A 115,343-nucleotide genomic window follows, 5' to 3' on the forward strand; every position below is an offset into this window, starting at 1 on the left:
GATGTCGGCCGTGGTGCTGCCGCTGTTCGCATTGAGCACATAGTTGCCCGCATCCACGCCGTCAAGCGCGACATTCGTCACGCTGACAGTTTTACCCGTGCCGGCGTTCTTGTCGCCGAACGCCGCATTGCCGCTCACCGTCAGCACATCGCCCTGGATGCGGTCGTCGCCGATGTTCACGCCGGCCGCAACGCTGCCGTCATAGGTCTTGTTGACGCCGTTCAAGCTGATATTCAGGGTGCGCGCACTGATGGTGGCCGTGCCGTCCGCCGTCGTCGCGGCCAGGCTGTAGTTGCCCAGCTCGTTGCCGCCCAGGGCCAGGCCGCTGGCATGCACGGCCTTGCCGCTGCCAGCGTTCTTGTCCAGGAAGGCAGCCTGGCCGCTGATGGTAAGGCTGTCGCCCGCCACCACGTTGCCCAGCACAAAGCTGGCGCCATCGTAGCCCAGGTTGCCGTCATACACCTTGCCATTGCCGCCGATGCTGACACTCAGCACGCGCGGCGTGATGGCGAAGGTGGTGGTGCCGCCGAAGGTGATGTCGTACTTGGTCGACCACAGCCCCGTCAAATTGTAAGTGCCCGCGTTGCGCGCATTGCCGTAGCCGAGGCTGCCATTGACGCCCGTGTCGCCATCGAGCAAGCCAACATAGCCGATCGAGCCGAGGAAAGCGGCCAGCTGGCCATCGTAGACCTTGCCGCTGGCATTGCCGGACACATTCACTTGCAGCGGTTTCAGGAAGGCTTTCAGCATGGGCGTCGTATAGCCTTCGTACATGCGCCAGGTGCTGCCAAAATCAAAGCCGTTGAAGCTGCCCTGCTGCTGCATCTGCGCCGTCGTGCGGCCGCTGGCGCCACCCTGGTCCCGCTGGATGCCAGCCGTCTCATAGTTAAAGAACGCGTTGGAAACCACCGCTCCCGGGTCGGCCCGGCCCACTACGCCACCCGCCGTGTTGGCGGCAAAACCGCTGCCGGCCACGGCGCCGCTGCTGTAGACATTGCTGGCGCTGCTGCCCGCCACGCTCCAGCCGATCAGGCCGCCCAGATTTTCGCTGGCGACGACGGGATCGCTGTTGTCGGCGGCGCCCACGGCGCCGGTGGCATAGGCATTGCTGATCGTGCCAGCTGCGCCGTTGCGCCCCACCAGGCCGCCGATATTCGCCGCGCCGCGCACGGTGCCCGTGGCGTACGACTGCGAAACCGCCCCTTCATTATCGCCCACCAGGCCGCCGACCATGGCGCGCGCGCTCGTCACCGCGCCACTGGCCGTCGACGCCGTGATGCTGGCGCCCGCCTGGTTCAATCCCGCCAGGCCGCCGACGCTGCCCGCGTCATCGGCATTCAGGCCCGTCACCGTGCCGCTGGCGCCGGACGCCGAGATCGTCCCGCCGTTGCTGCCGACCAGCCCGCCCACATTGCGCCGGCCGCTGACGGCGGCGCTGCTGCTGACATTGTCGATCGTTCCACTGAGCACGTTGCCCACCAGCGCCCCCACATTGGCCACGCCGGCGACGCTGCCACCGTTCAGGCTCAGGTTACGCAAAGTACCGCCCTGCAGGGTGCCAAACAAGCCCACGGGCGAATCGTAGGTGCCGCCATCGATGATCAGGCTGCTGATGGCAAAGCCCGCGCCATCGAAGACGCCGGAGTAGGCCGCGCCGCCGCCGGCGATGGGAATAAAACCCTTGCCGCCATTCCAGTTCACGGTGCCGCCGCCATCGATATTGCCGGCCAGGCGATAATTATTGTCCAGTCCAAGGCTGCCGACGCCTTGCAAGCCATAGATATCGGCGAGCAGGTAAGGCGCGGCCGCGCCATCCCCGCCGGCGACGCGCAGGAAACTGGCGCCGCTGCCAACGGTAAAGCTTCTGGCGCTAAAGCCTGGCAAGCTGGCGCTGTTTTGCACCCAGCTGCCGCCGTCCAGCACGAAGCTGCCGCCCACGGCGACAGCGCCCGTGGCCGTGATGGCGGAAGCTGCATTGAGGTGCAGGTCTCCCGCCGTCGTGAGCGTATTCGATATGAGCATGCCGCCCGTGTTCGTGCCATCGCCGATGGTCAGTGACGACGCCGAGATACCGGCCAGTTCCGCCACGCTCAAGCTCAGGGCCGTGCCCGACTTGGTGCCCAGGTCGATGCTGCGCGTACTGTTCAATGGCTTGATGAGCACACTTGCGCCACCCGCCGTGCCGCCGAAATTGATGCCGCCGGCGAGGCTGACATTGTCTGCCTGCAACGTTACAGTCTGGCCGGCGATGCCGCTGCCGATCAGCTGGCTGCCAGTGCCCGACAGGCTGATGCCGCCGGCTGCCATATTCGCGAGCAGGCTCAGATTGCCATTGCCGACATTGACCACGCCGCTGCCCGTCACGCTGGCGCCGGAAAGAGAAACGTTGCCGCCATTGCTGGTGATGGCCGCATCCAGATTGACGTTCGCTCCCAGGCCGTAGGCACCACCGGTACTGCTGGCATCGTTGGCCGACAGGATCACGGCGCCGCCCTTGGTCGTGATGGGGGCAAACACGTTGATCGTCTCGCCCGCCATGGCGGTCAGGCCGATGCCGCTGTTCACCATGTCCACGGCACTGCTGAAGTTGATATGGTGCGTCGCCTGCAGGATCACATTGCTGTTTGCATTGGAAATGATGCTGGCGCCGATGCTGGTGCTGCCGGTTGGCGAACCATGGGTAAAATCGTCGACATTGCCCAGGCTGCCACCCGAGCCCGCCACCACCTCGATATCATACGGGTCGAGCAGCCAGGTGCCGCGCTTGCCGCTGCCGGCGCGCGTGCCCGTATCGACGCGGATGCCATCGACGGCCAGGTAATGGCCCGAGGTTTCCACGAAACCGCCGTCGCCGCCAAAAGCGCCGCCGCGCGCGGAAATGCTGCCGTGCACCTGCGCCGACTCATCGCCCCAGACAATGACCTTGCCGCCCTTGCCGCTGCTGACGGCGTCGGCGTTGATGCTGGCATCGCGGTTCACCACCACCTGGCGCGCATTCTGCACGGCCCCGTTCTTGCCCAGGTAATCGCCGCCCAGCAAGACCGTGCCGCCCCCCGTGGCGCCGCTGGCGTCGATTTTCGCATCGCCGAACATGCCCACCTGCTCGCCCAGCACGGAGATCTCGCCGCCCTTGCCGGCCGCTGCCGTGGCCGAGGTCACGCTGCCGGCCGACAAGACCGTCTGGCCGCTGGCCTTGAGCACGATCCTGCCGTTGTCGCCGACGACGGCGCTGTTGGCGTTGAGCACGCCGCGCTGGCCGACCAGCGCGCCGGCCATGCCGATGCTGCCACCCTGGGCGATGATCTGGCCCAGGTTCAGCGCCTGGTCGCCTGGCGCCGAGACCAGCACGCGCAGCTGCGGATTGCCGGGATCGGCCAGCTGCACGCTGCGCCCGGCGGCCAGGATCACTTCGCCATTCGGCGCCGTGATGAGGCCCGTGTTTTCCACGTTCGGCGCGATCAGCAGCACTTGCCCGCCCTTGCTCGCATTGATGACGCCTGCATTGCTGACGCCGCCAGCAACGCCGCCCGCCGCAAATTCGCGCTTGCCGGCCAGGAAATCCGCATTCGTCAAGCCCAGGCTGGAGGCCACCAGGCCGTTCACGTCCACTCTCGCGCCCTGGCCGAAGACGATGCCGTTCGGGTTGATCAGGAATACCTTGCCATTCGATTCCAGGCTGCCCAGGATCTTGCTGGGGTCTTGCCCCGTGATGCGGTTGAGCACGGCGCTATTGCCGTTTTGCTGGATGAAGCGCGTGATTTCACCGGCATGGATGGAAAAACTTTGCCAGTTGATGATGGTGTTGGGCGTGTTCGTGATCGAGAAGATATTGCCTTGCTGATTGAACGTCGCCTGGCCATGGACCACCTGCGGCAAGGCGGGATTGGCGTGTGCCGCGCCGAAGCAGGAGGCCAGCAGCAGCGCCAGCGCCGTGCGGCGCAGGGGCGGCCCGTACGGCGGCGGCATCTGGGCGGAAACGACAGCGTGGTGGACGGTAATGTGCATGGTGTTCATCCTGATACTAGTAGGCCAAGGCGAGGCGGAAATGCAGGCGGTTGGCGCCGCGCTTGCCCGTGTCGCCCGCGTCGGCGACGTGGGCGTAATCGAGTTGCAGATTCGCGTAGCGGCTCAGCAGCAAGCGCAGGCCCAGGCCCCCGCTGGCGATGCCCTGCGACGGGCTTTCACCGGGCAAGGCGTGGTTGCGGCGCAGCCAGGCCGTGTCATAAAAGGCCAGCGCGCGACACTGGTAGCCGGCAGCCTGTTCACACCAGTTCGGCGTGTACAGTTCCAGGTTCAGGCTGGCGCCGGAATCGTTCGATGCCTCGCGCTCGGCAAAGCCGCGCACGGAGGCCGCGCCGCCGGCGCCGAACTGCTCGCCCGGCACCAGCGCGTCGGGCGTGAGCTGGGCGTTGAACAGCGCGCGCCATTGCCAGTCATTGGCCAGCACGCGGCCCGACGTGGCGCTCAGGCGCAAGGTGTTGTAGGCGGCCTTGGCCTGCGCGCGCACCCTGTCGAAATCGGCTTGCGCGCCATGTTTGCCACCCGGAATATTGTGCGCGAACGTGACGGCCACGCTGGTCTCGCCCATCGGCAAGGTCCAGGCGCCGATGTAGCTGACGCTGACCGGATGCACGGTGACGTCGGCGCCCAGTTCCATGCCGAACAATTGCACGCTGTTGCGGTAAGCCTTGTAGTCGATGCCGTACACGAGCTTGGGTTCGAAATCGTCGCGGCGGGCGAAGTTCTGGTTGTAGCGGATGCCGGCCATGCTGCCCTGGCCGCTGACGGCCAGGTCAAAGATGCCGGCCGAGACACTGCCCGAATCGACGTTCGAATAACTGGCGAAAAAGTCCATCGAGTCGCCCAGCGCGTACAGCGGCAGATGGTAGCCGGCGCCATACACGCCGACCTTGTCCGGCTTTTCCAGGCTGCTCGTGTATTGCAGGCTGGCGACATGGTCGCGGCCCCACAGGTTGGCATGCTGCAGCACCACGCCCACGTGCGTCTTGCCCGTCTCCGCCGTGCCCGTGTTGTCCACGTTGAGCATGGCTTTCCATGCCGTTTCGTCGGCTACCGTCACCATGGCGTCGATGGCATCCGCCTGCTCGTCGGCCTGCAGGCGCACTTCGATCTTGCGCGCCGGATTCTCATTGGCCAGTTTCAGGCTTTGCGACAAGGCATTCAGGTTCGGCGTCTCGCCTTCGCGCAGGGCTGGCAAGGCGCGCCGCACGTTGGCCTCGTCGACGTGCGCATTGCCGCTGATGGCCACCTTGCCCAGCGGCGTTTGCAGCACGCTCAGGCGCACCACGCCCCGTTCCAGCTCCTGCTCCGGCAACTGCACCTGTACCGTGCTGTAGCCGCGTGCGCGGTAGGCATTTTCCAGCGTCTCGACGGCGCGGGCGATGTGGGAAAAATCGCGCTGGCGGCCCGTGAACGGGGCCAGCAAGGCTTGCACCTGGGCCGCGTCGAGCAAGGTATTGCCCTGCACCTCGAAGCGGCTGATATCAAAGCGCGGCGCGCCGTCCTCGGCCGCCACAGGCTCGGCTGGATCCATGGAAACGGCGGCGCCGGCGGCGCCGACGGCGAACAGCAGCGCGGAACCCGCAAGCAGGTGCACCAAACGATATGTCATGTGAAGGATTTCTTGTGTAACCGGACCAGCGGGCGGCGCAGCAGGCGCCAGCGGCAGCGTGTCCAGCAATGGATTGAAGACAAATTTTAGACGGCTTTTAGTTTCCAGTCAGAAATTTCTGACGTTTTTGCCCCATTTTCGTCGCGCCGCAGCATACATCGTGCATACGAGGATGAAACATAGCTTAATCATTAATATTTTCCGTGTTTTCCGCTATCTATTTGCTATCCAGGACCGTCACGCCATCCCAGCCGGACGCAGGCGGTGTACGCAGGTAATCTTCCACGCGCGCCCCATACAGCCGGTACAGGCCATCGTCGGGGAAATCGGCCCGCAATTGGGCGATCAGTGCGCCAGCGGCCGGCCACTCGCAGGCGCGCAGCCGTGCCAGCGCCGCGTGCCAGCGTTCCAGCTGCGCCAGCTCGGCGGGAGTCGCGTCGGCCTGCAGGCAGCGCGGCTCGAAGATGGCCACCGCCTCCTGCTTGCCCAGCACCCTGACCAGGTCCAGTTCGCGGTACAGGAATTCGGGCGCCGCCGCGCGCGTGGCGGGCCCCACGACGATGCCCACGCCATAGCGCTTGCTGGCCCCTTCCAGGCGCGCGGCCAGGTTCACGCTGTCGCCCATCACGGTGTAGGCGCGGCGGATGCGCGAGCCCATGTCGCCCACGTGCATGGGTCCCGTATTGATGCCGATGCCGATGCGCAGCGGCGGCCAGCCGCGGGCGGCGAACTGGCCGTTCAGGCGCGCCGCGCTTTGCTGCATCAGCAGCGCGCTGGCCACGGCGCGGCTGGCGTGATCGGGAAACGCCACGGGCGCGCCCCAGAAGGCCATCACGGCGTCGCCGATGTATTTGTCGAGCGTGCCGCCATGGCTGTCGCGGATATCGTGCGACATGGCAGTCAGATATTCGTTGATATATTCGCGCAGCGCGGCCGGCGCCAGCTGCTCGGAAATGGCCGTGAAACCGCGCACGTCGGCGAACAGCACCGTCAGTTCGCGGTTCTCGCCATCCATGGTGTAGCGCTGCGGATTGTCCGCCATCTCGGCCACCAGTTCGGGCGCCACGTATTCGCCGAAACGCGCCACCAGCGCACGGCCCTTGCGCACCTCGAAAAAATAGCCCCAGGCCAGGTTGACGATGAACAGCGCGACGATCAGCAGCAGCACCACGGCGCCACCCAGCACCAGGTCGCGCACGGCGTACAGGTACAGGTTGATGGCGATGGTGAGCGTCAGCGCGCCCAGCGTCACGAGCATCACGCCGGCCGGCGGCAGCACGGCCAGGGCGCCGGCCAGCAGCACGCCGAACAGCAGGATCTGCACCAGTTCGAGCGCCAAGGCATAGTCGGGGCGCGCCTTGAAGCGGCCGTCGAGGATGGACTTGATCAAATTGGCGTGCACTTCCACGCCAGGATATTCCGCATTCACGGGCGTGGCGCGGATATCGTTCAGGCCGGGCGCCGTGGTCCCCACCAGCACGATGGCGCCCTGCAGCAGCGCGTGCGGCACGGTGCCTGCCAGTACGTCGGATGCCGACACATAGCGGAACGCGCCGCCATCGGGACCGCCCGTGCCGCGGTACTGCACCGTCGTGGTCAGCGCCTCACCCACGGGGATGGCCGTGGCGCCGCGCGGCGTGAACAGCACGATGTGTTCCAGGCCTGCGTTATCCAGCTGGCGCGCCGACAAGGTGTCGGCCGTGGCCGTGAAGCGGGGGGCGATGGCGCGCGCCTGCAGGTAGACGGCGGCCGTGGCCAGCGACAGCGAGGGATAGTAGCCGTCGCCGATGCGCTGCAACAGGGTCGAGGAGCGCACCACGCCATCGGCATCGGTGAGCGCCGTGAAGATGCCGGCGCCGCGCGCGGCCGCCTGCAGCGGCGCGATATTGGCTTCGTAGCCACGCGCCACGTAGGCCGTCACCGTGCGGCCATTCAGGTCCGCCACGGTGAAGGCGGGCTGCGGCAGCACGCCCTTGGCTTGCCGCTCCGAGACGCTGTAGCCCAGCACCACGGGCTGGCCGCGCATGGCGTCGGCGAACAGGCCATCGTAATCCATGGCCGGACGCAGTTTTTCCAGCTGCGCCGGCAAGCCCGCCACGCCGGCCAGTTCGCCCTGCGCCAGTCCTTGCAGCACGGCGTAGCCGGAACTGGTGTCCGCTTCGGGAAACGCAATGTCAAAGCCCAAGGTGGCGACGCCGTAATGGCCGGTGAGCTGGCGCACCAGGCGCGCCTGGATATCGCGGCTCCACGGGAAGCGGCCCACCCGGGCCAGGCTTTTTTCATCGATGTCGACGATGACGATGCGGCTGTCGAGCTGCGGCGCATAGAAGCGCATGCGCCAGTCGCCCAGCATGGCGTCGAGCCGCGCCATCGTGTCGCTGCCGGACAGGCACAGCATGGCGGCCGCCATGGTCAGCAGCACGCCCAGCAAAAAGCGCGCGCCATGCTTGCGCAAGGCCTGCGCCAGCGCCGCGCGCCAGGCCCTCGTCACGGGGTGTAGCCCGGAATGGACGCCTCGTCGACGGCATCGATCTGGCTCGGATGCATGTGCTTTTCCGCGAAGGTCAGATACACCTTGCTGCGGATGAATACGTCGAACAGCTCCGGGTCGATATGCCCGTTCAGGCTGAAATTGCCGAGGATGCGCAAGGACTCCGACAGCGGCTTGCCCTTCTTGTAGGGACGGTCGCGCGCCGTCAGCGCCTCGAAGATGTCGGCAATCGCCATCAGCCGCGCCGGCACCGACATCTGCTCTTTCGTCAGCCCGCGCGGGTAGCCCTTGCCATCCATGCGCTCGTGGTGGCCGCCCGCATATTCGGGCACCTTCTGCAGGTGCTTGGGCCACGGCAGCGCTTCGAGCATGCGGATCGAGACGCTGATATGGTTGTTGACGATGGCCCGCTCGGCCGCCGTCAGGGTGCCCGCGCGGATGGTCAGGTTTTCCGTCTCGTCGGCGTCGAGGAAGTCGCGCAGCTGGCCGTCGGCCGCGCGCCAGCGGCGCCTGGCGATCTGCCGCACTCTTTCCTGGTCGGCCTGCGCCATGCTCTCGCCGCCGATGTTCACCCTGCGGATGAAGTCGCGCTCCTCGCGCAGCGCCGCCTGCTCGCGTTCCAGCGCGCGGGCGATGGCATCCTGGCATTCCGGCTGCGCCGCCTGCTGGCGCAAGGCGGCGATTTCGGCGTCGCGCAGCAGCACTTCGTAGCGCGTGTCGATCAGGGCGATGCGGTCGAAGATGGTTTCCAGCTTGGTGGCCTTGTCGACCACGTGCACGGGCGTGGTGATCTTGCCGCAATCGTGCAGCAGGCCGGCCAGCCACAGCTGCTTGCGTTCATTGTCGCTGAGGCGGAAGTCGGCCAGCGGCCCCGTTTGCGTGGCGTGCGCGGCGTCGGCCAGCAGCATCGTCAGCTCGGGCACGAACTGGCAGTGGCGGCCCGTGTACGGCGACTTTTCATCGATGCCGATATTGATCAGGGTGACGAGCGATTCGAGCAGCTCTTCCAGCTGCGCGATCAGCAACTGGTTCGTCAGCGCCACCCCGGCCTGCGCCGCCAGGGCCTCGATGAAGCGCTGGTCCGTCGAGGAAAAGGCGCGCACGGGACCGCTGGCGCCATCGCGGGCATTCACCAGCTGCAGCACGCCGATCAGGTCGCCCTCGTGGTCGCCCATGGGTACCGTCAGGATCGATTGCGTGTGATAGCCGTGGTGGCGGTCGAAGGCGCGCATGCCGGAAAAATTGAAGGCTTCGTCGCGGTACACGTCGGCGATATTCACGCAGCGGCGCATATGGGCCGCATACGCGGCCACCGACGCCAGGTTGGGCTGGCCCGCGCCGTCGAACAGGGGCACGCCGGGCAGGCCCACGTCGGTGCCTGGCGCGATGCCCAGACTGTCGTTGACGCTGATGTGGAAATCGAGCCGCCGGCCATCGGGCGCGGGCCGGTACAGGGTCGCGCCATCGGCGCCGCTCATGCTTTTCGCCAGCAGCACGATGCGCTGCAGCAGGGGACCGATATCGCGCCCCTCGCCGCCGATGCCATGGCCGAGCGCGACACTGAGCTCGGTCAATTGCTCCAGGCGCTGGGCGATCTTCTCGGGGTGCAGCTGAGGCATGTTATGGGCGATCCGGTAAGAAAGATGGGGACGTCGGCAAGCGCCAGTGTAACGGCCACCCTGCGCACTGTACATTACTTAGTTACAACAAAATGAAATAACTTGCCGTGTTGCAACACGCATAAATGTTGCCGCCAATCTCATTAATTAGAATAGAATCAACAATAATTACACTGTAACAAGGTACTGGATGAAATTCACGTTCAGGGGGGTACGCGGTTCGATCCCCTCCCCCGGTCCGCGCACGGCCCGCTATGGCGGCAACACCACCTGCATCGAGGTGCGCACCGATGACGACAGCCTGATCATCCTCGATGCGGGCAGCGGCATCTTTTCGCTGGCGCAGCAGCTGCCGGCGGGGCAGCCGGTGGATGCGCACGTCTTCATCACGCACAGCCACTGGGACCATATCCACGGCCTGCCCATGTTTTCACCGCTGTTCGTGGCCGGCAATCGCATGCGCCTGCACGGCGCCTACGACGCGGTGGCCGGGCGCGGCATCGAGCACGTGATGGCGGTGCAGCTGCAAAACAGTTATTTTCCCGTCAGTGAAGCGGCCATGGCGGCCAGCATCGAGTACCGCACCCTGGCGCCGGGCGACAGCGTCGACGTGGGCGGCGCGCGCGTGCGCGGCGCGGAAATGAACCATCCCGTCATCAACCTGGGCTACCGCATCGACTGCGGCGGCGCCGCGCTGTTTTTCAGCGGCGACCATGAACCGTTCTACAACCTGCATCCGCCCGGCCATGCCGAGCACGCGGCCTGCGCGGCGCGCAATGCGCAGCGCCAGGCCGGCATCGACGCGCTGGTGGCCGGCGTCGATGCGCTGATCATGGATTGTTCGTACACGCGCGAGGAATATCCGGGCAAGCAGGGCTGGGGCCACGGCACCTTCGACGCCGCCTTCGAACTGGCCCTGCGCTGCGGCGCGCGGCGCCTGTACTGTACCCACCACGAACCGACGCGCAGCGACGAGCAGCTCGAAGCCGTGTTCGCCGACGTGATGGGCCGCCACGCGGGACGCCTGAATGGCTTGCAGGTCTTCCTCGCCTACGAGGGCTTGACGGTGGAACTGGCTTGACCCGCTGAAGCTGGCGCTATGTTGCGCAGCGAACGGTGGGGCTGGCCGGCACGCGGCATCATGGACACCTACCATTCAAGGAGAGCGCCATGAGCAAACCCCACGACACGCCACGCGAACAGCAGCAACAGGAAGATCTGCAAGCCCAGCAGGAAGCAAGCAAGATCCGCCAGCAAGCCGAGCATGATAAAGGCGCGATCCGCCAGAATGATGGCCTGAAACAGCATCAGGGCGGCGACAAGGGCCCGCGCGGCCAGTAAGCATGGCGGCAAGCATAAAAAAAGGGAGCCGCAAGGCTCCCTTTTTACTGGCGTTGGCTATCCATTACATGATGTGGTGGCCAATCCACCAGGCCACTGCTGCCACGAAAGCCGAAGCGGGAATCGTGAAGATCCAGGCCCAGACGATATTGCCTGCCACGCCCCAGCGCACGGCCGACATCTTCTGCGACGAGCCGACGCCGACGATGGCGCCCGTGATCGTATGCGTGGTCGACACGGGAATACCCAGCGCCGTCGAGACGAACAGGGTGATCGCGCCGCCCGTTTCGGCGCAGAAGCCGCCGACCGGTTTGAGCTTGGTGATCTTCTGGCCCATGGTCTTGACGATGCGCCAGCCGCCGAACAGGGTGCCGAAGCTGATGGCCGTGTAGCACGAGATGATGACCCACATCGGCGGCATCTGGTCCGCCGCGTTCGAATAACCGGCGGCGATCAGCAGCATCCAGATGATGCCGATGGTTTTTTGCGCATCGTTGCCGCCGTGGCCCAGGCTGTAGGCGGCCGCCGAGACCAGCTGCAGGCGGCGGAACCATTTATCGACCTTGCGCGGCGTCGAACGGACAAAAATCCACGACACCAGCAGCATCATGATCGAGCCGAAGACGAAGCCCAGCACCGGTGCGATGACGATGAAGGCGACGGTTTTCCACAGGCCGGCCGCGACCAGCGCGCCCGTGCCCGACTTGGCGACAGCTGCGCCCACCAGGCCGCCGATCAGCGCGTGCGAGGACGACGATGGAATGCCGTAGTACCAGGTAAACAGGTTCCAGAAGATGGCGCCCATCAGGGCGCCGAAGATCACGTACTGGTCGATCACCGCCGGGTCAATGGTTCCTTTTCCCACCGTGGCGGCCACGGTCAGCTGGTGGAACACGAAGATGGCGACGAAGTTGAACGTGGCGGCCATGGCAACGGCGGTCTGCGGTTTCAATACGCCCGTCGAGACCACCGTGGCGATCGCGTTGGCGGCATCGTGGAAGCCGTTCATGAAGTCAAACAGCAGCGCCAGGACGATCAACAGGCCTAGCACGTAGATGCTGATTTGTATGGTCATTATAGTTTCTTTTCTGATTCTGGTTCAGGACAGGCCCAACGCTTACGCGTTTTCGACGATGATGCCTTCGATAATATTGGACACATCTTCGCAACGGTCGGTCACGGTTTCCAGAATTTCGTAGATCGCTTTCAGCTTGATCAGGTTGCGCACGTCCGGTTCGTCGCGGAACAGCTTGGACATGGCGGCGCGCATCACGTGGTCGGCGTCCGATTCCAGGCGGTCGATCTCTTCGCAGATGGCGACGATCTTGCGCGAGTTGTCCATGTTGTGCAGCATGGCGACGGCGTCGCGCACTTTCTCGGTGCAGGCCAGCACCAGTTCGGCCAGGCGCTTGGCTTCCGGCGTAACGGCTTTCAAGTCGTACAGCGAGACGGTTTGCGCCGCATCTTCCAGCAAGTCCAGGATGTCGTCCTGGCGCGTGATCAGCTGGTGGATGTCATCGCGGTCGATCGGCGTGATGAAGGTCTTGTGCAGCATTTCCACGGTGGCGTAAGTGACTTTGTCGGCCTGTTTCTCGATGCTTTCAATTGCATGCACGCGGTTTTCCAGGTCGTCGAAATTGGTCATCAGGCCGAGCATCTCTTTTGCGCCCTTGACGCACAGTTCCGCGTGCTGGTTAAACAATTCAAAAAACTTGCCCTCAGTGGGCATCAAGCGTCCAAACATGTCATTCTCCGTTAAGCATTGAGTCGTGTTATTTACTACAGAAAGCCGCCCCTTTTGATGAAGGGGCGGCCGATGGAATTGCCAGTGCTGCTGTGTTAGTCGCCTTGGTAAAGCGCCAGGCCACCACTGTAATTGCCAAATTTGGTGTACTGCCCCATGAAGGTGAGGCGGATGCTGCCGATTGGACCGTTACGTTGTTTACCGATGATGATTTCGGCCGTCCCCTTGTCCGGCGAGTCGGGGTTATACACCTCGTCGCGGTAAATGAACAGGATCACGTCGGCATCCTGCTCGATAGCGCCCGATTCGCGCAAGTCGGACATGACGGGACGTTTATTCGGGCGTTGCTCCAGCGAGCGGTTCAGCTGGGACAGCGCGATCACGGGGCAACCGAGTTCCTTCGCCAGACCTTTCAAGCCCCGCGAAATCTCGGAAATTTCCGTGGCGCGGTTGTCGCCCGGGGTATTGGCCGACATCAGCTGCAAGTAATCGACGATGATCAGGCCAAGCTTGCCGCATTGGCGCGACAAACGGCGCGAGCGGGCACGCAACTCGATCGAGTTGAGCGCCGGCGTTTCATCGATGTACAACTGCGCGTCGTTCATCTTCTGGATCGCATTCGTCAGGCGCGGCCAGTCCTCGTCGTTCAGGCGGCCCGTGCGCAAACGGTGCTGGTCCAGCTGGCCGACGGAGCCCAGCATACGCATGGCCAGCTGGGCGCCGCCCATCTCCATCGAGAACACGGCCACGGGCAAGCCGCTGTCGATGGCCACGTTTTCGCCGATGTTGACGGAAAACGCCGTCTTGCCCATCGACGGACGTCCCGCCACGATCACCAGGTCGCCCGGCTGCAGACCCGAGGTCATGCGGTCGAGGTCGATGAAACCGGTGGGCACGCCCGTGATTTCACTCTGGTTGTCGCGGCTGTACAGTTCGTCGATGCGCTCGACTACCTGTGTCAGCAGGGGCTGGATGGCGGTCCAGCCCTGGGCGCCGCGCGCGCCTTCTTCGGCGATGGCGAAGATCTTCGATTCGGCCTCGTCAAGCATCTGCTTGACTTCCTTGCCTTGCGGGCTGAAGGCCGTGCCGGAGATATCGTCGGCGACGGTGATGAGTTTACGCAGCACGCCGCGGTCGCGCACGATCTCGGCATAGCGCCGGATGTTCGCGGCCGATGGCGTGTTTTGCGCCATGGCGTTCAGGTAAGCGAGTCCGCCCACATCCTCGGCCTTGCCGAGCTGGGTCAGGGTTTCAAAAACAGTAATGACATCGGCTGGCTTGGAAGCGTTAACCATCTTGACGATTTGCTCGAAGATGATGCGATGGTCATAGCGATAGAAATCCTCCGCATGCATGAAGTCGGCGATGCGGTCATACGCGGCATTGTCGCGCAGCAGACCACCGATGACGGATTGTTCTGCTTCGATCGAATGCGGCGGAATACGGAGGGAATCCAGTTGCGGATCAGAGGGGGCGTTCATGGCGCGAATTATACCTGCTTCGGCGTCAGGGCAAAAAAAAAGGGCGAAAAATCGACGAAAAAAAGGCCACAAAAAAGCCGGGCGAACCCGGCTTTTCATAGTGCGGCAGCGCTTGCGGGCCAGGCCCGCAGACGATTACGCGTTCGCGTCTGGTACGACAGCGATCACCACTTCCACGACCACGTCGGTGTGCAGAGCAACCGAAACGTTGTGCTCGCCAACGATCTTCAGCGGGCCGGTAGGCATGCGGATTTGTGCTTTTTCAACAGCAAAACCTTGCTTGGTCAGCGCTTCAGCGATGTCGAAGTTGGTGACGGAACCGAACAGACGGCCATCGACGCCAGCTTTTTGAGCAACTTGAACGGTCAGGCCGCTCAGTTTTTCGCCCTGGGCTTGCGATGCGGCCAGTTTGGCGGCTGCAGCTTTTTCCAGTTCGGCGCGCTTGACTTCGAATTCAGCCACAGCGGTTGCCGTGGCACGACGTGCCAGGCGTTGCGGGATCAGGAAGTTACGTGCGTAACCGTCTTTGACTTTGACGACTTCGCCGAGGTTACCGACGTTAACAACTTTTTCTAACAGAATGATTTGCATAGTTCTTCTCCAGGAATATCTGACCGATTAAGCGTGGTGCAGATCGGTGTATGGCAGCAGCGCGAGGAAGCGAGCGCGCTTGATTGCGGTGTCAACTTGGCGCTGGTAGTGCGCTTTGGTACCGGTCAGGCGTGCTGGCATGATCTTGCCGTTTTCTTGGACGAAGTCTTTCAGCGTGTCGACGTCTTTGTAGTCGACTTGCTCAACGTGAGCTGCGGTGAAGCGGCAGAACTTCTTGCGTTTGAACAACGGGTTTTGCTGTTTGCGTTTTTCTTTAAGCTTGAGCTTATTTTTGTCGAACTTTTTACCGAATGCCATGTCAGGCTCCTGTATCTAAAATGCGCTAGTCAGAATTGACTGCACTAAAATCAATGATGTGAAACACCAAACTCTTGCTGTTGCGGCTTTTTCTGGCCAGGAAACCCGTGAACTGATATACCCCGCCCAAGCTTGCCTGGCTGAACCGGCCTGAAATTTCGCCAGCGGCTAGCGCGGCGACATCAAACTCGGTCAAACGGGCAATCCCTGCTTCCATCTGCTGCGAACTGTGTTGCAATACTGCATTCACAATCGGCAGCCCTGCCGGGGTATAGCGCAATATTTCGCGCTCGGCAATGATGGCGGTAACTTGTAGCTGGTTCAGCGCACGATCCTGGTCAAAAATTAAGCGGCTGCTGCGGCTGGAGCGGCTGCTGGTGCTTCGGTGCGGTGGCTTTTGGCCGCGTCTTCGCGTTGTACCGATTTCATCATCGGCGAAGGAGCTGTTTCAGCTTTCTTCATTTTAACGGTCAGGTGACGCAACACGGCATCATTGAATTTGAATGCAGTTTCCAACTCGACCAGGGTCTCGTTGTCGCATTCGATGTTCAGGCAGATGTAGTGTGCTTTAGGCAGCTTTTGGATCGAGTAAGCCATTTGACGGCGGCCCCAATCTTCCACGCGGTGAACCGAACCGCCGCGGGTGGTTACGCTGGCTTTGTAGCGTTCGATCATCGCGGGCACTTGCTCGCTTTGGTCCGGATGGACGATAAAGACTATTTCATAATGACGCATGCAAACTCCTTCAGGTCGGATTGATAATCGCCCACCCCGGCGTCAAGACGGGTGTGGGAAGGTCAGCCGAAGATTATAACCGCCTTTTGCAAACGTTTCAATCATTCCTTCAACAAGGTCCCCGCGCGCGGGACCGGCCAGGCGCTTTTTCCGCCCCATCCGACTATTTCACGCAAAATTTGCGCAAATCGCCGAAATCCCCTTGCATAGTGGGCGATACTGTACAAAAATACAGACTGTTCATATAGACAGCATTTTAGTATGCACCCACCGCTCATGATCAAGCTGACAGCACGACAAGAACAAATCCTGAACCTGATCAAGGACGCGATTGAAAATACGGGTTTTCCTCCCACCCGTGCCGAGATCGCCAATGAACTGGGTTTCAAATCGGCCAACGCGGCCGAAGAGCATTTGCAGGCCCTGGCCCGCAAGGGCGCCATCGAGATTTCGCCCGGCACCTCGCGCGGCATCCGCCTGATCGGCGCGGCAGCCGAAACGCTGCCGTCGAAAGTGCCGGCCGCCCTGCTGATGTCGCTGCCGCTGATCGGCCGGGTGGCGGCCGGCTCGCCCATCCTCGCGCAGGAAAACCTGGAAGCGAGCTACAACGTGGACCCGGCCCTGTTCTCGGCCAAGCCCGACTTCCTGCTCAAGGTGCGCGGCTGGTCCATGCGCGACGCCGGCATCATGGATGGCGATTTACTGGCTGTCAAAAAGGTCGACAGCGCCAAGAACGGCCAGATCGTCGTCGCCCGCATCGGCGACGAAGTCACCGTCAAGCGCTACAAGAAGACGGGCTCCGTCATCGAACTGCTGCCGGAAAACCCTGACTTCAAGGTCATCACCGTGTCGCCGGAAGACGAATTCGCCCTGGAAGGCTTAGCAGTCGGCTTGATGCGCAGCTGGCATTAAATTGCATGCCGGGGTCAGACCCGCCGGGTCTGACCCCAGTTTTCAGTTGCGGCCCACTCGCATGCCTGACCCGTAAGTTTCCGTCATCGAACTGCTGCCGGAAGATGAATTCGCCCAGCAAGGCCTGGCCGTGGGACTGATGCGCAGCTGGCAGTGAACGACTGCACGAACAAAGGGCCGCAACAGCATGACTGTGGCGGCCCTGTTCATTTGTCCGGCGACTTAGGCATCGAGTGCCTGGCGGAAATCCTCCAGCAGATCCGCCTCATCCTCGATGCCCACCGAAACGCGGATCAGCGATTCGGCGATGCCCATGCTGGCGCGGCGCTCGGCGCCCATCTCATAGAAAATCGTGTGGGCGACGGGAATGACCAGGGTGCGCGTGTCGCCGAGGTTGCTTGCGGGAATGGCCAGATTGAGACGATTGAGGAAATCGAAGCAGTCGATGCCATCCTTCAGTTCAAAGCTGAACAGCGAGCCATAGCTGCGGAACAGCTCGCTGGCCAGCGCATGCTGCGGGTGCGACGGCAAGCCGGGATAATGCACGGCGGCCACGCGCGGGTCGGCGGCCAGCATGCTCGCCAGCGCCAGCGCGTTGGAACAGGTGCGGTCCATGCGCAAGGCCATGGTTTCCGCGCCGACGGCGATATGGTGCGCCGCTTCCGGCCCCAGCGAGGCGCCGAAGTCGCGCAAGGCCTTGGCGCGGATTTGCGCGATGCCCCACTGCGCGGGCGCCGCCTTTTTGTAATTCTCGAAAATATTCGGATATTGCGTCCAGTCGAACACGCCCGTGTCCGTCAAGCTGCCGCCCAGGGCATTGCCGTGGCCGCCGATGGATTTCGTCAAGGCATTCACCACCAGGCCCGCACCCACGGCTTTCGGGCGGAACAGGTAGGGTGTCGTCATGGTGTTGTCGACGATGTACAGGATGCCCTTGTCGCGGCACAGGTCGCCGATCTTTGCCAGGTCGGCGATCTGCGTGCGCGGATTGGCGATGGTTTCCACGAACACGATGCGCGTGGCCGGCGTGATGGCGGCCGCCACATTGGCCACGTCGGTGGCGTCGACGAAGGACACGCCGATGCCCTGCCCCGTCACCGTTTGCCACAGGCTGTTGGTGTTGCCAAACAAAAAGGCGGACGAGACGACATGGTCGCCCGCGCGCAACAGCGATTGCACCACGGCGCCGATGGCGCCCATGCCGGTGGCGAAGCACAGGGTGGCGACGCCGTCTTCCATCTTGTTGACCTTGTCTTCCAGCGCGGACACGGTCGGGTTGCCCTGGCGGCCATAGCGGAAGCCCGGCTCCTTGCCCTGGAACACGGACGCGAGCTGGCGCGCATCGCCATAGCCGAAGGCGACGGAGGTGTGCACGGGCTTGTGCAGCGAGCCGTGCTCGATGCCCTTGCGGCGGTCGTTATGCAGGATGGTGGTGGTAAAGCCGTAGTTTTTTTTATCGTTCATGATCGCGGAGCAAAAAAAGCCCGGCGCTAGCCGGGCAAGATAATTACGCTTCTGTCGTTGCCAGGTTCAGGTTCAGCTGGGAACGCGGCGTATCTTCAGGCGCTGCCGCCTTCGGATGGTGGCGCGCATATTCCAGGCGGTCCAGGTATTCCTGCGACACGTCGCCCGTCACGTACACGCCATCGAAGCACGAAGCCTCGAAGCTGGTCAGGGCCGGGTTGACGTCGGCGATGGCCTGCTTCAGCGCTTCGATATCCTGGTACACCAGGTAGTCGGCCGTGATTTCGCGGCAGACTTCTTCCGTCGTGCGGCCGTAGGCGATCAGTTCGTCGCGCGTCGGCATGTCGATGCCGTACACGTTCGGGTAGATCACCGGTGGCGCGGCCGAGGCGAAGATGACTTTCGTCGCGCCCGCTTCCCGCGCCATCTGCACGATTTCACGGCTGGTGGTGCCGCGCACGATGGAGTCGTCGACCAGCAAGACCACTTTATCCTTGAACTCGGACGGAATCGCGTTGAGCTTCTGGCGCACGGACTTCTTGCGCGCCGCCTGGCCCGGCATGATGAAGGTACGGCCGATGTAGCGGTTCTTGATGAAGCCTTCGCGGTACTCGATGTTCAGCGCCATGGCCAGCTGGATGGCGGCCGGACGCGAGGAATCGGGAATCGGCATGACCACGTCGATATGCACGCCAGGCAACTCGGTGCGGATCTTTTCAGCCAGGTATTCGCCCATTTTCAGGCGCGTGGCGTACACGGAAGCGCCGTCGATGACGGAATCGGGACGGGCCAGGTAGACGAATTCGAAGACGCACGGGTTCAGGCTGGCATTGTCGGCGCATTGGGCGCTGTGCAATTGCTTGTCGGCGTCGATGAAGACGGCTTCGCCGGGACCGATGTCGCGCACGAAGCGGAAGCCCATGCCTTCCAGGGCCACGGATTCGGAAGCGATCAGGTATTCGGGGCCCTGCTCCGTTTCATTGATGCCCAGGCACAGCGGACGGATGCCGTGCGGATCGCGGAAGGCCAGCAAGCCCACGCCGGCGATTTGCGCCACGGCGGCGTAACCGCCCTTGACGCGGCGGTTCAGCACGGTAACGGCCTTGAAGATGGCTTCCGGGTCCAGGTTCAGGCCCGTCGTCGCTTCCTGGATTTCATGCGCCAGCACGTTGAGCAGCACTTCCGAGTCGGAATCGGTATTGATGTGGCGGCGGTCGTTCTTGAACATTTCCAGCTTCAACTGTTCCCAGTTGGTCAGGTTGCCATTGTGCGCCAGGGTGATGCCGAACGGCGCATTCACATAAAACGGCTGTGCTTCCTCTTCGCTCGACGAACCGGCCGTCGGATAGCGACAGTGGCCGATGCCGGTGGTGCCTTGCAGCGAACGCATGTTGCGCGTACGGAAGACGTCACGCACGAGACCATTGGCCTTGTGCATGGAAAACATACTGCTGTGATTGGTCGCAATCCCTGCCGCATCCTGACCGCGATGTTGCAGAAGCAACAATGCATCATAGAGCAATTGATTGACAGGTTGATGGGAAACGACGCCGACGATGCCACACATGGTGTGCTCCTAAACTGTGCTACTGATTTTAAAAAAAATTCAAAATTTCACATGCTGCGCGTAAGCGGCAGGCAGATAAGGCTTGATGGCGCGCGCGCCCTGCTCCGCGAGCGGGCTGAGCAGCGCGTTTTTCCAGAAGGGCTGCTGCGGGATGGACGTCATGCCACACAAGATGACGGCGGTCAGCACGATCACAAGACCCCGCGCCACACCGAACAGGCTGCCCAGGGTGCGGTCGGCCAGGCTCAGGCCCGTCACCTTGACGAGCGCGTCGACCGTCATGGACAGCAATCCCATCAAAATGCGCACGCCGATGAACAGCACCACGAAAGCCAGCAACAAACGGACGGCTTCGCCTGGCACGGCTTCCGGCAGGAATTTCGCCAGGGTGGCGCCATACGCGTTGGCAATGACGAAGGCCACGATCCAGCTGACCAATGACAGGATTTCCTTGACCAGACCACGCATCATGCTGATCAGCACGGACGTCACCAGCACGAACAGCACCAGGTAATCGAAGATCGTCACGCGCGTTCAGCCTTGCATCGTCACGCTGGCACCAGCGAGCCGCCCAGGCCCAGCTTTTGCAGCTTGGCGCGCGTCTTTTCCGCGTCTTCGCGGCTGCCGAACGGGCCTACCCGTACACGGATGCGCTCGCCAGCAGGGCTGGAGACTTTCTGCGTGTATGACTTGATGCCCGCGTCGCGCAGCTTTTCCTGCAATTCGTCAACCTTGTCCTGTGTCGCCAGTGCCGCCACCTGCACCACGAACTTGCCGCTGCCGGCGTCATGCGCCTTCTCTTGCGGCTTCTCCACTGGCTTGCCTTCCAGAATCGCCAGCGCGCGCGCCGCATCGTCGGCAGACTGCGCCGGTTTGGCCGGTTTCGCTTCAGGCTTGGCTTCCGGCTTGACCTCATGCTTCGGTTCCGGCTTCGGTTCAGGCTTGGCCTCGTGCTTTGGCTCCGCTTTCACTTCGTGCTTCGGCTCCGGTTTTGGCTCGACCTTGACAGGCTTCGGCTCGGGCTTCGGCTCCACATAGGCGGGCTTGAGCGGCGCAGGCTCGGCGGCTGCCAGCACGGGTGTCGGCGCCGGCTTGGGCTTGGCTGCCGGCGGCAGCGGCGCATCGACGATTTCCTCGGACTGGTCCAGGCCATTCGATGCGGCCTGGGCCGGCACCGCCTGCACGGGTGCAGGTGCGGGCGCGGCGGCCTTTTCTTTCGACGGGATGTCGATGGCGATGTCGTTGACGGGCGCCTTCGGTTCGGAATCGAGCAGCATCGGCAAGCCGACGGCCACGCCCAGGGCCAAGGCCACGGCGCCGACCAGGCGGCGGCGGGCGCGTTTCTTTTCAGGCAAGACCGGATCCGGCGCCTCCTTGCCGCCACGGCGAGAGCCGCCGCCACCGGCCGTGTTGGCGGCGCGTTTGCGGGTCGGCGACTGTGCTTCGCCAGGGACATAAAAGCCGCTGTCTTCGCCAGAGGATTCTTGCTTGTTTTTAAACAGTTTCGAGAACAAGCCCATGCGTGATTTTCAGTCGAGTGCGTTTCAGTGAAGTGAGGATTTTCGGGCCTTCATCACGCCAGCGACGGTGAGGAAAGAACCAAAGACCACAATTCTATCATTCTCACCGGCCCGGCTCATTGCATTTGCAAAAGCTTGTGCCGGATCATCGAAAATAGCCACGGTATGCTCGCTGCTGTCGGGCTTGTCTTCCAGCATGATCTGCACCTTGGCGGCCAGTTCGGATGCCGTGGCCGCGCGCGGCGAAGGCAGGCCCGTCAGGCACCAGTGGTCGACGTGCTCGGACATGGCGGCCAGTACGCCATCGATATCCTTGTCCTGCATGGAGCCGAACACGGCGTAGGTGTACGGATGGAAACCCATGTTGCCCAGGTTCTGGTTCAGCGCCGAGGCCGCGTGGGGATTGTGCGCCACGTCGAGGATGACGCTGGGGCGGCCAGGCAAGACCTGGAAGCGGCCCGGCAGTTCCACCGTCACCAGGCCCGTGCGCACTTCCTGCGCGCCCACGGGCAGCTTCAGCTTCAGCACTTCCAGCGCGGCCAGCACGGCCGTCGCATTGAGGATCTGGTTGGCGCCGCGCAAGCTTGGATACGCCAGCGAATTGCGGCGCTGTTCGCGCCCGCCGTAATTCCACTGCTGCTTGTCGCCCGAATAATTGAAATCGCGGCCCATCAGCCACAGGTCGGCGCCGATGGCCTCGGCATGGTCGATCAAGGACTGCGGCGGCACGGGGTCGCTGCAGATGGCCGCCTTGCCCGGACGGAAGATACCGGCCTTTTCAAAGCCGATCGCTTCGCGCGTGTCGCCCAGGTAATCCGTGTGGTCGATGTCGACGCTGGTGACGATGGCCACGTCGGCGTCGATCACGTTGACGGCGTCGAGGCGCCCGCCCAGGCCCACTTCCAGGATGGCCACGTCCAGGTTGGCTTGCGCCAGCAGGTGCAGGATGGCCAGGGTGGTGAATTCGAAATACGTCAGCGGCGTATCGCCGCGCACGGCTTCAACAAAGTTGAAGCTGGCGACGAGCTGCTCATCGCTGGCCATCTCGCCCAGCACGCGCGCGCGCTCATTGAAGTCGAGGAAGTGCGGCTTGATGTACAGGCCCACTTTGTAGCCGGCACGCAACAGCACGGATTCCAGCATGGCGCAGGTGGAGCCCTTGCCATTCGTGCCCGCCACCATGATCACGGGGCAAGTAAAAGCCAGCTGCATGCGCGCCTTGACGGCTTGCACGCGGTCCAGGCCCATGTTGATCTGCGTTTCCGAATGCCGGGTTTCCAGCATGGCGAGCCAGTCTGGCAAGGTGGTGGGGAGGTTTTGCATGGGAGACTTCTTGAAAAGAGTGCGCAGGGCGGGAAAGACATGAGACCCAAACCGAAGACTGGGGTCGGACCCTGAGGGTCCGACCCCGGCAGTTCAGTTTTGGGGGTAAATCAAATTACGCCAGGACTTCCACAGCCTGGTTTTGCAACAAGGCCAGCAGACGGGCGATTTCTTCGCGCATCTTGCGGCGGTCGACGATCATGTCGACGGCGCCCTTGGTGACGAGGAACTCGGCGCGCTGGAAGCCTTCCGGCAGTTTTTCGCGCACGGTGTTTTCAATCACGCGCGGGCCGGCAAAGCCGATCAGCGCCTTTGGTTCGGCAATGACGACGTCGCCCATGAAGGCGAACGAGGCGGACACGCCGCCCATGGTCGGGTCGGTCAGCACGCTGATGAATGGCAGTTTCTTTTCCGACAGCTTGGTCAGCATGGCCGTGGTTTTCGCCATCTGCATCAGCGACAGCAAGCCTTCCTGCATGCGCGCGCCGCCGGTGGCGGTGATGCAAATGAACGGCACCTTCTGTTCCAGCGCGATCTGCGCGCCGCGCACGAAGCGCTCGCCCACCACGGAACCCATGGAGCCGCCCATGAATTCGAATTCGAAGCACGCCACGACCACTGGCAGGCTCATGATGGCGCCACCCATGACGACCATCGCATCGGTCTCGCCCGTCGCTTCCATGGCGGACTTCAGGCGGTCCGGGTATTTCTTGCTGTCCTTGAATTTCAAGGTATCGACGGGCAGGATTTCCTGGCCGATTTCATAGCGGCCGCCCGCGTCGAGCAGGCTGTCGAGGCGTTCACGCGCGCGGATGCGCATGTGGTGATCGCATTTCGGGCACACGTGCAAGTTCGATTCCAGGTCCGTACGGTACAGCACGGCTTCGCACGACGGGCACTTGACCCACAGGCCTTCCGGCATGGTCTTGCGCGCGGCGGCGTCAGAACGCTGGATGCGCGGTGGCAGCAGTTTTTCCAACCAACTCATATTTTCTCCTTGGGCCCTTGTAGGGGTAGCGTCGGTGGACGCCCCCGGCAGACGGTCAACGGCGACGCCCCGCGGGGCGCCACCAAAAATTTTATCTATTGCACAATAACAGGCAAATCAGTGGCCGAAGTGTAGCCGTTTATCGCCGGGCTGTCGAACTTTGCCGCCAACGCATCTTGCGTAAACGGCAAGCTTGCTCAGGCGTCCAGTGCGGCGCGGATACCGGCCGTAAAGCTGCGCACGGCATCGACGGCGCCCCCTTCCGGCGCATTTTCAATCTCCTGGATGATGCGGCTGCCGATGACGACGGCGTCGGCCACCTTGGCCACGGCCTTGGCCGTGGCGCCATCGCGGATGCCGAAGCCCACGCCGATGGGTAATTTTACATGCTGGCGGATGGCCGCGAGGCGCTCTGCCACCTGTTCCGTATCAATGTTACCGGCACCCGTGACGCCTTTCAGCGACACGTAATAGCTGAAGCCGCCCCCGACCTTGGCCACTTGCGCGATGCGCTCCTCGGTCGAGGTGGGCGCCAGCAGGAAAATCAGGTCGAGGCCCGCCGCGCGCATGGCGCCAGCAAATTCCTCGCACTCTTCCGGCGGATAGTCGACGACGATGGCGCCGTCGGCGCCGGCCGCCTGCGCCGCCGCGATAAAGGCGGCGCTGCCGATGCGCTCGATCGGATTCGCATAGCCCATCAGCACCACGGGCGTGGTCTGGTTCGTTTCACGGAACTGGCGCACGTAGCCGAAGACGTCGTGGATGCCGACATTGAATTTCAAGGCGCGTTCGCAGGCGCGCTGGATGACGGGGCCTTCGGCCATCGGGTCGGAAAACGGCACGCCCAGTTCCAGCACGTCGGCGCCGCCCTCGACGAGCGCGTGCATCAGCGGCACGGTGGCGTCAGGGCCGGGGTCGCCGGCGGTGATGAAAGTGACCAGGCCGGTCTTGTTACTGGATTTTAATTGGGCAAAGGTGGTGGCGATACGGGACATGGATATCTCTTTTCTGAGGGAAATTGAAGGCTGGGGTCAGACCCGGCGGGTCTGACCCCGGTAGTCAACAGCTAACGATCAGCTAAAGTTGAGTCCCATGCGCTCCGCCACGGTATGCATGTCCTTGTCGCCACGGCCCGACAGGTTGGCCAGTACAATTTGATCTTTCGGCAAGGTGGCCGCCAGCTTGGCCGCGTAGGCCAGCGCGTGCGACGATTCCAGGGCCGGGATGATGCCTTCGATATGGCAGCAGTCGTGGAAGGCCTGCAGCGCCTCGTCGTCCGTGATGGAGACGTATTGCGCGCGGCCCGAATCTTTCAGCCATGCGTGTTCCGGGCCCACGCCCGGGTAGTCGAGGCCGGCCGAGACGGAATGCGTCTCGATGATCTGGCCGTTGTCATCCTGCAGCAGATAGGTGCGGTTGCCGTGCAGCACGCCCGGGAAACCGGCCGTCAGCGAGGCGGAATGTTTGCCCGTATCGAGTCCTTCGCCGGCCGCTTCCACGCCGATCAGCTTGACCTCTTTCTGGTCAATATACGGGTAAAAGATGCCCATGGCGTTCGAGCCGCCGCCGATGCAGGCCAGCACGTAGTCGGGCTGGCGGCCCGTCATTTCCGGCATCTGCACCAGGCATTCCTCGCCGATCACGGACTGGAAGTCGCGCACCATCATCGGGTATGGATGGGGGCCGGCCACGGTGCCGATGATGTAAAAGGTGTTTTCGATGTTCGTGACCCAGTCGCGCATGGCTTCGTTCAGCGCATCCTTGAGGGTCTTGGAACCAGATTCGACGGGCACGACGGTCGCGCCCAGCAACTTCATGCGGTACACGTTCTGCGCCTGGCGCTTGACGTCCTCGCTGCCCATGTAGACCACGCATTCGAGGCCGAAGCGGGCGCAGATGGTGGCCGTGGCCACGCCATGCTGGCCGGCGCCCGTCTCGGCGATGATGCGCGGCTTGCCCATGCGCTTGGCCAGCAGGGCCTGGCCGATCACGTTGTTGATCTTGTGCGCGCCCGTGTGGTTCAAGTCTTCGCGCTTGAAATAGATCTGCGCGCCGCCTGCCATCTCGGACCAGCGCTTGGCGTGGTAGATGGGCGAGGGGCGGCCGACGAAGTGTTTCAGCTCGTAGCGGAACTCTTCGAGGAATTCCGGGTCGGCGCTGTAGCGCGCATAGGCGTCCTTCAGCTCGGCCAGCGCGTGGGTGAGCGTTTCGGCCACAAACGAGCCGCCATACGGGCCAAAGTGGCCGCGCGGGTCGGGAAACGGGTAATCGGTGGCGTGGAACAATGCGGCGGCTGCGCCGGGCGCTGTGGTGTGGTCATTCATGGTGATTTCCTCTGGCAATGATGGCATCGGCATCCTGCACCGCGGCGATAAACGCGCGGACTTTGGATGCGTCCTTGATGCCCTTGGACGCTTCGACACCACTGCTGATGTCGACGGCGTAAGGGCGCACGCGCACCACTGCGTCAGTCGCGTTTTGTACGCTCAAGCCACCACTTAAAACGACCCGAGGCGCGAGTTCTTCTGGAATGAGGGACCAATCGAATACCTTTCCTGCACCGCCATACGCATCCACATAGGTATCCAGCAAGAGGCTGGCGAACAAGGGACTGGCGGCGCGATAGCGCTGTTCGTATTCTAGCAAATCTTCAAAGGAGGTGTCGGGTTTCACCCTGAACACTTGCGTAAACGGCGTATTCGCGGCGGAGGCCAGCGCGGCGCTGTGCTCGGGCGTCTCGTCGCCATGAAATTGCAGCAGGGACAAGGGCGCCACGGCCCTGGCCGCCCGCACCTCGTCCACGGATGCATTGACGAACAGGCCCACCGCCGTCACGTAGGGCGGGATGGCGGCGATCAGGGCCGCCGCCTGCGCGGGCGTCACGTAGCGGGGGCTTTTCGGATAAAACACGAAGCCGATGGCGTCGGCGCCCGCCGCCACGACGGCGTGTATGTCTTCAACGCGGGTCAGGCCGCAGATCTTGATGCGTGTGCGTGGCATGCTGTATTCCTTGAGGTTATTGCTTGAGGTTATTGCTTGATGCAAAACATCAGAACCAGGGCAGCGCGCTGCTGCTATCTTGCGGCAATTCCCATTTCGGATCGTAATCGATCTTCGCCAGGTACAGGCCGTCCGGCATGAAGGTGGGCGCGGCCGCGTGGCGGTCTTTACTTTCCAGCAAGTGCCCGAGCCAGTCCGGCTTTTCGCGTCCCGTGCCGATGTAGACGAGCGAGCCGACCAGGTTGCGCACCATGTGGTGCAAGAAGGCGTTGGCCGTGATGGTGAAAATGACGCAATCGCCGCGCCGCTCGATCTGGATGTCATGCATCAGCTTGACGGGCGACTTGGCCTGGCATTGCGCGGCGCGGAAGGCCGTGAAATCATGCCAGCCCAGCAATGGCTGCACGGCTTGCCGCATCAGCTCCACGTCCAGCGGACGGAAAAAGAAGCCGGCGCGCCCTTCCACCAGCGGCGAACGCGTGGCGTTGTTGTACAACACGTAATGATAGGTGCGCGCGCGGGCGCTGAAGCGGGCGTGGAAGAAATCGTTGACGGTGGGATCGCCGGGCAGCTCCTTGGCCCAGCGCACGGCGATCGACTTGGGCAGGAAGGCGTTGACGCCGCGCACCCAGGAATGCACGTCGCGGTTCAGGTCCGTATCGAAGTGCACGACTTGTTCGAGCGCATGCACGCCCGTGTCCGTGCGGCCCGCGCAGGTGGTGGCCAGGCGCACGCGGGCGAACTGCTCCAGCGCGTTTTCCAGCTGGTCCTGCACCGTCTGCCCATCTTCCTGCTTCTGATATCCATGCCAGGCCGTGCCGTCGTACTGCAGGCCCAGGGCGATACGCTTGAGTGGCGTTGCTGTCGTAATATTTTGCATCGAAGCATTATACCGGCGCAAAGGCGGCCCCGCCTCCCGACGACACCAGCGCCTGAGACGGCGTTCAGGGCCAGGCGCATGGTCGAAGACAGTACGAATAGTACGGCGAGACCGTGCAACGCAGCCATGGACGTCGTATCTGGTGCTGGAAAGCGAACGAGACGGCGTTCAGGGCCAGGCGCATAGTCGAAGACAGTACGAATAGTACGGCGAGACCGTGCAACGCAGCCATGGACGTCGTATCGACGCTTGGCTTAGCTGAGGAGCGCCTTCATGGTGTTCGCCTTCTTGACCTGCTCGTCGCTGCCGCCCTTGATGACCTCGTCGATCAGCTCGCGCGCGCCTTCCTTGTCACCGATTTCCTGGTAAGCGATGGCCAGGTCCAGCTTGGTGTCCATTTCCATGTGGATGGCCGACAGCGGGTCTTCCACGCCGGCGCTGGCCGTCTTGCCGTCATTCAGGTCCAGGTCGATGCCGGACAAGTCGAACTCCTGCGCGGGAGGAATGCTTTCCGGTGGCGCGGCCGGCGCTTGCGCGTCGTCAAACAGGCTGTCCACGGAAGATGCGGCGGCCGCGACAGGAGCCGCTGCGGGCGCCACCGGCTCATCGAGGTCGAAATGCGCCAGGTCGACATCCTTCAATGGATCGGGCAGCGGCGTCAGCCCCGCGCCCACGCCATTCACGGGACCGGCTGGCGGCTCCAGGTCGAGGCCGAAATCCATGCTGGCGTCGTAGTGCGCGTCCTGTTCGGCGACGACCGGCTTGGCATCCGGTCCCGGCATGACGATGGGATCGCTGGTGGAAACGGGTTCGAAGTCGAGGCTGTCAAGGTCAAAGTCGAGCGGCTCGCGGCTATCGCGGGCAGGCATGGCGGCAGGCTCGGCAGGTGCCAGATCCGCCACCTCGGCCAGCGGCGCCTGCACCTCGTCGGGCAGATCCATGCTCTGGCCGCGCAAGTCGTCGCCGGCGCCCTTGCTCAGGCTGACGACGGCGTCGTCTTCCGTGTCGCCATACAGCGGGTTCGTGGGATCGAGCGCCAGGCCCAGCGCCGCGGCCTGCTGCCACTCGTCGCCCTGGCCCCGCGTCATGCTGTACAACTCGCTGGCCTGGTCTTCGAAGGCACGCGCATCATTGCGGGCCGAATAGATTTCCAGCAGCTTCAGGCGTGCCGCATGGCGCTCCGGATGCAGGCGCAGGGCTTCCTTGAGGATATCTTCCGCCTGGCCATCGCGGCCGTAGGCAATGTACACGTCGGCTTCGGCGACGGGGTCCGTCTCATTGCCCTCGAGCACGCTGGCACCGGCCACGGCAGCGGCGCCCGCAGCGGCAGCGCCCGCACCAAACAAATGATTGCTTGCTTCGGACTGCTGCTCTTCCGGCGCCAGGCCGGACGGCGGCGTAGCGGGCGTTTCCGGCTCGACCACGGGCGGCACGCCGTCGCGCGCGGGCGGCACATCCTTGCGGCGGCGCGCGATCACCAGCGCGGCCACGGCGGCCAGCAGCGCGGCGATGCCGATGCCGATGGCGCCCAGGTGGTCATTGATCTTGTCGGTGATGGTCGGTTCCAGCGGCGACGGCTTTTTCACCAGCGGCACGGGCTTGGCCTTGGGTGCGGCCGGCTGAGGTGCGGCCGGCTGAGGTGCGGGCGGCTGCGCCTCGGCTGCCGGAGCGGGAACGCTGGCCGCCGCGCTGGCAGCGGTCTCGGCGGTTTTGGCCGGCGCTGGCGCGCTCTTGTCGGCCATGGCCTTGCTCTTCACGGCCATCAGCTTTTCCAGGTCGCTGACGTTCTTTTCCAGCTCCTTGACGCGCGCGGCCGCTTCATCGACCTGTTTCGCCTTGGCGATCTTGTCTTCCTCGCTGGCCACGGCGCTCTTGCCGGCGGACTTGGCCGCCGGCTCCGCCTTCGACAGTTTCAGCTTGTCCTGCGCCGCGCTCACGGCTGTCGGCTTTTCCTCGACCTTGGTGGCACCGATCTTGCCGGCCGTGCTTTGCGTGGCTTGCGCCGCCTTGGCCGGCTTGCTCTGGGCCACCTGGCCCGCCAGCTTGTTGCGGTAGGCTTCGAAATCGATGGCGTGCGCCGTCACCACGCCCTTGGCTTCGGCCGCATCGGTGGCGCGCACGGCGTCCGCGCCCGGCACGGCCAGGATGCGCCCGGCCTGCATGCGGTTCATATTGTCGCCCTTGAAGGCATCGGGATTGGCGCGGTACAGGGCGACGAGCATCATGTCGAGCGACACGCCCGACGGCTTCAGCTCGCTGGCGATGCGGCTCAGGGTGTCGCCCGCCTTGACCTTGTACTCGCCCGCCGCCTTTTTCGCCGGCGCGCCATCGGCAGCGGCGGCGGCCGGCTTGGCCTTGCCCGGCTCGACTGGCGCCGTCACTTGCGCGCCGCGCGTCTGGCGCGCCTCGGGCGTATCGAGCACGAAGGCATATTCGCGCACCTGGCGCCCGCCCTTGCTGCTCAGTTCCAGCAGCAGGTCCACCATGGGTTCGGCCACCGGCTGCGCCGAACTGATGCGGATGAAGGGCTTGCCATTGCGGTTTTCCACGGCAAACGTCAGGGCGTTCAGCGCGGGATTGAATTCCACGTTGGCCTGGCGATAGGCGTCCGGCGGCGCCAGCTTGGCCAGCAGGCTGGAAGCTTCGCCAGGTTTGATGGCCGACAATTCGACCTCGGCGCGCAGCGGCTGGCCGGCGGCGGACAGCACCGTGATCTTGCCCAGTTCGGCCGCGGATGCCGCCGGTGACAATAACACCGCGCAGGCGACAGCACTGCTGAGCGTTTTGATGGCAAGGGAGGCGACCCGGGGACGAGTGTGTACAGGCATAATTGGCGGCATCTTAGTTGACATGGGAAAACTGTTACTTTTCCAGAGGTATCAACATATCATCATGCCCAGAGCTATGCAAGCTCCGCATGGTTGAGCCTTGACGGGCTCAGGACGAAAAAAAAGCCGGGAAAACAGCCCCGGCTTGATCTGGATCAGCAAATTATTGCCATTACGCATCCAACAAAATACGCAGCATGCGGCGCAGCGGTTCGGCCGCGCCCCACAGCAATTGGTCGCCCACGGTGAAGGCGGACAGGTATTCGCCGCCCATGCTCATCTTGCGCACGCGGCCGACGGGAATCGTCAGGCTGCCCGTGACGGCCGCCGGCGACAGGTCGCGCACGGACGCTTCGCGCGTGTTCGGCACGAATTTCACCCACTCGTTGTTGCTGGCGATGATGTCGTTGATTTCATCGAGCGGCACGTCCTTCTTCAGCTTGATGGTCAGCGCCTGCGAATGGCAGCGCATGGCGCCGATGCGCACGCACAAGCCGTCGACGGGAATTTCCTTGGTGCCAAAGTCGATGCCGCGGCCCAGGATCTTGTTGGTTTCCGCGCCCGCCTTCCACTCTTCCTTCGACTGGCCGTTGCCCAGGTCCTTGTCGATCCACGGGATCAGGTTGCCGGCCAGCGGCGCGCCGAATTGCTTGATTTCATCGGGCGAATAGCCGTGCTGGGTGGCCAGCACCTGGCGGTCGATTTCCAGGATGGCGGATGCCGGGTTGTCCAGCAGCGCCTTGACGGAAGCGTTGATGGTGCCAAACTGCGTCAGCAGTTCGCGCATGTGCTGCGCGCCGCCGCCCGAGGCCGCCTGATAGGTCATCGACGTCATCCAGTCGATCAGGTCGTGCTGGAACAGGCCGCCCAGGCCCATCATCATGCACGACACGGTGCAGTTGCCGCCGATGTAGTTCTTGACGCCCTTGCCCAGCGCATCCTTGATGACGTGCAGGTTGACGGGGTCGAGCACGATGACGGCGTCTTTTTCCATGCGCAAGGTCGAGGCCGCATCGATCCAGTAGCCGTCCCAGCCCGCTGCGCGCAGCTGCGGGAAGATGGCACTCGTGTAGTCGCCGCCCTGGCAGGAAATGATGATGTCGCACTTGGACAGTTCGGCGATATTGTTGGCATCCTTCAGGATGGTTTCATTCTTCGCCATGGCCGGCGCCGCGCCACCCGTGTTCGACGTCGTGAAAAACACCGGTTCGATGTGGGCAAAATCGCCCTCTTCCTGCATGCGCTGCATCAGGACCGAACCGACCATACCGCGCCAACCTACCAAGCCAACTAATTTCATTACCATTCCTCAAGATGAGACGGCGACTGCCGTCATTAGACTATTTTATCCCAGCGCTTTTACAACTGCATCCCCCATCGCCTCGGTACCGACCAAAGTCGTGCCCGCTTCGTGGATATCGGCCGTGCGCAAGCCCTGCGCCAATACTTTCTTCACAGCACCTTCGATGCGGTTTGCCTGCTCTTCGCGGTTCAGCGAATAGCGCAGCATCATGGCGGCCGACAGGATCGTCGCCAGCGGATTGGCGATGCCCTTGCCTGCGATATCGGGCGCCGAACCGTGCGACGGCTCATACAAGCCCTTGTTGTTGGCGTCCAGCGAAGCGGACGGCAGCATGCCGATCGAGCCCGTCAGCATGGCGGCCGCGTCCGACAAGATGTCGCCGAACATGTTACCCGTCACCATGACGTCGAATTTCTTCGGCGCCCGCACCAGCTGCATGGCCGCGTTGTCGACATACATATGGTCGAGCGCCACATCCGGGTAGTCCTTGTGCACGTCGATGACGATGTCTTTCCAGAACTGGAAGGTTTCCAGCACGTTGGCCTTGTCCACGCTGGTCAGACGCTTGTCGCGCTTTTGCGCGGCCTGGAACGCCACGTGGGCGATGCGGCGGATTTCGCCTTCCGCGTAGCGCATGGTGTCGAACCCTTCGCGCTGGCCCTTGAACGGACCGTCCGGGCATTCGCGCACGCCACGGGGCTGGCCGAAATAGATATCGCCCGTCAATTCGCGGATGATCAAAATGTCCAGGCCGGACACCACTTCCGGCTTCAGCGTCGAGGCGCCCGCCAGTTCCGGATACAAAATCGCCGGACGCAGGTTGGCGAACAGGCCCAGGTTCTTGCGCAGGCCCAGGATCGCCTGTTCCGGGCGGAACTGGCGCTCGAGATTGTCGTACTGGTAGTCGCCCACGGCGCCGAACAGCACGGCATCGGCCGCCTTGGCCAGCGCCAGGGTGCCTTCCGGCAACGGGTGGCCATGGGCCGCATAGCCGGCGCCGCCCACGGGCGCGCTTTCCAGCTCGAACGATTCGCCCAGCACATTCAACACTTTGACGGCTTGCGCGACGATTTCAGGACCGATCCCGTCGCCGGGTAAGATTGCAATTTTCATGGAGTGCTCTTTAGATAACGTTGGCCAGCCAGGGCTGATTGGTCAGATGACGTTCTTCGAAGGCGCGGATGTCGTCCGCGTGGCGCAAGGTCAGGCCGATATCGTCGAGTCCATTCATCAGGCAATATTTACGGAAGGCATCGATTTCGAACGGATACGAGACGGAACCATTGCTGGTGCGCACGCACTGCTGTTCCAGGTCCACCACCAGCTTGAAGCCGGGGAAGGCCTTGACTTCATTGAACAGGTGGTCGACCTGGCTTTCCGACAGAACGATGGGCAGCAAGCCGTTCTTGTAGCAGTTATTGAAGAAGATATCGGCAAACGATGGCGCGATGATGGCGCGGAAGCCGTATTGATCGAGTGCCCACGGCGCGTGTTCGCGCGAGGAGCCGCAGCCGAAGTTCTTGCGCGTCAGCAAAATGGAGGCACCCTGGTAGCGCGGCTCGTTGAGCACGAACTCGGGGTTCAGCGGACGGCGGCTGTTGTCCTGGCCCGGTTCGCCATGGTCGAGATAACGCCATTCGTCGAACAGGTTGGGGCCGAAGCCGCTGCGGTGGATCGATTTCAGGAATTGCTTCGGAATAATCGCGTCGGTGTCGACGTTGGCACGGTCCAGCGGGGCGACCAGGCCTTCGTAAATCGTAAATTTATCCATGCTGTTTCTACTCGGTAGGACGCGCGGCGCAGGGCGCCGGCACGTCGCGGTTTATTTTCCGCCGGCGCCAGTGACAACCTGGCCGACTTTCTGCACATCGCGGCCGATGCCGGAGACGGTGTTGCAGCCAGACAGGATGACGGTGGCGATGAGGAGGGCGAAGAGTTTTTTCATGATGATTTCAGTCTATGTGCTAATGGTTGCAAATCCCGTTAGTGTAAACCACCGGCAAATGCTGGGGTCAGTCCTTACGGATCGGAATTTTTCCCACTGAAAAAAATTCCCCCGACGGGTCTGACCCCAAATTCATCGCAATCCCCGCACGTCGACAAAGTGCCCGGCGATACCGGCCGCGGCCGCCATCGCGGGCGACACCAGGTGGGTACGGCCGCCCTGCCCTTGCCGGCCTTCGAAGTTGCGGTTCGAGGTCGAGGCGCAGCGTTCGCCCGGTTCCAGGCGGTCCGCGTTCATGGCCAGGCACATGGAGCAGCCCGGCTCGCGCCACTCGAAACCGGCATCCTTGAAGATGCGGTCCAGTCCCTCGCGCTCGGCCTGGTCTTTCACCAGGCCGGAACCGGGCACCACCAGCGCCAGGGTCACGTTCGAGGCGCGGTACTTGCCGCGCACCACGGCGGCGGCAGCCCGTAAATCCTCGATGCGCGAATTGGTGCAGGAACCGATGAAGACCTTGTCGATGCGCACGTCGGTGATCGGCGTGTTCGGCTTCAACGCCATGTAGACGAGGGCCTTTTCGATGGCGTCGCGCTTGACGCTGTCTTTTTCATTGTCCGGGTCGGGTACGCGGCCGTCGATGCCGATCACCATTTCCGGCGACGTGCCCCACGTCACTTGCGGTTCGATCTCTTGCGCGTTGAGCGTGACGACCAGGTCGAAGCGGGCGCCCGGGTCCGAATGCAGGGTGCGCCAGTAGGCCACGGCCCGTTCCCAGTGCGGACCGGCGGGCGAAAACGGGCGGCCCTTGACGTAATTGATGGTGGTGTCGTCGACGCCGATGATGCCGGCGCGCGCACCCGCCTCGATGGCCATGTTGCACACCGTCATGCGCCCTTCCATCGACAGGGCGCGGATGGCCGAGCCGCCGAACTCGATGCAGTAGCCCGTGCCGCCAGCCGTGCCGATCTTGCCGATGATGGCCAGCACGATGTCCTTGGCCGTCACGCCGGCCGGCAGGGCGCCGTCGACCTGCAGCAGCATGGATTTGGATTTCTTTTGCAGCAAGGTTTGCGTGGCCAGCACGTGTTCGACTTCGGACGTGCCGATGCCGTGCGCCAGCGCGCCGAAGGCGCCGTGCGTGGACGTGTGCGAGTCGCCGCAGACCACCGTCATGCCGGGCAGGGTCGCGCCCTGCTCGGGACCGATCACATGCACGATGCCCTGGCGCTTGTCGTTCATGTTGAAGTAGGTCAAGCCATAGTGCTTGGCGTTCTTGTCCAGGGTTTCCACCTGCAGGCGCGAGACGGGATCAAGAATGCCGTCGACCCGGCTGGTGGTGGGCACGTTGTGGTCGGCCACGGCCAGGTTGGCGGAAATGCGCCACGGCTGGCGGCCCGCCACGCTGAGGCCATCGAAGGCTTGCGGGCTGGTGACTTCGTGCAGCAGGTGCCGGTCGATGTACAGAATTGTCGTGCCATCATCTTCGGCCCGCACAACGTGGGATTCCCAAAGTTTGTCGTAAAGCGTCTTCATCATGATTTATGCGGCGTTGCCACAGCCTGTTTAAGTGATCTGTCGTACTGATCGGAGGGATCGGCAATGATTATGCCATATATTGTGCAAAGCAGAACCAAAAGCCGCCCCAGCGTGGGATGGGCGATACAAAATTCGGCCTGCCTTGCGGATATGGCTAAAAAATTGCTGATACGAAAATCCGCCAAAATGCCGGCGGGGCGAATAAAAATCGAAAAAAGCCGAAAAAAAAGCCCGCTGCAGAGGTCTGCAGCGGGCTTGGTGTGGGTACCTTGACTTTTAGGCAGCCATGCGCACACTTCCCCTGCAACCGTCCATCAGGAAAGATAGGCCCACGACTAGCACCAGCTCGCCTTCGGCCGAGCGGGCGGTACCGGTGATGCCTTCCACGGTGATGGCCGTCATCGGCTTGATCACCAGGTCGGCCGTGCCATCGACGGCTTCCACGGCGAGAATGTACGGCTGTGGCGCGGCGACAACAATGCCCACGCGCTCGCTGCACGATTCGTAGCCCAGGGCGCCGGCCAGCGAACGCACGGGCAATGGACGCCCCTGGTCTTTCAGCACGGGCGCGCCGCCCACTTCCATGAAGGTTTCCGGCAATTCGACGACGCGCTGCACCACCGCCATCGGCAGCGCCAGCGCGGCGCCCGAGGTCGACACGAGCATGGTCGGCACGATCGACAACTCGATCGGCAGGCGGATGGCGAACTTCGTGCCCTTGCCCAGCATGGATTCGATATGGATGGCGCCACGGTTTTTCTCCACGGCCGTTTTCACCACGTCCATGCCCACGCCGCGACCGGAGACGCTGGAGGCGACTTCCTTGGTCGAGAAGCCCGGCAGGAACACCAGCTGGAAGCACTCGTCGTTGCTCAATTGCGCGTTTTCGCTGATCAGGCCCTTTTGCTGCGCCTTGCTGCGCAGGAAGACCGGGTCCATGCCCTTGCCATCATCCTGCAACACGATCATGACACTGTTGGCTTCCTGCCAGGCTTTCAGCGAAATATACGACTTGGCGGGCTTGCCGGCGGCCAGGCGCGCTTCCGGCGATTCGACGCCATGGTCGAGCGAGTTGCGCAGCATGTGCACGAGCGGATCGTACAGGCTGTCGACCACCACGCGGTCGACTTCCGTCTCCGCGCCCTCGATGGTCAGCTCGACATCCTTGCCCAGGTCTTTCGCCAGCTCGCGCACCAGGCGCGGGAATTTCTGGAACAAACGGCCCACGGGCTGCATGCGCGTGGCCAGCGTGGCCCGCTGCAGTTCGGTGGAGTAGCGCGAGGCGCGTTCCAGGGTTTCCGCCAGGGTCGCCATCAGCGTGGCGGCCTGGCCTTCGAATTTGAATTGCAGCAAGCGCTCCAGCAGCACGGCGGCCTGGTTGGCGGCCTGCACGGATTCGCCGGCCACTTCCAGCAGGGCGTCGAGCTTGACGGCGTCGACGCGGATGCTGTCTTCCTTGACGGGCGCGGCGTGGCGCACGTCGGAACGCTCTTCGCGGCGTTCCGCGCCATCCCACGCCTTGCCGGCGGCAGCGGCCGGTTTGGCGGCGGCCGCTGGCGCGGCAGGTGCAGGGGCGACGGCAGGTGCGGCGGCGGCAGGCGATGGCACGACGGCCAGCTGGCTGCCAGCCGGCACGACGGCGTTATACATGCCTTCCCAGTCCAGCCCATCGGCGCTGGCGCTGGCGCCAGCGGCAGGCGCGGCAACAACAAGCTCGGCCACAACCACCTCGGCCACCACGGCGGCGACGGGCGCTGGCGCGTCCATGCCCTTGCCTTCGATGGCGTTCGTGAGGATATGTTCCAGCTCTTCCGGCATGGCCGGCAGGCTTTCCGGCGCCGCGCCGTTGGCCAGTTCCGTCAGCTGGTCGGCGACGAAGCCGGACGCCTGCAGCGCCGCCTCGATGGCGATGGGCGTCACGGGCGCGGCGCCCGTGCGCAAGGCGTCGAACAGGTTTTCCGTCAGATGGCAGGCCGCCACCAGCGCGGGCAGGCCCATGAAGCCGGCGCCGCCCTTGATGGTGTGAAAAGAACGAAACACGGCATTCAGTGTTTCCTTGTTATCCGGATCGCGCTCGAGACGCAATAAGTGCTCTTCAACATTAACCGCAAGATCCATCGCCTCGACGACGAAATCCTTGAGCATATCGTCCATTAGAATCCCAAATCCGCAAGAAGGTCATCCACATTATCCTGGTCCAGCGCCACCGATGGCACGGACGGGCCCTGCATCAGCGGCGCGTCCTGCTTCTGCGCCAGCTTTTCGCGCACCTCGGCCGGCGCGTTGTCGCGCAGCAGCTGGGCCAGCTCGTTTTCCACCGTCTTGGTGATGTTGACCACTTTTTTGATCAGTTGTCCCGTGATGTCCTGGAAGTCCTGGGCCATCATGATTTCCAGCAAGCGCGCTTTTTCCGCCTCCGTTGCCTCGGCAACGGCTTGCGCGAACTGGCGCGAGTCGCCGGCCAGGGCCTTGAATTCTTCCAGGCTCAGCTTGCCGTCGAACAGCGCCGTCCAGCGGCTGTCCATATCCTTGGCGTGCTTCGACAGCACATCCTGCGCCGGCATGCCTTCGTCGAGCGTGTTCAGGACCTTGTTGGCGGCCTGTTCCGTCAGGGTGGCGACGTATTCCAGGCGGTCCTGCGCGTCGACGATCTGCGACGACGCTTCCGTCAGCGCCTTGTCGTAGCCCAGTTCGCGCAGGGAATCGTGCAGCAGGCGCACGATGCCGCCCAGGCGCTCGAACATCGGCTTGTCGGACTGGTCGACCGGCTCGGCGGGGTCGGCCGCTTCGCCGGATGCGGCGGCGGGTGCCGCTTCCACGGCGGCTGGCTCGGCAGCTGGCGCGGGCGCGCTGGCGCTGGCCGAGACGGAATCGAACAGCGCGTCGAAATCGTCCTCCGCGATCACGGCGGGCGCGGGCGCGGCGGCAGGCGCGGGCTTGGCAGCAGCCGCGCTTTGCGCGGATACTTCATCGAATAATGCATCGAAATCATCAGCGGCGTTGGTCATATCCCTGCTTCTCCATAATTTGTCAAAATTCCGCCTGAACTGTGCGTTTTACAGACTGATACCCGCAATTTCTCGATTAAGATGATTTGAGGCAATACCGCTGCGATGGTGCGAGTGTAGCAGGGCGCCGCCCTGTTGGTAAATCTCAAAACGCGCTTCCTGGTGCAAAGCGGTCCCACAAGAGCTTTTCCGCCAGGAAATAAGTGTTCCTACTGTTGTATTTTGAAATACTACCATTGGCCTGCAGGCAAGACCACGCCGCGCACAAGAAATCCTGCCGCCGAGCCGCACGTGTGGCGGCGCCGCATCGCCCCCATTGTGGCCAAACACACGGTCTTTTTGTTAATGTTGTCTATACTGAAGGTGCAGTAGTGTTGATAATTATCAAGTGTTTGCATGAATACAATGCTGGCGTCACGTCTACAATAAGGACGTTGCGCGCACTGGTCCACCGCCGAAGGAGCTGCCATGTATAAGAAAATTCTGATCGCCACGGACGGGTCCACCGTTTCCAACCTGACGGCCTGCGCCGGCGTGGCCTTTGCCGAACAAATGCACGCCGACATCCTCGCCGTGTACGTGGCACCGGAATACCAGTACCCGGTGTACATCGAGATCATTCCGCCCAGCTATCCCAGCGAAGAGGAATACCGCATCGCCATGCGCAAGGCGGGCGCCGACCACTGGCAGCCCATCCTGGACGCGGCCGCCAAGCGGGGCCTCGTCGCGACAGGCTTGACGGCGTTTTCCGACAGCCCGGCCCTGAAGATCGTCGAGGTGGCGCAACTGCAGCAGTGCGACCTGATCTTCATGGGTTCGCACGGCCGCAGCGGCTGGGGCCAACTACTGCTGGGCAGCGTGACGAACAAGGTGCTGTCACATTCGAAGCTGCCCGTGCTGGTGCACAGGCTGATCAAGGAACCCGCGCCGCAATAGCGGGTCACATGGCAGCAGGGTGCCGACAACAGGCAACTGTTAAGAAAAAGGCAAATGCGCCGCCGTTTTCAGTTAATATGACAAGCTTACTCGTTTCTTAACATTGGGATCCCGGAAACGGCCCCACCAGATTGCCCGCCTATGATACGCATTGTGATTGCCGACGACCACACCATCATGCGCGAGGGCTTGAAGCGCATACTTGACGGCGCGCCGGACATCGATATCGTCGGCGAAGCCATCGACGGCTTCGAAGTGCTCAACCATGTGCGCCAGGGCGGCTTCGACCTGCTGCTGCTCGACCTGTCGATGCCGGGCCGCAGCGGCGTCGACCTGATCCGCCAGATCCGCAGCGAAGCGCCCAAGCTGGCCATCCTGATTCTCACCATGCACGAGGAAGAACAGTATGCCGTGCGCGCCATCCGCGCCGGCGCGCAAGGCTACCTGACCAAGGAAAGCGCGGGCACGCAACTGGTGGGCGCCATCCACAAGGTGGCATCGGGCCGCCCCTACATCAGCGCGGAAGTGGCCGAGCAGCTGGTGCTGAACATCATGATGCCGAACGAGAGCCTGCTGCACAAACAGTTGTCGGACCGCGAATTCGAAGTCTTTTCCCTGCTGGTAGCCGGCAAGTCGATCACGGAAATCGCCAACAATCTGCACCTGAGCGTGAAAACGGTCAGCACGCACAAGACGCGCATCATGCAAAAGATGGGCATGAGTTCCCTGTCGGAAATGGTCCAGTACGCCGTCGCACACCGCCTGCTCTCCCCCTTCAAGACCTGATCCCGCGCCGCGCCTCGGTGGCGCCAGGCGTAGGAACAATCCTACGCCACCTGCCGCAGCTCCTACCGGCATATTCAGCCACTGCTGATATTAATTCCATACGGTTGTTGGCATACTGAAACCAGTAATCAAGTTGCTGGGAAGTTATTTCATCACACGGCACATCTTCAGCGAATTGAGCATTACCTGCCAGGACGCGCGCCGCCGGCCTTGCGCCGTGACCGCTGCCTTGCGCACTCCGTCATTCAACTCTGAACTACCTGTCACCAGGAGATGAACATGCTGTCCACGCAAACGCCTGAAACCCGCCCTGCCGCCGCATCGCTGCCCCCATCGTCGTCGATGGAGGCGGGACGCCAGCGCCAGGGGCGGCTGTGGTCGAACCTGAAGGAAGTATGCGACTTGCTGCATATCTCCAGCGCCTGCACCATCGCCGCCGACGAGCTGCTGTTCCAGCACGTGCAATTCAAGACGGGGCAGCGCGTGCACACGATCGGCCAGCCCTTCGACACGCTGTACATCGTCAACTCGGGCTTCCTGAAAACCGTCCTCATCGATGAATTCGGCAATGAGCAAGTCCTCAGCTTCCCCATGAAGGGCGACATGCTGGGCGTGGATGGCATCCATTCGCGCCATTATTCGTCGGAAGCGGTGGCCCTGTCCGACTGCGACCTGATCCTGCTGCCGTTCAAGAAGCTCACGGCCCTGGGCCGCGTGCACCTGGAACTGGAAAATGTCATGTACGGCGTGATGAGCCGCGAGCTGGTGCGCGAGCAAGCCATGATCGGCATGCTGGGCGCGCTCAGCGCCGAAGCCCGCGTGGCGCGCTTCCTCGTCTCGCTGGCCGACCGCTTCGCGCAGATGGGCTATTCGAGCAAACTGTTCAACCTGCGCATGACGCGCCATGAAATCGGCAGCTACCTGGGCCTGACGCTGGAAACCGTCAGCCGCACCCTGTCCGCCTTCAATGAAATCGGCCTGATCACGGTGGACCAGCGCACCATCGGCATCAAGGACCCGGACGCCCTGAAAACCCTGCGCCGCCTGCCGCCATCGCGCTCGCGCGCCAAGCAGCTGGCCGCCGCCAAGCTGAAAGCCGACACGGCAGCGGCCGCCACAGCGTCGGCGCAATTGCTGGCCACCATCTAAGGCATTCCCCTTCATTCCAGCTTGGCACAGGCTTGGCCCGGCCAAGGCGCGCAAACGCCTTGCCGGGCCTTTTTTGCTGCCGGATCCCCTTGCGCGCCCTGCCCGCGCCGCGTTCCCACGCCCCCTCCATCCCCTGCGCCCGGTCCCTGTAAAAAAGCGCGGATTGCGCACAAATAAGCCTTGCTTTTCGGGCCACATTCAACAATAATGCAAATACGAATCATTCTCAACTGAGACAAAGAAAGCCCAACATGCAAAGCTCAAAACCAGCCTTGATCCAGGATGCCGCCACCGCCCACGTCCGTCCGCCCGTCAGCATGGCGCAGCCGGCGCGCCGCATCACCAGCGAAGCGCTGCTGCAGCAGGGCCGCGAAGTGGAGATTGAACACAGCGGCAAGATTTATCGCCTGCGCGTCACGCAATTGAACAAGCTGATCCTGACTGCCTGAAGCAGCGCGGCAGCCAGCCACCCCACTCGCCAGCCAGTCGTGCCCATCGCGTGCGCCAGCCAGCCCAATCACCGCACAGGAGCGTTTGATGGCGACCGACCAACCTGCTTCGAAGTTTTCGTCCGTGAACGGGCAACAGCCTGAGTTGATGCTGTCGGCCGTGCTGCACCTGATGTCGCATTACCACGCCAACGGCGCCTGCCCGAAACTGGCGGGCGTCATCGAACGCCATTTGCAGGCACTCTCCAGCCTGCCCGACCTGGGCCCCGTGCTGCAAGCCACCTGCCAGCAGCTGTCGCAGCAATGGGCCGCGCTGGTGGCCCTGCACCGGCCCGTGCCGCCGAAAGCCAGCGTCATCGCACGCCTGGCCCGCATGCTCGGCGCGAGGCGCGCCGCCATGCCCTTGCCGCAATAAACAGCTCGCCATCCCTTTCTTATACCGCCCACCAGGATATCGCCATGTGTGACAAAGACCAGTCCTTGCCCGTCATCAGCAATTGTTCCAGCGGCGAGGCCGACACGGCCGCGCTTGCATCACGCCGCCGGCGCCTGTGGGAACTGTCGCATACCTGCCATTGCCCGCTGGTCGGCGTGGGCTTGCCGCTCGGCTATCTGCGCAAGCTGGTGGGCAAGATGACGGGCGGGCGCGTGCTGGCCGACGATTACGAAGTGCACGTGGGTGCCGTGACGGAATGCGGCGTGCGCAACCGCTTGTCGGAAGCGCTGCAAAAGGAACTCGAACGCCGCTATGCTCCCGTCATCCTGCGCTTTCGCGGCGCCAAGACGACGGAACAGGTAGCGCAACTGTGGCGCACGGCCGTCGCCAACGGCGACGTGTCGGGCGCCTTCTGGGCCGGCCTGACGCACCCGCGCTGCGACGCGGAACTGGAAGAACAGATGTGCCGCGACCTGCACATGATCCAGCACCAGGCAGGCGCGTGCGTGCGCGCCGACATGGGCAAGTTTACGGCCTTGCAGGAAGAAAATGCGCGCCTGACGCATGAACTGGCCAAGCTGCAACAGCGCAGCCAGGCCATGCTGCTGGAAAAGACGGGCGACCTGGAACGCCAGGAAGCCGTGCTGCTGCGCACGCGCTTTGACTCGATCAGCAAGGATAGCGTCATCGAGGAGTTGCGCGCGGAACTGGCGCAGTTGCAGGCGGCGATACCCGCGCTGGAATCGCGCACGCGCCTGGTGGAACGCCTGGCGCAGATGGATGAGCGCGAGAAGGAATTGCGCCAGCAAATCGCCGACTTGAAACAAGCCCAGCCGCGCCAGGGCACGGCCGTGCCGCCACCGGCGCCCAAGCTGGAAATGCCGACGGGCGGCAAGCTGAAAATGCCGATCCGCCTGGTCGATCAAAGCGTCCTGTGCGTGGGCGGGCGCAGCGGCAATGTGGCCACCTACCGCGCCCTCATCGAAAGAGTGGGCGCGCAGTTCGCCCACCACGATGGCGGCCTGGAAGACAACGCCAACCTGCTCGATTCGAGCCTGGCGGCGGCCGACCTGGTGATTTGCCAGACAGGCTGCATCAGCCACAGCGCCTACTGGCGCGTGAAGGATTATTGCAAGCGCACGGGCAAGCGCTGCGTCTTCATCGACAACCCCAGCATCTCCAGCCTGGCGCGCGGCCTGCAGGAAGTGAGCGGCGACATGGAGCCTGCCGCGCTGCACACGGCAGAGTAGGAGTCGACCGGGCGACGTGCTTGCGCCTCGCGCTTGCGCCTCGCGCTTGCGGCTCGCGCTTGCGCCACGCGCTTGCGCCACGCGCTTGCGCCGCCCGCGCCGCTTACACCGCTGGCACCGCCAGCTCGCGCGCGATGGCGTCGCGCAGGATGGCATCATCGACCGTGGTGTCTGGCGAGAAACGCCCCACCACCTTGCCATCCTTGCTAATTAAAAACTTCTCGAAATTCCACAGCACGTCGGCAGGCTGCGCCTGCGTGATGCCGTAGCCGGCCAGCTTGGCGCGGAAATCGCTGCCCGGCTTTTCCTGCGCCCGCGGCTGCTGCTCGACCAGGCGCTGGTACAGCGGATGCTGGCCCGGGCCCTTGACGACGATCTTTTCAAACATGGGAAATTGCACGCCAAAGGTGCCGCGGCAAAAGTCCGCGATCTCGGCGTTGCTGCCCGGCTCCTGCGCGCCGAATTCGTTGGCGGGAAAACCGGCCACCACCAGGCCCTCGGCCTGCTTGTCGGCGTAGAGTTTTTCCAGCCCCTCGTACTGCGGCGTCAGGCCGCAGGCGGACGCCACGTTCACCACCAGCACCACCTTGCCCCGGTATGCATCGAGGCTGGTGGGCTCGCCATTGATGCGGCGCAAGGGAATGTCGTAAATGCTCTCACTCATGATGGCTCTCCTTGGATGAAACAGCCATCATAGCCGCCCGCGCGCGAATGTGCTGGCAGCGGCAAAAAACTCAATACACGTCGCGCCGGTAGCGTCCTTCGGCCGCCAGCGCGTCGAGCGCGGGGCGGCCCAGCATCTCCTGCAGGGCCTGGTCCACGCCGCCCGCCATGCCGGCCAGGCTGCCGCAAACATACATCGCCGCCCCCTGCTCCAGCCACAGCCTGACTTCGTCGGCATTGCCGCGCAGGCGGTCCTGCACATAGGTCCGCTCCGCCTGGTCGCGCGAGAACGCCAGGTCCAGGCGCGGCAGGTCGCCGCTGGCATGCCAGCGTTCAATTTCCTCTCGATAATGGAAATCGTGGGCCAGGTTGCGTTCGCCAAAGATCAGCCAGTTGCGCCGCTGGCCCGCCAGCACGCGGCTTTTCAGGTGGCCGCGCAAGCCGGCGATGCCGCTGCCATTGCCGATCAGGATCAGGGGCCGCTGGGCATTGTCTTCCAGGCGGAAACGCCGGTGCTGGCGCAAGCGCAGCTGCACCACGTCGCCCACCTGCGCCTGCGCCGTGAGCCAGCCCGAGGCCAGGCCCAGGCTGCCATCGGGATGCGCATGCTGGCGCACCAGCAAGTGCACGCCGCCATCGTGCGGGATCGAGGCGATCGAATATTCGCGTGGCTGGGACGGGTCGGCGGGCGCGGCCACCTGCACCAGGTCGCCCGACTGCCAGTCGGGCAAGCTGCCCGCCACGGGCGCCAGTTCCACGTGATAGATGGCGCCGCCCGCGCTGCCCGGGTTGAGCAGCTGCCTGTGCGTGAGACGCCAGTCGCCAAACGCCGGGGCGCTCCAGTCCGGGGCATCGCTGGTACCGGCCAGGTGACTTAAATGCTGGAACCACTGTTCGATGGCGGCATGGGCACTGCGGTCGACTTCGATGCGCTCGAACAGGCGCGACGCGCCCTGCCCCGCCAGCCAGGCGTCGAGCGCGCGGCCAAAGCCGCAGAAATGGCCATAAGCGCGGTCGCCCAGGGCCAGCACGGCAAAATGCAATTGCGGCAGCGCCAGTTCACCCGTCATCAGGCGGCCCATGAAGGCGGCCGCATTGTCGGGGGCATCGCCTTCGCCATAGGTGCTGACCAGGAACAAGGCCCGTTCCGCTTGCCGCAAATCGTCGGCTGTCACGTCCGCCAGCGGGCACAGGTGCACGGCAATGCCGGCCAGTCGCAGGCTCTGCGCCGTTTGCGTGGCCAGCTCTTCGGCATTGCCCGTCTGGCTCGCATACGTCACCAGCCAGGGCCGGCTGTCAGCCAGCGCCGCCTTGGCGGCATCGGCCGCGCGGCGCCTGGCCTGCGTGCGCAGCCAGGGCGCCAGGCACACGCCCGCATAACTGAGGGACAGGGCGGCCAGCAAGGCCAGCCGCGTCGTATCGTGCGTAAAAATCATGGAAAGTAAGTCTTCATTCGTCGAGCATGGCCAGCAGCTGGCTGCTCAGAAATTCGCGGTAGCCGTGGCCGTCGCGCTGCAGGAAGCGCGCGGCCAGGCCCTGCTCCTCGGCCAGCGCCATGCCGGCATCAACGCCCAGCACGGTCAAGGCCGTCGACCAGGCGTCGGCCGCCATGCACTCGGCATGCACGACGGTGACGGAGGCGAGCTGATTGGCGATCGGCACGCCGCTGCGGGGATCGATCGTATGGGAGAAACGAACCGTGCCATCTTCAAAGAACCGCCGGTAGTCGCCCGACGTCGCCACGGACAAGCCGTGCAAGGCCAGCAGCATTTCCGCCGGATGGCTGTCGGCTCCGGCGCCGTCGACCTGCTCCAGCATGACCCACCATGGCTGGCCGTCGGGCTTGCTGCCAGCGCCGCGCAGCTCGCCGCCCACTTCCACCAGGTAGTGATGGATGCCCTGACTCTCCAGGTAGCGGGCCAGGCGGTCCACGCCATAGCCCTTCGCAATGGCGGACAGGTCGAGCTGCAAGCCGCCGGGCTGGCGCGCGCGGCGCGCCGGCAAGTCCAGCTCCAGGCGGCGGCGCTGGCGCTGCGACAGCAGCAGGGCCACCGTATCGTGCTTCGGGGGCAGAAAGCCGGGCTGGTCGTAGCGGTGGCGCGGGCCGAAGCCCCAAAGGTTGACGAGCGCGCCGGCGCAGGGATCATAGGCGCCGCCCGACGCCTGCGCCACGTGCATGGCAAAGCCCAGCACGTCGCAAAACGCGGCGGGCAGGCTGTGCCAGCTGCCGGGCTCGGCCCGGTTGAAACGGCCCAGGTCGGACTCCTCGCTCCAGTGGCTCATCTGCGCCACGACCAGGTCCAGCTGCTGTTGCAAGCCCAGCTGCAAATCTCCGCTGCCCGCGCGCCCCGGCATGGCGGGCTCCACCAGGCGCACGGACCAGCTGGTACCCATCGTCAGGCCGCGCAGATCCCGGATCGCGGCGCCGGGCGGCGCGACCTGATCGGAAATATGCTGGGGCAGCAGGACCCGGCGCATCGGCACGCTCGTCGCTGGAATACCGCCGCTTACTGCGGCAGCACTTCCACGGAGGCCGCGTAGGTGGCGCGGCGCTCCGGCATCACGGGCGGCTGGCCGGCCACGGCTGGCGCGGCCGCGGGCCAGGTGCTGCTCAGGTAATACATGCCGGCGGCGGGCACCGTAAACGTGATCTCGCCCTTGGCATCGGTGCTCTGGCGGATTTCGCCGAGCACGCCACGGTAACGCACGCCGCCTGGCACCAGGCTGAAGGCCTGGTTCGCCGCCGGCTTGCCGTCGATCAGGAAACGCCACGTGGCTTTCTCGCCCGCGCGCAAGTCGTTCGGATGGGTGACAGGCACGAATTCCAGGCCCACGCCCGTCGGCTTGAACACTTCCGTGCTGGTTTCGCCATTGCTGAAGAAGGTTTCCAGACGGGCTGCCGTGCGCGTGATTTTCAAGTCCTTCGCGTCGGCCGGCACGTCCTTCTTGAAGCTTTCCTCGTTGCCGCGGAAGCGCTTCTGCTCGCCATTCACGGTGTAGCTGCCCATCACGTTTTGCGACACGATGGCGGCCTTGTAGGTGCCCGGCTTTTCCATCTTGACGTCAAACACGCTGCGCAAACGGCCCGTGAGGGTATTTGCCGGCGTCACTTTCGCCCCATCGGGACCGATGACTTGCAGCGCGTCGAGGCGCAGCGGCTGGTGGTCGATCTCGAACAGGCCGTCGGACACGGCGGCGTCCACCGTGACCCAGGCATCCTTGCTTTCCACCATCGTGCTCGATGGCACCATCCAGCCGCGGTGGGCGTGGGCATTCATGGCCAGGCCGGCCAGGGCCAGGGCGATCAGCGATTTATTCAGTTGTTTGAACATCATGGTGCGCCTTTATGGTTTGAGTTGGACGACGACATTGCCGAGTTCTTCCTTGCCCTTGGCCGGCACGGACTGGGCCGATTTCAGCGGCCACTGGAACGGCACGCGCACCAGTTCGCGTCCGCCCGCTTCGCGCGCCGCTTCCACCACGACCTGGTATTCACCGGCCGGCAGCTTGTCGAGCAAGGCCTTGGCGCCGGGGAAGGTCAGCGTGTGTTCGCCGGGCGCGCGCGTGGCGCCGCTGACGCCGTCGACGGGCATGGCCAGGTCGCGGCCGCTCTTGCGCCACCATTGGCGCATGTCCTTCAGCCATTTCTCGCCCGCCTTGTCCTTCTTCTTCACGTCGTACAGCACGGCCAGATTGCCGACTACCTTCTGGTCCGCCGTTTCCAGCCATGCCGCCACGTACGGACGGTGGTATTCCGCCACGTTCAGTTGCGGAATTTCAATCTTGAGGGACAGGTCGGCCGCCATCGCCGACGTACCGATCAGGGGAAGGCCAAGCGCCAGGGAGTAGCGTAATTTCATGGTGTGCCTGTAAAAAGTAAAATAAAAACGATCAGTGAATAAACAGCAAGGCGATCGCGCAGGGTATCAGGATACCGAGGCCAACCATCGGCCAGGTAAATGGCCGGTTGGCCGCGTGGAACTTCAAAATCAGCAAGCCGGTCAGGCAAAACACGATGCAGGCGCCGGCGAAAATGTCGATGAACCAGTTCCAGGCCACGCCCGTGTTGCGGCCCTTGTGCACATCGTTGAGCCAGGACACCCAGCCCCGGTCCGTCAATTCATATTCGGCGGCGCCGTCTTCCAGGCCGATGCGCACCCAGGCGTCGCCGCCCGCCTTGGGCAGCGGCAGGTACACCTCGTCGACGCTCCATTCGGCGGAACGGCCGCCCGCATTGAGCGACCATTGCTGCTTGAGCCAGGTTTCGGCGGTGGCCGGCAAGGGTGCGTTGGCGCCATCGTGACTGCCGGCATACGCGGCCAGTTCCGTCACCAGCGGTGCCGGCAATTGCGCTTTCTGGCGCGTGACCGACGGCTTGGCTTCGATCTGGCTGGCGTGGTTCAGGGTGATGCCGGTGATGGCGAACAGGAACATGCCCAGCAGGCAAAGCGCCGAGCTGATCCAGTGCCATTGGTGCAAATTCTTCAGCCAGACAGCGCGGCTGGCGTTGTTCTTGGCCTTGTCCGCGGCGCCCGCGTTACCCATCGAGTGCTCCCGGCGAGCGGCGAGCCAGGCGGCGCGGCAAGTCAGTGTGCTTCATTCCCATCCTTCAATCAGAGTCCATGCGCATAGTTTCAAACAAATGATAATGATTATCATTTATTAAGTCAATACATGGGAAGCCGCGTCTAGCCAGCGTTTTGTAACAACCTTGAAACATGGCACGGTGGTGGCACGCCTGCGCCACTACGTAAGCTGGCGTACAGAGCCGCCCGACGCGTCCGCCTATGCTGTTGTTCAGGACAATCAACCAGGAGCACACCATGCAACAGTATTCCAGCGAACAACTGGCCGGCATCGCCGCCAAGATCAAGAGCGTGAAATTCGGCATGCTCACCACCAGCGACGATATGCGCACCCTGACGAGCCGGCCGCTGACGCAGCAGCAGGTCGACAACGAGGGGCAGATCTGGTTCTTTGTCTCGGACGACGCCAGCTATACGCGCGACTTGCTGAATAATCCGCAAGTCAATGTGAGCTTTGTCGACACGGGCGACAGCCTGTACGTCTCCGTCTGCGGCCATGCGCAACTGCTGAAAGACCGCGCCAAGGCGGAGGAACTGTGGAGCCCGCTGGTGAAAGCCTGGTTCCCGGGCGGACTCGACGATCCGAAACTGTCGCTGATCAAGGTGACGATCCAGTCGGCGGAATACTGGGACAGCAGCGCCAGCAAGATGATGCAATTCTATGAAATGGCCAAGGCCGCCATCACGGGCGAGCCGCCGAAGGATGTGGGCGAACATGGCCGGATCGACCTGTAGCAAGCTTGCCGGCCTTCCCTGTGGCGGCCTGCATGCCCACCGACACGCCAGCCCCGCTCCCCCGCCTCACGGCCTTTGCCGGCCAGCGCAACGTGGCCGCCGGCGCACTGCACGCCGTGGCGCAATCGCTGAAGGCGCTGGTGACGCGCGATCCCGATGCGCAAATCCTGATTGTCGATGATGTGAGCGGCAGCCAGGTGGACCTGAATCTGCATGGCAGCCTGGCGCAGGTGCTGTAGCGCTTGCCGCGCGCGGCGGCGCAGGCGATGCAGGTGCCCGCGCCCGCTCCGGCACGCATGGCGGGCCGGCCAAAGCTGGGCGTGGTGGCGCGCGAAGTCACCCTGTTGCCGCGTCACTGGGCATGGCTGGCGACCCAGCCGGGCGGCGCCTCCGTGGCCTTGCGCAAGCGGGTGGAACACGCGCAACGGGGCAGCAAGGCGCAGGACGAGCAGCGCCAGGCGCGCGACGCGGCCGACCAGTCGCGGCCTACCAGTTCCTGCGCGCGCTGGCCGGCGATGCCCCCCGGTTTCGAAGAGGCCAGCCGTGCCCTGTTCGCCGGGCTCCTGGCATGCGTACAGGAATGGCCAGACGACGTGCGCACGCACGTCTTGCAGCTGGCCGAACGGGGATGGTCCGACGCTTGAGCGCGGGCTGATGACAGATCAGACGCCCGTGCTGCCGGTCGTATCGGGCGCGTCGTCGGCGCTCTGCCGGTTCTGGCTGGCGGAGCCGGACTGGTGATGCGGCAAGCGGTCGGCACGCCGCACCTCGCCGATGGAAAACAGGTCGTCGCCGATATCGAGTCCTTGCTCGCTATCGACCAGCACAAAGCTCTCGGCCGACTCGGCCGTGCTTTGCTTGCTGCCCGCCGCGGACGGCGCTGTGCCCTGGCTATTGCCTGGCTGTGGCGTGGTGGAGTTGCCCATCATCTTCTCCCTGATCGTTAAGTGACCATGCAGACTGCATGCGTGCGCAGGCACTGCGCGCTAATGGCAACGGCGCTGCCAGCGCTGCCATTTCATCATAGTCCATGCCTGCTGCATTGCATCAAAATTTTGCGGCCCAACGCAAGAACGCGTCACACGGCCGGCGAGGCGCAGTCTCCCCGCCGGCCATGCTCACCTTGATGCCCATCCTGCTTACTTGTTGCGCGAGCCCGCACCGGAACTGGACCCGCTGCCGCCACTTTGCTTGTTGCCACTGTCGCGGCTGCCTTCCTGGTTCATGCTGGCGTTGTCGCGCGTGCCGCCGCTGCTGGAAGCGCTTTGTCGGTTGGCATCGTTCTTGTGGCTTTGGCTGCCCGCGCGGCGCGCTTCTTCCGACGTGAATTCATGCGCCGTGCCTTTTTCATGCGCGGCGCGCCCCCCTTCGCTGGCGATTTCACGCTGCTGGGCCGGGTCCATGGAAGCAAAACCGCGCTTGCTGGTATCGCTTTGCTTGCTGCCGCTGCTGCCGCCACTGCCGCTGCCGCCAGTGGCTTTACTGCCGCCTTGCTGTTTGTTGTCGCTCGATGTGGCCATGATGATCTCCTTGATCGATAGAATCAGAAACAGTGCAAACCATGCAATTCTTCCCCCTCGCATGGCAAGGGAGCAGTCATCTTAGTGCGCCCATGGGGCGCAAGAAATAGGAGGATGGCAAGCGCTGATGTAGGATGAGTCCCGCCCTTGGTGGCGCGGTTACTTTTAATTTTTCACCAAAAGTACCAGACACTCAGCAGTGCGGGGGAAGGGCGAAAATCACCGCGTCGGCCGTCACGTACACGCGCTCGCCACTGGCCGGACGGACCGCATGGCCGCCCGTAAAGGCGCCGAACGACGGCAAGACGGTGCGCGCCGCGCCCAGCAAGAAACACGGCAGGCGCAGGCCGCCGCGCAGTCCCGTTGCCGTGGCGCGCAAGTGAAACACGGGATGCACATGGCCGGCCAGCACATGGCCAGGTGCCGGCGTTTCCGGGTGATGGCAGAACGACAGATGGCCCACGGTATGCGGCTCGTCGGCCATGTGGATGCCCAGCGCCGCCGCCGGGTCGCCCGCATGCAGGTCGTGGTTGCCGCGCACCACCGTCAGGCGCAGGCGGGGATGGCGATGTCGCCACGCCAGCATGTCCGCCACCGTGGCCGGCGCATGCGCGGCGCGCGCATGCAGGAAGTCGCCGAGAAAGACGATTTCCTCGCAATCGTGGGCCGCCAGCAAGGCGTCGAGCGCCAGCAGGTTTTGCGTGGTGGTGCCGCGCGGCACGGGCACGCCCAGCGCGCGGAAGGACGCGGCCTTGCCGAAATGGATGTCGGCGATGACCAGCATCTTGCGCGCCGGCCAGTACACGGCCTTTTGCGCCAGCAGCCAGACGCGCTCGCCCGCCAGTTCCACCACGCAGTGGTCCTGCCCCTGCCCGCTCATGCGGCCGCCTTTTCCAGCGCGCTCACCAGGCGCGCCACGCGGTCCGACAGTTTTTCCGTCGTCAGCTGTTCGCGGAAGCGCTCGACCATCAGGCCGAAGGCAAAGGGCGAGGCCCGCTCCAGGGGCTGCAGGGAAATTGCCCGTGCATGCAGCTCGCGCAAGGTGTCGCGCAGGCGCGTCAGTTCCAGTTCCTGCTCCAGCACTTCGCGCTGCGCCTGGCTCAACAGCAAGTTGGCCGCGTCGTGCTTGCGGAACACTTCAAAGAACAGCGAGGACGAGGCCTGCAGCTGGCGCGCGCTTTTGGGCTGGCCAGGATAGCCCTGGAACACGAGGCCGGCGATGCGGGCGATTTCGCGGAAACGGCGCTGCGACAATTCCGTCGCGTTCAGGCTGGCCAGCACGTCTTCCAGCAAGTGGTCCGTGCTGAACAGCGCCAGCCCCGCGCCCGTGGCCGCGTCGAACAGCGGCGCGTAATCGAGCTCGCTGGCGCCCAGCAATTCAAAACCGTAGTCGTTGACGGCGATGGACAAGGTGGCCGGCTGCGTGCGGGCGATGCGGTAGGCCAGCAGGGACGCCAGGCCCAGGTGCACGGACCTGCCCGCGAACGGATACACGAACAGGTGCCGCCCTTCGCGGCTGGACAAGGTTTCCACCAGCAGGGCCGTGCGCGTGGGCAAGGCGGACCAGCGCGCCTGGATCGCCAGCAATGGCGCCAGCGCGCGCATCTCGGGGCCGCTGGCGCGCCCTTCCTGCGCCAGCTGCAACTGGTCCAGCACGGCATGCGCCAGTTCCGACGACAGCGGCATCTTGCCGCCCTGCCAGCGCGGCACGGCGCCGCGGCTGCCCGTGGCGCGCCGCACGTAGGCCGTCATCTCGTGCACGCGCACGAATTCCAGGATGCGCCCGCCAAACAGGAAATGATCGCCCTGCCGCAAGCGCGAAATGAACGATTCCTCGATGCTGCCGATCCGTCCGCCGCTCATGAACTTGACCTGGATCGCCGCCTCCGACACGATGGTGCCGATGCTCATGCGGTGGCGCCGCGCCAGGGCGGCGTCCGGCACGCGGTACACGCCGTCGGCGTCCGGCAGCACGCGCCGGTATTCCGGATACACGGTCAGGCTTTGCCCGCCGCGCGCGACGAAATCGAGCGCCCACTGCCACTCGTCCGGCGTCAGGTGGCGGTAGGACCAGGCCGCGCGCACTTCCCCGTACAACTGGGCTGAAGAAAAACCGCCGCCCAGCGCGATCGTCACCAGGTGCTGCACCAGCACGTCGAGCGGCTTGTCCGGCACGGGGCGCGCTTCCAGGTGGCCCTGGGCCAGGGCCGCGCGGGCGCCCGCCGCCTCCAGCAATTCCAGGCTGTTGGTGGGCACTAAGGTGACGCGCGAGATGCGCCCCGGCGCGTGGCCGCTGCGTCCGGCCCGCTGCACCAGGCGCGCGATGCCCTTCGCGCTGCCCACCTGCAGCACCCGTTCGACGGGCAGGAAATCCACGCCCAGGTCCAGGCTGGACGTGCACACGACGGCCTTCAGCTCGCCCGTCTTCAGATGCTGCTCGACCCATTCGCGCACCTCGCGGTCGAGCGAACCGTGGTGCAGCGCGATCAGGCCCGCCCAGTCGGGCCGCGCATCGAGCAGGTGCTGGTACCACAGCTCCGCCTGCGAACGCGTATTCGTAAACACCAGGGTGGTGGCGCTGCCCTCGATCTCGGCGATCAGCGGCTGCAGCATCTGGATGCCCAGGTGGCCGCCCCAGGGAAAACGCGTGGGATTGACGGGAATCAGGCTGTCGACGAGGAGGCGCTTTTTGACCTTGCCTTCCACCAGCACGCCGGCGTTTTCCGCGCCCAGCAGCACGTCCTGCGCCTGGCGCAGATTGCCCAGGGTGGCCGACAGGCCCCACGTCACCACGGCGCCGTTCCAGCGGCGCAGGCGGGCCAGCGCCAGCTGCACCTGCACGCCGCGCTTGCTGCCCATCAGCTCGTGCCACTCATCGACGATCACCGTTTCCAGCAGGCCGAAGCGTTCGTGCGCGTCGGCCTGGCTCAGCATCAGGGACAGGCTTTCCGGCGTGGTGACGAGCACATCTGGCCAGGCCTTCGCCTGCCGCGCCCGCTGCGCCGCGCTGGTGTCGCCCGTGCGCGCTTCGACGCGCCAGCCGGGCGCGAGATCCGCGCCGGACGCTTGCAGCGCGCGCACCGTGTCGGCCGCCAGCGCGCGCATGGGCGTGATCCACAGCACGCGCAAGCCCTGCTTGCGTCCTTGCCGTCGCAGGCGCTCGGCGCGCAGCAAGGCACCGAACCACACGGCGTAGGTCTTGCCGGACCCCGTGCTCGCATGCAGCAGGCCGGATTGCCCTTGCGCCGCGGCGCGCCAGACGCCGCGCTGGAACGGGAACACCGTCCAGCCGCGCCCGAGGAACCAGGCGTCGATGCGCTGCGCCAGCGTGCTTTTGCTCATCGCTTGCTCACGGCTGGTCCTTCATGCGGCGCTCGCCAGCATGGCCTTCAAGGTGGCCAGGGTGTCGGCGTCGGCGATCGTCTTGTCTTCACGGCGGCGCAGGATGCGCGGGAAGCGCACGGCGATGCCCGCCTTGTGGCGGCCGGACGCGGCGATGCCTTCGAAGCCGATCTCGAACACCATGCTCGGCTTGACGCTGCGCACGGGACCGAATTTTTCGATCGTCGTCTTGCGGATGGCGGCGTCGACCTGCCCGATCTCCGCATCCGTCAGGCCCGAATATGCCTTGGCGAACGGCACCAGCTTGCGCTCGCCCTCCTCCACGTCATCCCACACGGCAAACGTGTAGTCCGTGTACAGCGAGGCGCGCCGGCCGTGGCCCGCCTGGGCATAGATCAGCACGGCGTCGACGGAATACGGATCGATCTTCCACTTCCACCAGGTGCCCACGTCTTTCGTGCGGCCCACCCCATACGCGGCCGACATGGCCTTGAGCATCATGCCTTCGACGCCGCGCGCGCGCGATTCCACGCGGATGGCCGCCAGCGCCTCCCAGCTTGCCGCCTCGATGCGCGGCGACAGGCGCAGCGCCGGCGAAGCCACTTGCGCCACCACGCCTTCCAGCAGCGCACGCCGCTCCCGCTGCGGCAGGTGGCGGATATCCACGCCATCCATTTCCAGCATATCGTAGGCCACCAGCACGGCGGGCAGCTCCGCCAGCAGCTTGGGCGAGACCGTCTTGCGGCCCATGCGCTTTTGCAGGTCGGCAAACGCGGATGGCACGTCGCCCGGCTGCCAGATGAGGATTTCGCCATCGAGCACCGTGCCTTCCGGCAAGGGCACTTGCGCCAGTTCGGGAAAGCGCTCCGTGATCAGCTCTTCGCCGCGCGACCATAGCCAGCTGGCGCCAGCGCGGCGCAGCAGCTGCGCCCGCATGCCGTCATACTTCCATTCCACCAGCCAGTCGCCGGGCTCGCCCAAGGTTTCCGGCGCCGCCTGCAAGGGATGGGCGAGGAAGAATGGATACGGCTGGCCGCCGCGCAGCGCGTGCTCGCCGTCCGATTGCGCACTGATCAGTTTTAAAAATCCCGCGCCCGTGGGGCTGACCTTGCCATCGGTCCAGCCCATCAGGCGCTGGGCGATCAGCTTGCTGTCGATGGCGGCGATGGACGCCAGCGCGCGCGTCACCAGCAGTTTCGAGACGCCCACGCGAAAGCCGCCGCCGATGAGCTTGACAAGCAGGAAGCGCTCGCGCGTTTCCAGTTCGTCCCAGTACGCCAGCAGGCTGGCGCGGATGGTTTCCGGCGCCGCGCCGCGCAAGGGCGCGATGCGCTGCTCGATCCACTCGGCCAGGCCGATGTCGCTGCGCTGGCCCGGCGCGGGCAGGATCAGGGCGATGGTTTCCGCCAGGTCGCCCACGGCGTGGTACGCCTCGTCGAACAGCCAGGCGTCGAGGCCGGCGCGCTCGGTCGCCAGCTCGCGCAGCAATTTGCTGGGCACGGCCTGGCGCGGCTTGCCGCCCGCCAGGAAGTAGACGGCCCAGGCCGCATCCGCGGGCGCGGCGCGCTGGAAGTACGCCTGCAGCGCCGCCAGCTTGCGGCTGGTGGACGTGGTGTCGTCGAGTTCTCCGTACAGCTGGGCGAATTCACGCATGGGGCAGCTCCTCCGGTGGCGCGGGCGCGGGCGTGCTAGCCGTGTCATCGGCCTCGTCATCGCCATATTCCGTCTCGAAGCCGCCTGCCTGCCAGCCGTTCTGCTGCAGCCAGCGCACCATCACGGGAATCGAGCCGTGGGTGACGATGATGCGCGGCGCCTGCGTGGCCGCGATGGCTTGCATCAGGCCGGGCCAGTCGGCATGGTCGGACAGCACGAAACCCCGGTCCACGCCGCGCCGGCGGCGCGCCCCGCGCAGCAGCATCCAGCCGCTGGCAAACGCATCGCTGTAGTCGCCGAAGCGCTTCATCCACGGCGAGCCGGCGGCCGACGGCGGCGCGATCACCATGGCCGTCTTCAGGGCCGCCTTGTCCGTGACGTCGCCCACCATCACGGTGGCCGGCAGGGCCACGCCCGAGGCGCGATAGACTTCCGTCAGGGCCTGCGCCGCGCCATGGCAGACGATGGGGCCGATGGACGGATCGAGGCCGGCCAGGATGCGCTGCGCCTTGCCGAAGGCATAGCAGAACAGCACGCTGGTGCGTCCCTCGGCCGCATTCCTGCGCCACCACTGGTTGATGTCCTCATTGATTTCCTGCGGCGCCTGCCAGCGGTAGATGGGCAGGCCAAAGGTGGATTCCGTGATGAAGGTATCGCAGCGGACGGGCTCGAACGGCACGCAGGTGGGGTCCGGCTGAAGCTTGTAGTCGCCGGACGCCACCCATACTTCGCCGCCCGTTTCCATGCGCACCTGGGCCGAGCCCAGCACGTGGCCGGCCGGATGCAGCGACACGCGCACGCCGTGGTGCTCGATGCTTTCGCCATATGCCAGGCCCTGGATGGCGACGGGCCCCAGGCGCGCGCGCAGCACCTGCACGCCGGGCGCCGCGCACAGATAATGCCGGTGCCCGACTCTCGCATGGTCCGCATGCGCATGCGTGATGATGGCGCGCTCGACGGGACGCCACGGGTCGATGTAAAACTCGCCCGGCACACAATACAAGCCTTCCTTGCGCACCACCACCATGTCCGCCATGCCCTGCTCCCTGCGTTAAAAAGCCGCGTTGCATGGGCTGATTCTAGCGCTGTTGCGCCAAATCACTGTTCGAAAGCGCACACTGGGGCCTCACGCGGGGGCGACGAACTCCGCCATGAAGGTGCGCGTGGTGTTTTCTGGAAAGGCAATCGTCACCTGGTCGCCCGCCACGGACAGCACGGTGCCGATCTGGTAACGGGGCACGCGCACGCGGCTGCCGACGGTAATCAGGGGCACGGGCGGCGCGGCGGACAGCTCGGGCAAGACGATATCGTCGAGCGCCATGGGCTGGGCCAGCGCCGGCGGCGACAGGCAATTGTCACAGGTGCAACAGCGCTCGAAATCGCCGGCATCGCCAAAATAATCGAGCAGCAGCTTCCAGCGGCACAGGCCGCTTTGCGCATACGCCACCATTTGTTCCAGCGCCTGCTTGTCGCGCTCCTGCTTGTCGACATAGATCTGCGCCAGCTGCGCGTAGGTGGGCGTCTTCGCGGACGGCGCTTTCAGGCTGTAGCCCAGCTTGCGGTCCTGGCGTAGCAGCTTGCCGTCTTTCAATAATTTCAGGCAGACTTTCAAGTGGCCTTCGGAAAACTCGGGCAAGGCCGCCTGCAAGGCGTCCGCGCGGAAGGTGGCCGGCAATTCCTGCGCCGCAGCGACGATGGCGGCCAGCTCTTCGGCCGTGGGATAGTGCTTGGCGAGAAAGAATTGCTGCACCCGCTTGTCTTCCTGGAAGTACAGCAAGGTGCAGTCGGCAGGCAAGCCATCGCGCCCCGCCCGCCCCGATTCCTGGTAGTAGGCTTCCAGGTTGGCCGGCACCTGCACATGGATGACGAAGCGCGTATCGGGCTTGTCGATGCCCATGCCAAACGCATTCGTGGCCACCATGATGCGGCGCTCGCCGCCCATGAACAGATCCTGGTGCTGCTGGCGCTCGCGCGCCGCCAGCTTGCCGTGATAGCAAGTGACGCTTTCACCCAGTTCTTCCAGGCGGGCCGTCAAGTCTTCGACGGCTTTCACCGTGGCCGCATAGACGATGCCCACGCCCGGCGTCTCGCGCAGCAGCCGCAGGACTTCGTCCTGTTTTTCGCCGGCATTGGTCACCTGGATCACGCGGTAGCGCAGATTGGCGCGGTAGATGCCTGTACTGACGACGTGCAGCCGGGTCGCATCGAGCTGCGCGCGGATATCGGCCGTCACTTCCTCGGTGGCCGTGGCCGTCAGCGCCAGCACGGGCGGACGCCCCAGCGCGCGCAGGGCGGCGGCGATTTCCAGGTAGGCGGGACGGAAGTCATGCCCCCACTGCGAGATGCAATGGGCTTCGTCGATGACGGCCAGCACGGGCGGCGCCGGGGACAGCAGCGCCAGGAACTCCGGCATCGCCAGCCGTTCCGGCGTGCAAAAGATAATGAGCTTTCCGCCGCGCGCGATCGTGGCCAGGGCATCGTCCTCCTCGGCGCGCGTGAGGCTGCTATTGAGCTGCACCGCCGTGATGCCCAGCGCATGCAGCTTTTCCAGCTGGTCCTTCATCAGTGAAATCAGCGGCGACACCACGAGGGTGGCGCCGGGCAGGAGCGACGCGGGCAACTGGTAGCATAGCGACTTGCCGCTGCCCGTGGGCATGATGGCCAGCGTATCGCGCCCCGCCAGCACGCTGTCGATGACTTCCTGCTGGCCCGCGCGCAGCCGCTGCATGCCAAATACCGAGCGCAGCAGGCGCTGGATCGCGCGCCGGGGTGCGCGGCCCGGATCTGTCAGGGGGTCTTTCATTGCCGTAGCGGGAGCAGCCATCGTGGTCGGGTCCGTAAAATGCCGGCGCCAGCCGCCAGCTTGCCGCCACTTTACGGCCGCGCCCGGCGCGCCGCCATAGGACGGGCGCTCCATCCCGCGTAGGAATTCAGGAAGCGAAGAGGATGGCCCAGAACAGCATCAGCAGGCCGGCGATCGACACGCACCAGACCAGCGTGCGCACGACGGGCACGCCAAACGCATACAGGGGCAGGTACAGCACGCGCGCGGCCAGGTACAGGGCGGCGCCGTACAGGGTCAGCGCGCTCTCCTGCACCGTCACGTGGGCGATCAGCACGGCGGTGGCGAACAGGGGCAGGGTTTCAAACAGGTTGGCCTGGGCGCGCTGCAAGCGGCCCGTGATCTTGCCCACGGGCGGGCCATCGCCATCGCGCGCGCTCACGTTATACGCCGTGCCCGTTTCGCGCGTGCGCAACATCGCCGGCAGCAGGATTTGCACCAGCGCCAGCACCAGGGTACAGCCCAGCATCGTCAGTTCAGGAGTCATCAGTTCGCCTTTGGAGGGGACAGCCCGGCCGGGAGGCGCGTGCCGTCAAGGTCAGGATTGGTCGAGTGCCGCTTGCAGCTCCATCAAGTCATACGGCTTGCGCAGGACGCTGGCGGAAAAGCCCAGCTCATCCATCGATTCCTTGCCATAGCCGGTGGAAAAGATGATGCGCATATCGGGTTTGTCGCGCAACACCATGCGCGCCAGCGCGATGCCGGACATGCCCGGCAAGCTCACGTCCGTAAACAGGATATCGAAATCTTGCTCGCTTAGCAATTGCCACGCGGACTCGCCATCGGACACGCCGCTCACCGTATGCCCAAGCATGCCCACCAGCTCGCACACCATCAGCTGCGAATCGAGGTTGTCTTCCACCACGAGGATCTTCATGGATGTCGGCATGTCCCCCTGCGGCTCTGGCGCATGGCCTGTCAGGTCCAGCCCCGGCGTGCCGACCCGCAGCGCACTGGCCGACAGGCTGCCGGCCACCGGTGCGCCGGACCGTTCGAACTGGCGCGCGCGCAATTGCTGCTGGCGATTGGCCAGCACATGGCGCAGCTTGCGTGCCAGCTCTTCGCGCCGGTACGGTTTGCTGAGCAATTCCACTCCCGCGTCGAGGCGCCCCTCGTGCACGATGACGTCCTGCGCATAGCCGGACGTAAACAGCACGGCGATATCGGGCTGCAGCTCGCGCGCCTGGCGCGCCATCTCCGTGCTGCTGACAGGACCGGGCATGATCACGTCCGTAAACAGCAAGTCGATCTGCGCGCCGCTGTGCAGCACGGCCAGCGCGCTTTCGCCATCTTCCGCTTTCAGCACCGTGTAGCCGAGCGCGCCCAGCATGTCGACCACGGTGGTGCGCACGCCCACATCGTCTTCCACCACCAGCACGGTTTCCGTGCCGCCCGTGACGACGCCGCTCAATTCCACTTCCTCGTCCGCTTCGGCCATCAGGGAGCGGGGCAAATAGATTTTGACTCCCGTGCCCACGCCAGGTTCACTGTAAATGCGGATGTGGCCGCGGCTTTGCGTGACAAAACCGTATGCCATCGACAGGCCCAGGCCCGTGCCCGCGCCTTCCGGCTTGGTGGTGAAGAACGGCTCGAACGCGCGCTGCAGCACGGGGCCGCTCATGCCGTGGCCCGTATCGGTCACGGACAGCATCACATACTGGCCGGCCGGCACGTCGACCAGGTTGTGCACATACTGTTCATCGAGCACGACATTGCCCAGCTCGATGGTCAGCTTGCCCACGCCATCCATGGCGTCGCGCGCATTGATGGCCAGGTTGAGGATGACGTTTTCAATCTGGCTGCGGTCGACCAGGGTATTCCACAAGCCGCCGCCACCGACGTGCACGATATCGATGGCTTCGCCCAGGGCGCGCCGCAACAGCGCATCCATATTACGCACCACGCGCGCCAGGTCCGCCACCACGGGCTTCAACGGTTGGCGCCGGGCAAAGGCCAGCAGATGCGATGACAGCTTGGCGCCGCGCTCGACGGCGGCAATCGCCGTATCGAGGCGCTGGCGCATCTGGCCGTCCGTGCCCGTCAGGTGCTGCAGCAAATGCAAATTGCCGGAAATAATCTGCAGCACATTATTAAAATCGTGCGCGATACCGCCCGTCAACTGCCCCACGGCTTCCATCTTTTGCGCCTGGCGCAAGGCGTCCTCCGCCTTGGTGCGCTCGCTCACTTCCTGTTCGACCCGGTGTTCCAGCGTTTCGTTCAATTCATGCAGCGCCTTTTCCACGCGGCGCCGGTCCGTGATATCCGTCTTGACGGCGATCAGGGAACGCGTGTGCCCCTGCTCATCGACCAGGCGGCTGACGCTGCTCGACACCCACACTTGCGTGCCGTCGGGCTTCAGGTAGCGTTTTTCCAGCGAGAATGACTCGCCCGTTTGCACCAGGCGCTGGAACAGCATATTGTTGCCCGGCACATCATCGGGATGCATGATGTCATTCATGTTTAGGCTCAGCAATTCCTCGGCGGAACGCCCCAGCATGCGGCACAGGGCGCCGTTGACGCGCTGGAAGCGGCCATCGAGGCCCAGCTCCGACAAGCCCACGGAGGCCTGGCCGAAGATGGCCGCCATGCGCTCCTGGCTGGCCGTCAATTCCTCCTCGATCTGGCGCCGCTCCGTGACGTCGAACGACACGCCCACGTAGCGGCGCTGGCCCGGCACGCGGCCAGGCACCACTTCGCCCTGGCGCGCGATCCAGCGCACTTCGCCATCGATGGGACGGCGCACGCGGTACTCGACATATTCGAGCGGATTCTGCGCCAGCTCAAGCTTGCTGGGCCCCACCTTGCGCAAGTCGCGTTCATCGACCAGGCCGACCAGCAATTGCTGCGTGACCTCCGCGTCGTCGGCGATGCCCCACTGGCGGCGGAACGTGGGCGAGACTACCATCGCGCCCGTCTCCGGGAACCATTCGAAGGTGCCGATGCCGCCCGCCTGCTGCGCCAGGCGCAGGCGCTCCTCGCCTTCCATGCGCTCCGTGACGTCGATGCCTTCGACGAGGATGCCCGTGACCACCCCATCGTCATCCTTGATCGGCTGGTAGACGAAATCGACGTGGCGCTGGCCCGTGTGCCCTTGCGCCGTCTGCAGCGCCACCTTCACCTGGCGTCCCTCGAAAGGCACGCCCGTGCGGTAGACCTGGTCGAGCAGGTCGATGAAGCCTTGCGCCTTGACTTCCGGCAAGGCCACCTCCACCGGCTTGCCCAGCAGGTCGCGGCAGCCCACCAGGCGCAAATAATGTTCATTCGCCAGTTCGAACACATGCCGCGGCCCGCGCAGCATGGCCATGAAGCTGGGCGCTTGCTGGAACAGGGCGCGCAGCAGGGCGCGCTCTTCGGCCAGGCGGCGGTTGGCGGCGCGCACGGCCTCCCCTTCCGCCTGCAAGCTGTTGTTGAGTTCACCCAGTTCGGCCGTCGCCAGCTTCAGCTGGCGGCCCTCTTCCATGCGCGCCGTCAATTCCAGTGCCGTGCACAGCACGCCATCGACCTGGCCGCCCTCGCCATGCACGGGCGTATAGAACAGGTCGAAGCAGACGTCCGTCGCTTGTCCATCACGCAGCAGCGGCAGACAGCTCTCGCGGTGCACCTGCCTCTCGCCGCGCATGCCCGCTTCCAGGATGCGCGCGTTCCAGTCCCAGATCTCGGGCCAGATGGCCGGCACCGTGCCGCCCAGCGCCACCGGATGGCGCGCGCCGGCGATCTTGATGTAGTCGTCGTTATAAATCATCACGTGCTGCGGGCCCCACATCAGCACCATGGCCATCGGCGAATTGAGCACGATGTCGACGCTGGCGCGCAAATTGGCGGGCCAGCTCTCGGGCGCGCCGAGACTGGTGGCGGCCCAGTCGTGCCGGCGCACCAGTTCCCCCATGATGCCGCCGCCGCGCGGCCAGGTCGGCATGCTCATGTGGCCGCCCTCATTTCGCCACCGCATCGGCTTGCACGCACACCTGGCACTGGCGCGGAATGCGCACCGTCGCCACCGTGCCCTGCGTTTGCGTCGAGCTGAGCTCGACCGTGCCACCGTGCGCCTTGACGAACATGTTGACGGTGTACAAGCCCAGCCCCAGGCCCTGGCCCGTCTTGCGCTTGTCGCCCGCCTGCTGGAACGGTTCGAACAGGGTGGGCAGCAAGGCGGACGGGATCACGCCACGATTGACGATGCGCAGTTCGATGCTGTCGGCCGCGCGGCCATCGAGCGCCAGCTGCACCGGCGCGCCCGGTTCGCCATGCGTGATGGCATTGTTCAGCAGGTTCGAGATGACTTGCGACAGCAGGCCCGCATCGCATAGCCCGTGCAGTTCGCCAATGCTGCTGACCTCGATCGGCGTGGCCTGGCCCGGCGTGTCGAATTCATCGACGATGGCGCGCGCCAGCGCCAGGTAGTCCTGCATGCTGCTGCGCAATTCCATGGTGCCCGAGCGGATGCGGGCCAGGTCCAGCAACTGGTCGACCATGCGCGCCATGCGCTTGGCGCTGCTTTCGATGCGCTGCGCCGTGACCACCACTTTCGGATGGTCGCTCATCATCGGCAGCAGCATGGCGCCATTCATCACCACCGACAGCGGCGTGCGCAAGTCGTGGCCCAGCACGGCCGTAAACAATTCGTTGAGGTGCAGCGCATGCTTGAGTTCATCGAGCTGGGCCGACAGTTCGCGTTTCTGCTGGTACAGCTGGACCAGCACCGCCACCTTGCTCTGCAAGGCTTTCACGTCGATGGGCTTGTAGAGGAAATCGACGGCGCCCGCCTCGTAGCCACGGAAGCTGTAGCTGGGCTCGCGCGAGGCGGCCGTGAGGAAAATCAATGGAATGCTGCGCGTGCGTTCGCTGCCGCGTATCAGCTCGGCCAGCTCAAACCCGTCCATCTGCGGCATTTGCACGTCGATCAGGGCCAACGCCACCTCATGCGTCAGCAGCAGTTCCAGCGCTTCGGCGCCCGAGGCGGCCTTGAGGATGACAATCCCGGGCCGCGCCAGCACGGCTTCGGCGGCGGTCAGGTTTTGCGCGATGTCGTCAACGACGAGAATATGAATAGGTGCGGTCACGGAGTAGTCTTCTGGCATTGCAACGGCAGAATGCCATCGTATTTCTGTATAGAAATTATTATTGTTTCAGTCTTTGCGTATATTACACGCACTGTCATGTCTGCATTCACTTGCTCTGCCCGTCACCGAGCAAGGCCAGGCTGGCCGCCATCTGCGCCAGGTCCAGCACGCGGTCGGCGCCGGCCCGTTGCAGGGCGGCGGCCGGCATGATGCCACAACGGGCGCCCGCCGGCTCCTGCACCCAGGCGCCGCCGCCCAGTTGCCGCACGCGCGCCAGGCCCGCCGCGCCATCGGCCGATGCGCCCGTCAGGATGATGGCCAGCATGGCGCGCCGGTAAGCCAGGGCCGCCGTTTCCAGCAGCACGTCGATCGACGGCCGCGAAAAATACACGGGTTCTTCCTGCGACAGGGAAAAACAGCCATCGGGCTCGATTTGCAGATGGTAGTCGGGCGGCGCGAAGTACACGGTGCCGGCGTGCAGCGGTTCCTTGTCGCGCGCTTCGCGCAACGGCAGCTGGCAACGCTCGGCATACAGCTGTGGCAACTGGCTGGAGCGGCCGGGCGCCAGGTGCAGCACCACCACCACGGCCGCGCGGCAGCTGGCGGGCAAGGCGCGCAACAGGATGCCCAGCGCTTCCACGCCGCCGGCCGAGGCGCCGATGGCGATCAGGCGCAGGCCGGCAGGCGGCGGCGCCACCTCGCTGGTCGGCAGCGCGGACAGGACATCGGACGAGGGACCGGGCGTCATGGGATCAGGCACGCTGGTAGATTTTTTCAGCCGGGCACAGCTCGCGGAAGTCGGACGCGTAGCGGCTGAAGTGCAGGCTTTCCTTCATGCCCAGGCCCAGGAACCCCCGGTTCACCAGCGCCTCGTGGAACAGGCCCAGGGCGCGGTCCTGCAAGTCTTTGTTGAAATAAATCATGACGTTACGGCAGGACACCATGTGCACCTCCGAAAATACGCTATCGGTCGCCAGGCTGTGGTCGGCGAAAACAAACTGGCGCCGCAGGCGCCGGTCGAAGATGGCGCCCTTGTAGGCGGCCGTGTAATAGTCGGACAGCGAACGCTTGCCGCCCGCCAGTTGGTAGTTTTCGCTGAACTGGGCGATGCGCTCGATCGAATAGATGCCTGCCTCGGCGGCGGCCAGCGCTTCGACATTGATATCGGTCGCGTAAATCATGCTGCGCTCCAGCAAGCCTTCCTCTTCCAGCAGGATGGCCAGCGACCAGACCTCTTCCCCGCTGCTGCAGCCCGCCACCCAGATCTTGATCGAGGGATAGGTATGCAGGATGGGCACGACTTTTTCGCGCAAGGCGCGGAAATACGCGGGATCGCGGAACATCTCGCTCACCTGCACCGTAAAAAACTGCAGCATCTGGGCGAACACGGTGGGTTCGTGCAAGATGCGGTCCTGCAATTGCGACAGGCTGGCGCAGCCGAAGCGCTCCATGGCCTGGCGCATGCGCCGGCGCAGGGACGCCACCGAATAATCGCGGAAATCATGCTGATACCTCAGCAAGATTCCTTCAAGCAATAATTTCAGTTCTATCTCGAAAATATCATCATCTAACAACATCCACCTCTTTCATCCTGGGGCATCCACGCCGCGTGCACTGGTCCGCGCACGCGGCCATGAAATGCTAGCAGATCACGCAGAATTATCCTCCAGGAAAAAAAGCCCTAGCGTTCGCCAGCGAACACTCAGCCCATCTTTTTCACGCATCCACGCCCTTCATGCCCTCTGGCGTGTAGCGCTCGCCTGCCGCCATGCCCAACGGAAAGGCAGCGGCGATGGCCGCCAGCTCGGCCCCGTCCAGGCGCACCTGCAGCGCGCCCAGGTTGTCGTGCAGATAGGCGATGCGCTTGGTGCCGGGAATCGGGATGATGTCGTCGCCCTGCGCCAGCAGCCAGGCCAGCGCCAGCTGCGCCGGCGTGCAGCCCTTGTCATGCGCCATCTGCCGCACCAGGCCGACGATGGCCAGGTTATGCGCCAGGTTGTCGCCCGCGAAGCGGGGATTGAACTGGCGGAAATCCCCCTCTTCCAGGCTGGCGGCATCGGCGATGGCACCCGTCAAAAATCCCCGGCCCAGCGGGCTGTAGGCGAAGAAACTGGCGCCCACTGCGCGGCAGGCGGCCAGCACGCTCTGCTCCGGCTCGCGCGTCCACAGCGAATATTCGCTCTGCACGGCCGCCACCGGGTGGATGGCCGCCGCGCGCCGCAAGGTGGCGGCGCTCACTTCGCACAGGCCCACGGCGCGAATCTTGCCTTCCTGTACCAGCTGCGCCAGCGCGCCCATCGATTCTTCCAGTGGCGTCTCCAGGTTCAGGCGGTGCAGGTAGAACAGGTCGATGCTCTCCACGCCCAGGCGCGCCAGCGACGCCTCGCACGCCTGGCGGATGTAGGCGGGGGCATTGTCTACGCGGCGCGCATAGCTGCCCGCCTCGCGCGCCAGGCCGCACTTGGTGGCGACCAGGGCCTGGCCGCGATGCTGCTGTAAAAAGCGCCCCAGCAATTGCTCGTTGTGGCCAAAGCCGTAGGCGTCGGCCGTGTCGAACAGGGTCACGCCAGCCGCCAGCGCCGCTTCCAGGGTGGCCAGCGATTGCGCCTCGTCCGTGGCGCCATAGAATTCCGACATGCCCATGCAGCCCAGGCCCAGTGCCGAACTGCTCAAACCGCTGTTGCCGATGCGTCGTTGTTGCATGCTGTTCTCCTTCAAGGTGGATATCGATGCGGCCAGTCTAGGCCGCGCCGTCCGCCCGGGCAATGAGCGATTTCGTGATACCTTTCCGGTATGAGAGCCCTCGATACCCATGCCCTGACCCTGTTTTGCGCCGTCGCCCGCTGCCTGAATTTCCGCCAGGCGGCGGAACAATTGCACATGACCCAGCCGCCCCTGTCGCGCGCCATCAAGACGCTGGAAGACAAGCTGGGTACGCGATTGTTCGAGCGCGACACGCAAGGCGTGGCCCTGACGCCAGCGGGGCGCACCCTGTTGCCGCAAGCCTTGCACATCCTCGACTTGCTGGCGACGGCGCAAGCGTCGCTGCAGGCGGACAGCGCGCCGGCACGCCTGCGCCTGGGGCTGACCAGCTCGGTGGAAGCGGGCCTGTTCCGGCCGCTGCTGGCGGCGCTGGAGCGGCAATTGCCCGCCATGCGCCTGGAACTGACGTCCGCGCCATCGCCGCGCCTGGTGGCCGCCGTGCGCAAAGGCCAGCTCGACGCGGCCGTGATCGCCTTGCCCAGCGCCACGTTCGAGCTGGCCGTGCAGCCGCTGGCGCGCCAGCCCATGATGCTGGCCCTGCCCGCCGGGCACCGGCTGGCGAGAAAGCGCAAGCTCGGCCTGGCCGATATCGCGCTGGAACCCCTCTACTGGTTCGAACGGGCGCGCCAGCCCGCCTTCTTTGACCATTGCCAGCACGTGTTCCGCCGCCATGGCTTCGCGCCAGCTTTCCTGCGCGAACCGCTGGACCACCATGTGCTGCTCAGCGACGTGGCGGCCGGCAAGGGCATGGCCCTGCTGGCCGACTCGTTCCGCGCGCTGCGCCTCGATGGCGTGGCGTACCGGCAACTGCTGGAAGGCGAGGAATTGGCGGCCGGCATCGGCCTGGCCTGGCGCCACGAGCACGGGCATGCGGCCCTGCCCCTGCTGCGCCGGCTGGCGCAGGAAGCACTGCACCGCTGAAGATGCAAGCGACGGCGCACGCGCGCGCCAGACGCGCTACCATAGCGCCTTCCCATTTTTTTGAGCGCCACCATCATGACGTTTACCATCAGCGACGCCGCCTACGCCACCGACACGCCCGAAGCCAAGCAGACCATGTATGCGGACCTGCGTTCGCAGCTGCAAGGCTTGCTCTCGGGCGAAAGCGATTTCATCGCCAACACGGCCAATTTCAGTTCGCTGGTGTTCAACACCATGCCGGGCTTGAACTGGGCGGGCTTTTATTTCCTGAAAGGCGATGAGCTGGTCCTGGGACCATTCCAGGGCAAGCCCGCCTGCATCCGCATCAAGAAGGGCCGCGGCGTGTGCGGCACCACCGTGGTCGAAGGCAAGTCCATCGTCGTGCAGGATGTGCACGCCTTTCCTGGCCACATCGCCTGCGACGTCAATTCGCGCTCGGAACTGGTGGTGCCCGTGTTTGCCAACGGCCAGATCATCGGCGTGTTCGACCTCGACAGCCCATTGATCGGCCGCTTCGACGAGGTCGACGCGCAAGGCGTGGAATCGCTGGTGCGCGTGCTGGAAGCGGCTATCGTCGCCGAATAAGCCTTAGTTACCGGACTTGACGGCGATGAATTCGCCCTTGCCGACCGTCGCCAGGCACGTCGTGTAGCGGCTGTCGGCGCCGATGGCGTCAAGGAAGCCCGCCATGTCCGCGTAATGCGAGCTTGCGTTGTCGACCACCAGCACGCCGCCGGCGGCCAGCACGCGGTCCAGCTGCGGCCACCATTGTTGGTATTGCTGGCGCGCCGAATCGAGGAAGATGAAATCGTAGGCGCCGTCCGCCGCATCGCGCAGCACCTCGCCCGCGTCGGCCAGCAGCTGGCCGATCACGCCTTGCAATTGCGCGCGCACAAAGTTGGCATGCGCCATGTCGAACTTGTCCTGCGCCACTTCCACCGTCACCACACTGCCGCCCAGCGCCTGCGCCGCGCGCGCCAGCCACAGGGTCGAATAGCCGTTCGAGGTGCCGATTTCCAGCACGCGCCGCGCGCCGCGCGCGTGCACCAGCACGGCCAGCAGCTCGCCCGTGTCGCGCGTGATGTTGAGCATGCGGCTGGCCCGCTGCGTGTGCGCCGCGTCATTGGCGTTGCCGAACGCTTCCAGTTCCTTCAACAGGGTATCGATACTGTGCATGGCGCCTCCTTGTGGAAAGCGCCAGCATAGCAAAATTACGTCGCTGCGCGCCGCAAGGGACGCTTCAGGTACTGCACCATGATCACGCCCAGCAGGGTCACGCCGCCGCCGATCACATCGTAGCCGTGCAGGGTTTCGCCGAGAAACAGCATGGCGATGATGACGGTAAACACCGGCAACAGATTCATCAATGTCGTCGCGCGGCTGGGGCCCAGCTTGGCCAGGCCGTGCATCCACAGGAACGGCGCGAGGATGGAAGCGGGGATGCCGGCAAACAGCACCAGCGGCAAGCCGGCGCCCGTGACGGGCGGCGCGGACTGGCTCAGGTAATACACGAACAGCACGGGCACGGCGCACCACACCTGGATCAGCAGCGAATGCCAGTTATTCAGGGGAATCTTCCAGCGCTTGAGCAGCACGCCATAGCCCGCATACGACAGGCAGGCCAGCAGCATCAGGGCGTCGCCGACGGCCGCGCCATGGGCGAGCAGCGCGGCCGGGTCGCCATGGCTGAGCAGATATGCCAGGCCCAGCAGCGACACCAGGCCGCCGAACACGCCGCCCACGGTGGGCGCCTCGCCGAGCAGCAGCACGGACAGGCCCACGGCCAGCAGGGGCATCATCGAGGCCAGGATGCCCATGTTGGTGGCCGTCGTCGTCTGCGCGGCGATGTAGGCCAGGCACTGGTACATGACCATGCCCAGCATGCCCAGCACAAACAGCTTGCCCAGATACGGCTTCACCACGGCCCGCTGCTTCCACACGGGCCGGGCAAACACGAGCGCCAGCAGCACGCCGGCCAGCAGCCAGCGGTAGAACGAGATGGCGGCCGGGTCGATGACGCCCACGGCCAGCTTGCTGACGATGGTGTTGATGGCCCAGATCAGCACGGCGATCACGGGTAACAGATAGTGCTTGGCTTGCATGCGGCGTACTCCCTTATTCAATACCGCCATTTTCGCATGGTCCGATTCCATGGATATAATGCTTAACGGACAAACGATGCGAAGAACCGGACAAAACAGGAGACACGATGGCCAGCAACCAGCATTTCCCCGCCGTATCCGACACCCTGCCCTATCCCGTGTATTTCCGTCTCGACGATTATCACGCGCACCAGCAGTTCGATTACCAGAGCCATCCGTGGGGCCAGCTCACGTATTGCTCCACGGGCGTGATGGAAATCATGGTGGCGGGCCAGCGCTATCTGTCGCCGCCCCAGTACGCCGTGTGGATACCGCCCGACACCTTGCATGACGGCTACATCCGCCAGGATGTCGTGTTTCACTCGGCGTATATTGACGCCAGCCTGTGCGCGCAGCTGCCGGCGCAGCCGTGCGCGCTGGTCCTGAGTCCCTTGCTGAAAGCCATCCTCGGCGACTTCGCCGAACGGGGCGTCACCACGCCCGCCACCGAGGCCGACCAGCGCTTGGCGCAAGTGCTGGTCGACCAGCTGCGGCTGGCGCCGTGCAGCCGCAACTATCTGCCGGGCAGCGACGAGCCCGTCATCGCGGCCCTGCTGGCCGCCCTGCAGGCGGAGCCGGGCAGTAACCGCTCACTGGCCGACTGGGCCGCGCAACTGCATGTTACCGAGCGCACCCTGGCGCGCCGCTGCCAGCGCGAACTGGGCATGCCATTTGGCGAATGGCGCCAGCGCCAGCGCTTCCTGGCCGCCCTGCCCCTGCTGGAACAGGGAGAAACCGTGCAGGCCATCGCACTGGAACTGGGCTACAGCACGGCGTCCGCCTTCATCGCCATGTTCCGCCGGCAAGGCGGCGGCACGCCGGACCAGTTCCGCCGCGGCATGCGCTGAAAAAGCGGCCCAGGGGTAGCCGCCTTGTCATATGGGGATGCTAAAATTCAAACATCTTTCCAGAGAGCAAAAGGACGCGCGCATGAATTCCAGCACTGAAACGGCCCATGACACCCCAGGCAGCGAGGATGCGCCGCCGGTGACAGAGACGGCCGCGACGGCGCCCATCAGGCTCGACAAGGAAAAGACGGACGGCAGCCCCCCCACCGTGCTGGGCAAGCTGCGCACCCTGGTGCAGGACAAGACGCGCTTCGAGCCGCACGACATCACGCCTCTGGCCGAGGAAGATGTCTTGCAGGATTTTTCCTTGCAAGCCAACTACGCGCTGGAAGCGCGCTTCGAGCAGCGCGTCATCAACGGCTACTTCACCCCGTCGGGCAGCGACTGCCGCTGCGGCGCGCATGAAGTGGGAGCGCTCGCTCACGCGCAGGAAAAGGAGCGCCTGCGCCGCGCAGCGGCCAAGCTGGACAACGCCTTGCGCCAGCCGGGCCAGGCCTACAATGGCGTCGCGGCGGGCCTCTACCTGCCGCATGCCGTCAAGCACTGGCACCTGGACACCTGCAACAACTGCCATGGCAAGGGCCGCATCGGCTGCCATACCTGCCACGGCGCGACGACGGAAACGTGCTGGAGCTGCCACGGTGGGCGCACCGTCAGCTGCGACGCCTACGGCTGCTACGGCAGCGGCAAGGTGTCGTGCTCGTATTGCAGCGGCAGCGGCACGGTGGCCGAGCAAGTCACCGATTACGTGACGGTGCAAGTGCCCACTACCACCTACAGCAACGGCAGCTCGCACACCAGCTACCACAGCGAGACGCGGCCCCAGTACCGCACCGAACACCGCAATTGCTACCATTGCAGCTTCGGCAAGGTCACGTGCAACAGCTGCCACGGCTCCGGCAACATCAATTGCGGCACCTGCCGCGCCAGCGGCAAGGTGACGTGCCGCACCTGCGGCGGCGTCGGCGATCTGCTCTGCAACCCCTGCGACGGTTCCGGCAAGGTGGGCAAGGCGGCGTGGGTCGACGTGCACGTGGCGCCCGGCTACAGCGTCAGCCTGCCCAAGCAGGCGCCCGACGACGCGCGCCGCATCCGCGACAAGGAGAGCGTGCACGCACTGGCCGCCATAGCCAGCAGCCTGGGCCTGGCGAAAGTGAGCATTTACAATGAAGACCAGCCCCAGGAAGTCGACGCCCTGTATGCCGGCAAGCTGCGCATCGTGCGCCTGGACGCGGCCTGCAACGCTAAAAAGCACCACCTGGTGGCGTATGGCACCGACCTGCGCTGGCTGACCCTCGACGACATCGTGGAAAAGCTGCTGCGCGGCGACCTCAAGGCGCTCAGCGACGCGCTGGCGGGCAGCGCCGACGACGGCCTGTTCTCGGCCCACGTGCAAGGCTTGCTGGCGCCGCTGCGCGACGTGGCCGCCTCGGAACTGAATGCGGACGTGATCGAGTCCGTCCTCAGCGGCGACGCGGCCCACGCGCACGTCGACGTCGTCTCCGCCGAGTATGCGCAAAATGTGCGCACCTGCGTGCTGGGCGCGCTGCGCCAGGTCTACACGCGGCTGGCCAAGCAGTTCTGGTGGAAAAGCGCGCTGGCCGCGCTGGCCGCCGCCATCGCCACCTGGTTCTTCGCCGGACGCGGCATGGCGGCCGTCGCCGGCTTGCTCGTCACGGGCGCCGGCTACTGGCTGTTCAACCGCAAGGTGAAAGCCGTGCTGAGCGAGGCGCTCGGTGGCGAACAGCAGGCGCTGCGCGCCATGCAGATCGCCGGCAAGGGCCGCCGCAACCAGCTGGCGCAGGTGCTGATCCTCGCTCCCGCCAGCCTGGCCGTGCTGGCCGCCAGCTATGGCTTGCCCACGCGCGTGCGCCCGCCCGCGCCGCCGGTGCAGGCGGCCTTGGCGTCGGCGCCCGTCGCGCCGCATGCGGCGGCCGTGCCCGCGCCCGACGCCAGCACGCCGAAAGCCGTCAAGCTGTATGAGAACGGCGACAAGGTGCAGGCGCTGGCCATGCTGGAAAGCCTGGTCGGCAAGGGCGACGCCAGCGCATACGGCCTGTATGGCTGGATGCAGCTGATGGGCGAAGGCCAGCCCGGTCCTGTCACGGCGCCGACGGCGCAGCAGCGCGAAGCGCGCCAGCTGGCCGCCAAGCCCCTGGTCGGCAAGGGCCTGGTGAAGGGCGACAGCTATGCGCTGGCGGCGAAGGGCGTGATGCTGGCCGAGGGCTGGCAGGAACCGCGCAACATGGCGCGCGGCCTCGACCTGCTGAAGCAGGCGGCCGGCAAGGGCAATGCGCAAGCCATGCATCTGCTGGGCCTGTACAACGTGCGCGGCTACCAAATCCCCGTCAACCACAAGGAAGCGCGCAAGTGGTTCACCCTGGCCGCCGACAAGGGCAGCGCCGGCGACATCTACAACCTGGGCCTGATGGACTGGGAAGGCGCGGGATTGAAGCGCCCGGACCGCGCCAGCGCCATGCAGCGCTGGAAGATCGCCGCCGCCATGGGCGAGGAGCGCGCCATCAAGGCGCTGGCGCAAGGCAAACCTTAAGGAGCACCTGAGAAAAAGCCCATGGCGTTGTTGCGTTGCCTGGCCGTACGTTCGTACTGCCTGCGGCAACGCGCCTAGCCCTGGGCATTTTTCAGGCGCTCCAGCAGAGCGGCGGCAAAAAGACCTGAGAAAAGCCCATGGCGTTGTTGCGTTGCCTGGCCGTACGTTCGTACTGCCTGCGGCAACGCGCCTAGCCCTGGGCATTTTTCAGGCGCTCCAGCAGAGCGGCGGCAAAAGACCTGAGAAAAGCCCATGGCGTTGCTGCGTTGCCTGGCCGTACGTTCGTACTGCCTGCGGCCACGCGCCTAGCCCTGGGCATTTTTCAGGCGCTCCAGCAGAGCGGCGGCAAAAGACTTGAGAAAAGTCCATGGCGTTGTTGCGTTGCCTGGCCGTACGTTCTTACTGCCTGCGGCAACGCGCCTAGCCCTGGGCATTTTTCAGGCGCTCCAGCAGAGCGGCGGCAAAAGTCGCCGCTTTTTGATTTTTACACCGCCGCCAGCGCCTGCAAGGCCATCGGGTTCGGCGTCGGCTCGCCGATTTTCGTCAGCAGGTTGCGGTCCGTGTGGTGGAACGGTTCATCCTTGCCGCGAATGAGCATCACCGTGTCCTCGTCGTAGCCCCAGCTGCCGTCCGCGTGGATGTCGACCTTGATGCGGTATTCCACCGTGGTGAACGCGTGTTCGAGAAAGGGGTTCGAGCAGATGCCGTAGGCCGTCGAATCGCGCCTGGCCACCAGTTCGAAACTGGTGGCGTCCGCCGTCGTCGTGCCCGAGGCCATGGCAATCTGGCCGCGCGGGATGGCCAGGGTCTGGATCACGGCGCCCGTGGCCGGCTCCCACAGCCAGTAGCCCACCTGCTCATGATACGTTTTGACCTGGTCCGGCTTGGTGATGTGGATGTAGTAGCGCAAGCCGTAGAACAGCTGCGGGCCGTTGGTGACGGGGTCGATCGGCTGCAGTTCGATGCGCTCGACGAAGGCCTGCTTGCGCGGGCCGTCGGCCTTCGGCTTGACGTCCAGGCCGCGCGTGCCCGTCCAGATGCCGGCCATGCCGGTCAAGGGGCCCAGGTTGTTCAGGGTGTGCACGTCGGCGGACGGCTCGGTGTAGATATCTTCGGGAAAATCGCTCATGCGGAAGTCTTCAAAATGGGGCAACAGTGCTTGCCGCTATTGTAAGACCCAGCCTGCTAGACGGGAAACAGCGTGATGTGGCGCTCGATGAACCGCACGGCGGCCGCCGCCAGCGCGGGGCGCTGCGCCTCGAACAGCGCCGCGTCGCGCAAGCGCAGCAGGTTGTCGGCGATATCGGGCAGCTGCAATTGATTGGCGAGCAGCGCCGCCACCGCATCGGGATGCGCATACAGGGCGCTGTCAAAACCTTCCCACTCCGCGTAGGCCAGCCACTCGGCCAGCAGCACCATGGCGGCGACGGGCGGCGCCAGGGCCGCGATGCGCTCGGCACGCAGCACGCTGTCGTCGCGAATGCCTTCCTGCTGCAGCACGGCCAGCGCCACCTGCTGCAGCGCGTCTTGCGGATCGCACCGGCATTTGTCCAGCAGGCGCTGCGTCAGGCTGGCGCTGTGCATCTCAGACCAGCGGGTCCGGCAAGCCGGTCAGGGTGAAGATTTCAAAGCCCGTTTCCGTCACGGCCAGCGAGTGCTCGAACTGCGCCGACAGCGAGCGGTCTTTCGTCACCGTCGTCCATTTGTCCGGCAAGACCTTGACCTGGTAGCTGCCCACGTTGAGCATCGGTTCGATCGTGAAGATCATCCCCGGTTCCAGCACGATGCCCGTGCCGGCGCGGCCGTAGTGCAGCACTTGCGGCGTGTCGTGGAAGACCTGGCCCACGCCATGGCCGCAGAAGTCGCGCACGGACGAAAAGCCCTGCGCCTTGGCCACCGCCTCGATGGCGGCGCCCACGTCGCCCAGGGTCGCGCCCGGGCGCACGGTGTGAATGCCGGCCATCATGGCGTCATACGCCGTGTTGACCAGGCGGTTGGCCAGGATGGACACGGCGCCCACCTTGAAGGTGCGGCTGGTGTCGCCGAACCAGCCGTTGAACTTCGGCGTCACGTCGATGTTCAGGATATCGCCCACCTTCAGGATCTTGGTCTCGGACGGGATGCCGTGCGTGACCACGTGGTTGACGGAGATGCAGCTGGCGTGCTTGTAGCCGTGGTAGTCGATGGTGCCGGGGATTGCGCCGGCGGCGCGCATGAACTCCTCGCACAGGGCGTCGAGCTTGGCCGTCGACACGCCGGGCTTCACGAAAGGCGTGATGTAATCGAGCGTGTCGGCGGCGATGCGGCCGGCCGCACGCATGCCGATGAAGCCTTCTTCATCGTGCAGGGGGATTTTCTTGCCGTGTTCAAGCTGGGTGGAATAGCGCATGGGGATTCTTTTCTTTGTTAATGTGTGGTGGTATGGGCGGCCCAGCCGCGCACGGCATCGTGCGAGGCGCGCAGCATGGCGTCGACGCTGGCCGGTATCGGCCGCTCCTGCGTCAGGTAAGGCTTGACGACGGCCACGGGGGCGTCGATCAGCACGAATTTGAGCAGCATGTGATCGAGGTCCAGCTCCGTGGTGGACGGCATGGCTTCGGCGCAGCGGGCGAAGCAGGCATCGAGCGCCGCCTGCTCCTCTTCCACGGCGGCGGCCAGCTCCTCGCTGATGCCACCGTTGAAATCGGGACTGTCCGCGCATTGCAGCAGGAAGCGCGCATACACGGGCTTGCGCCGGCACCAGTCCAGCAAGCCATGCACGCCGGCCCAGGTGTCGCCGCCCAGCCAGCGGCTGGCCACTTCCTCGCGGAAGTCGCTTTTCACGCGCAGCCAGGCGCGCGCCAGGATGGCGTTGCGCGAATCGAAGCGGTGATACACGGAACCGATGGGCGCCCCGGCCTTGACGGCGATGGCGGCCATCGACACGGCACCGACGCCGCACTGGGCGGCGACGGCGATCGCGCTGTCGATGAAGTTGTTTTCGTTGAATTTAGCAAGTCTGACCATTCAAATAGAATACAGATTCTATTTGAATCCGTCAAGCGCCCCGAGATGCACCGACAAGAGTTGCCCCGCTGCCTTACAATGGTATGCACGAACCGCTACAAGGAGAATCCGCTTGCTTACGCCCCCCTTCATCGCCTCCTCCCGCTTCGACGATCCACGCCTGGCTTTGGCCCAAGTGCAAGCCATCTACCGCAGCAGCATCGAACACTTGCGCGATGCGCTGCAGCGCTTTGTCGCCGGCGAAGACATGCACGAGCGCGTGCGCGCCTGCTATCCCTTCGTGCGCATCCAGACCGACACCGTGGCGCGCGCCGACTCGCCGCTGGCCTACGGCTTTGTCGCCGGTCCCGGCGTGTTTGAAACCACCCTGACGCGCCCCGATCTGTTTGGCGACTACTACCTCGACCAGTTCACCCTGCTGCTGAAAAACCATAACCGGGGCCAGAAGGTGCACCTGGAAGTGGGCGTCAGCGCGCAGCCGATTCCCGTGCATTTCTCGTTCGCCGAGCATGACCACATCGAAGGCAATATGGATGCGGGCCGCCGCCTGGCCATGCGCGACCTGTTCGACCTGCCCGACCTGTCGGCCATGGACGACGGCATCGCCAACGGCACGCACGAACCGGCGCACGGCGAAGCGCAGCCGCTGGCCCTGTTCACGGGCCCGCGCGTGGATTATTCGCTGCAGCGCCTGCGTCACTACAGCGGCACCTCGCCGCAGCACTTCCAGAACTTCGTCCTGTTCACCAACTACCAGTTCTACATCGACGAATTCATCCGCCTGGGCCACGCCCTGATGGACCGCGCGCCCGACGCCGCCGCGCCGTCGGACGACGACGGCTACATCGCCTTCGTCGAACCGGGCAACGTGGTCACGCGCCGCGTGGGCCAGACGGTGGAAAGCGAGGATGCGCTGGGCGCCGCCCCGCCACGCCTGCCGCAGATGCCCGCCTACCATTTGCTGCGCGCGGACGGCAGCGGCATCACAATGGTCAATATCGGCGTGGGACCGGCCAATGCCAAGACCATCACCGACCACATCGCCGTGCTGCGCCCGCACGCCTGGCTGATGCTGGGCCACTGCGCGGGTCTGCGCACCACGCAAAGCCTGGGCGACTACGTGCTGGCGCATGCCTATGTGCGCGAAGACCACGTGCTCGACGAAGACTTGCCGCTGTGGGTGCCGATCCCGCCGCTGGCGGAAATCCAGCAGGCGCTGCAAACGGCCGTGGCGGAAATCACCCAGCTGACGGGGCATGACTTGAAACACATCATGCGCACGGGGACGGTGGCCAGCACGGACAACCGCAACTGGGAACTGCTGCCGCAGCGCACGCCGGAGCGCCGCTTCAGCCAGAGCCGCGCCATCGCGCTGGACATGGAAAGCGCGACGATCGCCGCCAACGGCTTCCGTTTCCGCGTGCCCTACGGCACCCTGCTGTGCGTCAGCGACAAGCCGCTGCACGGTGAGATCAAGCTGCCCGGCATGGCCAACCACTTCTACCGCGAGCGCGTCGACCAGCACCTGCGCATCGGCATCCGCGCCGTGGAACTGCTGCGCCGCCAGGGCGTGGACCGGCTGCACAGCCGCAAGTTGCGCAGTTTTGCGGAAGTGGCGTTTCAGTAAATCTCGGGCACCTACCGGCGGGCCACCGGGTCCGCCGTTCATTTCAAGAACAATACATGAACCTACTTCACAGCATCCCTTTCGCCCTGGCATTGGGCTTGTCAGTGCCGGCGCTGGCACAAACCACCGCCACTCCCATCTACATGTTGCTAAAGCCGTTAGTGCAAAACGATGCAAACGGTGTTGACATCTGCGGGGTGGACGCCACCGCTGCAGTAGTCATCGACAAGAAACTTGAAACCTATGAATTCCAGTTCTATGTTTCAGCATCTACATTCAGCGGCCACATCGATGCAGGGCAACTGAGTGATCCAGCCACGCCAAAGCCGGCAGGAAAGCAGACAGAACTGCCGCGTCCGACGGGATTCCGGATCGCCAGGAAGGACAACGGCGAAGCGGTGCAGGCGCGGGACATCCAGGCGTCCGGCAAACCGGGACACATGGCCGGCACGGCCGATCTCATACAGACCACCCGGCAGTTGTGGAATCTGATCGGAGGCCAAGCGATGCAGCTTACCATCGAGTACCCGCACCAGCGGCGCCAGACCATCATCGAGTTTTCGCAAGAACTCGCGGATGAGGATCGCGATACCCTGCTGTCCTGCATGAAAGACCAGATGGTTTCGATACGCAGGCAATATGAGGCACATAAACAGAAGTAAAAAAACGGCGCCGTGAAGGCGCCGTTCTTGATTGTTGCATCGCTTACAGGAAGCGATCCAAAATCTTGCGCGTCGTCTTGTCGATATTGAACATGTCGCGTATCAAAAAGTGGATGCCGTGGTTGTCGGCGATCAAGAGCGACGTGGCGCCGATGCGGCGGATGTCTTCCTCGCCCTTCAGCACGAACTGCGTCTCGCCGCGGTCCGTGTCGACATGCCAGGTGCACGGCGTGGCAAAACTGCTCACGCTTTTCACGCGCGCGATTTCCGGCATGAATTCGCGCCCTTCCAGCTCTTCCTGCAGCAGGCTGCGCGCCGGCTCCGGCAAGGCGTCGACATGGTCGATCCACGCCACTTCCTTGCCATTGCCCAGCACCAGCGAGATGCCTTCGTCGGGCGACTGGATGGGAAAGGCGCGCACGGGCGCCACGCCTTCAAAGACCTGGCCGTCCGCGTCGGTCATCACCAGCTTGCCGAAAGGGTCGCGGTGTAATGTAAAAGTTGTGCTGGCCATGCTTATTCCTTGTCATCCAGGGCGAGTTCGTTATTGCGCGCCTGTGCTTCGTAGAGGCGGAAATAGGCGCCCTCTTTCGCCATCAGTTCATCGTGGCTGCCCACTTCGACGACCTGGCCGCGGTCCAGCACCACCAGGCGGTCGGCCCGGTGCAGGGTCGACAGCCTGTGCGCGATGGCGATCGTCGTGCGGCCCTGCACCAGGTTGTCCAGCGCCTTTTGAATCTCTTTTTCCGTTTCCGAGTCCACCGACGACGTGGCTTCATCCATGATCAGGATGCGCGGGTCGATCAAGAGCGCGCGGGCGATCGAGATGCGCTGGCGTTCGCCGCCGGACAGACCCTGGCCGCGCTCGCCCACCATCGAATCGTAGCCTTGCGGCAGGCGCAGGATGAATTCATGCGCATGCGCGGCGCGCGCGGCGGCGATGATCTCCTGGCGCGTCGCGTGCGGCTTGCCGTAGGCGATATTTTCCGCGATGGTGCCGAAGAACAGGAACGGCTCCTGCAGCACCAGGCCGATATTGCGGCGGTAGTCGGACACGGCGAACGAGCGGATGTCGACGCCATCGAGCAGGATCGCGCCTTCCGAGACGTCGTAGAAGCGGCAGATCAGGTTGACCAGCGTGCTCTTGCCGGAACCGCTGTGGCCCACCAGGCCGATCATCTCGCCCGCCTTGATGTTCAGCGTGATGCCGCGGTTGACGGCGCGGTTGCCATAGCGGAAACCGACTTCGCGCAAATCGATGCGGCCTTCGACCTTCTCCAGTTTGACGGGCTGCGCCGGCTCCGGCACGCTCGACACGTGGTCGAGGATGTCGAAGATGCGCTTGGCGGCGGAGGCCGATTTCTGCGTCACGGAGACGATGCGGCTCATCGAGTCGAGGCGACCATAGAAGCGCGTGCTGTAGGCGATGAAGGCGGTCAGCACGCCGACGGTGATTTCGCCGCGCGACAGCTGCCAGATGCCGAAGCACCAGATGACCAGCAAGCCCATCTCCGTCAGGAAGGACACGGTGGGCGAGAACAGCGACCAGACTTTATTGAGCTTGTCGTTGACGGCCAGGTTGTGCGCGTTGGCGTCGCGGAAGCGGGCCGCTTCGCGTTTTTCCTGCGCAAACGCCTTGACTACACGAATGCCGGGGATGGTATCGGCCAGCACGTTGGTCACTTCGCTCCACACGCGGTCGATCTTTTCAAAGCCCGTGCGCAGGCGGTCGCGCACCAGGTGGATCATCCAGGCGATGAAGGGCAGCGGCGCCAGGGTCATGATGGCCAGCCACGGGTTCATCGACCACAAAATGACGCCCGTCATGATGATCATCAGCACGTCGGAGGCGAAATCGAGCAAATGCAGCGAGAGGAAGACGCAGATGCGGTCGCTGCCGCTGCCGATGCGCGCCATCAGGTCGCCCGTGCGCTTGCCGCCGAAAAATTCCAGCGACAGTTTCATCAGGTGTTCATACGTGGCCGAGCGCAAGTCGGCGCCCATGCGTTCGGACACCAGGGCCAGCACATAGGTCTTGCCCCAGCCCAGCAGCCAGGCCAGCAGGGCCGAACCGAGCAAGCCGCTCATGTAGTACACCACCAGCCACGGATCGATGTGCTTGCCGTTTTGATACGGAATCAGCACATTGTCCATCAGCGGCGCCGTCAGGTAGGGCGGAATCATGTGCGCGGCCGTGCTCAGCAGCATCAGCAGGAAGCCCAGGGCCAGCTGGCCGCGGTAGGGATGGGCGAAGCGCCACAGGCGGAACAGGGTCCAGGTCGACGGCGGCGTATGCAGCACCTTGGCGCAGATCGGGCATTCTTCCTGCTCCGGCTCCAGTGGCGCCTTGCAGCTGGGGCACACTTCCTGCTCCGCTTCCAGCACGGGCTGGCCCGTCAGGTGGCTGTCGAGGCGCTCGACGAACTGTTCCAGCACGCGGATGGCATGCAGGTTCTGGCCCAGGGTGAAGCGCCACGAGGCCAGGCGGCCGTGGTCGTCGAACAGTTCCAGGTGGCCGACCCCGGCGTGGTCATGGTGCGTCAGGCGCAGTCCGGGGCGGAAAGACCAGCTTTTCCACGCGCTTTCGCCCGGCGAACGGGCCAGCAGGCGCTGCTCGGTAACAACTATTATGCCTTTTGTGAAACGTAATCGCGCATCGAGGTCAACCTCAACGCTACTTAAAACGTTCTCCCCTGGAGAAAGATTCTTTTCCACTTCCGCCAGCCAGGCTTCTGCCACAGGCGCCGGCTGGGAAGCGAGGGGGGTAGTTGTTGCAGGAACACTCAGTTCAGTTGTCATCGTAAAGCATACTCCGGCTCGAGGCCAAGCCCATCAAAGGGCGGGATTTGGGGGATGGGGCAAGTGCCCGATCAATGTTTGTGTACTGCGCGATGGCGGGGTGATGCACCAGTGGCAATTTCCTGTATTGTATCGAATGGATGCTTGTCAGTAAGGAATGGATAGCAAAATGGCGCAAAAAAACGCCGGGGCGCGGCAGCAAGTGCCAGGCAGGCGCGGCGCTTTTGCAACGCGGCGCAAGGGCTGCAGTATACAACAGCTGGCCGCCGCGCAAATGTCTCCACCCAGCCACGAAGATGGTGTTTTTTTAGTAAGAATGGCAACATTTAGTAACAATTAGAATGACAACACCAGCAGAATACGAGAAGCAAACGCGACAAGAGGCCGCTAAAAGTGGCACACTGCGCATACCCGGGATAAAGAACCAAGCACGAGCCTGAAAAGACTCTGTAAAGCCAACATAAAGTATCTGGCGCCCAGACGCCTGGCTTGTTATCAAGAAACCACTTACATGATCAAGAAGAAGAACATCGAATTCGTCCGCGTCACCCACTTGCGCGGCCCCAACATCTGGACTTACCGTCCGGTGATTGAAGCCTGGGTCGACATCGGCGAACTGGAAGATTACCCATCGAACACCCTGCCCGGCCTGTACGAGCGGCTCGTCGCCTGGCTGCCCGGCATGATCGAGCACCGCTGCGGTGTGGGCGAACGGGGCGGCTTTTTCGAGCGCCTGCGCGAAGGCACGTGGTCGGCCCACATCCTCGAACACGTGGTGCTGGAACTGCAAAACCTGGCCGGCATGCGCACGGGCTTCGGCCAGACGCGCTCGACCAGCCAGCGCGGCGTCTACAAGATGGCCTTCCGCACGCGCGAAGAGCACGTGGGCCGCGCCGCCCTGGCCGCCGCGCGCACGCTGCTGATGGCCGCCATCAACGATGAAGCCTACGATCTGGAAGCGGCCCTGGCGCCGCTGCGCGACATGGTCGACGCGCGCTGCCTGGGCCCGAGCACGGCCAGCATCGTCGACGCGGCCACCGAGCGCCGCATCCCTTCCCTGCGCCTGAACGACGGCAACCTGGTGCAGCTGGGCCACGGCGCCGCGCAGCGCCGCATCTGGACGGCCGAAACGGACCGCACCAGCGCGATCGCCGAAGGCATCGCCAGCGACAAGGATCTCACCAAATTCCTGCTCAAATCGTGCGGCGTGCGCGTGCCTGAAGGCAGCCTGGTGCGCAGCGCCGAAGCGGCCTGGGAAGAGGCGCAGGACATCGGCGTGCCCGTCGTCGTCAAGCCATATGACGGCAACCACGGCCGCGGCGTGTCGCTGAACCTGATGACGGAAAGCGACGTGAAGGCGGCCTACGAACTGGCCGCGCGCAAGGGCGACAGCTCGGCCGTGCTGGTGGAAAGCTTCATCACGGGCGACGAGCACCGCCTGCTCGTCGTCGGCAACAAGCTGATCGCGGCCGCCAAGGGCGAATCGCTGTGGGTCGACGGCGACGGCACCTCCAGCGTGCTGGAACTGGTGAACACGCAGATCAATACCGACCCGCGCCGCGGCGAAGGCGAAGATTTCCCGCTGGGCACCGTCAAGCCGCACGAATCGGGCGAGATCATCCTCGAACTGCAGCGCCAGGGCATGACGGCCCTGTCCGTGCCGCAGGCGGGCCAGAAAGTGCTGATCCAGCCGAACGGCAACGTGGCCATCGACGTCACGGACGACGTGCACCCTTCCGTCGTGCACGCGGCCCTGCTGGCCGCCAGGGTCGTCGGCCTCGATATCGCCGGCATCGACCTGGTGACGAAGGATATTACCCGTCCCCTGGAAGAGCAGCGCGGCGCCATCATCGAAGTCAATGCCAGCCCCGGCCTGCTGGCGCATATCAAGCCGGGCGTGGGCCAGCCGCGCCCTGTCGGCGCGGCCATCGTCGACCACCTGTTTACGCAGGATGAAACGGGCCGCATTCCGCTGATCGGCGTGACGGGCACGCGCGGCACCAGCCTGATCGTGCGCATGCTGTGCAAACTGCTCAACCTGTCGGGCCTGCACACGGGCGCCGTCTGCAGCGAAGGCATGTACCTGGACCAGCGCCGCGTCGTCAGCAGCGATTGCGTGAACTGGGACGCGGGCCAGCGTTTGCTGCTCAACCGCACCGTGCAGACGGCCCTGTTCGAGAGCAATCCGCGCATGATCCTGGCCGAGGGCCTGGCCTATGACAAATGCCAGGTCGGCATCGTCACGGACATGGGCAGTATAGAGAGCGTGAAGGATTTCGACGTGCTCGACGACGCCGGCCTGTACAAGGTCGTGCGCAGCCAGGTCGACGTGGTCGTGCCAAGCGGCGTGGCCGTGCTCAATGCCGCCCATCCGCAAGTGCTGGAACTGGCCGAACTGTGCGACGGCACGGTGACCCTGTACGCGCAGGATGGCAGCCTGCCCGCCGTCGCGGCGCAGCTGGCCGGCGGCCAGCGCGCCGCCTTCGTGCGCGGCAACCACATCGTGCTGGCCGAAGGCGGCATCGAAACGGTCTTGCTGTGCCTGGACCTGCTGAAACCGGCCACGGCCGGCAATGTCGACAGCGTGCTGGCCGTGGCCGCCGCCGCCTGGGCCCTGAACCTGCCCGTCGACCTCATTTGCGCGGGCCTGCGCACCTTCGACGCGGCCCCCGGCTGCATCGGCAACTGAAAACCAGGGAGGTCAAACCAAACCTACTGCGCGTCGCGATTTGCGGCCTCCGATGCTCACTGTGCATCCGCACAGCGCCGCTTCTCGGGCCAGCGGGGGCGCCGAGCCTCCCATCCGCTCGCTATGGTTTGATTTGACGTAAAAGCCCGGCTACGGCCGGGCCCACAAGAACACAACAGGATTACGGTTTAATTATGGAAGTATCTCGCGTACGGGCCTTGCGGGGCCCTAACCTCTGGAGCCACGACACCGCCGTGGAAGCCATTGTTTCCTGCACCACGCAGGAACTCGACATCGCCCAGCTGCCCGGCTTCGAAGCCCGCCTGCGCGCGCGCTTTCCGCAACTGAGCCCGCTGCAACCGCTGGGCAATTACAACGCCGCGCCGATGGCGCAGGTGCTGGAACTGGCGGCGCTGGGCCTGCAGGCGCAAGCCGGCTGCCCCGTCACCTTCAGCCGCACCACGCCGACGCTGGAAACGGGCATCTTCCAGGTCGTCGTCGAATACTCGGAAGAAGCCGTCGGCCGTCTGGCCCTGGAACTGGCGCAGCAGCTGTGCCAGGCCGCGCTGGCCGACGCGCCGTTCGACCTGGCCGGGGCCCTGCACCAGCTGCAGGAACTCGATGAAGACGTGCGCCTGGGTCCGTCGACGGGCGCCATCGTCAACGCCGCCGTGGCGCGCAACATCCCGTTCCGCCGCCTGACCGAAGGCAGCCTGGTGACGTTCGGCTGGGGCAGCAAGCAACGCAAGATCCAGGCCGCCGAAATGGACGGCACCAGCGCGATCGCCGAAGCCATCGCGCAGGACAAGGAACTGACGAAAAAACTGCTCGATTCGGCCGGCGTGCCCGTGCCGCAAGGCCGCGTCGTCGTCGACGCGGACGACGCCTGGGCGGCCGCCTGCGAGATCGGCCTGCCGGTGGTCGTCAAGCCGAAGGACGGCAACCAGGGCAAGGGCGTCACCGTGAACATCACCACGCGCGAGCAATTGACGGCCGGCTTCATCGCGGCGCAGGAATTCCGCGACGACATCCTCGTCGAACGCTATCTGCCGGGCCACGATTTCCGCCTGCTCGTCATCGGCAACAAGATGGTCGCCGCCGCCCGCCGCGACCCGCCGCAAGTGGTGGGCGATGGCCAGCACACGGTGCGCGAACTGGTCGACCAGGTCAACCTCGACCCGCGCCGCGGCAGCGGCCATGCCACCTCGCTGACGAAGATCCGCTTCGACGACATCGCCCTGGCCAGCCTGGCCAAGCAGGGCTATGTGGCCGACTCGGTGCCGCCCGTGGGCCAGCGCGTCATCCTGCGCAATAACGCCAACCTGTCGACGGGCGGCTCGGCCACCGACGTCACCGTCGACGTGCATCCGGAAGTGGCGGCGCGCGCCGTCGCCGCCGCGCACATGGTGGGCCTGGACATCTGCGGCGTGGACGTGGTCTCCGACAGCGTATTGAAACCGCTGGAAGAACAGAATGGCGGCATCGTCGAAGTGAACGCCGCGCCGGGCCTGCGCATGCACCTGGCGCCGTCGTTCGGCAAGCCGCGCCCCGTGGGCGAAGCCATCATCGCCGCCATGTTCGCCGAAGGCGACGATGGCCGCATTCCCGTCGTCGCCGTCACGGGCACCAACGGCAAGACCACCACCGTGCGCCTGATCGCCCACCTGCTGACCACCTCGGGCCTGCGCACCGGCATGACGAACACCGATGGCGTGTACATCGAAGGGCGCCAGATCGACAGCGGCGACTGCAGCGGCCCGCGCAGCGCGCGCAATGTGCTGCTGCACCCGGACGTGGACGCGGCCGTGTTCGAGACGGCGCGCGGCGGCATGCTGCGCGAAGGCCTGGCCTTCGACCGCTGCCAGGTCGCCGTGGTGACGAATATCGGCGCCGGCGACCACCTGGGCCTGAACTACATCACCACCGTGGAAGACCTCGCGGTATTGAAACGCGTGATCGTGCAGAACGTGGCCGATAGCGGCGTGGCCGTCCTGAACGCCACCGACCCGGCCGTCGCCCGCATGGCCAAGAACTGCAGCGGCACGGTGACCTTCTTCGCCGCCGACAAGACGCATCCCGTGATGGCCACGCACCGCGCGCAAGGCAACCGCGTGGTCTTCGTGGAAGACGGCAAGCTGGTCGCGGCGCAGGGCCAGGAACGCCACGAGATCGCCCTGTCGCAGGTGCCGATCACGCGCAATGGCGCCATCGGCTTCCAGGTCGACAACGTCATGGCTTCGCTGGCCGCCGCCTGGGCCGTGGGCCTGGACTGGAAAACCATCGCGCTGGGCCTGAAAACCTTCGCCAATGAAGCCGACAACGCGCCGGGCCGCTTCAATGTGTTCGACTATCGTGGCGCCACGCTGATCGCCGACTATGGCCACAATCCGGACGCCATCCTGGCGCTGGTGCAGGCCGTGGAAAGCATGCCGGCCAAGCGCCGCTCGGTGGTCATCAGCGGCGCCGGCGACCGCCGCGACGAGGACATCCGCCAGCAGACGGAAATCCTCGGCGCCGCCTTCGACGACGTGCTGCTGTACCAGGATCAATGCCAGCGCGGCCGCGCCGACGGCGAAGTGGTGGCGCTGCTGCGCCAGGGCCTCGACGGCGCCAAGCGCACCAGCCATATCGATGAAATCAACGGCGAGTTCGTCGCCATCGACAAGGCCCTGGCGCGCCTGGGCGAAGGCGACCTGTGCCTGATCCTGATCGACCAGGTGGAAGAGGCGCTGGCGCACATCGCCAAGCGCGTCGCCGAAGCCTGAGCGTAGTCTCCTTGCGCACGAGGGCGGCCTGCGGGCCGCCCTTTTTACTGGCGCGCGCCCTATCCCGCCGCGCACCGGCATGGTGCAAGCCCACCTGATATCCCCCTTGCAAGCTTGTAAATTCGGGCATGAAAATTGCTCATAAGAAAACACAAACTGGGCTGACAAGAAGGTGGGGCACGCATGGTGGGCAGAATCTCGCGCATGATCGGGAAATTGACGGTGGGGCGCAAACTGGCGCTGATCTATTTGCTCGACCTGTCCGCCGTGATCTTCATTTCCGGCATCCTCATCAACGAAAAATACATCGCCATCGATTTCTCGCGCAAGGAAATGGCCGGCAACGACTACATCGCCGTGATCCGCGACGCGCTGCTGCCCCTGACGCGCGCGCCCGCCGATGCGGGCGAGTCAACGGCCGCCATCGAAGGGGCCGAACGCCGGTTCGGCAGCGGCATGCGCAGCGCGCAATTGAGCGAGGAATTTTCCGCCCTGCTGCGCCAGGCCGGCGCCCCGCCCGCGACAGAGGACGGCATCGCGCCCTCGCCCGCCTTTGCCGCCGGACGCGAGCTGCTCACGCGCGTGGGCAACCAGTCGAACCTGATCCTCGACCCTGACCTGGACAGCTACTACACCATGTCGCTGGTGATCCTGCGCTTTCCGGAACTGCTGGAAGTAATCAACAGCACGCGCGGCCTGGCGCTGCAGCTGGCGACAAGCGAAGGCGCGCAGCGCCAGCGCATGCAGACGCAGTTCCTCATCCTCGAAGGGCGCATGGACGCCACCATGGGCGGCATCCGCAGCGACTACACGGAGGCGTTCGAGGCCAGCACGCCGCTGCTGCGCCAGCACCTCGACGTTTCACGCGCGGCCCTGCAGCAGGCCGTGGCGCAGTTCCGCGCCAGCACCCAGGCGCTGGCCGGCGCGCAAGCCAACCCGGCCGGCATGCAGGAACTGCTGCGCCGCGATGCCGTGGCGCTCGCCGCGCTGCGCCTGGCATGGCACGATGCGGCGAACGAATTGCAGCGCCTGATCCAGCTGCGCGTGGATGGCTTTTTCACGCGCATGTGGCTGCACCTGGGCACGGCGGTGCTGCTGCTGGCGATGATACTGGGGCTGGTGTTTTTCGTCGCGCGCCAGATCGCCCTGCCCATCCGGCGCCTGGCGCGCGTGGCGCAGGAGGTGCGCGAAACGGGCGACCATAGCCTGCGCGCCATCTGGGACAGCGAGGACGAAACGGGGCGCCTCGTCAGCGCCTTCAACACCATGCTGCAGCAGCTCGATTTCCAGCGCGTGGAGCAGCAGGACCTGGTGGCCCGCGCCAGCGCGGCCGATGCGCAGCGCCAGCTGGTGGACGCCATTCCCATCCCGCTGATGGTGACCTCGATCCCGCACCACCGCGTGCTGCACGCGAATCAGGCCGCGCATGCGTGGCAAGGTGGACTGGAACTGGACCCGTGGGTCAGCGGCATGAGCGCGCACGCCCGTTCGCGCTTCTTCCAGCGCTTGAGCGACCTGGGCGCCGTCGATGAATTCGAAGTCTGCTGGAGCGGCGGCGGCACGCCCACCTGGGCCCTGATTTCGGCACGCCTGATCGACTACCAGGGCCAGCGCGCCGTGCTGTCGACCTTCACGCCGATCAACAAGATGAAGCTGATGGAATCGCGCCTGGAACTGTGGGCCAAGGTCTTCGAGGCCTCGGCCGAGAGCCTGATCGTGATGGATGCCGACATGCGCATCATCACGGTCAACCAGGCCTTCCGCCGCCATTCGCTGTACGACATGGTTGAATTGATCGGCAAGCGCCCGGCCTTTCTGCTGTCGCCGCAAAACAGCCACGAACAGCTCGACAGCCTGCGCCAGACGCTGGCGCGGCGCGGCTACTGGCAGGGCGAGATCTGGATCCAGCGCAAGTCGCTCGAAGCGTATCCCGCATGGCTGGTGATGAACGCCGTGCGCGACCTCGATGGCGTCACCACGCACTTCATCGCCAGCTCGCTCGACATCAGCGAGCGCAAGGCCAGCGAGCGGCAGATCGAGCACATGGCGCACCACGATGCGCTGACGGGACTGGCCAACCGCCACGTGTCGAAGCTGCGCCTGGCGGCCGCCATCGCGCAGGCGCGCCGCAGCGGCGAAAAGGTGGGCGTGCTGTTCGTCGACCTGGACCGCTTCAAGCATGTCAACGACGCGCTGGGACACCACGTGGGCGACGCGCTGCTGCAATCGGTCTCACAGCGCCTGCTGCAGCTGGTGCGCGAGGGCGACACCGTCAGCCGCCTGGGAGGCGATGAATTCGTCATCATCCTGAACGGCATCGGCGATGCGGCCGCCATCGGCGACCTGCTCGATGCGCGCCTAATCCCCGCCATGCGCCAGCCGCACCAGGTCGAGGGCAGCGAACTGTATGTCTCGTGCAGCGTGGGCGTGGCCATCTATCCTGACCACGGCGCCGACATGGATACCCTGATGCGCCACGCCGATGCGGCCATGTACCAGGCCAAGAGCGGGGGCCGCGACCATGCGCGCCTGTTCACGCCGCAGATGGAGGAACAGCAGCTGCAGCAGCTGCACCTGGAAACCGATCTGCGCCACGCCATCGAGCGCCACGAACTGGTGCTGTACTACCAGCCGCGCATCGATGCGCGCACAGGCCGGCTGAACGGCGTGGAAAGCCTGATCCGCTGGCAGCATCCGCAGCGGGGCCTGATCGCGCCGGACAGTTTCATCCCCGCCGCCGAGGAATCGGGCCTGATCGTGCCCATCGGCGCCTGGGTCATCCGCGAGGCGTGCCGCCAGCACGTGGCCTGGCGCGCGGCTGGCGCGGGGGACATCGGCGTGTCGATCAACCTGTCGGCCATCCAGCTGAAACACGGCGGGCTGGTGGCCACCTTGCGCGAGGTGCTGCGCGACTTTTCCATCGCCCCGGGCCTGATCGAATTCGAGCTGACGGAATCGATCCTGATGGAGAACGTGGACGACACCATCGCCACCCTGCAGGCGGTCAAGGCGCTGGGCTTTGCCCTGTCGATCGACGATTTCGGCACCGGCTATTCGAGCCTCAACTACCTGTGCCGCTTCCCGCTCGACAAGCTGAAGATCGACATGAGCTTCGTGCAGAACATCCACAGTTCGCCACAGAACCTGGCGGTAACGAAAGCCATCATCGGCCTCGGTCACACGCTGGGCCTGACGGTGACGGCCGAAGGCGTGGAAAGCGCCGCCGATGCCGAGGTGCTGCGCCACGCCGGCTGCGATGAGCTGCAGGGCTATTACTTTGCCCGGCCCATGCCGCAGGCGCAACTGGTGGCATGGCTGGCGCAAGAGTGCATGGCCTGAAACCTAGTGGGCGCTGGCGCGCATTTCGTTGGCGAACAGCGATGCCGCATGCGCCATCGAGCGCGTGGCGCGCGCCAGGAAATGCGTCCAGTGCTGCGGCTCCAGCAGCAGCATCTCGATGCAGAACCACACCTGGCCGCGCACCGCATGGCCCTTCACCAGCTTGATGCGGCGGTTGACTTCATCGAGCGCCACCAGCACCCGCTGCTGCTCCTCGGGCGACTCGATGGGCCAGACATTCGGCAGCAGCAATTTGCCAAACTGGACATCGTCGGCGTCCAGGCACAGCACATAAGCCATGCCTTCGAAACGGAAGACGATGTCGCCATCGCTGTCGGTCTGCGCCTGGTAGCCCTGCGCGCGCAGGTGCTGCAGCAGAAATTCGGTGGCGGTGGCGGTGATAAGCGTGGACATGGTGTTTTCCTTTACGTGAGTGAGATGACGGCGTCCGGCATTGGCGCCGCGGCATCCCCACCTCAACGCGGCGCGCCACAAAAAATACAAAACTTTTTTCCGCCCGTGTGGAGCGCCTGCAACGGGCGTGCGCCGGCACGGCGGATACGCCCGCGCCGCCAGGGCGCATGAATGCAGCAGGGATACCGGAATTGATATTGACATCGCAAAAGAAGTGATTTGTGGGGCAAAGTCATTCCCCATACCATGATTCTTGAGCAAGTTTCAGCTCTGGCGGCGGCTGCCGCGGCGATCTCAACATAACTAAAATACAGGTGGAGACAAGATGAACCAATCGATAGCAACGGGCACCCCCACGTCCCGGCACAACACACGCTTGACCTTGAAGGCCACGGTGGCCGCGCTGGCCGGCGCCGGCCTGCTGAGCAGCGCCTCCGTGTGGGCGCAGCAGGCGCCCGCCGCGGAGCCGGCGACGCTGGAAAGCACGCAGCCGGCGGCAGCGGAAGTGGCGGCGCAAGCGCCGGCCGAAGCGCAGGCTGACACCACGAGCATGAACGTGGTGGCCGTCACGGGCGTGCGCCGCGCGGCGCAAAGCGCGCAGACAATCAAGAAGAACAACGACCAGGTGGTCGACTCCATCGTCGCCGATGAAATCGGCAAATTCCCCGACAAGAACGTCGCGGAAATCCTCGGCCGCGTGACGGGCGTGCAGGTGCGCCGCGAAGGCGGCGAGGCGGGCGGCGTCATCATCCGCGGCTTGCCCGGTGTCGTGACCTTGCTCAACGGCCGAGAAATGTTCACATCCGTGGGCCGCAGCCTGTACCTGGCCGACATCCCGACGGCCATGCTGCAGCGCGTGGACGTGTATAAATCGCAGGGCGCCGACATGGTCGAAGGCGGCACGGCCGGCGTGATCGACGTGCGCACCAACCGCCCCTTCGACTTCAAGGGTTTCACCTCGTCGGTGAACACGCGCATCGAACACCGCGACAAATCCGGCTCGACCGATCCGAACGTCAGCGGCATGGTCTCGAACCGCTGGAAGACGCAGTACGGCGAAATCGGCGCCCTGGTCGGCCTGTCCTACCAGCGCAGCAAATACTATGACGAGACGATCTGGAACGCCGAACCGGTGGCGCGTCCGGAAGCGGGCAACATCACGGGTCCCGATTCCGTCGGCATGATCCCCACCGTGGGCGACCGCAAGCGCTATGCGGCCAACGCCGCCTTCCAGTGGCGCCCGAACTCGCAGGTGGAAATCTACGCCGAAGGCATGTCGACCCTGATCAAGCATGCGTTCGACAGCCAGTTCTTCGTCGGCTCGCTGCCTTGGGGCCAGGACCCGGACATCACCCTGATCCCGGGCACCAACCAGGCTGGCACGGTGGGCAAGATCGACGGCCCATGGTCGCCATTCACGCTGGGCTCGACCCAGGCGCGCCGCGACCGCTCGATCGGTTCGCAAGGCGCCATCGGCGCGCGCTGGGACGTGACGCCGCAATTGCGCGTGACGACGGAACTGGCGCGCACGGTCAGCAACTTCGAGCGCGAATTCCCCATCCTCGACTTCCTCGCCCATCCGACCAGCGTGATCGGCAGCACGAATGTGAACGGCGGCGCGCAGATCAGCTACCCCGGCTACAACATGGCCGATCCGAAGAACTACACCCTGCTCGGCTTCTACGATAACCACAGCCACGACGAAGGCAGCTCCACCGACTGGCGCGCCGATGCGACGTACGACATGGACAGCACGGGCTTCTTCCGCGAGTTTTCCACCGGTATCCGCATGGCCAAGCGCAAGGCCGAATCGATCCGCGAAAAGAACGTGCAAGGCGGCCTGGCCTCGCCCATCACGGCCGACAGCATTCCCGGCCTGGCCTGCACATCGCACCAGAACACGGGCAACTTCGGCCTGCAAAGCTGGATCACGCCCTGCCGCGATTTCATGCTCAACAACACAGCCGCGCTGCGCCAGCTGTTTACGGGTAGCAGCGAACGCAGTCCGGAAGATCCGCTGACGCACTTCCAGGACGTGGAAAAAACCAATGCGATCTACGGCAAGGCGCGCATCGGCTTTGATCTGGGCGCGGTGCCCTTCGATGGCACGCTGGGCGTGCGCGTGGTGCAGACCAAGCAGGACTTGCAGGGCAATTCCTCGCAAAACGGCGTGATCTCGCCCGTGCGCGTGAACACCTCCGACACGGATGTCCTGCCCAGCATGACCTTGAAAGCCATGCTGCGCCAGGACCTGATCGGCCGCATGACGGCTGGCAAGGCCATCCAGCGCGCCAACTTCGCCGACTTCAACCCGGGCGTGACCCTGAGCCAGAGCCTGGACATGGTGCGCCCGACGGGCGGCGGCGGCAATCCCGACCTGAAACCGGTGGAAGGCAAGAACGTTGACCTGGCGCTGGAATGGTATTTCGCGCCGACGGGCTCCGTCACGGCCACCGTATTCCGCCACAACTTCAAGAACTACATCCTGTCCGGCTCGGCCAAGGAAACGTATAACGGCATCGAGTACGACATCACGCGTCCGCGCAATACCTCGAAAGGGCATTTGCAGGGCATGGAAATGGCCTACCAGCAGTTCTACGACAAGCTGCCAGGCTGGATGAAAGGCTTGGGCCTGCAGGCCAACGCCACTTACATGACGGGCGAGCTGGAAGAGATGGATGGCAATGCGCATCCGTTCACGGGCATGTCGAAATGGTCGGCCAACGTCGTCGGCCTGTACGAGCAGGGTCCCTGGTCGGCGCGCCTGGCTTACAGCTGGCGCGACAAGTTCGTCGATGACTACAACTACCGCGGCAAAGGCATCCACCTGACCGTGGCGCCGACGAAAACCCTGGACGCGTCGATCTCGTACAAGATCAACCCGACCATGACGGTGACGCTGGACGCCAACAACCTGCTCGATTCGACCTACCACGACTATCACGACACGCCGGAGTATGTGCGCGATGTGCGCCGCTACGACAAGGTCGTCGGTTTGTCATTGCGTTGGAGCTTGTGACAGTGACCTGAGCAAACCGGCCGCGCGGCGCGCCGCGCGCCGGCGATGGTTTGCTCAGGCATCGCAACGTCACTGCCATTCAGCATTTTTTCTTCCTTGCGAGGGTTTTCAGCGCCAGCCGGCAACGGTTGGCGTTTTTTTTGCCGTATGGAATCTATCCGACAGAGGAATTGATTTAGCGCAAGATGGAGAACCACGGGCCTTTTATGCTGTCAGCTCGACCATCCAAACCGGCGGCAGCACCATGCGCGATGCACGGCCCATCGATGCACAATTATTCCAGCCCGACATCCCCATGCGGCTCGACATGCGCACGGCGGCGCTGGTCGAGCATGCGCTGGCCTTGCAGGAAATGGCCGGCACGGGCGCCGCCGCGCTGTTCCTGCATTGCCACGACGTGCCGCTGGCCACGGCCTTGCGCGTATTGACGACGGGGCCGCGCCGGCAAGCGGCCGGGCCGCACCTGTTCGCCCGCCTGCGCCCGCGCACGAGTGCCATGGCGCCCGGCTTGCCGCTACCGGTGCGCTGACGAATCCTGTACCATCGCCGCAACCCATTCAATGAGGCACGGCGATGCAGGCAGCGACACCCCCCGATAACCATGCGGCACTGATGGCCCTGATCAAGGCGCGCTTTGCCGAACTGAGTCCGCAATTCCAGGCCGGCGCGCGCTACCTGGCCGACCATCCGGACGACGTGGCCGTGTTGTCGATGCGCAGCATCGCCACGCGGGCCCAGGTGCAATCGGCCGCCCTCGTGCGCCTGGCGCAGCAGCTGGGCTTTGCCGGCTGGCCGGAACTGAAAAGCATCTTCGTCGAGCGCCTGCGCGCGGGGCCGGCCGGCTACGCGGAAAAGGCCGGCGCGCTGGCCGGCAAGGACGGGCAGGAGCGCGACCTGGTCACCGAGGTCTTCACGGTGCAGCAGCGCAACCTGGCGACGACGGAAAGCGCCAACCACGCCGCCCTGGACGCCGCCGCCAACCTGCTGCAGGCGGCGCCCCGCGTGCACGTGGCCGGTTTCCGCGCCGCCCACCCCATCGCCTATACCCTGCACTATCTGTACCGCCTGCTGCGCCCCAGCGTGCAGCTGCTGAGCGGCCAGGGCGGCACGCTGGAAATGGACTTGCGCGCCCTGCAGCACGGTGAAGCCGTCGTCGTCGTCAGCTTCGCGCCGTATTCCAGCGAAGCGCTGCTGGTGGCGCAGGCGGCGCGCCAGGCCGGCTGCCAACTCATCGCCATCAGCGACAGCGCCATCTCGCCGCTGGCACTGCAGGCAGACGCCAGCATCGTCATCGCCGTCGACAGTCCATCCTTTTTTCCCTCCATCGTGGCCGGCATCGCCGCCGTGGAAAGCCTGGCGGAATTGCTGGTGGCGCGCGCGGGAGCCGATGCCGTGCAGGCGATCGGCGTGGCGGAAAAGCAGTTGCGGGCGCTGGGCGCCTACGCAGACACATCAAATGATGTAAATTAAAAACAAATACATCAAACGTTGCAATCCGGCGCGGCGCGTCCTATACTCGGCTTCCCTCTCGTTGATATGAAAGCGATGCCATGAGCCATGTCTTCCACCGCAGCCTGACCGCCAGCTACCCTGTCGCCGCCGGTGGCGACGGCCCTTACCTGATCGATGCCGAGGGCAAGCGCTACCTGGACGCCTGCGGCGGCGCCGCCGTGTCGTGCCTCGGCCATGCGGATGCGGCCGTCATCGCCGCCGTGCAGCGGCAGGTGGCCGGCATGGCGTATGCGCACAGCTCGTTCTTCACCAGCGCGCCCATGGAAGAACTGGCCGACTTTCTCGTCGCCCGCGCACCAGCCGGCATCGACAGCGTGTATTTCGTCTCAGGCGGCTCGGAAGCGGTGGAAAGCGCCTTGAAGATGGCCCGGCAGTTCTTCGTCGAACGGGGCCAGCCGCAACGCCGCCACGTCATCGCGCGCCGCCAGAGCTATCACGGCAACACCCTGGGCGCGCTGGCCACGGGCGGCAACGCCTGGCGCCGCCAGCAATTCGAACCGCTGCTGATCGGCGTCACCCACGTGTCGCCCTGCTACGCCTGGCGCGACCAGGCGCCCCATGAAACGGATGGCGACTACGTGGCGCGCCTGGGCCAGGAACTGGAAGACAACATCGCCGCACTGGGCGCGGAAAACGTCATGGCCTTCATCGCCGAACCTGTTGTGGGCGCCACGGCCGGCGCCCTGCCCGCCGTCGCCGGCTATTTCGCGCGCATGCGCGCCATCTGCCAGCGCCACGGCATCCTGTTGATCCTCGACGAAGTCATGTGCGGCATGGGGCGCACGGGCAGCCTGTTCGCCTGCGAGCAGGAAGGCATCACGGCCGACCTCATCTGCATCGCCAAGGGCCTGGGCGCCGGCTACCAGCCCATCGGCGCCGTGATGGTGTCGCAGGCCATCCGCGACACCATCCGCGCCGGCACGGGCTTCTTCCAGCACGGCCACACGTATATCGGCCACGCCACCGCCTGCGCCGCCGCCCTGGCCGTGCAGCAACAGATCGAGGAGCGCGATCTGCTGGCCAACGTGCGCGCCATGGGCAGCCTGCTGCAACAGCGGCTGCACCAGCGTTTCGACGTGCATCCGCACGTGGGCGACATCCGCGGCCGCGGCCTGTTCCTGGGCCTGGAACTGGTGCGGGACCGCGCCAGCAAGCAGCCGTTCGACCCGGCCGGCCGCCTGCACGCGCGCATCAAGACGCAAGCCATGCAAAACGGCCTGATGTGCTATCCCATGGGCGGTACCATCGATGGCCTGCACGGCGACCACGTGCTGCTGGCGCCGCCCTACATCATCGACGCCAGCCACGTCGAGGAAATCGTCGACAAGCTGGGCACGGCCATCGACGCCTGCGTGGGCTGACCGTCTCTAGCCGCGCCCGCTGTTGCCCACCGTGGACATCAGGCTGGCGCCGCAGCTCGTCTTGTGCCCTTCAAACGCGACGGGCACGCCATCGATCAGTACCTGCGGATCGCCCTCGGCGATCACGCAGCGCACGTGCCCCTTGATGGGGCAGGTGCAAGGATCGCCCTTGCGCGCCACGGCCACGCCCAGCACCGTGCTGTTCGGCGCCGCCCCCACCACCTTGCCGCCATGACTGGTGGGATCGTTCAAGCGGATTACGCCACGCATGCTCTTCTCCTTGAATAAGTCAAACCCATCACTGCGAAAACCCCTGGTAATACTCGGGCGCATCGTGGCGCAAGCCCCACCAGGGCAAATACGCATGGTTGCCGCCGCGCGCGCGGAACCACGGCTTGCCGGGCTGGATCGGCCGCACGACGGCGGGCGGCGCCACCACCAGCGCCACCGGGGCGGACAGGTCGCTGGTGCCGGCCACCAGCACGGGCTTGCCGAAATGGTGCGCGTAAGCGATGCCCAGCGCCACGTTCGTCAGGGCCGTACCCGCGCCCGTCTCGCCCAGCACGGCCGTCAGATTGAAGCTTTGCTTCAGCAGATCGAATTCCGGCAATTGCACGGTAAGCGTCTGCGCCAGCGCGCCGAGCCGCGCGGACGAATCCGGGTGCGTATTGCCGGCGTCGTGAATCAGATAGCCGATGTCAGTATCGGGCCTGTTCGCCTTCGCTGCCGCCTCCTCGATGGCCGCCGTCCACGCCTGCACCAGGCGCGGCGGTTCGCCTTTTTTGACGTCAAAATCGGCAACCTTCTTGGTACTCGGATAGCCGAGCCACGCCAGCGGCGCCCGTTCCGTCTTGTAGTCGGGACCGGCCAACACCAGCAGCACGAGGTTCTCGTTGATCTGCCGGTCCAGGGGACGGCTGGGCGCATCCCAATTCATGGCCCAGACGGTTTCCTTGGGGTGGTTTTGCAGATAGTCGAGTGCGGCGGAGAGCGACGTAAAACCGGCGTTGGGGCCGCCCATGGTGACGCGGACGTCGGGCGGGGTGGAGCGGGTCCAGAGGGTGGGAGAGTGGATGTTGCCGATGCTAAAAATATCGGCAACATATTCCCGGACGAAATTGGCTGCTTCCACTGGGTCGAGCTTGCCTTCAGGTAGCGCATATTCAATGTGAATGCCTGCAAGCTCGCGCCAGCGCGATTTGTTTTCAGCAGAGTGAACGTTGTAGAAGTACTCTGGGTCGGAGTAATACACCCCATGAAAACGATCAAACATATCTTCGATATATTTATGGTGGTAGCCGAGAAAGGTTTCAGAGCCATTATTTCCAACCGCAATAGACGCAATGCTTTGCAGCCGCGTATATTTCTCTGGTTTTTCCTTGACCATATCGTCGCCTGGATTCGGCTGCACCAGCCCCAAGGTCCACAGCAATTGCCATTGCGTGGGGTAATCCCGCCGTTGCAAGGGATTCAGCCATTGCAATCCCACCACCTGCGCCATAAACGGACCGCTGCGTGGCACCGTTGCCTCCGGCAATGGCGGTGTCGCGCACGCACCAAGCAAAAGCGACATGAGAACCGCGAGCAGCGCCCTCATTGCGAAAACCCCTGGTAATACTCGGGCGCATCGTGGCGCAAACCCCACCAGGGCAAATACGCATGGTTGCCGCTGCGCGCGCGGAACCAGGGCTTGCCGGGCTGGATCGGCCGCACGACGGCGGGCGGCGCCACCACCAGCGCCACGGGGGCGGACAGATCACTGGTGCCGGCCACCAGCACGGGCTTGCCGAAATGGTGCGCATAGGCGATGCCCAGCGCCACGTTCGTCAGCGCCGTACCCGCGCCCGTCTCGCCCAGCACGGCCGTCAGATTGAAACTTTGCTTCAGCAGATCGAATTCCGGCAATTGCACGGTGAGCGTCTGCGCCAGCGCGCCGAGCCGCGCGGACGAATCACGATGCGTATTGCCGGCGTCGTGGATGACGTAACCGATCCTGCTCTCCGCTTGATTGGCTTTACTTGCCGCCTCCTCGATGGCCGCCGTCCACGCCTGCACCAGGCGCGGCGGTTCGCCCTTTTTGACTTCAAAATCGGCAACCTTCTTGGCACTCGGATAGCCGAGCCACGCCAGCGGCGCCCGCTCCGTCTTGTAGTCGGGACCGGCCAACACCAGCAGCACCAGGTTCTCGTTGATCTGCCGGTCCAGCGGCCGGCTGGGCGCATCCCAATTCATGGCCCAGACGGTTTCCTTGGGGTGCGTTTGCAGATAGTCGAGCGCGGCGGAAAGTGAAGTGAAACCGGCGTTGGGGCCGCCCATGGTGAGGCGGACGTCGGGAAGCGTAGAACGCGTCCAAAGGGTAGGAAAGTTGGGGTTACCAATGGTAAAAGTGCGTCGGACGTAGTCCTGCACGAAGGCTCCTGCATCCGCCGGATCGAGTTTCCCTTCAGGAATGGCGTATTCGATATGGATCCCAGCCAACTCACGCCAGCGTGAGCGATTCTCGGCGGAATGAACGTTGTAAAAATATTCAGGGTCGGAATAATAAATATCATGAAACAAATTGAATACCTTCCGAATATATTTACGATGATATCCAACAAACGTTTCCGCACCATCACTCCCTCCAACTATCGGTGAAATAGCCTGCAAGCTGGAATATTTTTTGGGATTTGCCTTGACCATGTCATCGTCAGAGTTTGGCGGCACCAGCCCTAAAGTCCACAGCAATTGCCATTGGGTGGGGTAGTCCCGGCGTTGAAGGGGATTCAGCCATTGCACAGCAACAACTTGCGCCATATATGGGCTTTTTTTAGTGTCAGGTGATTCGGCAACGGCCTTTTCCGGCGTAGGAAGCGATGAACGAAGACGCGCACAGGCAGTCAGGAAAATCAACGCCAGAAAAATCATCAAAGCATAAATCAAAGAGGATTTCGTCATATTGAATTCTCCATTTTTAAAACAGATCTTGAATGCAACATCCTGATATGACTGGAAGAGCAATCAACACAATGTCACCCATGGGCGCGCTCACCAGAGTTTGGTTTGACGTCCGGTGGAGAATTCTCACGCTTGTCTACTATTAAACTCGGCATACTGGCTGGGCCATCGTTGCAGCCAGCCCAATCGGTAATCGTTAATTCGTCGATAGTGGCACTTGCAAAATACTGTTCAAAAGCCTTTGCAGAATCAGTCTCATCCACCCACTCCAACAACCGCCAATCCGCCGCCACCCTCAACCTGCGCAACGGGTCCGGCTTGATGCGGCACACGCCCACCGCCACGTCATACGCGAGCGCCCGCTCTGAGTGCATGGGGTTGGTCAGGATGGTGGAGTGGTCGGTGGCATAGGCGCCGGCCTGGCTGGACATCATTTCCTCTACCCGCGTGCTGCGCCATTGCAGGTATTCGGCATCGGGCGTGGCGTTGGGCATTTCCTGCTGCACTTTTTGACCCTCGGGACTCTTTCCTTCCCGCATGGCCAGGGCGCGTATCACCGCGCGCTGCTCGAATCGCAGGCGCGCCTCGTCATCGGCCGTACCCCTGGCGCTGTCCATGCGTTTGGCTGCGTTTTTCCCCGCCTGCCCCTGCAGGCCGCCGGGCGGAATTTCATGATCGGCAAGGAGATCGTCGCCGGGCGCGCGCTGCTTGCCGGCCTGGCGCGATTCGCCGGGCGGCTCGTAGCCTTCGTCGAATTCCTCGCTGGTCTGGCCAAAGCGCAAGGACTGCGGCTTGAAGGGCGGCAGCAGGTCGGGCGCGCTCAGTTCGATTTTCCAGTCTTTGTGGGGCGAGGCATTGCAGGGGCTGCGGGCCAGACCCGTTGCCACGATAAACAAGGGCGCAAACCCGACCGTCAGGATGGTGGAAAAGGCGCCCTGGCTGGCCTCGACACCGTGCTTGATGGAATACGACGCATATTTCTGCGCCGGAAACCAGAAGTCCTTGCCGCTCGGCGCGGGCTTGCGCCAGTGATCGGTCCAGTAGTGATAGCTGCCCTGCTTGCCCACCTCAAATCCTTGGGCAAACACGCGCTGCACGCAGACGCCTGCGGCCCCGGTGGCAGCCAGTTCGCCGCCATCCTTGCCGTCCTTGGCCAGCGAACCGGACAGGCCGCGCCAGCCGATGCCCTCGATGGCGACGGACGACACCACCACGTCGTGCGGATTGCAATAGATGGTCACCCGGCCATACGATGATTTCTGGCCGCCCCGGGCGGCGCCGGCAATCCCGTATCGCTCACGGTCTTGGGCGGCGGAAAAGCCGTGCTCCAGGTTGGCCATGCAGCGGTCGATTTCCTCGTCCGTCTGCGCCTCGCCCAGGCTGGCGCGCTGGCCGATGATGGCAAAGAAGTTTTTCAGGGTGTCTATGCGCGCCTGCACCGTCACCCTGCCCGTGCTGCCGTCCTCCGCGCGCAGGTTGCCGGCCACCCAGTTCTCGGCGCTATTGCGTTTCGCCAGGCTGTACGGCGAATTGCAAATGACATAGTTGTCGGCCACGCAGGGAAAGCTGTCCTTCACCTTGGGCAGTTTTGCCCCCAGAAAGGCGGCCGCCATCGCCACCATCGTGCCCTGGCTGTGGCACACGATGGTGACGGGCACGTGGGCCTGCTGCTGGCGGATGGATTCGACCAGCTTGGCCAGGCGGTAGGCGGCCAGCACGAAATACGGGCGTGGCGGGCAGCTGTACACTTGTCGTTCCGGGAATGGATTCATGTGCTGAATCTTGTTCCACAAGAATAAATCCTCGCTCAACCCTGCCTTCCACAGGTCGGCCAGCGCGCTGCAGCCATTGGCAAACGGCCCGCCACCCCAGTAATTGTCTTCGTTCAGGTAGATGCCCTTGCCGTATTGCTGCAGCTCCTCGCCGGAAGCCTTGTAGCCCCAGCGAAAACGGATCACGGGAGAAAAAGTGCCGGCATCGCGGATCAAGGTATCGGCCGACATTTCCGGGTTGAGAAAGCCTTCGGCCGTGATTTCGGCGCCATAGCTGACCGGCTTCAGTTCGCCGCCTTCCACGCCACGGTGCTGCATATGATGGCAGGAACGCTTGAAGCGCTCGTTGAGGCCGCTGCACAGTCCTTCTTCGGCCGCCGCGTACCACTCGCCATCGGAATTGACGCCGTGCACGAAGATCACGATGCCGGGCAGCGGCAGTTGCTGCAGCGTGTCGTGGTCGCTGCTCTGGAAATTGGCGTTGCAGGAAAACTGACCGAGGATGTCGATGTCGGGGTCGTCGCACAGCGGCGGGTGGGGATCGAACTGCATGGCGTGCTCTCCAGTGACGAGGGGTCAGGAACGGCGGCGGAAGAAAAAAACCTTCAGCCGCTGCAAGTGGTCGGTCGCCACCTTCGGCCCGCGCCCATCGGCACCGCTGAGGCCCGTCAAGGGACTGTCGCCTTCGCGCTCGATGTGCACTTCCACGCCTTCGACGGGCAAGCCATCGGTGGGACGCAGCAAGCGCGGCACGCGGCCCAGCTCGCCTTCGCCGAAGGTGGGCAGTTCCGCCTTCATGCTGCCCGGGCCGTTCCAGTGGTGGCCATCGGTCTTCACCGTCAGCGCGCCGGGACCGCCCAGTTCCACCGCGCCGCCGGACAGTTTCAGGTAGGCGCCGCCCGCCGTCATGAAGGTGATTTCGTCCTGCGCCATGCCGACCAGGCGCGTGCCGGCCGTCAGGCGGATGTCCTTGGCGGCATCCGCCTGCAGCAAGTCGTGCTGGCTTTGCAGCAGAAACTTGCCGAAGTGGGCCACCTGCACGATGCCATCCTTGTGCGCGAACAGGGAAATGCCCTTGCCCCCGTTGACGTTACAGCGCTGGGCCGCGCTCAGTTGCAAATGCTGCTGGGCCACCAGGTCGATATTCGCGCCCGCGTTGCCGCTGATGGTTTGGGGGGTGCTCAGCGCCACGCCCTCGGGCGCCGTGATGCTGACGGCGGGCTGGTCGGCGGCAATCGCCGCTCCCAGCGCCTTGCTGCCGGCCGCGTCCAGCGCCAGTGCCTGGTGCTGGGCGGCAAACTCGCCCAGGGAGCTAAACAATTCCAGGCACTCATTCATCACGGCGGCATGCTCGTTGCCGTCGAGCTGCTTGCCGTTGGCGCCCAGCTGTTTCCAGGCCGAGATCAGCAGCGAGCGGGCCGTGCGCACGCTACCGCTGGCGTCGCTGCGCAACTCGAAGCCGTCGCCGCGCTGCCGCCCTGCGCCGTCGCTGCGCGGTTCGGTCAGATAGCCGAGGTTCAGTTGCGTGGCCGCCTGGTCGCTGGCCAGCTGCGCGCTGATCTGGGATGGCGTGTCGTCAAAGCACAGCTGGTTGCCGCGCCCGCCCCGCACTTCGCGGCTGCGCATGCCGGACAGATAGCGGTTGCCAGGCAAGGCGCCGCGCGCGCTCAAGCCCGGCGGCGCGCCCACGGCGTTGTACAGTTGGCCAACGATGATGGGCCGGTCCGGGTCGCCGCCGAGAAAGTCGATCAGCACTTCCGTGCCGATGCGCGGCAAGCTCAAGGTGCCGCATTGGCTGCCGCTGCCCGGGCCATTGCCGGTCCAGCTTGACGCTACGCGCACCCAGGCCGAATCGCGCTCCGTACCGGACGCGCCAGAGCCGTTGGCATGCGCATGGTCGGGCGCCCGCGTGGCGCCAAAACGCACCTTGACGCGCCCCAGCGCATCGCAGTGCACTTCTTCGCCAGCGGGCCCGACGACCAGCGCGCTTTGCAGGCGGACGACAGGGAAATGGCTGCGCGGGTCAAAAACAGGCACGATGGCGATGCCGCGCCGCACGCAAGTAAAACGGTTGCGGTAGCGCAAGGCCGGCTGGCCATCGGCGCCTGTCCCTTGTGCCGGGCCGGCATCGCCCTGCCAGCCGCTCTGCGCAAACAGGCGCCCGACCCGCTCATCCAGGCCTGTCGGCAAATTATTGCTGGCCGATACGCTCAAGGCCGTGATGACGAAACTGCGCTCGGCCGCCGGGTGGCTGTCGATATCGGCATGCCCTTCCAGGCTGAACCATTGGCCCGCGCAAAAGTCGCGCACGCAGCCTTCTCCTTGGAAACACTTGCTGTCCATATCGTGACGTGCCATCGCCAGCTGGCCCAGTTGCAGCCATTCATCATTGCTGCCGGCGGCCAGCGGCGGCTCCACGATATAGTCGTCGAGACTGGCGGCCAGGCGATTGCCATTCCCGCCCTGATCTGCGCCGCCGTGAGACTGCGTGACCATGAACTGCGGACTGTGCGGGTGGCCGTCGTCCCAGCTGTAGCGTTCGGACTTTCCCGCTTGCAAGCGGCGCACTGCGCTCCAGGCCGTCACGGCATCCCTTTCCTCGGTGGCGTCATCGCGGTGATAGCGCACCGTGCCAGCCGCGTTTTGCGCCAGCCGGCTGGCGTCGTCGAACAGCAGCAGGGCATGCACGGGCGTGGTGGTGGCGTTCGGACTGGACGGCGCTACAGCCTGGAAGCACCAGGCGATGCCGCGCCGGCTGAGCAAGCGGCGGATAAAGGCGGCATCGGATTCATTGTGCTGCATCGTGAATTCGCGCACGGGCAAGCTGCGCGCCGCCAGCGCCGCGTCGATGGACAGGTCCAGGCTGGCGGCGAGCACGCTATTGCCCTGCCGCCATTCCTCAAACAAAAGCTGGACGATCTGCAACTCGTGCTTGTCGCGAAACACGCGTGTGTTGACGCGTTTTTCCATCAAGGCCAGGCCGTCGCGCAGCACCAGCTGATACGTGGCCAGGCCGCCGTCGCTCTGCCCCGCGCACGCTTCGGCGACGATGGCGCAGACCCTGCGCAGCTGTCCCTGGTCCGTGACGATCTGCAATTCGGCCGGCACGGCGATGAACTGTTTCAGCGGCAACCGCGCCTCGGTGGCCACGCACAGGATGCGGTACTCGATCCCGCCGCAGATGGCCTCGCTGCCGCTGATGCGCTGCGGCAGCAAGACGTCCTCATTGATGCCTTCCGCGTAGGCGAGACGCAGCCGCAAGGCCCGGTTGCCGGCGTTCAAGGCCTTGTCCACGGCCATCCATTGCGCGAAGTCTTCCATGGTTTTCTTCCTTCCAGCAGTCATCGGGGTACAACATGTATGGCGGTCTCAGGCGGAACCATCGAATCGAATGTCGTAATGCATGTCGTCTCGGTCGCGGGCCGACAGCTTGCCGGCCAGAAAAGCATCCTCCGCCAGGCAGGCGCCCATGCCCAGCACGCAGGTGCGCACGTCTTCCCGGCGCAGCACCAGGCGTATTTCAAAGCTCATGCCGGGCAAGCCGAACAGCGCCAGCATCTGGCGCAGGGCCAGCGCGCCGGGCCGGCCTGGCAAGAAATCCGCGTAGGCGCGGCGCTCCAGCGGCCCCAGCACCAGGCGCACGCGCAGGTCGGCGCGCCGGCAGCGCTCGCCCAGCATGGCGCCTTGTCCCAGCCGCACGTTGGCGCTCGCCAGCAAGGTGCGTTCCTGCGGCGCGCGCCGGATCCAGGCGCCAATAAACCGCTGCAAGCGCACGGGCACGCCGAAATACCCGGCCAGGACCGCCTGCATCACTTCGGCCGCCGCGGGACGATGCCGCAGCACGGCCGCGTAATAGGCCAGCGCATGCGCGGGCAAGCCATCGGCCTGCCGCGCCACCTGGGCAGGCCATGCGCCCGCCAGGGCCAGTTGCAAGGGCAGGAAATCGCCGCCATCGGCATCCTGCTGACATTCGATGCGGTAACGTGCCCAGGCCTGGTAAAACAGGGCCAGCGCGCGGAACGACAGCGTATCGAGCCAATCACGGGGACCGTCATCGCCCGTTTGCCGCTCGTGGCGGGCCAGCGTTTCCGTGTAATGCAGCGGCAAGCTCCCATGCACGCCCAGAAAACCCAGCATCGCTGCCCGCACATGCACCTGCATATCGCCGTTGGCCTGCGGCTCCAGCCACAGTTGTTCGATTTCACCCGGCGCAAACGACAGCGATGCGCTGCCATGCAGGCGCAGGCAATCATCAAACACCTGCTCCCGTGAGATACCCTGCTGCATCAGCCAGGCAGACAGCAGGCGCACTGCCTGAAAGAAACCGGTGCCGGACGGGTCGGCCAGCAGGCGCGCGACTACACCAGTGTCTGGCTTCCATTGCGTGGCAGGCAACACAGCAACTCCTTTCCTGTCTTCTGCGACAAGACGATCAGGCGGGTAAACGAGCCCAGGTGTACATACAGCCCGAGAAAGCGTTCGATCACCTGGGCAAAAGCGTGCAAGCCGCTGCCGACAAAGGCTTCCTCATCGACGGACAGCAGGACGTCGATGCCGAAGACGAGGCTGCCGCCCGCCTCGTCGTGCAGCCAGGTACTGGCGGCGCGCTGGCGCAGTCCCGTCAAGCCCGCGATCTGGCGCGCGGCGCTGGCCGAACCGGGCAAGTTGTACAACTCGAGTATTTGTTTGAGGAGCGGCAAGCCCTGTTCACTGAGCGACTGATGGTTCAGCGACAATTGCGCGATCAGCCGCCAGTGCGACGACGCACCCGCAGGGAAGCGGCACTGCGCGCTGGGCTTGCGCAGCAGGCGCACCGGCAAGGCGCTGGCCACGCCGTCATGGTGCAAATCGCCCGCGGCGTTGCCGAACACCAGGCGGCTCGGCAAATCGCGGTTGCTGCAGGTCAGCATGATGGACACCGTTTGCGTGGCGTCGTGCAGCGGCTGCATGGCGCCGTCGACAAAGGCGATGCGCATGTCGTAACCGGGATTGCTCAACGCCATGTCCTCGTCGCGCCGCGTTACCCAGTAGCGCCCCTGGCGGCCACCCGCCTCGCCGTGGCGCATCGAATAAAATGGGTGGAACGCGTCCAGCGTGCCGCCCTGCGCCGTTTCACCGAGCACCTGCACACTGTCGACGCTGTGGATATCGTAGCAATGCGCCTGCCTGACCGATGGCAGCAACACATGCTCGGCGCTCGCGTGCGTCAGGCGGATGGGGTTGGCCGCCTGGCGGAACAGGTTGACGACGGGCGTGCATCCCGTTAGCAGATGCCTGGCGGACAGAGGCCGCAGGATGCGCGCGATATCCGCATCGGCCTGCACGTCGGCCAGCAGCAGGTGCACCGTGCAGCGCCGGCATGCCGGAGGCAACAGCGGGCGCAGCGCGGCCAGATCCAGGTCGACGAAATTGAATTTATCCGGGAAGGCAAACCATTCGCCCAGCAGGCGGTAGGCGGGATGCGAGGCGGCCATGGCCGGCATCAAGGCATCCTCGGCGGCAAAGCCGGCCGGATGAAAGGGTGGCGCCTCCAGGGCCTGCCAGGCGCCGTCGGCTTCCACATAGGCACAACGCGCACGCAGGAACAGGCTGTCGCGCAAGGCGGCGCAAAAGGAAGACTCGCCATTGAGGAACAGGCGCAGCGCCGGCAGCGGCAGCGTCTCCAGCGTGGACGTAGCGCCCGTCGCTTCGAGCGTGATGCTGATCGCCGCCCCCACGTCCGGCGGCAGGCGCACTGCGGGCGGCGCCGCCACGATGGACTGGAAGCGCACCTCGGACAGGCGCAGCGGTGCCACGGCAACGTCATACGCGGTGGTGAACTTGCAGGCGACGCCCTGATGCTCCGCTGCATGCATGACCGTGCCGCGCGGAATGGTGGCCAGCTCGGTCACCGTGGCAAGGTCGTTATCGATGCGGGCAATGGCGCAGGCAGGAAACGGGCGCAAATAATGGGGAAAATTAACTTCCAGCAACGTTTCGCTGAAGGTGCCAAAGCCATCGGCCAGCCGCTTGGCCGTGCGCGCGTTGAACATGGCAAACGCCTGCAGCATGCGCGCCAGGTGCGGGTCGCCCATTTCGCCACCCAGGATGCCCAGCGCGCCGGCGATGGCCGGATAGCGGCGGGAAAACGCCTGATTATGCGCATGCAAGGTGCCCAGTTCGCGCTCGTAATATTGCAGCAACTCGTCCATGTCCGCTCCCATCACCCGATCCGCACATGCCGATGCAGCCCCATCTGCATTATTGAGGAAGCGGGAAAAGGAAAATTGAGTTTGAACAAGATTGCGCGCATGCGTCAACAAGGCATGTCATGCCAGCGCTGGCACCTCACTTTTGTTCACTCCTTGCCAATATTAATTGACTTATTCCAAACAATCGTTTTAAATCAGGAAGTTACTCAAAATCAATCATCTTGGGCTTTCAAACATCGCATTGACCCTCTCGATGCTGGACGTCCATGCTGATGCACTCTCAAGCCAAGGTATATGGAACTGCTCGACTCCCTGCGTCAGCCCTCGTTGCAAGACGGCACTATCAGTGGTCACTATGAAGTGCGCCGCTTGCTGGGCGAAGGCGGTTTCGGCCATGTATTCGAGGCCTGGGATGCCAAGCTGTGCCGTAGCGTGGCGCTGAAGCGGCTGAAACCGCAAGCGGACGTGCTGCATCCCGAAAAACTCATCAATGAAGCGCGCCTGGCCGCCTCGCTCAAGCATGCCGCCTTCGTGCGCATCTTTGCCATCGAGGGCCAGGGCACGAGCCAGTCCATCATCATGGAACTGGTCGAAGGCCAGACCCTGGGGCAATTCATGCACAGCGGCAAGGCTGACGTGCAGGCCGCGCTCGACATCGCCTACCAGATCGCCGACGCCATGGACGAGGCGCACGCCATGGACCTCGTCCATGGCGATTTGAAACCGTCGAACCTGATGCTGGAGGCGGATGGCAAGGTGCGCATCCTCGACTTCGGCCTGGCGCGCCACATCGACCCGCAAGCGACGCAAACGACCACCCTGTGCGACTTGCAGGGCACCATCGCCTACATGGCGCCCGAGCGCCTGATGGGCCGCCTGCCCGACACGCGCGGCGACGTGTATGCCTTGGGCGCCATGCTGTACGAAATGCTGGCCGGCCAGCGCCACTTCGCCCACCTGAACGGCCTGGCCCTGGCCGCCGCCCATATGCAGGCGACGGAGCCGTGGCCCGACCTGCCGGACTCCGTCCCGCCCGCCATCAACGCCCTCGTGCGCGCGATGACGGCGCACGACCCGGCCGAACGGCCACGCACCATGCGCGACGTGCGCGAGGCGATTGGCGCGCAGCGCGGCGAGCCGCTCCCCCTGGCCACGCCCCTTGCCGACGAGACACCCGCGCAGGAAGAACCGCCCGCCAGCGTCTCCATCCGCCTGCCCCTGCCCCGCAAGCGCACGCTGAAATGGGGCGCGGGCGTGGCCCTGCTGGCCGTCCTGGCGGGATGGCAGCTGCCCAATATCATTCCTGCCGTCAAATCGTTCGTCACGGGTGAAAAGGCTCCCGCGCCGTATTCGGAAATGGCCAGCATGGCGGCGGGGATGGAGGCGTTGCGGGTGTTTGATCGCGACTCCAGTCAGGAACAAGCAATCGCCCACTTCAGCACAGTACTTAAACACAATCCTGCCAACGCCGCCGCCTCGGCGGGCCTGTCGCTGGCCTCTAGCCTGCGTTACATCGGCAATGGCCGCGATGATACTTGGCTGCAGCGGGCGGACGCTGGCGCACAACAGGCGCTTGCCCTGGACAATCAATTGGCATTGGCCCACGTGGCCCATGCCTGGGTGCTTGAATTTCAAGGCAAGCGGGACGATGCGCTGGAAGCATCTGCCAAGGCCCTGAACCTGGATCCGCAGAACTTATTGGGACTCGTCGGCAAGGCACGCCAGTTGATTCATCTTAAAAAATTTGACCCGGCCAAAACAGTACTCGACGATGCGGCCGCTCTGTACCCCAAAGAGCGGTTGTTCCCGTCGCTGCAGGGAACAATGTTATTTAGGCAAGCAAAATACGCGGGGGCGGAACAGGCGTTTCGCAAAAGCATAGCGCTTGATCCGCGCTCAACCAATGGCTACGCCTATCTGAGTGCAGTCCTCTTGCGCCAAGACCGGAATGACGAAGCCTTGCGCGTCTTACAGCAAGGCTTGCAATTCCAGCCGCACTGGGAACTGTATAACAATCTGGGCGCATCGCTGTTCGCCAAGGCCGACTATCTGGGCGCCGTGCAGGCCTTTGAAAAGGCCGTGTCCTCCAGCAAAGGTAATCCTGGCGCCTATCTCTTATGGGCGAATCTTGCCGATGCTCAACGTTGGATACCTGCACAGGCCGAAGCCTCGCAACGCTCTTACCAACGCGCTACCGAATTGCTTGCCCCAATCCTGGCGCGCATTCCTGACGATGCCACGGTCAACTCTCGTATGGCCTTGTATTCAGCCTATATAGGCGCAAAGAAAGAAGCCGTGGAGAAGGTCGGCAAAGCCCTCGCCAACTCAGCAAGCCAGCCCGACATTCAATTCCGGGCAGCCTTGACCCATGAGCTGATCGGCAACCGTGATGCAGCCATGATGGCGCTACTGGAGGCCGCCAAGCTCGGCTACCCAATCAATCTGATCGAAACAGCACCCGATCTGTTGAACCTAAGGCGAGATGCTCGCTACCAGCAGTTTATTATCAACTTAAAAAGAGATCGTAAAACATGACGCCTGTCAGCCCCTGGATGAAATTATCCGTACACTTTGATGTAGATCAGATCACAAACCAGCTCGACTATAACTTTACCTCATGCGACGGCACGGCGGATCCGCGCCATGGCCCGTACATGGGTGGCGTGCACTTCCAGCAAGGTCAACATGTGTACCTGGACGTCACTTGCTGCGGCTCCGAGAAAAGCGGCTTCACCTCGTTCCAGATCGTCGATTGCTGCATCATCAGCGTGCCGCAACTGACGCAAATCGGCCCGAAAGTACCGACCGTATACTCCCCTCCCTCACCATTCCTGCAAGCCGTGGGGGCCACCTACAGCTTGCCACTGGACTTCGAGGCCAAGGTATTGCTGGGAGAACAGGGAGACCCTGCCCAGCCGCCACTGCGCCGCATCCTCCAGGCGTGGAAACATAACCTCGACGTAGGCTATGCAACGGGACGCTGGGAATTATCTTTCGTCATGACAGTGCGAATTATGCGCGGCGAAGGCGTGCAGCCCGAATTGCGCGTCTTTTCCTTCGACCCGGAAAGTTCGGTTGGCGGAACCTATGACTGGAACTAATCCTGCCATGTATGGTGACCTCGCCAGCGACGTGCGCCATGCTCCTGAGCTTCAGGAATTAACTTTCAACATTAAGGTGAATAACATGCAAGAATTGAACTTTGAAGAAATTGAGATAGTATCCGGTGGCAATATGCCTGAAGCCTCGGTGGGTGGCAACTCCGACTGGAACTAAACGAGCGAGCCAGATTACATCTTAAAAGTAGGGAAAAAGAAAGACTGAGATCTTTCTGCCTCCTCTTGCCATCGAAAGAAAACCATCTTGTGATAAATTTAATTTCGCAATCCACCTAAAAAAATGGAGTAACCGACATGCAAGAATTAAACTTTGAAGAAATCGAAGTAGTCTCCGGCGGGAACATGCCAGAATCTTCAGTTGGCGGTTCGTCGGACTGGGGTTGATATTATCCAGCATGCGCGCGACTTGCCATACGCATCATTCCATATGAAAAGCAACTTCATCATTAAGGAAACAACATGCAAGAATTAAACACACACGAAATCGAAGTAGTATCCGGTGGAAACATGCCTGAAAGCTCCGTCGGCGGCGATACAGGCGGCTAAATTTAACTCCATTGATTGCAACTCCACAGAGTCCTCGTTTTACAGATCCTCTTCAGCACCACGAGCAAGGCGTAGTCGCAGGGCGTGCTGCTGCCGACCAGCCGCGTCATCGCCGGGGTGCGCGTCTAGGAGGGACAGGCCGTGCGCGCGGGCGAGGTGCTGTTCGTACTGTCGGGGGAGTGCAGCAGTGCCAATGCGGGGGCGCCCCAGCAGGTTGTTTCGACCCTGCTGAAAAGCCGGCGCGACAGCTATGACGCGCAATTGCAGCAGTCGCGCCAGTTACCTTCCAGGTCTGCGCGCACTTGGCCGCCGTGCATGCAGAAATCGCCACCATGCCGACGGCCTTCCTACCTTGCTGGGCGATGGCGCAGCGGGTGGTGGCATTGCAACAGAGGGGAATCGTGCAGGATGTGATGCAGGAAACCCAGGCCACCGCTTAAAGCTTAGCATACGGCAAGAATTGTCTTACGATGGATTAGGTTTGCAATTTCGCAAGTCTTAATTGTGAGGTGACAGCGATGCAAGAATTAAACATCAACGAAATCGAGGAAGTCTCGGGCGGCTTGTTGCCGGAAGCGTCGATAGGTGGCCACACCGATACGTAAACCGTACGGGCACAGAAAGACCCGGCCATACATCCTGTTGGTGCGACTTGTTCATCTTAATCTTGAAAACTGAGGTAAATACCATGCAAGAATTAAACGTCAACGAAATCGAAGTAGTATCCGGTGGAAATATGCCTGAAGGCTCAGTTGGCGGTTCGTTGGACTGGAGTTGATATTATCTACGGCACGGGCGCTGGGAAGCGCCTCTATTGCACCGGCGCCTGCCATAATAAATCTATGCTTTTTTAACAATTGCTTTACGATGTTGTTGTTGCAAAAATACGTAAATTCTTATGACATCACCAAGGAGCAGAGCATGCAAGAATTAAACACGAACGAAATCGACGCTGTGGCAGGTGGCCTGCTGCCGGAAAGCTCTGTTGGCGGCGATACCAACTGGTAAGGCTGAGGCCCAAGCCATACCCTTGCAAATAACTGCGCTGGCGAACCACGAGCCTGTCAATACCACGGCTGTCGTCCTTACAGCCCTCATTCCCTGAAAAGTCCATCATCTTGCGTGACCAATCCAGCGATCCGACTGCCGCCACCAGCCCCGCCCCGCCCATCCAGCCACTGTTCCGCCAGCAAGCCATCGAGCATCTGAGCAACAAGCAATACGGCACGGTGCTGCTGGCGCGGCCCGTCAGCCATCTGTTCCTGACCTGCCTGTTCCTGGGCATCGCGCTGGCCATCGTCGCTTTCTTCATCTTCTTCAGCACCACGCGCAAGGCGCAATCGCAGGGCGTGCTGCTGCCGACCAGCGGCGTGATTCGCGTCATGCCGGGGCAGTCTGGCGTCATTACCGAAGCGCGCGTGAAGGAAGGCCAGAGCGTGCGGGCGGGCGAGGTACTGTTCGTGCTGTCGGGCGAGCGCAGCAGCGCCAATGCCGGAGCGCCCCAGCAAGTCGTTTCGGACTTATTGAAAAGCCGGCGCGACAGCTATGACGCGGAATTGCAGCAGTCGCGCCTGCAATCGCGCCAGCGCATGGCGGCCGGCCAACGCCGCGCCAGGGACCTGGCGGCCGAGATCGCCCGCATGGACGACCAGATCGTGCTGCAGCAGCGCCGCATCACCCTGGCCGAGCAGTCCTATAAACGCTATAGCGATCTGCACGCCACCAATTACATTTCATCCGCACAATTGCAGGATAAGCAGGCCGAACTGCTGGACCAGCACCAGCGCCTGGGGGAGTTGCAGCGCATCAAGTCGGCCAACCAGCGCGACCTGGCCACCACGGAAGCGGACGTGCGCGACTTGCAGGTGCAGGCGCAGCGCGATACGCAAGACTTGCAGCGCAACGCAACGGAGATCGAGCAGGAACTCACCGAAAACGAAGCGCGCCGCGAAATTCTCGTGCGCGCGGCGCAGGATGGCATGGTCACGGCCATCACCACCGAACTGGGCCAGACCGTGGCGGCCAACAGCGTACTGGCCTCCGTGCTGCCGCAAGGCGCCCAGCTGGAGGCGGAAATCTATGCGCCGTCGCGCTCGGTCGGCTTCATCCAGCCGGGCATGACGGTGCTGCTGCGCTACCAGGCGTATCCGTACCAGAAATTCGGCCAGTATCCGGCGCTGGTGCGCGAAGTGGCCAGCACCTCGCTGCGGCCCGAAGAGCTGGCGGTGCCGGGCGCCGTCAGCGGCACGAATGGCGAACCCTTGTACCGCATCCGTTTGACCTTGCAGCGCCAAAGCGTGCAGGCGTATGGCGAAACGCTGCCGTTGAAGTCGGGCATGCTGGTCGACGCCAGCGTGCTGCTGGAACAGCGGCGCCTGTATGAATGGGTGCTCGAACCGCTGTTCAGCATTTCCGGGCGCTTGTAAGCCCCATATTGATCTTCCACAATACTCATGCACCTTCCTGATCTTGCCCACCTGTCCTTCTGGCGCAGCCAGCGCCTGCCCGTCCTGCTGCAAACGGAAGCGGCCGAATGCGGCCTGGCCTGCCTGTCGATGGTGGCCAGCTACTGGGGCCACCAGACCGATATTTCCAGCATGCGCCGGCGTTTTTCCGTCTCCCTCAAGGGCGTGACTTTAAAAGGGCTGATGGCGATGGCGCAGGGGCTGGCGCTGCATACGCGGCCATTAAAGCTCGACATGCAGCATCTGCCCGAGCTGAAGCTGCCCGCCATCCTGCACTGGGACTTGAACCATTTCGTCGTGCTCAAGTCCGTCTCCGGCAGCCATGTGGTGATCCACGACCCGGCCGTGGGCGAGCGCCGCCTGGCGCTGGCGGAAGTGGCGAAACACTTTACGGGCGTGGCGCTGGAGCTGACGCCCACCGCCGAGTTCAAGAAGGCCGAAGAAAAGCAGCAGTTTTCCCTGCTGTCGCTGATGGGACGCGTGGTGGGCCTGAAGCGCGGCCTGCTGCAATTGCTGGTGCTGGGCCTGGCCCTGCAGGTATGCGCGCTGGTGGCGCCGTTCTACATGCAGTGGCTGGTCGACGAGGCGCTGCTGGCCGCCGACCGCGACCTGATCACCGTGCTCGGTTGCGGCTTCTTGCTGCTGGTGCTGGTGCAGACGGCCATCGGCGCCGTGCGTTCCTGGATCACCACCGTGCTGGCCACGAATTTGAACTTGCAATGGCTGGGCAATGCCTTCGCCCACCTTTTAAAGTTGCCGCTGCCGTATTTCGAGAAGCGCCACACGGGTGACATCGTCTCGCGCTTCAACTCCATCCAGACCATGCAGCGCAGCCTGACGACGCAATTCGTCGAAGGCGCCATCGATGGCGTGCTGGTGCTGGCCACCCTGGGCATGATGTTGTTCTACAGCCCGCTGCTGGCGGGCGTGGCCTGCATCGCCGTGCTGCTGTATGTCTTGCTGCGCTGGGCCCTGTTCAAGGCCATGCGCGAAGCGACGGCCGAACAGATCATCCACGCGGCAAAACAGCAGACGCACTTCCTGGAATCGGTGCGCGGCATCCAGAGCATCCGCCTGTTCGGCCGCGCCGCCGAGCGCCGCGCCAGCTGGACCAATGCGCTGGCCGACCAGTTCAACGCCGACCTGCGCATCGCGCGCTTGTCAGTGTCGTACCAGACGGCCAATACTTTTCTGTTCAGCGCCGAACGGGTGATCGTCATCTGGATGGCGGCGCTGGCCGTGCTGGACAACCGTTTTTCGGTGGGCATGCTGTTTGCCTTCATCAGCTACAAGGACCAGTTCAGCCAGCGCATGGCCAGCCTGGTCGACAAACTGTTCGAGCTGCGCATGCTGCGCCTGCATGGCGAGCGCGTCGCCGACATTGTCCTGACGGATGCGGAAGAAAACGGCAGCGACGTCGAGGTGGACATGGACGATATCTCGCCATCGATTGAGATCCGCAACATCACCTTCCGCTATGCCGCCAGCGAACCGAATGTCTTGAGCGGCCTCAATTTGCACATTCCCGCTGGCCAGTGCATCGCCGTCACCGGCCCGTCCGGCTGCGGCAAGACGACGCTCATGAAATTGCTATTGGGCTTGCTGGAACCGACGGAAGGCGAAATCCTCATCGGCGGTATCCAGCTGGGCAGCCTGGGCTTGGCGAACTACCGGCAATTGCTGGGCACGGTCATGCAGGAAGACACCCTGTTTGCCGGCTCCATCGCCGACAACATCAGCTTTTTTGCCCCCTCCCCCAATTACCAGCAGGTGCAGGCTTGCGCGCACCTGGCGGCCGTGCATGGGGAAATCGCCGCCATGCCGATGGCCTTCAACACCCTGGTGGGCGATATCGGCAGCGGCCTGTCCGGCGGCCAAAAACAGCGCATCCTGCTGGCGCGCGCCCTATATAAAAACCCAAAGCTGCTGGTGCTCGACGAAGCGACCAGCCACCTGGACACGCGCAACGAACAGGCCGTGAACGCGGCGATCCGGAAAATCCAGCTCACGCGCGTGATCGTTGCGCATCGCCCGGAAACCATCGCCATGGCGCAAAGGGTGGTGATGCTGCAGCAGGGGAAAATCGTGCAGGATGTGATGCAGGAAACGCAGGCAGCCGCTTAACTCTTGGCATGCAGCAAGAATTGTTTTACGATGGATTAGATTTGCAATTTCGCAAGTCTTATTCGTGAGGTGAAAGCTATGCAAGAATTAAACGGCAGTGAAATCGAGGAAGTCTCTGGCGGGTTGATGCCGGAAAGCT

The 115,343-nt window shown here is 64.2% G+C and carries 93 protein-coding genes and 1 pseudogene; 30 read left to right on the top strand and 64 right to left on the bottom strand.

What is annotated here, in order from left to right; all coding sequences use genetic code 11:
• The 4 genes from BM193_RS28670 to BM193_RS03355 all read right to left on the bottom strand — a co-directional run.
• Window positions 1–4,005, bottom strand: a 4,005-nt coding sequence (locus BM193_RS28670; RefSeq protein ID WP_175533134.1) for a two-partner secretion domain-containing protein, incomplete at its 3' end; no start/stop codon positions are given.
• A 16-nt stretch (window positions 4,006–4,021) separates the two neighbouring features.
• On the bottom strand, window positions 4,022–5,632 hold the full coding sequence (locus BM193_RS03345) for a ShlB/FhaC/HecB family hemolysin secretion/activation protein (RefSeq protein ID WP_092795369.1): 1,611 nt from the start codon (window positions 5,630–5,632) through the stop codon (window positions 4,022–4,024).
• Between the two features lie 217 nt (window positions 5,633–5,849).
• A complete protein-coding gene (locus tag BM193_RS03350) occupies window positions 5,850–8,042 on the bottom strand; it encodes a CHASE2 domain-containing protein (protein ID WP_092796999.1) in 2,193 nt (730 codons plus the stop codon).
• A gap of 77 nt (window positions 8,043–8,119) precedes the next feature.
• Window positions 8,120–9,742, bottom strand: coding sequence for an HD domain-containing phosphohydrolase (locus BM193_RS03355; RefSeq protein ID WP_092795371.1), 1,623 nt, complete (start codon window positions 9,740–9,742; stop codon window positions 8,120–8,122).
• 190 nt (window positions 9,743–9,932) lie between these two features.
• On the opposite strand from BM193_RS03355, the gene BM193_RS03360 reads away from it, so the two are divergent.
• Window positions 9,933–10,823, top strand: coding sequence for an MBL fold metallo-hydrolase (locus BM193_RS03360; RefSeq protein ID WP_092795373.1), 891 nt, complete (start codon window positions 9,933–9,935; stop codon window positions 10,821–10,823).
• Window positions 10,824–10,912: 89 nt separating this feature from the next.
• Window positions 10,913–11,083 carry a hypothetical protein gene (locus tag BM193_RS28675; RefSeq protein ID WP_175533135.1) on the top strand — a complete coding sequence of 57 codons (171 nt, stop codon included), beginning with the start codon at window positions 10,913–10,915 and terminating at the stop codon, window positions 11,081–11,083.
• Window positions 11,084–11,147: 64 nt separating this feature from the next.
• On the opposite strand, the gene BM193_RS03365 is transcribed toward BM193_RS28675, so the two are convergent.
• From BM193_RS03365 to rpsF, 7 genes are all read right to left on the bottom strand, one after another.
• A complete protein-coding gene (locus tag BM193_RS03365) occupies window positions 11,148–12,161 on the bottom strand; it encodes an inorganic phosphate transporter (RefSeq protein ID WP_092795375.1) in 1,014 nt (337 codons plus the stop codon).
• A gap of 39 nt (window positions 12,162–12,200) precedes the next feature.
• Complete coding sequence (locus BM193_RS03370) at window positions 12,201–12,827, bottom strand: DUF47 domain-containing protein (RefSeq protein ID WP_010400015.1); 627 nt, start codon at window positions 12,825–12,827, stop codon at window positions 12,201–12,203.
• A 95-nt stretch (window positions 12,828–12,922) separates the two neighbouring features.
• A complete protein-coding gene (locus BM193_RS03375; protein ID WP_071322553.1) occupies window positions 12,923–14,308 on the bottom strand; it encodes a replicative DNA helicase in 1,386 nt (461 codons plus the stop codon).
• A 135-nt stretch (window positions 14,309–14,443) separates the two neighbouring features.
• Window positions 14,444–14,899: a 50S ribosomal protein L9 gene (gene rplI, locus BM193_RS03380; protein ID WP_034783456.1), complete on the bottom strand. Its 456-nt coding sequence runs from the start codon at window positions 14,897–14,899 to the stop codon at window positions 14,444–14,446.
• A 27-nt stretch (window positions 14,900–14,926) separates the two neighbouring features.
• Window positions 14,927–15,217, bottom strand: a complete 291-nt coding sequence (rpsR, locus tag BM193_RS03385) for a 30S ribosomal protein S18 (protein ID WP_010400024.1) — start codon at window positions 15,215–15,217, stop codon at window positions 14,927–14,929.
• A gap of 25 nt (window positions 15,218–15,242) precedes the next feature.
• Entirely contained in the window at window positions 15,243–15,542 is a 300-nt protein-coding gene (priB, locus tag BM193_RS03390; protein ID WP_034783455.1) for a primosomal replication protein N, read from the bottom strand.
• Between the two features lie 20 nt (window positions 15,543–15,562).
• On the bottom strand, window positions 15,563–15,952 hold the full coding sequence (gene rpsF, locus BM193_RS03395) for a 30S ribosomal protein S6 (RefSeq protein ID WP_034750499.1): 390 nt from the start codon (window positions 15,950–15,952) through the stop codon (window positions 15,563–15,565).
• A 276-nt stretch (window positions 15,953–16,228) separates the two neighbouring features.
• Here rpsF and lexA point away from each other — a divergent pair, with 276 nt between their 5' ends.
• Complete coding sequence (gene lexA / locus BM193_RS03400) at window positions 16,229–16,864, top strand: transcriptional repressor LexA (RefSeq protein WP_071322550.1); 636 nt, start codon at window positions 16,229–16,231, stop codon at window positions 16,862–16,864.
• 222 nt (window positions 16,865–17,086) lie between these two features.
• Here the strand turns inward: lexA and BM193_RS03405 are convergent, their stop codons facing one another.
• The 18 genes from BM193_RS03405 to BM193_RS03490 form a co-directional block, all read right to left on the bottom strand.
• Window positions 17,087–18,328, bottom strand: coding sequence for a cystathionine gamma-synthase family protein (locus BM193_RS03405; protein WP_092795377.1), 1,242 nt, complete (start codon window positions 18,326–18,328; stop codon window positions 17,087–17,089).
• A gap of 43 nt (window positions 18,329–18,371) precedes the next feature.
• Window positions 18,372–19,895, bottom strand: coding sequence for an amidophosphoribosyltransferase (gene purF, locus BM193_RS03410; RefSeq protein WP_092795379.1), 1,524 nt, complete (start codon window positions 19,893–19,895; stop codon window positions 18,372–18,374).
• Window positions 19,896–19,934: 39 nt separating this feature from the next.
• Entirely contained in the window at window positions 19,935–20,423 is a 489-nt protein-coding gene (locus BM193_RS03415) for a CvpA family protein (protein WP_092795381.1), read from the bottom strand.
• 20 nt (window positions 20,424–20,443) lie between these two features.
• Window positions 20,444–21,415 carry an SPOR domain-containing protein gene (locus BM193_RS03420; RefSeq protein ID WP_092795383.1) on the bottom strand — a complete coding sequence of 324 codons (972 nt, stop codon included), beginning with the start codon at window positions 21,413–21,415 and terminating at the stop codon, window positions 20,444–20,446.
• Between the two features lie 24 nt (window positions 21,416–21,439).
• Window positions 21,440–22,738, bottom strand: coding sequence for a bifunctional tetrahydrofolate synthase/dihydrofolate synthase (gene folC / locus BM193_RS03425; protein WP_092795385.1), 1,299 nt, complete (start codon window positions 22,736–22,738; stop codon window positions 21,440–21,442).
• Window positions 22,739–22,853: 115 nt separating this feature from the next.
• A complete protein-coding gene (gene accD / locus BM193_RS03430) occupies window positions 22,854–23,726 on the bottom strand; it encodes an acetyl-CoA carboxylase, carboxyltransferase subunit beta (protein ID WP_010400390.1) in 873 nt (290 codons plus the stop codon).
• 197 nt (window positions 23,727–23,923) lie between these two features.
• Complete coding sequence (gene trpA / locus BM193_RS03435) at window positions 23,924–24,721, bottom strand: tryptophan synthase subunit alpha (protein ID WP_092795387.1); 798 nt, start codon at window positions 24,719–24,721, stop codon at window positions 23,924–23,926.
• A gap of 78 nt (window positions 24,722–24,799) precedes the next feature.
• Window positions 24,800–26,050, bottom strand: a complete 1,251-nt coding sequence (gene trpB / locus BM193_RS03440) for a tryptophan synthase subunit beta (protein ID WP_092795389.1) — start codon at window positions 26,048–26,050, stop codon at window positions 24,800–24,802.
• Window positions 26,043–26,759, bottom strand: coding sequence for a phosphoribosylanthranilate isomerase (locus BM193_RS03445; RefSeq protein ID WP_302847640.1), 717 nt, complete (start codon window positions 26,757–26,759; stop codon window positions 26,043–26,045). Before BM193_RS03445 ends, trpB begins: the two co-directional genes overlap by 8 nt.
• A gap of 16 nt (window positions 26,760–26,775) precedes the next feature.
• Complete coding sequence (gene truA / locus BM193_RS03450; RefSeq protein WP_092795393.1) at window positions 26,776–27,606, bottom strand: tRNA pseudouridine(38-40) synthase TruA; 831 nt, start codon at window positions 27,604–27,606, stop codon at window positions 26,776–26,778.
• 254 nt (window positions 27,607–27,860) lie between these two features.
• Complete coding sequence (locus BM193_RS03455) at window positions 27,861–30,362, bottom strand: motility hub landmark protein FimV (RefSeq protein ID WP_254785817.1); 2,502 nt, start codon at window positions 30,360–30,362, stop codon at window positions 27,861–27,863.
• A gap of 244 nt (window positions 30,363–30,606) precedes the next feature.
• Window positions 30,607–31,734 (bottom strand): aspartate-semialdehyde dehydrogenase, encoded by a 1,128-nt coding sequence (gene asd / locus BM193_RS03460; protein WP_092795395.1) that lies wholly within the window; start codon window positions 31,732–31,734, stop codon window positions 30,607–30,609.
• Between the two features lie 45 nt (window positions 31,735–31,779).
• Window positions 31,780–32,850 carry a 3-isopropylmalate dehydrogenase gene (leuB, locus tag BM193_RS03465; protein WP_092795397.1) on the bottom strand — a complete coding sequence of 357 codons (1,071 nt, stop codon included), beginning with the start codon at window positions 32,848–32,850 and terminating at the stop codon, window positions 31,780–31,782.
• Window positions 32,851–32,860: 10 nt separating this feature from the next.
• Entirely contained in the window at window positions 32,861–33,508 is a 648-nt protein-coding gene (leuD, locus tag BM193_RS03470; RefSeq protein ID WP_092795399.1) for a 3-isopropylmalate dehydratase small subunit, read from the bottom strand.
• Window positions 33,509–33,559: 51 nt separating this feature from the next.
• Complete coding sequence (locus BM193_RS03475; RefSeq protein WP_010400408.1) at window positions 33,560–33,682, bottom strand: entericidin A/B family lipoprotein; 123 nt, start codon at window positions 33,680–33,682, stop codon at window positions 33,560–33,562.
• A gap of 132 nt (window positions 33,683–33,814) precedes the next feature.
• On the bottom strand, window positions 33,815–35,218 hold the full coding sequence (leuC, locus tag BM193_RS03480; protein ID WP_092795402.1) for a 3-isopropylmalate dehydratase large subunit: 1,404 nt from the start codon (window positions 35,216–35,218) through the stop codon (window positions 33,815–33,817).
• Between the two features lie 276 nt (window positions 35,219–35,494).
• A complete protein-coding gene (locus tag BM193_RS03485; protein WP_092795405.1) occupies window positions 35,495–37,372 on the bottom strand; it encodes a chemotaxis protein CheA in 1,878 nt (625 codons plus the stop codon).
• The gene (locus BM193_RS03490; protein WP_092795407.1) at window positions 37,372–38,226 is read right to left on the bottom strand and encodes a protein phosphatase CheZ; all 855 of its coding nucleotides are present in this window, start codon (window positions 38,224–38,226) and stop codon (window positions 37,372–37,374) included. The genes BM193_RS03485 and BM193_RS03490 overlap by 1 nt, the downstream gene beginning before the upstream one ends.
• A 468-nt stretch (window positions 38,227–38,694) precedes the next feature.
• Here BM193_RS03490 and BM193_RS03495 point away from each other — a divergent pair, with 468 nt between their 5' ends.
• The 6 genes from BM193_RS03495 (at window position 38,695) to BM193_RS03520 (ending at window position 43,232) form a co-directional block, all read left to right on the top strand.
• Complete coding sequence (locus BM193_RS03495) at window positions 38,695–39,162, top strand: universal stress protein (RefSeq protein ID WP_092795409.1); 468 nt, start codon at window positions 38,695–38,697, stop codon at window positions 39,160–39,162.
• Window positions 39,163–39,303: 141 nt separating this feature from the next.
• Window positions 39,304–39,948 carry a response regulator gene (locus BM193_RS03500; protein ID WP_034750556.1) on the top strand — a complete coding sequence of 215 codons (645 nt, stop codon included), beginning with the start codon at window positions 39,304–39,306 and terminating at the stop codon, window positions 39,946–39,948.
• Window positions 39,949–40,290: 342 nt separating this feature from the next.
• Window positions 40,291–41,097, top strand: coding sequence for a Crp/Fnr family transcriptional regulator (locus tag BM193_RS03505; protein WP_092797003.1), 807 nt, complete (start codon window positions 40,291–40,293; stop codon window positions 41,095–41,097).
• A gap of 251 nt (window positions 41,098–41,348) precedes the next feature.
• Complete coding sequence (gene hemP, locus BM193_RS03510) at window positions 41,349–41,546, top strand: hemin uptake protein HemP (protein WP_034750559.1); 198 nt, start codon at window positions 41,349–41,351, stop codon at window positions 41,544–41,546.
• Between the two features lie 88 nt (window positions 41,547–41,634).
• Window positions 41,635–41,961, top strand: a complete 327-nt coding sequence (locus tag BM193_RS03515) for a hypothetical protein (protein ID WP_092795411.1) — start codon at window positions 41,635–41,637, stop codon at window positions 41,959–41,961.
• Between the two features lie 44 nt (window positions 41,962–42,005).
• Window positions 42,006–43,232: a DUF2325 domain-containing protein gene (locus BM193_RS03520; protein WP_092795413.1), complete on the top strand. Its 1,227-nt coding sequence runs from the start codon at window positions 42,006–42,008 to the stop codon at window positions 43,230–43,232.
• Between the two features lie 103 nt (window positions 43,233–43,335).
• Here BM193_RS03520 and BM193_RS03525 read toward each other — a convergent pair whose 3' ends face one another.
• The 6 genes from BM193_RS03525 to BM193_RS03550 form a co-directional block, all read right to left on the bottom strand.
• Entirely contained in the window at window positions 43,336–43,896 is a 561-nt protein-coding gene (locus BM193_RS03525) for a glutathione peroxidase (RefSeq protein WP_092795416.1), read from the bottom strand.
• Window positions 43,897–43,966: 70 nt separating this feature from the next.
• Window positions 43,967–45,331 (bottom strand): sulfite reductase subunit alpha, encoded by a 1,365-nt coding sequence (locus BM193_RS03530; protein WP_092795418.1) that lies wholly within the window; start codon window positions 45,329–45,331, stop codon window positions 43,967–43,969.
• Between the two features lie 13 nt (window positions 45,332–45,344).
• Complete coding sequence (locus BM193_RS03535; RefSeq protein WP_092795420.1) at window positions 45,345–46,373, bottom strand: FAD:protein FMN transferase; 1,029 nt, start codon at window positions 46,371–46,373, stop codon at window positions 45,345–45,347.
• Window positions 46,374–46,402: 29 nt separating this feature from the next.
• Window positions 46,403–47,227 carry a DUF4198 domain-containing protein gene (locus tag BM193_RS03540; protein WP_092797005.1) on the bottom strand — a complete coding sequence of 275 codons (825 nt, stop codon included), beginning with the start codon at window positions 47,225–47,227 and terminating at the stop codon, window positions 46,403–46,405.
• A gap of 12 nt (window positions 47,228–47,239) precedes the next feature.
• Window positions 47,240–47,755 carry a DUF2271 domain-containing protein gene (locus BM193_RS03545; protein WP_092795422.1) on the bottom strand — a complete coding sequence of 172 codons (516 nt, stop codon included), beginning with the start codon at window positions 47,753–47,755 and terminating at the stop codon, window positions 47,240–47,242.
• A gap of 31 nt (window positions 47,756–47,786) precedes the next feature.
• Window positions 47,787–48,440, bottom strand: a complete 654-nt coding sequence (locus BM193_RS03550; RefSeq protein ID WP_092795424.1) for a PepSY-associated TM helix domain-containing protein — start codon at window positions 48,438–48,440, stop codon at window positions 47,787–47,789.
• Between the two features lie 278 nt (window positions 48,441–48,718).
• On the opposite strand from BM193_RS03550, the gene BM193_RS03555 reads away from it, so the two are divergent.
• Both BM193_RS03555 and BM193_RS03560 read left to right on the top strand, forming a co-directional pair.
• Entirely contained in the window at window positions 48,719–49,216 is a 498-nt protein-coding gene (locus tag BM193_RS03555) for a pyridoxamine 5'-phosphate oxidase family protein (RefSeq protein WP_092797008.1), read from the top strand.
• A gap of 32 nt (window positions 49,217–49,248) precedes the next feature.
• Window positions 49,249–49,860: pseudogene (locus BM193_RS03560) on the top strand (DUF2239 family protein).
• An 18-nt stretch (window positions 49,861–49,878) separates the two neighbouring features.
• Here the strand turns inward: BM193_RS03560 and BM193_RS03565 are convergent.
• The 13 genes from BM193_RS03565 to BM193_RS03625 all read right to left on the bottom strand — a co-directional run bounded on the left by BM193_RS03565 (window position 49,879) and on the right by BM193_RS03625 (window position 66,336).
• A complete protein-coding gene (locus BM193_RS03565) occupies window positions 49,879–50,145 on the bottom strand; it encodes a hypothetical protein (RefSeq protein WP_092795426.1) in 267 nt (88 codons plus the stop codon).
• Window positions 50,146–50,355: 210 nt separating this feature from the next.
• Complete coding sequence (locus BM193_RS03570) at window positions 50,356–50,736, bottom strand: KGG domain-containing protein (RefSeq protein ID WP_092795428.1); 381 nt, start codon at window positions 50,734–50,736, stop codon at window positions 50,356–50,358.
• Between the two features lie 193 nt (window positions 50,737–50,929).
• Entirely contained in the window at window positions 50,930–51,616 is a 687-nt protein-coding gene (gene pdeM, locus BM193_RS03575; RefSeq protein WP_092795430.1) for a ligase-associated DNA damage response endonuclease PdeM, read from the bottom strand.
• Window positions 51,613–54,078 carry a ligase-associated DNA damage response DEXH box helicase gene (locus BM193_RS03580; protein ID WP_092795432.1) on the bottom strand — a complete coding sequence of 822 codons (2,466 nt, stop codon included), beginning with the start codon at window positions 54,076–54,078 and terminating at the stop codon, window positions 51,613–51,615. Before BM193_RS03580 ends, pdeM begins: the two co-directional genes overlap by 4 nt.
• Before the next feature lie 21 nt (window positions 54,079–54,099).
• A complete protein-coding gene (locus BM193_RS03585) occupies window positions 54,100–55,731 on the bottom strand; it encodes an ATP-dependent DNA ligase (RefSeq protein ID WP_092795434.1) in 1,632 nt (543 codons plus the stop codon).
• A complete protein-coding gene (locus tag BM193_RS03590) occupies window positions 55,724–56,767 on the bottom strand; it encodes a ligase-associated DNA damage response exonuclease (RefSeq protein WP_092795435.1) in 1,044 nt (347 codons plus the stop codon). Before BM193_RS03590 ends, BM193_RS03585 begins: the two co-directional genes overlap by 8 nt.
• A 90-nt stretch (window positions 56,768–56,857) precedes the next feature.
• Window positions 56,858–58,534: a RecQ family ATP-dependent DNA helicase gene (locus BM193_RS03595; protein WP_092795437.1), complete on the bottom strand. Its 1,677-nt coding sequence runs from the start codon at window positions 58,532–58,534 to the stop codon at window positions 56,858–56,860.
• A gap of 127 nt (window positions 58,535–58,661) precedes the next feature.
• A complete protein-coding gene (locus BM193_RS03600; protein WP_092795439.1) occupies window positions 58,662–59,060 on the bottom strand; it encodes an MAPEG family protein in 399 nt (132 codons plus the stop codon).
• A gap of 51 nt (window positions 59,061–59,111) precedes the next feature.
• Window positions 59,112–62,495 (bottom strand): hybrid sensor histidine kinase/response regulator, encoded by a 3,384-nt coding sequence (locus BM193_RS03605; protein WP_092795441.1) that lies wholly within the window; start codon window positions 62,493–62,495, stop codon window positions 59,112–59,114.
• 10 nt (window positions 62,496–62,505) lie between these two features.
• Entirely contained in the window at window positions 62,506–63,633 is a 1,128-nt protein-coding gene (locus tag BM193_RS03610) for a hybrid sensor histidine kinase/response regulator (RefSeq protein WP_092797011.1), read from the bottom strand.
• Between the two features lie 106 nt (window positions 63,634–63,739).
• On the bottom strand, window positions 63,740–64,381 hold the full coding sequence (locus BM193_RS03615) for a chemotaxis protein CheB (protein WP_092795443.1): 642 nt from the start codon (window positions 64,379–64,381) through the stop codon (window positions 63,740–63,742).
• Between the two features lie 4 nt (window positions 64,382–64,385).
• The gene (locus BM193_RS03620; protein ID WP_175533136.1) at window positions 64,386–65,210 is read right to left on the bottom strand and encodes a CheR family methyltransferase; all 825 of its coding nucleotides are present in this window, start codon (window positions 65,208–65,210) and stop codon (window positions 64,386–64,388) included.
• Between the two features lie 139 nt (window positions 65,211–65,349).
• A complete protein-coding gene (locus BM193_RS03625) occupies window positions 65,350–66,336 on the bottom strand; it encodes an aldo/keto reductase (protein WP_092795445.1) in 987 nt (328 codons plus the stop codon).
• 90 nt (window positions 66,337–66,426) lie between these two features.
• Here BM193_RS03625 and BM193_RS03630 point away from each other — a divergent pair, with 90 nt between their 5' ends.
• Both BM193_RS03630 and BM193_RS03635 read left to right on the top strand, forming a co-directional pair.
• Window positions 66,427–67,317, top strand: coding sequence for a LysR family transcriptional regulator (locus tag BM193_RS03630; RefSeq protein ID WP_254785819.1), 891 nt, complete (start codon window positions 66,427–66,429; stop codon window positions 67,315–67,317).
• Between the two features lie 75 nt (window positions 67,318–67,392).
• Window positions 67,393–67,902, top strand: coding sequence for a GAF domain-containing protein (locus BM193_RS03635; RefSeq protein WP_092797018.1), 510 nt, complete (start codon window positions 67,393–67,395; stop codon window positions 67,900–67,902).
• A gap of 3 nt (window positions 67,903–67,905) precedes the next feature.
• Here BM193_RS03635 and BM193_RS03640 read toward each other — a convergent pair whose 3' ends face one another.
• Window positions 67,906–68,493, bottom strand: coding sequence for an O-methyltransferase (locus BM193_RS03640; protein WP_092795447.1), 588 nt, complete (start codon window positions 68,491–68,493; stop codon window positions 67,906–67,908).
• A gap of 35 nt (window positions 68,494–68,528) precedes the next feature.
• Complete coding sequence (locus BM193_RS03645; protein ID WP_092795449.1) at window positions 68,529–69,419, bottom strand: DMT family transporter; 891 nt, start codon at window positions 69,417–69,419, stop codon at window positions 68,529–68,531.
• Window positions 69,420–69,526: 107 nt separating this feature from the next.
• On the opposite strand from BM193_RS03645, the gene BM193_RS03650 reads away from it, so the two are divergent.
• Window positions 69,527–70,306 (top strand): AraC family transcriptional regulator, encoded by a 780-nt coding sequence (locus tag BM193_RS03650; RefSeq protein ID WP_092795450.1) that lies wholly within the window; start codon window positions 69,527–69,529, stop codon window positions 70,304–70,306.
• Between the two features lie 82 nt (window positions 70,307–70,388).
• Entirely contained in the window at window positions 70,389–72,857 is a 2,469-nt protein-coding gene (locus BM193_RS03655; RefSeq protein WP_092795452.1) for a tetratricopeptide repeat protein, read from the top strand.
• 484 nt (window positions 72,858–73,341) lie between these two features.
• On the opposite strand, the gene BM193_RS03660 is transcribed toward BM193_RS03655, so the two are convergent.
• The 4 genes from BM193_RS03660 to BM193_RS03675 are packed head-to-tail and all read right to left on the bottom strand — an operon-like array spanning window position 73,342 to window position 75,863.
• Window positions 73,342–73,986, bottom strand: a complete 645-nt coding sequence (locus tag BM193_RS03660) for an FABP family protein (RefSeq protein WP_092795454.1) — start codon at window positions 73,984–73,986, stop codon at window positions 73,342–73,344.
• Window positions 73,987–74,042: 56 nt separating this feature from the next.
• On the bottom strand, window positions 74,043–74,441 hold the full coding sequence (locus tag BM193_RS03665; protein WP_092795456.1) for a hypothetical protein: 399 nt from the start codon (window positions 74,439–74,441) through the stop codon (window positions 74,043–74,045).
• A 1-nt stretch (window position 74,442) separates the two neighbouring features.
• Window positions 74,443–75,246 carry a type I methionyl aminopeptidase gene (gene map / locus BM193_RS03670; RefSeq protein ID WP_092795458.1) on the bottom strand — a complete coding sequence of 268 codons (804 nt, stop codon included), beginning with the start codon at window positions 75,244–75,246 and terminating at the stop codon, window positions 74,443–74,445.
• 17 nt (window positions 75,247–75,263) lie between these two features.
• Window positions 75,264–75,863 carry a TetR/AcrR family transcriptional regulator gene (locus BM193_RS03675; protein ID WP_092795460.1) on the bottom strand — a complete coding sequence of 200 codons (600 nt, stop codon included), beginning with the start codon at window positions 75,861–75,863 and terminating at the stop codon, window positions 75,264–75,266.
• A 112-nt stretch (window positions 75,864–75,975) separates the two neighbouring features.
• On the opposite strand from BM193_RS03675, the gene BM193_RS03680 reads away from it, so the two are divergent.
• Both BM193_RS03680 and BM193_RS03685 read left to right on the top strand, forming a co-directional pair.
• The gene (locus BM193_RS03680; protein ID WP_092795463.1) at window positions 75,976–77,490 is read left to right on the top strand and encodes an AMP nucleosidase; all 1,515 of its coding nucleotides are present in this window, start codon (window positions 75,976–75,978) and stop codon (window positions 77,488–77,490) included.
• Between the two features lie 56 nt (window positions 77,491–77,546).
• The gene (locus tag BM193_RS03685; protein WP_092795465.1) at window positions 77,547–78,152 is read left to right on the top strand and encodes a hypothetical protein; all 606 of its coding nucleotides are present in this window, start codon (window positions 77,547–77,549) and stop codon (window positions 78,150–78,152) included.
• A 43-nt stretch (window positions 78,153–78,195) separates the two neighbouring features.
• Here the strand turns inward: BM193_RS03685 and BM193_RS03690 are convergent, their stop codons facing one another.
• Window positions 78,196–78,666 carry a cyanophycin metabolism-associated DUF1854 family protein gene (locus tag BM193_RS03690; protein WP_092795467.1) on the bottom strand — a complete coding sequence of 157 codons (471 nt, stop codon included), beginning with the start codon at window positions 78,664–78,666 and terminating at the stop codon, window positions 78,196–78,198.
• A 2-nt stretch (window positions 78,667–78,668) separates the two neighbouring features.
• A complete protein-coding gene (locus BM193_RS03695) occupies window positions 78,669–80,951 on the bottom strand; it encodes a cyanophycin metabolism-associated ABC transporter (protein ID WP_092795469.1) in 2,283 nt (760 codons plus the stop codon).
• Between the two features lie 511 nt (window positions 80,952–81,462).
• Between BM193_RS03695 and cphA (BM193_RS03700) the strand changes: the two genes are divergently transcribed.
• From cphA (BM193_RS03700) to BM193_RS03710, 3 genes are all read left to right on the top strand, one after another.
• Window positions 81,463–83,640, top strand: coding sequence for a cyanophycin synthetase (gene cphA / locus BM193_RS03700; RefSeq protein ID WP_092795470.1), 2,178 nt, complete (start codon window positions 81,463–81,465; stop codon window positions 83,638–83,640).
• 194 nt (window positions 83,641–83,834) lie between these two features.
• The gene (gene cphA, locus BM193_RS03705) at window positions 83,835–86,405 is read left to right on the top strand and encodes a cyanophycin synthetase (RefSeq protein ID WP_092795472.1); all 2,571 of its coding nucleotides are present in this window, start codon (window positions 83,835–83,837) and stop codon (window positions 86,403–86,405) included.
• A gap of 204 nt (window positions 86,406–86,609) precedes the next feature.
• Entirely contained in the window at window positions 86,610–89,744 is a 3,135-nt protein-coding gene (locus BM193_RS03710) for an EAL domain-containing protein (protein ID WP_254785820.1), read from the top strand.
• A gap of 3 nt (window positions 89,745–89,747) precedes the next feature.
• Here the strand turns inward: BM193_RS03710 and BM193_RS03715 are convergent, their stop codons facing one another.
• A complete protein-coding gene (locus tag BM193_RS03715; RefSeq protein WP_092795476.1) occupies window positions 89,748–90,158 on the bottom strand; it encodes a T3SS (YopN, CesT) and YbjN peptide-binding chaperone 1 in 411 nt (136 codons plus the stop codon).
• Window positions 90,159–90,483: 325 nt separating this feature from the next.
• Here BM193_RS03715 and BM193_RS03720 point away from each other — a divergent pair, with 325 nt between their 5' ends.
• The 4 genes from BM193_RS03720 (at window position 90,484) to BM193_RS03735 (ending at window position 96,050) form a co-directional block, all read left to right on the top strand.
• Complete coding sequence (locus tag BM193_RS03720; RefSeq protein ID WP_092795478.1) at window positions 90,484–93,177, top strand: TonB-dependent receptor; 2,694 nt, start codon at window positions 90,484–90,486, stop codon at window positions 93,175–93,177.
• 244 nt (window positions 93,178–93,421) lie between these two features.
• Window positions 93,422–93,706 carry a hypothetical protein gene (locus BM193_RS03725; RefSeq protein ID WP_092795480.1) on the top strand — a complete coding sequence of 95 codons (285 nt, stop codon included), beginning with the start codon at window positions 93,422–93,424 and terminating at the stop codon, window positions 93,704–93,706.
• Window positions 93,707–93,750: 44 nt separating this feature from the next.
• Window positions 93,751–94,647 carry a MurR/RpiR family transcriptional regulator gene (locus BM193_RS03730; RefSeq protein WP_092795483.1) on the top strand — a complete coding sequence of 299 codons (897 nt, stop codon included), beginning with the start codon at window positions 93,751–93,753 and terminating at the stop codon, window positions 94,645–94,647.
• An 80-nt stretch (window positions 94,648–94,727) separates the two neighbouring features.
• Window positions 94,728–96,050, top strand: coding sequence for an aspartate aminotransferase family protein (locus BM193_RS03735; protein WP_092795485.1), 1,323 nt, complete (start codon window positions 94,728–94,730; stop codon window positions 96,048–96,050).
• Window positions 96,051–96,056: 6 nt separating this feature from the next.
• On the opposite strand, the gene BM193_RS03740 is transcribed toward BM193_RS03735, so the two are convergent.
• The 7 genes from BM193_RS03740 to tssF all read right to left on the bottom strand — a co-directional run bounded on the left by BM193_RS03740 (window position 96,057) and on the right by tssF (window position 106,950).
• The gene (locus BM193_RS03740; protein ID WP_092795487.1) at window positions 96,057–96,320 is read right to left on the bottom strand and encodes a PAAR domain-containing protein; all 264 of its coding nucleotides are present in this window, start codon (window positions 96,318–96,320) and stop codon (window positions 96,057–96,059) included.
• 28 nt (window positions 96,321–96,348) lie between these two features.
• Entirely contained in the window at window positions 96,349–97,647 is a 1,299-nt protein-coding gene (locus BM193_RS03745) for a hypothetical protein (RefSeq protein WP_254785821.1), read from the bottom strand.
• Window positions 97,644–98,987 (bottom strand): hypothetical protein, encoded by a 1,344-nt coding sequence (locus BM193_RS03750; RefSeq protein WP_254785823.1) that lies wholly within the window; start codon window positions 98,985–98,987, stop codon window positions 97,644–97,646. Before BM193_RS03750 ends, BM193_RS03745 begins: the two co-directional genes overlap by 4 nt.
• A gap of 74 nt (window positions 98,988–99,061) precedes the next feature.
• Window positions 99,062–101,311 (bottom strand): T6SS effector phospholipase Tle3 domain-containing protein, encoded by a 2,250-nt coding sequence (locus tag BM193_RS03755; RefSeq protein WP_092795491.1) that lies wholly within the window; start codon window positions 101,309–101,311, stop codon window positions 99,062–99,064.
• Between the two features lie 24 nt (window positions 101,312–101,335).
• Complete coding sequence (locus BM193_RS03760; RefSeq protein WP_092832219.1) at window positions 101,336–104,080, bottom strand: type VI secretion system Vgr family protein; 2,745 nt, start codon at window positions 104,078–104,080, stop codon at window positions 101,336–101,338.
• 48 nt (window positions 104,081–104,128) lie between these two features.
• On the bottom strand, window positions 104,129–105,154 hold the full coding sequence (gene tssG, locus BM193_RS03765) for a type VI secretion system baseplate subunit TssG (protein WP_175533137.1): 1,026 nt from the start codon (window positions 105,152–105,154) through the stop codon (window positions 104,129–104,131).
• Window positions 105,118–106,950, bottom strand: coding sequence for a type VI secretion system baseplate subunit TssF (tssF, locus tag BM193_RS03770; protein WP_092797022.1), 1,833 nt, complete (start codon window positions 106,948–106,950; stop codon window positions 105,118–105,120). The genes tssG and tssF overlap by 37 nt, the downstream gene beginning before the upstream one ends.
• Before the next feature lie 294 nt (window positions 106,951–107,244).
• Here tssF and BM193_RS03775 point away from each other — a divergent pair, with 294 nt between their 5' ends.
• From BM193_RS03775 to BM193_RS03790, 6 genes are all read left to right on the top strand, one after another.
• The gene (locus BM193_RS03775; protein WP_092795496.1) at window positions 107,245–109,485 is read left to right on the top strand and encodes a serine/threonine-protein kinase; all 2,241 of its coding nucleotides are present in this window, start codon (window positions 107,245–107,247) and stop codon (window positions 109,483–109,485) included.
• Window positions 109,482–110,051 (top strand): hypothetical protein, encoded by a 570-nt coding sequence (locus tag BM193_RS03780; RefSeq protein ID WP_092795498.1) that lies wholly within the window; start codon window positions 109,482–109,484, stop codon window positions 110,049–110,051. The genes BM193_RS03775 and BM193_RS03780 overlap by 4 nt, the downstream gene beginning before the upstream one ends.
• On the top strand, window positions 110,038–110,226 hold the full coding sequence (locus BM193_RS28180; RefSeq protein WP_139176006.1) for a hypothetical protein: 189 nt from the start codon (window positions 110,038–110,040) through the stop codon (window positions 110,224–110,226). Before BM193_RS03780 ends, BM193_RS28180 begins: the two co-directional genes overlap by 14 nt.
• A 1,256-nt stretch (window positions 110,227–111,482) precedes the next feature.
• Entirely contained in the window at window positions 111,483–111,623 is a 141-nt protein-coding gene (locus tag BM193_RS28680; RefSeq protein WP_175533138.1) for a hypothetical protein, read from the top strand.
• 110 nt (window positions 111,624–111,733) lie between these two features.
• Window positions 111,734–113,041: an HlyD family secretion protein gene (locus BM193_RS03785; RefSeq protein ID WP_092795502.1), complete on the top strand. Its 1,308-nt coding sequence runs from the start codon at window positions 111,734–111,736 to the stop codon at window positions 113,039–113,041.
• Between the two features lie 27 nt (window positions 113,042–113,068).
• Complete coding sequence (locus BM193_RS03790) at window positions 113,069–115,204, top strand: peptidase domain-containing ABC transporter (protein ID WP_092795504.1); 2,136 nt, start codon at window positions 113,069–113,071, stop codon at window positions 115,202–115,204.
• Window positions 115,205–115,343: the final 139 nt, after the last annotated feature.

This window comes from Janthinobacterium sp. 344, from assembly GCF_900112025.1.
Taxonomy (GTDB): domain Bacteria; phylum Pseudomonadota; class Gammaproteobacteria; order Burkholderiales; family Burkholderiaceae_D; genus Janthinobacterium.

Excerpts from the sequence above, each read along its gene's own strand:
- BM193_RS03565 (WP_092795426.1), bottom strand. The coding sequence starts at position 50,145 with ATGATGGGCAACTCCACCACGCCACAGCCAGGCAATAGCCAGGGCACA.
- BM193_RS03790 (WP_092795504.1), top strand. The coding sequence starts at position 113,069 with ATGCACCTTCCTGATCTTGCCCACCTGTCCTTCTGGCGCAGCCAGCGC.
- BM193_RS03525 (WP_092795416.1), bottom strand. The coding sequence starts at position 43,896 with ATGAGTGAGAGCATTTACGACATTCCCTTGCGCCGCATCAATGGCGAG.
- BM193_RS03590 (WP_092795435.1), bottom strand. The coding sequence starts at position 56,767 with ATGGCGGACATGGTGGTGGTGCGCAAGGAAGGCTTGTATTGTGTGCCG.
- BM193_RS03685 (WP_092795465.1), top strand. The coding sequence starts at position 77,547 with ATGAACCTACTTCACAGCATCCCTTTCGCCCTGGCATTGGGCTTGTCA.
- leuD (WP_092795399.1), bottom strand. The coding sequence starts at position 33,508 with ATGGATAAATTTACGATTTACGAAGGCCTGGTCGCCCCGCTGGACCGT.
- BM193_RS03545 (WP_092795422.1), bottom strand. The coding sequence starts at position 47,755 with ATGAAATTACGCTACTCCCTGGCGCTTGGCCTTCCCCTGATCGGTACG.
- truA (WP_092795393.1), bottom strand. The coding sequence starts at position 27,606 with ATGCAAAATATTACGACAGCAACGCCACTCAAGCGTATCGCCCTGGGC.
- BM193_RS28675 (WP_175533135.1), top strand. The coding sequence starts at position 10,913 with ATGAGCAAACCCCACGACACGCCACGCGAACAGCAGCAACAGGAAGAT.
- BM193_RS03485 (WP_092795405.1), bottom strand. The coding sequence starts at position 37,372 with ATGGACGATATGCTCAAGGATTTCGTCGTCGAGGCGATGGATCTTGCG.
- BM193_RS03745 (WP_254785821.1), bottom strand. The coding sequence starts at position 97,647 with ATGAGGGCGCTGCTCGCGGTTCTCATGTCGCTTTTGCTTGGTGCGTGC.
- BM193_RS03665 (WP_092795456.1), bottom strand. The coding sequence starts at position 74,441 with ATGCACAGCGCCAGCCTGACGCAGCGCCTGCTGGACAAATGCCGGTGC.
- rpsF (WP_034750499.1), bottom strand. The coding sequence starts at position 15,952 with ATGCGTCATTATGAAATAGTCTTTATCGTCCATCCGGACCAAAGCGAG.
- leuB (WP_092795397.1), bottom strand. The coding sequence starts at position 32,850 with ATGAAAATTGCAATCTTACCCGGCGACGGGATCGGTCCTGAAATCGTC.
- BM193_RS03725 (WP_092795480.1), top strand. The coding sequence starts at position 93,422 with ATGCGCGATGCACGGCCCATCGATGCACAATTATTCCAGCCCGACATC.
- cphA (WP_092795470.1), top strand. The coding sequence starts at position 81,463 with ATGATCAAGAAGAAGAACATCGAATTCGTCCGCGTCACCCACTTGCGC.
- asd (WP_092795395.1), bottom strand. The coding sequence starts at position 31,734 with ATGAAATTAGTTGGCTTGGTAGGTTGGCGCGGTATGGTCGGTTCGGTC.
- BM193_RS03710 (WP_254785820.1), top strand. The coding sequence starts at position 86,610 with ATGATCGGGAAATTGACGGTGGGGCGCAAACTGGCGCTGATCTATTTG.
- BM193_RS03635 (WP_092797018.1), top strand. The coding sequence starts at position 67,393 with ATGACGTTTACCATCAGCGACGCCGCCTACGCCACCGACACGCCCGAA.
- BM193_RS03555 (WP_092797008.1), top strand. The coding sequence starts at position 48,719 with ATGCAACAGTATTCCAGCGAACAACTGGCCGGCATCGCCGCCAAGATC.
- BM193_RS03755 (WP_092795491.1), bottom strand. The coding sequence starts at position 101,311 with ATGCAGTTCGATCCCCACCCGCCGCTGTGCGACGACCCCGACATCGAC.
- BM193_RS28180 (WP_139176006.1), top strand. The coding sequence starts at position 110,038 with ATGACTGGAACTAATCCTGCCATGTATGGTGACCTCGCCAGCGACGTG.
- BM193_RS03370 (WP_010400015.1), bottom strand. The coding sequence starts at position 12,827 with ATGTTTGGACGCTTGATGCCCACTGAGGGCAAGTTTTTTGAATTGTTT.
- BM193_RS03760 (WP_092832219.1), bottom strand. The coding sequence starts at position 104,080 with ATGGAAGACTTCGCGCAATGGATGGCCGTGGACAAGGCCTTGAACGCC.
- BM193_RS03540 (WP_092797005.1), bottom strand. The coding sequence starts at position 47,227 with ATGTTCAAACAACTGAATAAATCGCTGATCGCCCTGGCCCTGGCCGGC.
- BM193_RS03360 (WP_092795373.1), top strand. The coding sequence starts at position 9,933 with ATGAAATTCACGTTCAGGGGGGTACGCGGTTCGATCCCCTCCCCCGGT.
- lexA (WP_071322550.1), top strand. The coding sequence starts at position 16,229 with ATGATCAAGCTGACAGCACGACAAGAACAAATCCTGAACCTGATCAAG.
- BM193_RS03490 (WP_092795407.1), bottom strand. The coding sequence starts at position 38,226 with ATGACCAACGCCGCTGATGATTTCGATGCATTATTCGATGAAGTATCC.
- BM193_RS03505 (WP_092797003.1), top strand. The coding sequence starts at position 40,291 with ATGGAGGCGGGACGCCAGCGCCAGGGGCGGCTGTGGTCGAACCTGAAG.
- rplI (WP_034783456.1), bottom strand. The coding sequence starts at position 14,899 with ATGCAAATCATTCTGTTAGAAAAAGTTGTTAACGTCGGTAACCTCGGC.
- BM193_RS03695 (WP_092795469.1), bottom strand. The coding sequence starts at position 80,951 with ATGACAACTGAACTGAGTGTTCCTGCAACAACTACCCCCCTCGCTTCC.
- BM193_RS03345 (WP_092795369.1), bottom strand. The coding sequence starts at position 5,632 with ATGACATATCGTTTGGTGCACCTGCTTGCGGGTTCCGCGCTGCTGTTC.
- BM193_RS03585 (WP_092795434.1), bottom strand. The coding sequence starts at position 55,731 with ATGCGTGAATTCGCCCAGCTGTACGGAGAACTCGACGACACCACGTCC.
- BM193_RS03605 (WP_092795441.1), bottom strand. The coding sequence starts at position 62,495 with ATGAGCATGCCGACCTGGCCGCGCGGCGGCGGCATCATGGGGGAACTG.
- BM193_RS03655 (WP_092795452.1), top strand. The coding sequence starts at position 70,389 with ATGAATTCCAGCACTGAAACGGCCCATGACACCCCAGGCAGCGAGGAT.
- cphA (WP_092795472.1), top strand. The coding sequence starts at position 83,835 with ATGGAAGTATCTCGCGTACGGGCCTTGCGGGGCCCTAACCTCTGGAGC.
- BM193_RS03690 (WP_092795467.1), bottom strand. The coding sequence starts at position 78,666 with ATGGCCAGCACAACTTTTACATTACACCGCGACCCTTTCGGCAAGCTG.
- BM193_RS03660 (WP_092795454.1), bottom strand. The coding sequence starts at position 73,986 with ATGAGCGATTTTCCCGAAGATATCTACACCGAGCCGTCCGCCGACGTG.
- BM193_RS03535 (WP_092795420.1), bottom strand. The coding sequence starts at position 46,373 with ATGCGCCGGGTCCTGCTGCCCCAGCATATTTCCGATCAGGTCGCGCCG.
- trpB (WP_092795389.1), bottom strand. The coding sequence starts at position 26,050 with ATGAATGACCACACCACAGCGCCCGGCGCAGCCGCCGCATTGTTCCAC.
- BM193_RS28680 (WP_175533138.1), top strand. The coding sequence starts at position 111,483 with ATGTTGTTGTTGCAAAAATACGTAAATTCTTATGACATCACCAAGGAG.
- BM193_RS03495 (WP_092795409.1), top strand. The coding sequence starts at position 38,695 with ATGTATAAGAAAATTCTGATCGCCACGGACGGGTCCACCGTTTCCAAC.
- hemP (WP_034750559.1), top strand. The coding sequence starts at position 41,349 with ATGCAAAGCTCAAAACCAGCCTTGATCCAGGATGCCGCCACCGCCCAC.
- rpsR (WP_010400024.1), bottom strand. The coding sequence starts at position 15,217 with ATGGCATTCGGTAAAAAGTTCGACAAAAATAAGCTCAAGCTTAAAGAA.
- BM193_RS03600 (WP_092795439.1), bottom strand. The coding sequence starts at position 59,060 with ATGACTCCTGAACTGACGATGCTGGGCTGTACCCTGGTGCTGGCGCTG.
- BM193_RS03405 (WP_092795377.1), bottom strand. The coding sequence starts at position 18,328 with ATGAACGATAAAAAAAACTACGGCTTTACCACCACCATCCTGCATAAC.
- leuC (WP_092795402.1), bottom strand. The coding sequence starts at position 35,218 with ATGATGAAGACGCTTTACGACAAACTTTGGGAATCCCACGTTGTGCGG.
- BM193_RS03630 (WP_254785819.1), top strand. The coding sequence starts at position 66,427 with ATGAGAGCCCTCGATACCCATGCCCTGACCCTGTTTTGCGCCGTCGCC.
- BM193_RS03675 (WP_092795460.1), bottom strand. The coding sequence starts at position 75,863 with ATGGTCAGACTTGCTAAATTCAACGAAAACAACTTCATCGACAGCGCG.
- BM193_RS03645 (WP_092795449.1), bottom strand. The coding sequence starts at position 69,419 with ATGCAAGCCAAGCACTATCTGTTACCCGTGATCGCCGTGCTGATCTGG.
- BM193_RS03580 (WP_092795432.1), bottom strand. The coding sequence starts at position 54,078 with ATGAGCAAAAGCACGCTGGCGCAGCGCATCGACGCCTGGTTCCTCGGG.
- pdeM (WP_092795430.1), bottom strand. The coding sequence starts at position 51,616 with ATGAGCGGGCAGGGGCAGGACCACTGCGTGGTGGAACTGGCGGGCGAG.
- BM193_RS03715 (WP_092795476.1), bottom strand. The coding sequence starts at position 90,158 with ATGTCCACGCTTATCACCGCCACCGCCACCGAATTTCTGCTGCAGCAC.
- BM193_RS03515 (WP_092795411.1), top strand. The coding sequence starts at position 41,635 with ATGGCGACCGACCAACCTGCTTCGAAGTTTTCGTCCGTGAACGGGCAA.
- BM193_RS03640 (WP_092795447.1), bottom strand. The coding sequence starts at position 68,493 with ATGCACAGTATCGATACCCTGTTGAAGGAACTGGAAGCGTTCGGCAAC.
- BM193_RS03355 (WP_092795371.1), bottom strand. The coding sequence starts at position 9,742 with ATGCCTCAGCTGCACCCCGAGAAGATCGCCCAGCGCCTGGAGCAATTG.
- tssF (WP_092797022.1), bottom strand. The coding sequence starts at position 106,950 with ATGGACGAGTTGCTGCAATATTACGAGCGCGAACTGGGCACCTTGCAT.
- BM193_RS03475 (WP_010400408.1), bottom strand. The coding sequence starts at position 33,682 with ATGAAAAAACTCTTCGCCCTCCTCATCGCCACCGTCATCCTGTCTGGC.
- BM193_RS03530 (WP_092795418.1), bottom strand. The coding sequence starts at position 45,331 with ATGATTTTTACGCACGATACGACGCGGCTGGCCTTGCTGGCCGCCCTG.
- BM193_RS03615 (WP_092795443.1), bottom strand. The coding sequence starts at position 64,381 with ATGACGCCCGGTCCCTCGTCCGATGTCCTGTCCGCGCTGCCGACCAGC.
- BM193_RS03720 (WP_092795478.1), top strand. The coding sequence starts at position 90,484 with ATGAACCAATCGATAGCAACGGGCACCCCCACGTCCCGGCACAACACA.
- BM193_RS03625 (WP_092795445.1), bottom strand. The coding sequence starts at position 66,336 with ATGCAACAACGACGCATCGGCAACAGCGGTTTGAGCAGTTCGGCACTG.
- trpA (WP_092795387.1), bottom strand. The coding sequence starts at position 24,721 with ATGTCCCGTATCGCCACCACCTTTGCCCAATTAAAATCCAGTAACAAG.
- BM193_RS03420 (WP_092795383.1), bottom strand. The coding sequence starts at position 21,415 with ATGGGCTTGTTCTCGAAACTGTTTAAAAACAAGCAAGAATCCTCTGGC.
- BM193_RS03500 (WP_034750556.1), top strand. The coding sequence starts at position 39,304 with ATGATACGCATTGTGATTGCCGACGACCACACCATCATGCGCGAGGGC.
- BM193_RS03350 (WP_092796999.1), bottom strand. The coding sequence starts at position 8,042 with ATGGCGGCCGCCATGCTGTGCCTGTCCGGCAGCGACACGATGGCGCGG.
- BM193_RS03750 (WP_254785823.1), bottom strand. The coding sequence starts at position 98,987 with ATGACGAAATCCTCTTTGATTTATGCTTTGATGATTTTTCTGGCGTTG.
- BM193_RS03550 (WP_092795424.1), bottom strand. The coding sequence starts at position 48,440 with ATGGGTAACGCGGGCGCCGCGGACAAGGCCAAGAACAACGCCAGCCGC.
- BM193_RS03595 (WP_092795437.1), bottom strand. The coding sequence starts at position 58,534 with ATGAAAGACCCCCTGACAGATCCGGGCCGCGCACCCCGGCGCGCGATC.
- BM193_RS03730 (WP_092795483.1), top strand. The coding sequence starts at position 93,751 with ATGCAGGCAGCGACACCCCCCGATAACCATGCGGCACTGATGGCCCTG.
- BM193_RS03775 (WP_092795496.1), top strand. The coding sequence starts at position 107,245 with ATGGAACTGCTCGACTCCCTGCGTCAGCCCTCGTTGCAAGACGGCACT.
- folC (WP_092795385.1), bottom strand. The coding sequence starts at position 22,738 with ATGCAAAACCTCCCCACCACCTTGCCAGACTGGCTCGCCATGCTGGAA.
- BM193_RS03570 (WP_092795428.1), bottom strand. The coding sequence starts at position 50,736 with ATGGCCACATCGAGCGACAACAAACAGCAAGGCGGCAGTAAAGCCACT.
- BM193_RS03520 (WP_092795413.1), top strand. The coding sequence starts at position 42,006 with ATGTGTGACAAAGACCAGTCCTTGCCCGTCATCAGCAATTGTTCCAGC.
- BM193_RS03735 (WP_092795485.1), top strand. The coding sequence starts at position 94,728 with ATGAGCCATGTCTTCCACCGCAGCCTGACCGCCAGCTACCCTGTCGCC.
- BM193_RS03620 (WP_175533136.1), bottom strand. The coding sequence starts at position 65,210 with ATGTTGTTAGATGATGATATTTTCGAGATAGAACTGAAATTATTGCTT.
- BM193_RS03375 (WP_071322553.1), bottom strand. The coding sequence starts at position 14,308 with ATGAACGCCCCCTCTGATCCGCAACTGGATTCCCTCCGTATTCCGCCG.
- purF (WP_092795379.1), bottom strand. The coding sequence starts at position 19,895 with ATGTGTGGCATCGTCGGCGTCGTTTCCCATCAACCTGTCAATCAATTG.
- accD (WP_010400390.1), bottom strand. The coding sequence starts at position 23,726 with ATGAGTTGGTTGGAAAAACTGCTGCCACCGCGCATCCAGCGTTCTGAC.
- BM193_RS03650 (WP_092795450.1), top strand. The coding sequence starts at position 69,527 with ATGGCCAGCAACCAGCATTTCCCCGCCGTATCCGACACCCTGCCCTAT.
- BM193_RS03780 (WP_092795498.1), top strand. The coding sequence starts at position 109,482 with ATGACGCCTGTCAGCCCCTGGATGAAATTATCCGTACACTTTGATGTA.
- map (WP_092795458.1), bottom strand. The coding sequence starts at position 75,246 with ATGCGCTATTCCACCCAGCTTGAACACGGCAAGAAAATCCCCCTGCAC.
- BM193_RS03740 (WP_092795487.1), bottom strand. The coding sequence starts at position 96,320 with ATGCGTGGCGTAATCCGCTTGAACGATCCCACCAGTCATGGCGGCAAG.